Source organism: Rhodovulum adriaticum (assembly GCF_004345735.1).
Taxonomy (GTDB): Bacteria; Pseudomonadota; Alphaproteobacteria; order Rhodobacterales; family Rhodobacteraceae; genus Rhodovulum; species Rhodovulum adriaticum.
Genome location: NZ_SLXL01000001.1, coordinates 1 through 110,928, shown reverse-complemented (window position 1 = coordinate 110,928; position 110,928 = coordinate 1). Strand labels below are relative to the sequence as shown.

Here is a 110,928-nt window from a genome sequence, read left to right as displayed (position 1 = left end):
AGCGAGGCGGCGATGCGTTCGTCGTACAGCACCGGATAGGCCCCGGTTTTCGGCTTGCGCGCGCCCGCACGGGCGGCGGCGCGCTCGGCCGCCAGTTGGCCCACCGTTTCCGCGTCGGGCAGGTCGGCCTGATAGGTGCGGGTTTCGCCGCACCAGTCCCGCTCCATCCCCGTGCCCGTGCCGCTGATCGCCACGCAGGAAATCGCGCGGTCGGTGCGCGTGTAGCCCCCCGAAAAGCCGTTGCTCGCGGCCAGGTGCAGGCGGCGGCGGGAATAGCCGGCGCTGGCCGATTGAACCTGCGTGATACCCGCATGGGCCAGGGCGGCGGCCTCTGCCCGGCGGGCGTCATCCTCCAGCGTGGCGGGGGCCGGCTCGGGGGCGGGGTCGGCCAGGTCCAGCGCGGCGATGTCCACGTCGCGGGCCAGACGATCGGCATCGGCCAGGCCCAGGGTTTCGTCCTGCGGCGCCTCGCGTGCCATGGCCACGGCACGGGTGGCCATTTCGGCCATTGTTTCGGCCCGCGTGTCCGAGGCCGAAACGCAGGCCTGCCGCCCATCCACCAGCACCCGCAGGCCCAGGTCCACGCCCTCGGCCCGTTCGGCCTGTTCCAGCGCGCCGGCGCGCACGTCGATGGACAGGGATGTGCCTTGCACCGCCAGCGCGTCGGCGGCATCGGCCCCCGCATTGCGCGCCGCGTCCAGCAGGGCCTGTGTCAGGGTCTCGATCTGGTCGGTCATCGGGCCTCCGGCGCTTGGGGATGGGTTCTCAGCTAATACGCCGGACCCACCCCTGCAAGGCCCGCGCAGATCAGCGCAGGCGCTGCCCGTTGGCCAGAACCTGCCCGTTCTCGGTCACGGTGATTTCCGACACCAGCGTATCGCCCCCCGCGCCGGGCCGCGCGAACAGGCCCAGCATCATGCGAAAGCCGGTGGCCTGTTCGGCCGGAACCAGCCCCATGTTCACCAGCTTGTCCAGCAGCGCGTTGCCGCCCACCAGTTGCAGCGCCAGGCTGCCCTCGGGGCGCGGCATGCCGTCAAAGGTCGTGGTGTCGGAATTGTCGAAGCTGAAATCGCCCGCGCCGGTCAGTTCCGCCCCGGCCAGGCTAAGCCGCAGGTCGCGCACGGTCAGGGCGTGCAATTCGCCGGGCGCGGCATCGCCGGTGTCGGTGGTGGGGTCGGTGATGTCCACGGTCCAGCGCGATTTGCCCGCCAGGTCCAGCACCAAGGTCGCCGGATCACGCGGGAACTGCCCGGCAGGATCCAGCATCGCCCAGATCTGATCGCTGAGGTTCAGCCCGACCAGACGCGTCAGCAGCGCGAAATCGGCCGGCTTGTCGGTCGGCAGCAGGGGCATCTGCATGCGGAACTCGACTTCTTCCAGCGCGGCGTCCAGCGTGGGCAGGGGGATTTCCGGCCCGCTGATCGAAATCGCCGTGTCCGTGCTGGCCACGGCATAGGTCATGCCATCCTCGCCCAGGGCAAAATCCAGCGCCCCCGAGGCCGAGCGCGTATCGATGGTGGTTGTATCGCCCGCCTCGACCACGTTCATGCGGTATTCCATGCCGCCGTGGGTCAGCCCGCCGGTGATGTCCAGCCCCGCGCGCAGCATGTCGGCCAGCTCGCCATTGGCTGCGGCATCGGGCAGCGCCCCCTTGGAGGTGGAACTGATGTCGCGGATCTGCGCCGTGATCGCGCCGCGGCTGCCATCGTCGGGGTTGAGGCCGGACACGCTCAGGGTCATGCGGTCGGCGTCAAACGCACTGTCAAAAAACTGCCGCGCAGCGCCCTTTTCCACCAGATAGCGGCCAGTGCCCTGGGCGATAACCATATCCAACACGGCGTCCACGGCTGCGCCGTCCACCAACAGGCGGTCCAGCGTCACGCCGATCTCGGGCGCGCTGAAATCGTAACGGATCGCCTGGGGCACGCCGCTTGCCACCAGCGACAGGCCGGGCTGGCGCACGGTCATGTTCAGCTCGACCTTCTCGCCCTCGTCCGATCGGCCGGTTGCCATGATCGGAAAGGCCGGCGCCATGGCGATGGTCACACTGCCGTCGTTTTCCTCGGTAAAGGCGATGCTGCCAAGGGCGACGGTGGAACTGCCCCCATCGGGCATGGCCGCGGAAATCGTCAGGTCGCTGACCGTCAGCGTGCGCCCGCTGCGCGCCTCGGTGCCGCGCACGGTCTGGCCCGTCCCGGTGACCACACCTTTCCATGCCGCCCAGACCTGGTCGGCGGTCACATCGGCATGGGCGGGGGCCGCAAGGCACAATCCACCGGCAACAATCCCGGCGGCGGCCATCTTGAATCGGGTCATCGCAAATCATCCCTGTTGGTGCGTTGGCGCAAGCTTCGGCCCTTGCCCGGCCCAAGTCAACGGAACGTTGCGCTGGCCTGCCCGCCACGGCTGGGCTAGAGCAGAGGGCAGAGAGAGGGGCAGGCGACGGAGGGGAAAATGACCGACCTGACGGGCAAGAGCGTGCTGATTACCGGGGCAAGCCGCGGCATCGGTGCGGCGGCCGCGCGGACCTTTGCCGAGGCGGGCGCGCATGTGGCGCTGGCCGCGCGCAGCGAAGAGGCGATCACCACCATCGCCCGCGAAATCGGGCCGGGGGCCATCGCGCTGCCCTGTGACGTGGCCGATTTCGGGCAGGTGTCCGACGCGGTGCGCGCTGTGGTCAAGAGCTTTGGCAAGATCGACGTTCTGGTGAACAACGCCGCCGTGATCGACCCGATCGCCCACATCGCGACCGTCGATCCGGCGGATTGGGCCCGCGCGATGGACATCAACCTGAAGGGCGTGTTCCACGGCATCCGTGCGGCCATGCCGGTGATGGCGGCGATGGGCGGCGGCACGATCCTGACCGTCAGTTCCGGCGCCGCCCACAACCCGCTGGAGGGCTGGAGCGCCTATTGCACCACCAAGGCGGGGGCGGCCATGCTGACCCGCTGCGCCGACCTGGAGGGGCGCGAGGACGGCATTCGCGCCATGGGCCTGTCGCCGGGCACCGTGGCCACCGACATGCAGCGCGACATCCGCGACAGCGGCGTGAACCCGGTCAGCCGACTGGACTGGTCCGAGCATATCCCGCCCGCCTGGCCCGCCCGTGCGCTGGTCTGGATGTGCACGCCGGACGCGGATGAATTCATCGGACAAGAGGTATCGCTGCGCGAACGCGCGATCCGCCGCCGCGTGGGGCTCGAGGCATGATCGAGATCGAGCGCGCCGAGGGGCGCTGGACCGTCATCATCAACCGCCCCGACAAGGCCAATTCCCTGACCCGGGACATGTTGTCCGGGCTGGCCGACCTGGCCGAAGAGGCCGCCCGCGAAAACGTCGCCGCCTTTGTGCTGACAGGCCGGGGCAAGGTGTTTTCCGCAGGCGCCGACCTGGACGAGGCCCGCGCCGGGCTGGCGACCGATCCCGTCTGGGAACGACTGTCGGGGGCCATCGCGGCGCTGCCGGGCCTGTCCATCGCGGCGCTCAACGGCACGCTTGCGGGGGGCGCCTTTGGCATGGCGCTGGCCTGCGATCTGCGGCTGGCGGTGCCGGGGGCCAGATTCTTTTACCCGGTGATGAAACTGGGCTTCCTGCCGCAACCCTCGGACCCCGGGCGGTTGGCCGCACTGGTGGGGCCTGCCCGGGCCAAGCTGTTGTTGATGGGCGGGGCAAAGATCACGGCGGATGAGGCCTATGCCTTCGGCCTGGTCGATCTCGTGGTGCCGGGTGAAGAGATGGAAACCACGATCGACGCCCTGGTGGCCGACGCGATCGCCGCGCCGCCCCAGATTCGCGCGGGCATCAAGGCACTGTGCAACGGACGCCCCGCCTAACGCCGCCGCCGTGGCCCCGGTGTCTTGGAGTGAAAGCCGGGCGGGCGTTTCGCCACCCAGGCGGTGAACTTGGCGATACGGGGATGGGCGCGCAACGCGGCGATGGTGTTGTAGTCGCGGGCCAGTTCGGCCTCTGTCAGGGTGGCGTGGATTTCATTGTGGCAGATCTGGTGCAACAGGACAGTCGGCCCGCCCTTGCCGCCGCGCAGTTTCGGGGTCAGGTGATGCAGGCTTTGCTGCGCCTCGGGCGGGATCGGGCGGCCGCACAGCGGGCAGATCGGCACATCGCGGGTCATGGGCCAAGGATGGGCCACCGCGCGTGCCCGGGCAAGGGATGACGATGGGCGAAACAGTCCAGGCATTGGTGATCGGGGCAGGCCCGGCAGGGCTGATGGCGGCAGAGGTGCTGGGCGCGGCAGGCCATGCGGTGCTGCTGGCCGAGGCCAAACCCAGCCCCGCGCGCAAGTTTCTGATGGCCGGCAAATCCGGGCTGAACCTGACCCGGGCACAGCCGTTCGACGATTTCCTTTCCCATTACGCCGAGGCCGCCCCGCATCTGCACCCGATGCTGGCCGAATTCGGCCCCGATCAGGTCTGCGCCTGGGCCGAGGGGCTGGGCCAGCCCGTATTCACCGGCAGCACGGGGCGGGTATTTCCACGGGCGATGAAGGCCTCGCCGCTGTTGCGCGCCTGGCTGCGGCGGCTGGAAGGGCTGGGGGTGCGGCTGCGCACCCGCTGGCGCTGGATGGGCTGGGATGGGAACCGGGCGGTTTTCGACACGCCGGACGGGGTGCGGCAGGTGCAGGCGGGGGTGACGATCCTTGCCTTGGGGGGCGCCAGTTGGGCGCGGCTGGGATCGGACGGGCGATGGGCCGATCTGCTGGCCGGGGCGGGTGTGCCGCTGGCCCCGTTCCAGCCAGCCAATGCGGGGCTGCGGGTGGATTGGTCCGCGCCCATGGCCCGCGTCTTTGGCCAGCCGGTCAAGGGTGTGGCCCTGCGCGCGGGTGATGGTTCGTGGCACCGGGGCGAATTCGTGATCTCTGCCCGTGGGCTGGAGGGCGGCGGCATCTATGCCCTGACCCGCCCCTTGCGCGCGGGCGCGCCGCTGGTGGCCGACCTGATGCCCGACTGGCCGGTGGACAAGATCGTTCAGCGCCTGTCCCGCCCGCGCGGCAAGGCCAGCCTGTCCAACCACCTGCGCAAGGCGCTGCGGCTGGACCCGGTGCGGCTGGCCCTGCTGATGGAATTCGCCCGTCCGCTGCCCGAGGCGCCCGCCGATCTGGCGGCGCGGCTCAAGGCGCTGCCGATCCGCCACGCCGGGCCGCGCCCGCTGGACGAGGCGATTTCCACCGCGGGCGGTGTGTGCTGGGATGCGGTGGACGGCGACCTGATGCTGCACGCATGCCCGGGCACCTATCTGGCAGGCGAAATGCTGGATTGGGAGGCGCCGACGGGGGGCTATCTGCTGACCGCCTGTTTCGCCACCGGGCGTTGGGCCGGGCAGGCGGCGGCGCGGCGGCTGGCGGCGGGCTGAGCGGGCGTTACCCCCGCCGCGCCCCCAGCATCGCCAGCCGGATCAGGGCGCGTTCCATCACTGCCATCTGCGGCGCCTTCTGCGCGGAACGCAGCGTCAGATCGGTGTCGATCAGCAGGCCCAGCCCCTGTTCCAACTTTGCCACGCCCAGGTTTTGCGCCTGGCGCACCATGCGGTCGCGCGATTTGAAATGCACCGGCGGGCGCAGACGGCCGATGCCGCGGGCGGGGCCCTCGGGGTCGCTGGCGGCGGCATGCAGGGCGCGGTACTGGCGGGTGGCGGTGATGCACAGGGTGACCGGCGTCACCCCCTGCGCCTGAAGGCGGCGCAGCATCGGCCCGATCTCGGCGGCCTTGCCCTCTGCCACCGCATGGATCAGCGCGTCGGCCTCTCCCTCGACCGAGGCGGGCGCGCAGGCGGCGATATCCTCGGGTGTCAGGGGGGCGGGATCGTTCAGCTTGAACAGCGACAGCTTTTCCACCGTCTGGCTGAAATCCCCAGGATCCAGCGCCAGCGCCAGGTCGGTCAGCGCGCCCATCGCGGTACTGTCGGGCAGGGGCAGGCCGGCCTTGGTCAGCATCGCCTCGATCTCGTCCCGGCCGGGCGGGTCGTCGTAGATGCCGATGGCCAGCGCGTTGGCGTGCCCCTCGAACAGCTTGCGCAGGGCAGAGCGTGGCGTCAGTTGCCGGGCCGTTACCACCAGTTGCGCGTCGCCCTCGGCCCAGTCGCTCAGCGCGGCCTTGATCGTGTCGGCCAGCCCGTCGGCGGCGTCCTCGACGAAAACGACGCGGGGGCCTGGGAAAAAACCGCGTGCCTTGACCGCGTCGGCCAGGGCGGCCGGGTCGCTGCGCAACTCGCCTGCCATCATGCGGGTCAAGCGCATCTCTTCCTCGGCATTGGGGCCCAGAAGGTTGGCGATCAGCTCCTGCCGTTTCAGCGCCACGCGCATCGCATCCGCGCCGAACAGCAGAACCCCCGCCCGGTCAGGGTCGGGCCGGGTGAAATAGCGGGCAGCGTCGCGGCCCGACAGTTTCATGAGCGCCAGTCCGATGCCGTGACCAGCAGCCGCGACACCAGCTTGTCGGCCAGAATCACCATCAACCGATCCTCGGCGTCACGCTCTGCGGTCAGGGTGGCCAAGGTGCTGCCGGTGGCGGAATAGGCGGTAAAGCCGGTGATTTCGCCCGACCCCAGCACATCGCCGTCCAGGTTGCGCAACTGATAGCTCAGGCGGCCCGTCAGGTTGTAGCGCGTGGTTTCCTGTTTCGAGGTGATGCCCAGCCGGTCCGTGTCGGTTTCGACCCGATAGGACAGCCGGTAGGGCGCCGCCCCGGCCCGGCCCAACCGGTTTTCCAGCCGCTCGACCAGGGCGAATTCGGCCTTGGTGCCGGGGTCATCCACCGCGATCTGGCCGCGCAGCCCCTCTGCCGCGCCGCCCGGCCCATAGGCGGGGGCGAATCCGCAGCCCGCCACCAGTGCGGCGGCGGCCATCCCGGCCAGCAGGGTGCGGCGATCAGATAACGACATTGACGATACGGCCCGGCACGACGATCACCTTTTTCGGGGCGCCGCCCGCCAGCGCCTTCAACACAGCATCATCGGCCAGCGCCAGCTTTTCAACCTCGTCCTTCGGCATGTCCTTGGGTACCGTCAGTTCCGAGCGGCGCTTGCCGTTGACCTGGATCGGCAGGGTTACCGTATCCTCGACCAGCATGTCGGGATCGGTCTGCGGCCAGGGGGCGTTGGCAACCAGGCCCTGACCGCCCAGGATGTCCCAGATTTCCTCGGCCAAGTGGGGGGTCATGGGTGCCATAAGCTGGGCCATGACCATTGCGGCCTCTCGCCGCGCGGCAAGGCTGGCACTGGATTTCGCTAACGTGTTCGTGAAAGCATACAATTTCGCGACCGAGGTATTGAAGCCAAAGCTTTCAATGCCCATTGTCACGTCGTGCACTGTTCGATGCAGGGCGCGGCGCAGGGCAAGGTCGTCTCCCCCAACTGCTGCCGCGCCCTTCGCGTTTTGGGGCACTTCCGATTCGTAGGCCGCGATGCCGCCGCCCTGTTCCATTTCCTCGGCGATGCCGTTGGCGATGCGCCAGACCCGGCCCAGGTGTTTATAGGCGGCCTCGGCCCCTGCGGCGGTCCATTCCACGTCGCGTTCCGGCGGGCTGTCGGACAGCATGAACCAGCGCGCGGTATCGGCGCCGAACGATTCGATGATGTTCACCGGATCGACGACGTTCTTTTTCGATTTCGACATCTTGGCCGAGGGGATGGTTTCCACCGCCGCGCCCGTGGTCTTCAGCTTGCCACCCTCGACATCCTCGGGCAGGTGATAGACCGGGCGGTCGTTTTCATCCCGCGTCAGATAGATTTCATGCGTCACCATCCCTTGGGTGAACAGCGCGTCGAACGGCTCTTTCGCCTTGGCCGGCAGGTGCCCGGTGATGTGCATCGCGCGGGCAAAGAAGCGGGAGTAGAGCAGGTGCAGAATCGCATGCTCGATCCCGCCGATATACTGGTCCACGTTCATCCAGTACTCGGCCTCGGCCATATCGGTCGGCGTGTCGGCCCGCGGCGCGGTAAAGCGGGCGTAGTACCAAGACGAATCCACGAAGGTATCCATCGTGTCGGTTTCCCGCCGCGCGGGCGCCCCGCATTTCGGACAGGTGCAGGCGGCCCAGGTCAGGTGCCGGTCCAGCGGGTTGCCCGGCTGGTCAAAGGACACGTCGTCGGGCAGCCGAACAGGCAGGTTTTCCTTTTTCTCGGGTACCACGCCGCAGCTGTCGCAATGGACCACCGGGATCGGGCAGCCCCAGTAGCGCTGGCGCGAGATGCCCCAGTCGCGCAGGCGGAACTTGGTCACGCCGTGGCCCACGCCGTTTTCCTCGCAGAACCGAATCGCGGCCTCGATGGCCTGTTCGCCGGTGGCGACCTCGTCCCAGGCAAAGGCCTTCAGCCACTTCACCTTTTCGGTCTTGGGGGGCACGAAAGCCTCATCCCCGACCGGCTGGCCGTTTTCCAGCGCGACGAAGGTGTCGGTCACCGGCAGGTCGTATTTCCGCGCGAAATCCAGGTCGCGCTGGTCGTGGGCCGGGCAGCCAAAGATCGCGCCGGTGCCGTAATCCATCAGGATGAAATTGGCGATGTAGACCGGCAATTCCCATGCGGTGTCAAAGGGATGGCGCACGCGCAGGCCGGTATCCAGGCCGCGTTTCTCGGCCTTTTCCAGCTCTTCCTCGGACGTGCCCAGGCGGCGGCATTCGGCGCAGAATTCCGCCACCTTGGGATCGTCGCGTTCCAGCGCCTTGGCCAGCGGGTGATCGGGGGAAATACCGACGAAGCTGGCCCCCATCAGCGTATCGGGGCGGGTGGTATAGACCTCGATCCGGTCGAAATCGTGCGGTGCGTCGATCAGCGAAAACGCCATTTCCAGACCGCGCGATTTGCCGATCCAGTTGCGCTGCATCAGCTTGACCTTCTCGGGCCAGTTATCCAGCCCGTCCAGCGCCTCCAGCAACTCTTCGGAGAAGTCCGAAATCTTGAAGAACCACTGCGTCAGCTCGCGCCGTTCCACCAGCGCGCCGGATCGCCAGCCGCGCCCGTCCTCGACCTGTTCGTTGGCCAGAACGGTCATGTCCACCGGATCCCAGTTGACCACCGCGTTCTTTCGATAGACCAGGCCCGCGTGCAGCATGTCGATGAACATCGCCTGCTGCTGGCCGTAGTATTCGGGGTCGCAGGTGGCGAATTCGCGGGTCCAGTCGATCGACAGGCCCAGCGGTTTCATCTGGTCGCGCATGTCGGCGATGTTGCCGTAGGTCCAGTCCTTGGGGTGGCCGCCCCGTTCCATCGCGGCGTTTTCCGCGGGCATCCCGAAGGCATCCCAGCCCATCGGGTGCAACACGCTGAAACCGCAAGAGGATTTATAGCGCGCCACCACGTCGCCCATGGTGTAATTGCGCACATGCCCCATGTGGATTCGGCCAGAGGGGTAGGGGAACATCTCCAGCACGTAATACTTGGGCCGGTCCGCGTCGCGTTTCGCCAGGAAGGTGCCGTCGGCCTCCCATGCTTGCTGCCACCTCGGCTCGATCTCGCGGGGATTGTAGCGCGCCATTTTGCGGTCCTATGCTTTCGGTCAAACGCCGGGCGCGATGGCCCGGCGTCGTGCATAGTCATGTGGGGCGGGGCCGTCCAGAGGGGGGATCGCCGCTTGCGCCCGCCTACTGAATCGACAGATCCAGATTGTAGGCCACGGTTTTGCCCGTGTCGCGGTCGTTGCCCATCAGGTAGACCCGGATGGTATAGGGGCCGTCCTGCGGCAGCGTGACCAGCGCGCGGTTGCCCGACATCGCACCGTTATAGATGGCATAGCCCTGGCTGCCCGGCGACAGGATGTTGAAATAGACCGTTCCGTATCCGTCGGTGACGGTGGCATCCAGCGCTGCGAACATCTGCTGGCCGCCGCGCGCCCGCAATACATAGTCGGCATAGCGTTGCCCGGTGATGCTGCCGCTGATCATCGTGCCGAAGCTGCCCGGTGCGAAACGGACCTCTGTCACCGTCTGGGCGTGCGATGCCGGCGCTGTCAGCGCGGCCAGGCAAAATGCGCCGACCCCCAGAATGCCGTGCAAGACGGGTGCCACCATCTGTCTGGACTCCTGCTATATATGCGGAGATCAGCCTAGCATGGATCGGGCGCGCGCGCCCGTGTCAGAGTTTGCTGTCGCGGATGCGCAACTGGCGGGCACGGGTCAGGATCGCGTCCTCTACCGCGCGGGTGGTTGCGGCATCGACCGGCCCGCCGCGCGTGTTCAGCGCCAGTTTCAGCGACCGCGCATCCAGCGCGGGATCCTGCACATAGACGGTGGCGCGATAGGCGCGCCCGCCGCCCGGCGGCGTGCCATAGCCGGTGACGATCACACCGGAAAACGGATCGACCGACTGAATCGGCAGGAAGTTCAGGATTTCTAGCGAGGCCTGCCAGATATACTTGTTCACCGCGACGGTGGTGTTGGGGTCGTCGTCGTTGTTGAACAGATCCCAGATGGTCGAACGGTTCCGGGCGCCCTCTTCGCGACCGGGGATGTTGGCATTCTGGCGCTCGATGACCGCCTGCCTGTCCTCGGGGCTGCGTTCGGGGAACAGGCCCCCACCACACCCGGCCAGCGCCGAGGTCAGGATCGCAAGCGTCGCGATGCGGGAAAAGCTGTAAAAGGTCATGCAAACCGCCCCTGTTCGATCCCCCTGGTCTTTAGCCGAGGGCGCGGGATGGAACAAGGTTTTTCCCTTTCCCGCCAAGGTGGCGGGCCCCGTGCTGCGGTGTGGCAAAGCTGCATCAATCCGCGGCGCCCTGAACCCCCGGGGTCGCGTCCGCTTGCATTTGGGGGGGGGAAGCGCGACACAGCCAACATACTCAGTTCGGATGCTCCGACCTGAGGTGCATCTTAAATGAATGAGGGAAAACCATGAAAAAGGTTCTCTTCGCGACCACCGCTCTGGTTGCTTCGACCGGCTTCGCCGCCGCGCAAGGCATTGACATCGGCGCCAGCGTCGAAATGGGCGTCGTTGGTGGCGGCAACAACACCGGTGTGAACAACACCCAGTTCCACACCTCGACCACCATCAACTTCTCGGCTGAAGGTGAAACCGACGGCGGCCTGACCTACGGCTTCAACATCCGTGCCGACGCCGACGGCCGTGGCATCAACGGCGCCACCACCTGGGACAACGAATACGCCTACATCTCGGGTGTGTTTGGCACCCTGACCCTGGGTGAAACCGACGGTGCCGTCGACAAGCGCATCACCGAAGGCGTGGGCAACCCGGGCTCGATCGCTGACGACGAAACCACCCACATCGGCTACATGGGTTCGTTCGGCGACGGCGCCTACGACAACCAGATCCTGCGCTACGACTACGACTTCGCCGGCTTCGGCATCTCGCTGTCGACCGAGCTGGACGACACCGACACCGTCGATGACGGCTACGCGGTTGCCGTGTCCTACGACACCGAGTTCTCGGGCGTTGGCGTTGGCTTCGGCCTGGGCTACCAGAGCCTGGAATCGGACGGCACCTACATCCCGGGCAACCTGGGCAACTACTTCGCCGTCGCTCTGCCGGTTGGCACCGATGTCGAAATCGTCGCCGTCAGCGTCGATCTGGACTTCAACAACGGCTTCGTTGCTGGTCTGGCCTACTCGCAGTGGGACCTGCCGGGTGCCGACGTCGACCACATCCAGGTTTCTGCCGGCTACACCTTCGACGCCTTCTCGATCGGCGCGAACTACGGCCAGTATGACCTGCCCGCCGGCTTCGGCACCGTCGAAGGCTACGGCCTGGCCGCGTCCTACGACCTGGGTGGCGGCGCTGCCGTGCACTTCGGCTACGGCGACAGCAGCTGGAGCACCGTTCTGGATCCGGCCTCGATCTCCGGCACCGACGCTGGCCAGGAAACCTGGTCGCTGGGTATCGCGATGTCCTTCTAAGTTCTTCGGAACTTGGAGTACGGGAAGAGCGGGCCATTGGCCCGCTCTTTTCATATCCGGGTGGCAAATCGACATCCAACCGGGCGCGTGTTATCTGCGGCGCAGACCGGACAAGGATGGACCGCGCCCGATGTTGCCCCTCTCAGCCCCCCAGGTGAAACAACTGTTGTCCGAGGCCGCGCAGCGGCTGGCCGCGGGCGACCCCGATGCTGCGCAGGCGCGGCTGGACCGTGTGTTGCAGGCCCAGCCCGACCTGCCCGAGGCGCGGTTTCAGATGGGCCGCGTGGCGCTGGCCCGCGGCAATCCCGGCGCCGCCTGCACCCAGTTCGACCGTGCCGCCCACGCCCGCCCCAAGGAACCCGCGATCTGGCAGGCCTGGGCGCAGGCCGCCAACGCCACCGGGGACAAGGCCGCCGCCAAGACCCTGTTGAAACGCGCGCGCGCCGCCGGTCTGGACCGCGCCACCCTGGCCGCGCTGGACCGCGCGGTCAGTGGGGCCGCACCGCGCGCGCCGAAACTGGGCAAGCTGCCACCGCAACAGGTGCAGGCGCTGGTCGCGCTGGTCAATTCCGGCAAGCTGGCCGAGGCCGAATCGCGCGCCCGAACCTTGCGCGGGCAATATCCGGGCGTTGCGATCCTGGCCGACATCCATGCCAATGCCCTGGCCCGGCTGGGACAGGTGGACGCCGCACGCAAGGCGCATGAGGACGCGCTGCGCCTGGACCCGGATTTCCTGGAGGCGCGGATTGCCTATGGCCGGTTCCTGCTGCAACAGGGCGCCGCGGCAGAGGGGCTGCCCCACCTGCGCCGCGCGGTGGCGTTGGCCCCGAAATCCGCGCCCGCGCTGATCGCCCTGGGCCATGCGCTGACCCGGCTGGGCCTGACCGAAGAGGCGGTCGAGGTGCTGGGCCGCGCCGCCCGCCACCAGCCCAAATCCCCCGAACCGCAGGCGCAACTGGGCCACGCCCATCTGAAGGCGCGCGATTTCGCCGCCGCGGCCAAGGCGTTCAAACGCGCCGTCGCCCTGGGGGATACGCGGGTTGCCACCCTTGAGGCGCTGGCCCAGGCGCTGGATGGGGCCGGCGATCCCGAGGGTGCCCTGGCCGCCCATGACAAGGCGGTCGCCGTCGCCCCCGACCGCGCCGATGTCCATGGCCGCCGCGCGATCCAGTTGCAGCAGATGGGCCGCTTCGACGAGGCCGAGGCCGGGTTTCGCCGTGCCCTGACGCTGGACCCGGACAGCGGGGAACCCTATCGCCTGCTGGTCGCGGGCCGCAAACTGGCCGGGGACGACCCGCTGATCCAGGATATGGAAACGCTTTACGCCCGCGAGGGGCTGAGCGATCACAGCCGGATGAACCTGGCCTTCGCGCTGGCCAAGGCGATGGAGGATTCGGGCCAGCACGACCGCGTCTTTGGCTATCTGCATCCCGCCAACGCCCTGATGCGAAAGATTTATCCCTATGACATCGCGGACCGCCGCGCCGAGCTGGACCGGATCAAGGCCGCCTGTGCCGGCACCGATTTCACCGCGCGGCAGGTCGCGGGGGCGACCGCGTATGCGCCGATCTTCGTCACCGGGATGCCGCGTTCGGGCACGACGCTGGTGGAACAGATCATCGCCAGCCATTCCCGCGTCACGGGGGGCGGCGAACTGGGCTACCTGGCGAACGAGGCGCTAAGCTTGATGGCCGACGGGGCAGGGGGGCTGCGCCCGGTGTCCGACCTGGACGATGCGGAACTGGCCGGGCTGGGCCGCAAGACAGAGGCGCATTTCCGTATGCGCCTGCCCGGATCGGATATCGTCACCGACAAGTCGATCCAGACCTATTCGGTGGCCGGTGTTGCCCAGCTTGCCCTGCCGAACGCGAAAATCGTGGTGGTCCATCGCGACCCGCGCGATACCTGCCTGTCGATCTACAAGAACATCTTTGCCGAGGGCGCGCATCGCTATGCCTACAACCTGCGCGACCTGGGACTGTATTACCGGATGTTTCTTGAACTGGTGGCGTTCTGGCGCGAAAAGCTGCCCGGACGTTTGTACGAAATCCGCTATGAGGATCTGATCGCCGACCCAGAGGGGCAGGCGCGCGCGCTGATCGATGCCTGCGGGCTGGACTGGCAGGACGCGTGCCTGAACTTTCACCAGACCCGGCGGCAGGTAAAGACGCTGAGCCTGCAGCAGGTGCGCCAGCCGATCTACCGCTCGTCCATGAAGGCATGGCAGCGATACGAGGATGAGCTGGCCGAACTGGTCGAGGCCCTGGGCGATGCGGTCGAGGAAGGAACAGAGAATGGGGCTTGAGGATATTCGCCAAAAGGTCGCCCGCGCTGAGGCAGAGGCCGGGCGTGCGCCGGGATCGGTCACGCTGATCGCCGTGTCCAAGGTTCAGCCGCTGGACCGGGTAGAGGCCGTGCTGGAACAGGGTCACCGCATCTTCGGCGAAAACAAGGTGCAAGAGGCGCAGGGTAAATGGCCCGATTTCAAGGCGCGATTCGACGGGGTGGAATTGCACCTGATCGGGCCGCTGCAATCCAACAAGACCCGCGTAGCGGTAGACCTGTTCGACGCGATCCATTCCGTGGACCGGCCGAAACTGGCCCGCCGCCTGGCCGATCACGCGCAGGAACTGGGGGCCAGCCCGGACATCTTTATCCAGGTGAACACCGGGGAAGAGCCGCAAAAGGCCGGTATCCTGCCCGCCGATGCGGATGATTTCATTGCCGAATGCCGCGCGATGGACCTGCCCCTGCGCGGGCTGATGTGCATCCCGCCCGTAGACGAAACCCCCAGCCTGCACTTTGCCCTGCTGGCCAAGATCGCCGAACGCAACGGTCTGTCGGGGCTGTCGATGGGGATGAGCGCCGATTTCGAACAGGCGATTGCGCTGGGGGCCACCCATGTCCGGGTCGGCAGCGCGATCTTTGGCGCGCGCGACTACGGCTAGGCCACAATCAGGCGGGTGCCGGGCGCAATCCGCGCGGCCACCCACCGCAGGTGATCGCCGTGCAGGGCGATGCAGCCCTCTGTCGGGTGGTGCGGCTTGCGCCATTGATGGACGAAGATCGCCGATCCCCGCCCCGGCATGGCGCGGGGCCAGTTCCAGTCGGTCAGCAGCACCAGATCATACAGCGGATCGGCCCGGCGCAGCCGTTCGTGGCTGTGGGGATAGGGCGCACGGACCATCTGGTTATAGGCCGCATCGCCCGGATCGTCAGACCACAGATCGCCCGGCCCGATGGGCATCGCCCAACCCGCAGGACGGGCCATCCGGTCGGGACGATACAGCATCCCCACGATCCGGTGTGTGCCGCGCGGGGTCGCGCCATCGCCCTCGCGCTTGGTGCCGGTCACGCCGCCGCGCCCGATGGAACAGGGAAACCGCCGCCCGCAAAACCGCAGGTGAGTCGGGGTCAGGACAAGATCTGTATGCCGCATGCTGCGATCCTGCCCCGGCGCGCGGCGGGGAAAAAGGGGCTGCCTTGAGCCGCATCAAGAAAACCTGCGCCCCACGTGGTAGGCTACCCCCACGAGGAGAGTTCAAGGAGGACCCCATGGAACCGTCGAAAGTGATGGACTACGCCCGCGCGCTGTTCGAGGCCCATGGCGACAAGGCCGAAGCCGAGGCCGCGCAAAAGGCCGCCACCCTGGAAGCGCAAGGAGAGGCTGCACAAGCCGATACCTGGCGCAAGGTGCAGGCCGCCATCAAGGAAATGCGCGCGCCCCACCAGGGCTGACGCGCGTTACAGCATGTGCCCGGACTTTGCCGCCTTGGTGGCAAGGTAGTGGGCGTTTTCTGCCGTGCAGCCGACCTTCAGCGGGACGCGTTCGGTCACGTCGATTCCATTGGCCTGCATCATCTCGATCTTGGCGGGGTTGTTGGTCATCAGCCGGACGGCGGAAAACCCCATCTCGCGCAGGATGCCGGACCCGATTCGGAAATCGCGTTCGTCATCCTCAAACCCCAGACGGTGGTTGGCCTCGACCGTGTCGAAGCCCTGATCCTGCAACGCATAGGCGCGCATTTTGTTGGCAAGGCCGATGCCGCGCCCCTCTTGGTTCAGGTACAGCAGCACGCCCGCGCCCTCGGCCCCCATCTGGGCCAGGGCGGCCTGCAACTGCGCCCCGCAATCGCATTTCAGGCTGCCCATCAGATCGCCGGTGAAACAGGCCGAATGCAGGCGTGCCAGCACGGGTTCCTTGCGGGACGGGGTGCCGATTTCCACGGCGTAATGTTCCTCGCTGCCATCGGCGGGGCGAAAGACATGCACGCGGCCCGCACGCGACACCGCCAGCGGCACGCGGGCGGCGACCACCTGTTCCAGCGTGGTGCCCTGGGTCTGGGCGGCGGTGGCCTCGGCCTCGGTCACGCGGGTCAGGCCGTTTCGGGCGGCAAAGTCCACCGCGTCGTCCAGGTCCAGCGCCAGGATGGCGGGCAGCAGCCGGGCCGATTTCGCCAGCCCGATCGCGGCGCGATGCGGGTCCGCATCGCCGCTGCGCACCGATTCGAATGGGCCCAGCAGGGGGCGGTCCAGATCGTTTGCGGGTTCGGCCACGCTGCGCACCCAATCGGGGGCGACATCCGCAGGCAGGCGTAGCCGGGCGATGTCGTCGTCATAGGCACGCGCCTTCAGCGTTTCGGCCCGGCGCGCGGTGATGGCCAGAACCGGCTGCCCGTCCAGGGCGCGCAGCGCGGCCAGCCGTTCGGGCACCAGCGTTTCGGCGGCCAGTACCAGCAAGGGCCCCACCACCACCGGCACCCCCATCCGCATGTCGCCCCGCGCGCGGGCAAGTCGTTCGGTGCTGTCGGGTCCAAGGGGCATGGGCGTTCCTTTCCGTTCGGCGTTGGTCTAGCGCCAAAGGCGACAGATATGAAACAAAACCCTGCTCTGCCACACGCTCGCGTGAAAACCTTGTTGCAAATCTTGTCCCCGCGCGGCGCCTGCGCATCTGAAAGGCAGATTTACAGGGAGAGAGTCCATGGCGAACCTGAAAAAGATCCTGCTGGTCGACGATGACGAGGACCTGCGCGAAGCGCTGAGCGAACAACTGGTCACCACCGAGGATTTCGACGTGTTCGAGGCCGGCAATGGCGCCGAGGCGTTGGAAAAGGCCAAAGAGGCGCTGTACGATCTGGTGATCCTGGACGTGGGCCTGCCCGATACCGACGGGCGCGAGCTGTGCCGCCTGCTGCGCAAGCAGAACGTCAAATGCCCGATCCTGATGCTGACCGGCCATGACAGCGACGCCGATACGATCCTGGGGCTGGACGCGGGTGCCAACGACTATATCACCAAGCCGTTCAAGTTCCCCGTCCTGCTGGCCCGTATCCGCGCACAGCTGCGCCAGCACGAACAGTCCGAGGATGCGGTTTTCCCGCTGGGGCCCTACACCTTCAAGCCGGCGATGAAGATGCTGATCTGCGAAGACGACCGCAAGATCCGCCTGACCGAGAAGGAAACCAACATCTTGAAATTCCTGTACCGCGCGTCCGAGGGCGTTGTGCCGCGCGATGTGCTGCTGCACGAGGTTTGGGGATACAACGCGGGCGTGACGACCCACACGCTGGAAACCCATATCTACCGCCTGCGCCAGAAGATCGAGCCCGACCCCTCCAACGCGCGTCTGCTGGTCACGGAATCGGGCGGCTACCGTCTGGCGGCCTAAGGGTTTCGCAGGCCGAATGCCCGGCTTGCGGTGACCGCAAGCCGTGGCCGTCTGTCCCGTGCGGCCGGGTTCGGGCTTTGTTAAGCCAGCCCCGGAAACAACGACACGGGGCAATCCGATGAACGAAATCCTGAATGCGATCAGTGGCCTTGTATGGGGGCCGCCGGTCCTGGTGCTGCTGCTGGGTACGGGTCTGTACCTGACATTGCGGCTGGGGTTCCTGCCGCAGCGCAAGCTTGGCTATGGCTTTCGCATGCTCTTTCAGGGGCGCAAGGGCCAGGAAGGGGCAGAGGGTGAGATCACGCCGTTCCAGGCGCTGACGACGGCGCTGTCGGCAACCATCGGCACCGGCAACATCGCCGGGGTGGCGACGGCGATCTTTCTGGGCGGTCCGGGCGCGGTGTTCTGGATGTGGCTGACCGCGCTGGTCGGGATGGCCACCAAATACGCCGAGGCCGTTCTGGCCGTCCAGTTCCGCGAAACCGACGAACGTGGCCGCTATGTGGGCGGGCCGATGTATTACATCCGTAACGGGCTGGGGGCCAAATGGCGCTGGCTGGCGTGGCTCTTCGCCTTCTTCGCCACGATTGCGGCCTTCGGCATCGGCAATACGGTGCAGGCGAATTCGGTCGCGCGCGCGGTCGAGGGGACGTTCGGCGTGCCCTACCTGTGGACCGGGCTGGCCCTGGCGGCGGTGGTCTTCGTGGTCATCATCGGCGGCGTCAAGCGGATCGGCCGGGTGGCCGAAACCCTGGTGCCGCTGATGGCGATCCTTTACGTCATCGGGGCGCTGGCGATCCTGGCGGTCAACATCACCGACGTTCCCGCGGCGCTGGGGCTGATCGTCAGCGATGCGTTCACCGGCACGGCGGCGACCGGCGGTTTCGCCGGGGCGGCGGTCATGGCGGCGATCCGCTTTGGCGTGGCGCGCGGCGTGTTCTCGAACGAGGCGGGGCTTGGCTCTGCCCCCATCGCGCATGCCGCGGCGCTGACCGACGATCCGGTGCGGCAGGGCAATGTGGCGATGCTGGGCACCTTTATCGACACGATCCTGATCTGCACCATGACCGCGCTGGTCATCATCACCACCGGCGCCTGGACCAGCGGTGAAACTGGGGCGGAACTGTCCGCGCTGGCGTTCCAGACCGGCCTGGCCGGGGGCGACCTGATCGTCAGCCTGGGCCTGATCGTGTTCGCCTTCACCACCATGCTGGGGTGGAGCTATTACGGCGAGCGTGCCGCCGAATACCTGTTCGGCGTCAAGGTGATCCTGCCCTTCCGCCTGCTGTGGGTCGCGGCCATCGTGCTGGGTGCGGTGGCCAACCTAGGCGTGGTGTGGGTTGTGGCCGACATCATGAACGCGCTGATGGCCATCCCCAACCTGATCGCGCTGATCGCGCTCAGCGGCACCGTCGCGGCGGTGACGCGCGCCTATTGGCGCAAGCAACGGGCCTGACACCCGGCCCCGGTCCGTCCCGCCGCATTCTGTCGGCGGGGCGGATCGCCCGGGCGGTTGCCGCGGTCGGCGCCGCGCAGTAGCGTGCCGCTCGTCGCTGTCAGCCGGAGCCCGCCCCATATGCCCTTTACCCTTGCCACCTGGAACATCAACTCGGTCCGCCTGCGCGCAGGGCTGGTGGAACGGCTGCTGCGCGAAGAGGCACCCGATATCCTGTGCCTGCAGGAATGCAAAAGCCCGGTGGACAAGATGCCCCTGGAGGGGTTCGCCGCCCTGGGCTACGGCCATGTCGTGGCGCGCGGGCAAAAGGGATATAACGGCGTTGCGATCCTGTCGCGCCTGCCCTTGCAGGATGCGGGCGATCTGGATTTCGCCGGTCTGGGCCAGGCCCGCCATGTCGCCGCGCGGCTGGAGGATGGCACCGTCATTCACAATTTCTACGTGCCCGCCGGGGGCGATGTGCCCGACCGCGCGGTGAACGAGAAATTCGGCCAAAAGCTCGACTACCTGACCGACATGCGCGACTTCTTCCGTGACAGCCGCCCCGACCGCGCCATCCTGGTCGGCGATCTGAACATCGCCCCCCGAGAGGACGACGTCTGGTCCCACAAGCAGTTGCTGAAGGTGGTCAGCCACACGCCCATCGAGGTGGAACATCTGGGCAACGCGCAAGCGGCCGGTCACTGGGTCGACGTGACCCGCGCCGACATCCCCCAGGGGCAGCTTTATTCCTGGTGGTCCTACCGCGCCCGCGACTGGGACGCCGCCGACAAGGGCCGCCGCCTGGATCACGTCTGGGCCAGCCCCGACATCGCACAGGCCGCCCATTCCAGCCGCATCCTGCGCGCCGCGCGCGGCTGGGACAAACCCAGCGACCACGCCCCGGTCTTTGCAACCTTCGATCTATAGGGATTGGCCCTTGGGTTTTGGCCCCGCGCGTCACATATAGGGCGCAAATCCTCAGACAGGAGGCAAGGACATGCTGGAACTTGGTGGAAATGGCGCCGCGGCGCCCAACGGTGACCTGATCAAGGACATCTCAGAGGCGACCTTCATGCAGGACGTGATCGAGACCTCGAAAGAGGTGCCCGTGATCGTCGATTTCTGGGCGCCCTGGTGCGGCCCGTGCAAAACGCTGGGCCCCGCGCTGGAAAAGGCCGTGACCGAGGCGCGCGGCAAGGTCCGCATGGTCAAGGTCAACGTTGACGAAAACCAGCAGATCGCCGCGCAACTGCGCATCCAGTCGATCCCGACGGTCTATGCCTTTGCCAACGGCCAGCCGGTGGACGGGTTCCAGGGCGCGCTGCCGGCCTCGGAACTCAAGGCGTTCATCGACCGGGTGGTGCAGGCCGCCGGCGGAGAGGCCGGCGGCGGCCTGGCCGAGGCCGTGGAGGCCGCCGAGGCGATGCTGGCCGAAGGCGCGGTCGTCGATGCCGCCCAGACCTTTGCCGCGATCCTGGGCGAGGATCCGCAAAACGCCGCCGCCCATGGCGGCATGATCCGCGCACATCTGGCCCTGAAAGAGGTCGAAAAGGCGGAACAACTGCTGGCCGCCGTCCCGCGCGAAATCGTCAGCGCCCCGGAAATCGAGGCCGCCCGCGCCCAGGTCGAACTGGCCCGCCAGGCGGCCGAGGCCGGGCCGCTGGACGAATTGCGCGCCGCCGTCGATCACGACCCGGACAATCACCAGGCCCGCTTCGACCTGGCCACCGCACTGCATGCGGCCGGCGATGTCGAAGAGGCGGTCGAACAGTTGCTGGAGCTTTTCCGTCGCGACCGCGAGTGGAACGACGGCGCGGCCAAGGACCAGCTGTTCACCATTTTCGATGCGCTGACGCCGCAGGATCCCATCGTGCTGAAAGGCCGCAGGAAACTGTCGTCGATGATATTTGCCTGAGGGGACGCGCGGCCTAGCTTGCCTTTCATGTTGAAAGCGCCCGACCTGCCCGACACCATCCCCCTGTTCCCGCTTCCGGGCGCGCTGCTCTTGCCGCGCGCCCGCCTGCCTCTGCACATCTTCGAGCCGCGCTACCTGGCGATGCTGGACGATACGCTGAAGACATCTCACCGGCTGATCGGAATGATCCAGCCGCGCGAGGTGCCCGGCGGCGAGGCCAAGTTGCACGCGATCGGCTGCGCCGGTCGCGTGACCGGCTTTTCCGAAACCGAGGACGGGCGCTATATGGTGACCCTGTCGGGCGTGTCGCGCTTTCGCATCCTGCGCGAACAGGCCGGGTTCAGCCCCTACATCAAGGCCGACATCTCGTGGGAGGGGTTCGCGCGCGACCTCGGTCCGGGCGAAACGGACCCCGGTTTCGACCGCAAGCCGTTACTGGCCCTGCTCGGCCGCTTTTTCGACAGCCGTGGCCTGTCCACCGACTGGGACAGCCTGGCCGAGGCCGAGGAAGAATTGCTGATAAACTCGCTTTCCATGCTGTGCCCCTTTGCGCCAGAGGATAAACAGGCCCTGCTTGAGGCCCCGTCGCTGGCCACGCGGCGGGAAACACTGGTAACCCTGATCGAGTTTGCCCTGCGCAGCGGCAGCGACGAGGAGACGATTCAATGACCGATACCATCCAGGCCGACCGCAAGATGCTGGAATCGCTGGTCTGCCCCGTGACACACGCGCCCCTGGCCTATGACGCCGAGCGACAGGAACTGATCTCGCGCGCCGCGCACCTGGCCTTTCCGATCCGGGGCGGCATTCCGATCATGCTGGTCGATGAGGCGCGCAAGCTGGACTGATCCGTCCTGCGGTCCTGCGCCATCCCCCTCTTCTTCTTGGCGAAAATACCCTGGGGGTCCGGGGGCAACGCCCCCGGCGGGTCGCCTTGGCGCCAGCCAAGGCGAAACCGTCAGCTTCGGCTTACAGCGGCCGCCCGGTCATCAGTCGCGGCAGATCGCCGGTCAGCCCGGCCGCCTCGCGGATGAAGCGGCGGCGCAGGCCGGGCAGGGCGTTGACCGCGCCCATCCCCAGGTCGCGTCCCGCCCGCAGTACCGGGTTGTCGTTGGAAAACAGCTTGTTCACCGCGTCGGTTCCGGCGGCCATGACCGTCGTGTCGAACCGCCGCCAGGTTTGATAGCGTTCCAGCACATCCAGCGCGCCGATATCCTCGCCCCGCCGGCGTGCCTCGACCAGCACTTGCGCCAGCGCGCCCACGTCGCGCAGCCCCAGGTTCAGGCCCTGGCCCGCGATCGGGTGCACGCCATGGGCGGCATCCCCCAGCAGTGCTAAGCGCGGCGCGACGAAGGCGTTGGCCAGCGTCAGGTTCAGCGGGTAGGTGAACCGTTTCCCCTCCAGCGCGATCTCGCCCAGGAAATCGCCAAAGCGCGGGCGCAGCGCGTCCAGATAACCCGCGTCGTCCAGCGCCTGGATCGCAGCCGCGTTCCTGTGGGTTTCACTCCACACGATAGAACTGCGGTTGCCCGGCAGCGGCAGGATCGCCAGTGGCCCGGCGGGCATAAAGAACTGGTGCGCCTCGCCGTTATGGGGGTGTTCGTGCGCGATGGCACAGACCAGCGCTGTCTGCCCGTAATCCCAGCCCGTCCGCCTGATCCCCGCGCGGCTACCGGTGCCGGTCTTGCGCCCGTCGCAGCCGACCAGAACGCGCCCGCGCAGGGTCTTGCCGCTGGCCAGGGTCACGGTCACGCCGGTTGCGTCGGGCGCCTGGGCCACCACGGTTTCCCCCGGCATCAGGGTCACGTCCGGCGCGGATTGCATCGCAGCCTGGAACGCCTGCCGCAGATAGCGATCCTCCAGCATATAGCCCATCGGGCCTTCCTCGATCTCGCCGTGATGAAAATCCAGGAAGAAGGGGGCCGGCCCCTCGCCCGCGCGCCCGTCAGATGCGACGATGCGGTGGACCGGCTGGCTGCGCATGCCGACCTCTGACCAGATGCCCAATGCCTTCAGCAGCCGCATGGAGGCCAGCGCCAGCGCATAGGCGCGCCCGTCGAACCCGTCATCCGCCTGTGCCGCGGCGGGCAGCGCGTCGATCACGGTTGCCGAAAGGCCGCCCTGGGCCAGCGCAAGGGCCAGCGCGGGGCCGTTCAGCCCGCCGCCCACGATCAGGATGTCGGAATCGTATGTCATGCCCTGCAATATGGCCGCGCGCGCGGGATTGTCCATAACGCGCGTGCCCGCTAGCCTCCCCCCGTTGTGAATGGAGGGCGGGCATGGACTGGCGAAAGATGAGTGCGGCGGACCTGGGCCGGGGGATCGGCGCGGGTGACATCGACCCGATGGAGTTGTGCGCCGCCTTTCTGGACGCCATCGCCGCGCACGAATACCGCGACCGCATCTATGCTCGCACCACGCCCCACCGCGCCCTGGCCGAGGCCGAGGCCGCCCGCGACCGCGCCCGTGCGGGCCAGCGGCTGGGTCCGCTGGATGGCGTGCCGATCTCGTGGAAGGATCTGTTCGATACGGCGGGCGTGGCGACCGAGGCCGGGTCCGCCCTGCTGGCCGGTCGGGTGCCGGACCGCGACGCCGCCGTTCTGGATATCGCCACCGCGCAGGGGCTGGTCTGCCTGGGCAAGACGCACATGACCGAACTGGCCTTTTCCGGCCTAGGTGTGAATCCGATGACCGCAACGCCGCCCTGCATCCTTGACCCGCAGGCCGCGCCGGGGGGCTCGTCTTCGGGGGCGGCGGCATCTGTCGCCCATGGGCTGGCGGCGGCGGGGATCGGGTCGGATACCGGCGGGTCGGTTCGCGTGCCGTCGGTCTGGAACGATCTGGTGGGGCTGAAGACCACCGCCGGGCGCCTGCCGCTGACGGGCGTTGTGCCGCTGGCCCCGAAATTCGACACGGTGGGGCCGCTGGCCCGCACGGTCGAGGATGTCGCGCTGCTGCTGGCGGTGCTGGAGGGCGGAACGCCCGCCGATCTGCGCGGGGCCAGCCTGGCCGGGGCGCGGTTCCTGGTGCTGGAAACCGTCGCGCTGGACGGGGTGCGCGACGAACCGCGCGCGGGGTTCGACCATGCGCTGGACCGGTTCGCCGCGGCCGGGGCCACGCTGGAATGGGGCCGCGCGCCAGAGGTGGCCGACGCGATGGCCCTGTCTGGCGTCCTGTTCGCGACAGAGGCCTACGGCACATGGCAGGCCGTGATCGAGGCCGCGCCCGACAAGATGTATCCCGAGATACTGAAACGGTTTCGCGGTGGGCGCGATCACGCGGGCGCCGATTACGTCGCGGCATGGCACGCGCTGGACCGGCTGCGCGCGGACTGGGCGCGGCGCATCGCGGGCTATGATGCGGTGCTGCTGCCGACCTGTCCGATCCTGCTGCCGAACGTGGACCGCCTGCTGGGCGATCCCGATTTCTTCTTGTCCGAGAACCTGTTGACCCTGCGCAACACGCGGATCGGCAACCTGATGGGCGCGGCGGTGCTGACCCTGCCCACGGGCCTGCCTGCCACCGGGATTTCGTTGATGGGGCCGCCGATGTTCGAGGAACGGCTGCTGCGCCTGGGTGCGGCGGCAGAGGTCGCGCTGGCCTAAATGCCACATTTCAGCGCGCCGGTCGGTCCCGTGTGCCCGGTTTCTGGACCAGGCCGCGCGCAATCGGTATCCTGACAGGCGAACGGGGCGCCCCGAACGACCCCGACCCGAGGCAGACATAACAACAGACAGGGTCCATGACCTTTCCCGAGCGGTTTTCGAACCTGCCAGAATACGCCTTTCCGCGGCTGCGCCGCCTGCTGGACTGTCACGGTCCGGGGGGTGCGCCCATTCACATGACCATCGGCGAGCCGCAGCATGCCTTTCCGTCCTGGGTGGCCGGGCTGGTAGCTGAACACGCCCATGAATTCGGCAAGTACCCCCCGAACGAGGGCACGCCCGAACTGCGCACCGCGATTTCCGACTGGGTGGCCCGGCGCTATCGCGTGATGCTGGACCCCGACCGCCACATCACCGTGTTGAACGGCACGCGCGAGGGGCTGTTCAACGCGGCCCTTGCCCTGTGTCCCGAGGAAAAGGCCGGCAAGCGCCCGGTGATCCTGACGCCGAACCCGTTTTACCAGGTCTACGCGGTGGCCGCGTTGGCGGTGGCGGCCGACCCGGTCTATGTGCCCGCCACGGCGGAAAACGGGTTCTTGCCCGATTACGCGGCCTTGCCCGCCGATGTGTTGGACCGCACCGCGATTGCCTATCTGTGCTCTCCCTCCAACCCGCAGGGCGCGGTGGCCAGCAAGGACTATTGGAAGGATCTGCTGCGGCTGGCCGAGAAACACGATTTCCAGGTCTTTGCCGACGAATGCTATTCCGAGGTCTACCGCGACACCCCGCCCCCCGGCGCGCTGGAGGCCGCGCAGGAAATCGGCGCCGACCCGGAACGGGTGATTGTGTTCCATTCGCTGTCGAAACGGTCGAACCTGCCCGGGCTGCGTTCCGGTTTCGTGGCGGGCGGGCCGGAATCCCTCCGCCGGATCAAGCAGTTGCGCGCCTATGCCGGCGCCCCCTTGCCGCTGCCCCTGCAACGGGTGGCCGAAAGGGTCTGGGCCGACGAAACCCACGTCAAGGAAAGCCGGGCGCTCTATCAGCGCAAATACGCCATCGCGGACGAGATCTTTTCCGGCCTGCCCGGCTATCATCCACCGCAGGCGGGGTTTTTCCTGTGGCTGCCGGTCCCGGATGGCGAAGAGGCCGCGCTGAAGGCCTGGCGCTTTACCGGGGTGCGGGTGCTGCCCGGGGCGTATCTGTCGCGCGATGTCGAGGGCGGCAATCCTGGCGCGGGGTATATCCGCGTCGCGATGGTCGCCACGGAACAGGAAATGCGGCACGGGCTGACGCGGCTGCGTGACTGTCTTTACGGGTAAGGAGTTCGGATCATGGCATCTTACCAGGCCAAGGACCGCGAACCGCTGCTGGATGCGGGCATGCAAGAGGCGATCGAACGGCGCGGCATGGAATTGCTGGGCTTTGCCCTGCTGTTGCTGGCCGCGCTGATGGCGATGATCCTGGGATCCTATGTCCCCGACGATCCCAGCTGGCTGGCGGCGACGGATGCCCCGGCGGAAAACTGGCTGGGCCATTTCGGCGCCTCGGTCGCTGCGCCGCTGTTCATCGTGGTGGGGTGGGGCGCCTGGGGTCTGGTCGCGGTTCCCGCGGCCTGGGGCGTGCGTTTTGTCGGGCATTGGGGCGAACGCCGGGTGCTGGGGCGGGTGCTGTTTGCCCCGATCGCGGTGGCGCTGGCCTCTGTCTATGCCTCGACCCATGTGCCGCCGCCCAGCTGGACCCACGGGTTCGGCATGGGGGGGCTGTTCGGCGATACCGTGCTGGGCGCGCTGCTGAACATCGCGCCGGTCGATACGGTGGTGGGCCTGCGGGTGCTGGCCGGAATGGTCTGGATTGCTGCGCTGGCCATGTCGCTGTTTGCCCTGGGCTTTGACCGGGCAGAGGGGCGGGCCTTTTTGCGACTGATGCTTGTGGGGGTCATCCTGACCTATGAGGGGCTGCGCCGCATCGCCGGCCGGTCGGCACGGGGCGCCCTGGGCGGCGCACTGCGTGGGGCGGGGGCCATGCGCACCCGCCTGCAGGACCGCAGTGCCAGGCGGGCCGCGGCCCCCGAACCCGCACCGCATACCGAGCCGCCCCGCGTCCTGCGCAGCGCCCCGCGGCTGAGGGCCGCCGAGGCGCCCGCCGCGCCGGTGCCCCAGGACGAACCCGCCGCGCCGCGCGCGGGCCTGCTGGCGCGGGTGCCGGGATTGATGCGCCGCCCGCCCGAGCCGGAGCTGGTCGAGCCTGACCTGCCCGAGATCGAAGACCTGGGCGACGAGGACGAGGATCGGATCAAGGCGCGGATCGCCGAGGTCATCAAGAGCCGCGCCCGCAAGGGCCGCGCCGCCACCGTCCCGCCCCAGCCCCGGGCCGAACCGCCCCTGCGCCGCCACGCCGGTGCAGAGCCCCTGATCGCCGGGCCCGGCGCGGTGGCGGAGCCGCCGCTGACCGCCGCCCCTGACGCGCCCGTGCCCCACGCAGAGCCAGAGATCGCGCCCGTGGCGCCCCCTGCCGCCCGCGTGCCGGTGGCAGAGCCGCGCAAGGTTGTCCAGCATCCCCCGCGCAAATCCGTGCAACCGTCGCGCCGCGCACAGGAAGAGGCCCAGCCCGCGCTGCAATTCGATGGTGCGGCCGAACCGGAATACGAATATCCGCCTCTGTCCTTGCTGACCAATCCCGCGCTGGTGGAACGTCACCAACTGTCCGACGAGGCGTTGGAGGAAAACGCGCGGATGCTGGAAAACGTGCTGGACGATTACGGCGTGAAGGGCGAAATCGTCAGCGTCCGCCCCGGCCCCGTCGTCACCATGTACGAACTGGAACCCGCGCCGGGGCTGAAGGCGTCCCGCGTGATCGGCCTGGCCGACGATATCGCTCGGTCCATGTCCGCGCTGTCGGCGCGTGTGTCCACCGTGCCGGGGCGCAGCGTGATCGGCATCGAACTGCCCAATGCCAACCGCGAAAAGGTGATGCTGCGCGAAATCCTGGCCGCGCGCCAGTTTGGCGACAGCGCGATGCGGCTGCCGCTGGCCCTGGGCAAGGATATCGGCGGCGAACCCGTGGTGACGAACCTGGCCAAGATGCCCCACCTGCTGATCGCGGGGACCACCGGGTCGGGTAAATCGGTGGCGATCAACACAATGATCCTGTCGCTGCTTTACAAGCTGTCGCCCGAGGAATGCCGGCTGATCATGATCGACCCCAAGATGCTGGAACTGTCGGTCTATGACGGCATCCCGCATCTGCTGTCCCCGGTCGTGACCGACCCGAAAAAGGCGGTGGTCGCCCTGAAATGGGTCGTGGCCGAGATGGAGGATCGTTATCGCAAGATGTCGCGCATGGGCGTGCGCAACATCGAGGGCTATAACGGCCGGGTCAACGATGCCCTGTCGCGGGGCGAGCTGTTCTCGCGCACGGTACAGACGGGGTTTGACGACGAAACCGGCGAACCCGTGTTCGAGACAGAGGAATTCCAGCCCGAACCCCTGCCCTATATCGTCGTGATCGTGGACGAGATGGCCGACCTGATGATGGTCGCCGGCAAGGAGATCGAGGCCTGCATCCAGCGCCTGGCGCAGATGGCGCGGGCCTCGGGCATTCACCTGATCATGGCGACCCAGCGGCCCTCGGTCGATGTCATCACCGGCACGATCAAGGCCAACTTCCCCACCCGGATTTCGTTCCAGGTCACCTCCAAGATCGACAGCCGAACCATTCTTGGCGAACAGGGGGCGGAACAACTGCTGGGCATGGGCGACATGCTGTACATGGCCGGGGGCGGGCGGATCAGCCGTATCCACGGCCCCTTCGTCAGCGACGAAGAGGTCGAGGAGATCGTGACCTTCCTCAAGGCCTATGGCCCGCCCGATTACGTCGGCGGCGTGGTCGAGGGGCCGGACGAGGACAAGGAAAGCGACATCGACGCGGTGTTGGGCCTGGGCGGCAACACCAATTCCGAGGATGCGCTGTACGATCAGGCCGTGGCGATCGTGCTGAAGGATCGCAAGTGTTCCACCTCTTACATCCAGCGCAAGCTGGCCATCGGCTACAACAAGGCCGCGCGCCTGGTCGAGCAGATGGAGGAAGAGGGCGTCGTCAGCCCGGCCAACCATGTCGGCAAGCGTGAAATCCTGGTGCCCGAGCAGGGCTGAACCCGCCTCCCGCGCATGTGAGCGTTTGGCAGGTGCAAAGCGGCGCGCGTGGCCCTAGATTGTGGCCATGAACCGCTTTGCCCTTGCCCTTGCCCTTGGCGCGGCGCTGTGCGCCGCCGCCCCGCTGCCCGCCCTGGCCGAGATCATCCCGCTCTCGCGGCTCTCGGCCTATATCAACAGCTTTGCCACCGTTCGGGCGCAGTTCACGCAGATCAACGCCGATGGCACGATCTCGACCGGGACGCTGGCGATGAAACGGCCGGGCCGCGCGCGGTTTGCCTATGATCCGCCGAACAAGGCGCTGGTGCTGGCCAGCGGCGGGCAGGTGGCGATTTTCGACGACAAGTCGAACCAGCCGCCGGAACAATACCCCCTGGCGCGCACACCGCTGAGCGTGATCCTGGCTGAACGGGTGGATTTCGCGCGGGCGAACATGGTGGTCGGCCACGATGGCGACGACACCGCAACCCGCGTCGTGGCGCAAGACCCGGAAAACCCCGAATACGGAACGATCGCGCTGGTCTTTACCGATGACCCGGTGGAACTGCGGCAATGGATCATCACCGACGGCGCGGGCCAGTCGACGACCGTGATCCTGGGGGAAACGGAGACCGGCGTCGATCTGCCGGCGCGGCTGTTCAGTATCCTGCAGGAAACCGCACGCCGCACCGGCGAGGACTGAGCGCTACCAGCGGCGGCAGCTCTTGAGTTGCTGTTTGTACATGTCGGCGCGGCGATCCACCCGGTCGGCGACGGACAGCAGCCACGACTTGCGCCGATAGCTGCCCCGGGCATAGCCGCCGTGCCCCTCGTGATAGGCCAGGTACTGGTTGCGCGCGTCCCCCAGCGGGATGTTCAACCGGCGCCGCGTTTCGTTCATGTACCAGCCCATGAAATCGGTGGCGTCGGCGATATCGGTGCGCTTGGCCCGGCGCTTGCCGGTGGCGCGCTTGTAGTCGTCCCAGGTGCCGTCGATGGCCTGCGCATAGCCATAGGCCGAACTTAGCCGCCCCATCGGGATGATCCCCAGTGCATAGCGATGCGGGGTTCGGGCGCGGCCGTCGAATTTGCTTTCCTGGTGGATCATGGCCATCTGCACGTGCACAGGCACATTCCAGCGCCGCTCGGTGCGCTTCATGGCGCGCATGTATTTCGGGCGTTCCGCGGCCAGCGCACAGGCATTGTCCAGATTGCGCGGCGGCCCCTTCGGCGCGCCGCAACCGGCCAGTACCAGACACAAAGCCACGAGAAGGATCCTGCTCATCTGCCCCTCTCCATTCATTGTTTTCCAGAGAGGATACGAAAAAAACCCCCGTGGGAAAACGGCAAAGCGCCCCGGCCTCAGATCAGAAATGCGAGAGTGACTGGAAGCGCCAGCACCGACATCAGCGTCGAGACCACGACAAGGCCGGCCACCGCCTGGGCATCGGCGCCGTATTTTTCCGCCAGCAGGTAGGACGTGACCGCCACCGGGGTCGAGATTTGCAGCACCAGCACCGCAAAGGGGACAGGCGGCAATTCGAACCACAGCCCCACGCCGACCGCCGCGGCCAGGCACAGCGCCAGCTTGACCGCCGACAGCCAGACCGCGCGGGGCAGGTGGCCCGGATGCAGCCGCGCGATGGCCACCCCCAGCGTGATCAGCATCAAGGGGATCGCCATCTGCCCGATCAGGTCCAGCGTGTTGGTCAAAAAGGGCGGCGTTTGCCAGCCCTGCCACAGGAAGATACCCCCCAGCACCGTGGCCGCCACTAACGGTTCGCGGACCACTTTGACCAGCGATCCGCCCCCGGACACCAGCCACACCCCGAAGGTAAAGGAATAGATCGCCATCACCGCGAACACGACCACCGCATACTCCAGCCCCGCCTCGCCAAAGGCGAACAGCGCCAGGGGCAGCCCCATGTTGCCCGTGTTTCCAAAGATGACCGGCGCCAGGTAGGTCCGCCGGTCCAGCCGCGCCAGCGCGACGACGGCCATGCACAACACGGTGACCGCCGCATAGGCCGCGACGGCGGCCAGCGACAGCGCGGTCAGCGCCTGCGGCTCGATCTCGGTCTTCATCAGGGCGGTAAAGATCAGGCAGGGCACCGACAGCGTCATCGCCAGTTGCGTGACGAACTGGACCCGGTATTCATTGCCAAGCTTCACCCAGGCAAAGCCGACCCCCGCCAGCAAGAAGACCGGGGCGACAATCTCAAGCACTGTCAGGACAAGGTTCACAATCTGTTTCCCCGAAGGTTGGCGGTGCCGCATGGACAGCACCCCATGGGTGGCTTAGAATTGCGGTGTAAGGGTTTGACGCCATGCAGACAACGCGCACAAAATATCATCTGGGCCAGGTGGTCCGGCACCGCAAACATCCGTTTCGCGGTGTTGTGTTCGATGTGGATGCAGAGTTTTCCAACAGCGAAGAGTGGTACGACGCCATCCCCGAGGAAAACCGCCCGGAACGCGATCAGCCCTTCTATCACCTTCTGGCCGAAAACGACCAAAGCTACTATGTGGCCTACGTTTCGGAACAGAATCTGGTGCCGGACAATACCGGCGAGCCGATCGAACACCCCGACCTGCCCGACCTGTTCGGAGAGTTCGAGGGCGATCACTACAACCTGCAATTCCAGTTGAACTGAACCGCGCGCTAGTATCCTAGCGCGCAGCCGTCTTTGCGCGGGTCAGAGGCCCCCTGCAAAACGCCGGTTTCCTCGTCGATCAGGATCGCCTGCGCCCCGCCGATGGCCGAGTCGGGTTCCAGCACCTTGTGCCCCTTGTCCGCCAGCGCGGCGCGCACCGCATCCGTATACCCCCGCTCCACCAGCAGGCCCGCCGCATCGGCAAAGCTGCGCGGCGCGTCCAGGGCCGCCTGCGGGTGCATCCCGTAATCCACCAGATTGGTCAGAACGCGGGCATGGCCGTTGGGCTGATAGGGGCCGCCCATCACGCCGAAGGGCATGATGACCCGGCCTTCGCGCTTCAGCATGGCGGGAATGATCGTGTGCATCGGGCGCTTGCCGCCGCCGGCCTCGTTCGCGTGGCCCTCTTGCAGGCTGAAGCCCGCGCCGCGGTTCTGGAAATTGATGCCGAATTTTTCCGAGGCCAGCCCCGAGCCAAAGCTGTGGAAGATCGAGTAGATCAGCGACACGGCCATGCGGTCGCGGTCGACCACGGTTATATAGATGGTTTCGCGGTGCACCGCCTCGGACAGGGCGGCGGGGTTGTCCATGGCCCGGTTGGGGTCGATCAGCGCGGCCAGGTTCGCCGCTGTTTCCGGGGCCAGCATGTGCGCCAGCCGCGTGGTGTGATCCGCATCGGCGATAAAGCGGTTGCGCGCGTCATAGGCCAGCTTGGTGGCCTCGGCCTCGATATGGGCGCGGTCGGCCCCCAGCGGGTCCATCGACGGCAGGTCGAAATGGCTCAGGATATTGGCCATCAGGATCGCGGTTGCACCTTGCCCGTTGGGCGGGTGCTCGAACAGTTCGACATGCTTGTAGGGGCCGCTGACGGGATCGGTGTAATCGCAGGCGGTGGCGGCAAAATCCTCCAGCGTGTGGGTGCCGCCCAACGCCCGCAGGCTGGCGACCATGTCCTCTGCCACCTCGCCCTCGTAAAAGCCGGCCGGCCCGTCCATCGCAACGCGGCGCAGCACCTCGGCCTGTTGCGGCGCGCGAAAGACCTGGCCGGGCCGCGGCGCCTGGCCGTCCAGCAGATAGAACGACCGCGCCGCCCCTTGCAGGTGATCGGTCGCGCGCGCCCAGTCAAAGGCGGTGCGCGGCGCGACGGGCACCCCGGCTTCGGCATAGTGGATCGCGGGGGCCAGGCTGGCCTTCAGCCCGGCGCGGCCCCAATCCTTGGACAGACGGCAAAACGCGTCAATTGCGCCGGGCACCGTGACCGCGTCGGCGGTGTCGGTCGGCATCGCCGACAGGCCCCGGTCACGCAGGGTGGCGGCCGACAGCCCGGCCGGTGCGCGGCCCGACCCGTTCAGCGCGACGATCCGATCCTCGCCCGCCGGTTTCAGCAGGACAAAGCAATCGCCGCCAATTCCCGTCATCTGCGGTTCGCAGATCCCCAGCAGCACCGCGCCCGCAATCGCGGCATCCACGGCATTGCCGCCGGCCTCCAGCATCTGGATGGCGACCTTGGCGGCCAGCGGGTGCGATGTTGCGCACATGCCATTGGTGGCAAAGACGGCCGATCGGCCCGGTTGCTGGAAATCACGCATGCCTTTCCTCCCTCGAACGTCGCCAGACCTTAGGCCGGGTCTGCCACGATGCCAAGCTTTTGGGGAAAGGACCTCGACGCCACGCACTGGGTGGGGGCTGTTAACGCGACGCCGAGGGAAGCCTTATGCAGCTACATTCTAAATATCGCCGGTAATTTGGGCCTTGCGATGGGTGAAATTGGGCATTTTCGCGGCCCGCGTTTCAGGCCGCCTCTGTATCGCGCAGGGGCACTGTCAGGCGCAGGATATTGGTGCCCGCGTAGTGTCGATAGGACAGCCCGTCCGCCAGCGCGTGGATCAGGAACCAGCCGAACCCGCCCTCTGGCCGGTCCGCCTGTGGCAGTTGGCCTGCGGGCAACCTGTTCCCGGGCATCGCGCGGCCGGTGTCGCGAACCTCTGCCCCCAACCGCCCGCAGCACGACAAAAGGCGCAGGTCGATCCGGCCCGGGGCTGCGGCCGGATAGGCGTGTTCGCAGATGTTGTTCAGAACCTCGGCCAGAACGGTTTCCGCGATGTCCAGGGTTTCCCCCGGGCCCAGCCCCGCTGCATAGTGACGGCGGATGCAAAGCAGGGCCAGGCGCACCTCTGTGCCAGTCGCCCAAAATCCCAGTTTCAGGGAACTGCCGGTTTCCGTTTCGCAGGCCAGGCCGGGGCGCGCCGGGTCCGCGATGCAGGTCATTCCCGGCAATCCGACGCCACCGCAAAGGCCGCGCCCGCATCGTCATGGATGGTGAACACGCGGTCCATCCGCGTCAGCCGGAACACCTTGGCCACGGTCGGGGTCAGGCAGCACAGTTCCAGCCGCTGCCCGGGCGCCAGCAGTTTCATCACCGCCACCACGGCGCCCAGCCCGCTGGAATCCAGGAACGTGACCTGGCCCAGGTCCAGCACCACGCGCGACGGCCCGCCGATGGCAACCTCGCGCATCCGTTCCTTGAACCGGATCGCCACGGCGGAATCGATCCGGGCCTCGCCCACGGTGACATGCAGCGCGTCGGCGCGGATTTCACTCAGCAACTCCATTGCCATCTCCCTCTTGCGTGGCGATCAGGCTAGACGCCAATCCTTACCATTCGGTAAGGCTGGACCCGGATCAAAGGGGAGGAATACCATGCAAGAGGTTGTCATCTGCGGCGCGGCGCGCACGCCCATGGGCGGGTTTCAGGGCGTCTTCTCGGATGTCGATGCGCCCACGCTGGGCGGCGCGGCCATCCGCGCGGCGATGCAGGGCGCGGGCCTTGACACCGTGGACGAGGTGCTGATGGGCTGCGTTTTGCCCGCGGGCCAGGGCCAGGCGCCCGCCCGGCAGGCGGGGTTCAACGCGGGCATGGGCCAAGAGGTGCCCGCCACGACCCTGAACAAGATGTGCGGCTCGGGCATGAAGGCGGCGATGCTGGCCCATGACCAACTGGCCCTTGGCGGTGCGCAGGTGATTTGCGCGGGCGGCATGGAAAGCATGACCAACGCCCCCTACCTGCTGCCCAAGATGCGCGGCGGCGCCCGGATCGGCCACGGCCAGGTGATCGACCACATGTTCCTGGACGGGCTGGAGGATGCCTATGACAAGGGCCGCCTGATGGGCACCTTCGCCGAGGATTGCGCCGAACATTTCCAGTTCACGCGCGAGGCACAGGACGATTACGCGCTGGACTCGCTGTCGAACGCGCTGCGGGCGCAGGAAACCGGCGCCTTCGCCGATGAAATCACACCCGTCACCCTCACCTCCCGCAAGGGCGAAACCGTGGTTGCCCAGGACGAACAGCCCGGTAATGCGCGCCCCGAAAAAATCCCGCAGCTTAAGCCCGCCTTTCGCAAGGACGGCACCGTGACCGCGGCCAACTCCTCCTCGATCTCGGACGGTGCCGCGGCGCTGATCCTGGCCACGGGCGCGGCGGCACAGGCCCGTAACCTGCCCGTCCGCGCCCGCATCCTGGGTCACGCCAGCCACGCCCAGGCCCCGGGCTGGTTCACTACCGCCCCCGTCTCGGCCGCGCAAAAGCTGCTGCAAGGGATCGGCTGGTCCGTGGACGATGTCGACCTGTGGGAGGTGAACGAGGCCTTCGCCGTCGTCCCCATGGCCTTCATGCACGAAATGAACCTGCCCCGCGACAAGGTGAACGTGAACGGCGGCGCCTGCGCGCTGGGCCATCCGATTGGCGCCTCGGGGGCGCGGATCATGGTCACGCTGCTGAACGCGCTGGAAAAACGGGGCCTCAAACGGGGCGTCGCCGCCATCTGCATCGGCGGGGGCGAGGGCACGGCGATCGCAATCGAACGCGTCTGAGCCTTCTTCTTGGGCCAAATACCCGGGGGAGTCGCCCGAACGGGCGACGGGGGCAGCGCCCCCATCCCGGGCAGGAGGATGCGATGCGCATCGACTATGACGAAATGGCCAGGACATTGGCCGCCCTGATCGAGGGCGAAACCGACACCATCGCCCTGATGGCCACCATGGCGTGCGAACTGCACCACGCGGATGAACGGTTCGACTGGACCGGGTTCTACCGCAATGTCGGCCAAGATACGCTGAAGATCGGCCCATACCAGGGCGGGCACGGCTGCCTGGTCATCCCGTTTGCGCGCGGTGTCTGCGGGGCGGCGGCGCGGACGGGGCAGGTGCAACTGGTGGCTGATGTCCATGCCTTCGCGGATCATATCGCCTGCGCGGCCTCTACAAGGTCGGAAATCGTGCTGCCCGTGTGGGACGCGGGCGGCGCGCTGCTGGGGGTGCTGGATATCGACAGCGACCGGCCCGATGCCTTTGACCGGGCCGATGCGGACGGGCTGGCCGCGCTCTTGGCCCAGACTTTTGCAAGATGAGCCTTCACGCCTGGGCCATCTTTGCAGGCTTTTGGGTTCTGTTCGTCACGACGCCTGGCCCGAACGCGGTGAACTGCATCGCCAATGGAATGACCCACGGGCTGGGCCGGGCGCTGTGGGGCGTGCTGGGCATCCTGACCCAGGCGGCGCTGTTCCTGACGCTTTCTGCCGTTGGGATCACGGCGCTGATCGCGGCCTCGCCCACGGCCTTTGCCTGGGCCAAGCTGGCGGGCGCGCTGGTGCTGGTCTGGCTGGGGGTGCGCACCTTTCGTAATGCCGCCGTGGCCGTGACGCCGGGGGCGGCCTCGGGCGGGTCGATCTATGGGCGGGCCTTTCTGATCGCCACGGTGAATGCAAAATCGGTGGCGGGCTATCTGGCGGCCTTTTCGCAATTCGTTGAACCGGGTGTGCCGATCGGGCAGCAGATGTGGGTGATCGTGCCCACGGCGCTGTGCCTGACGACGCTGTCCTATACTGGCTATACCGCGTTGGGCGCGTGGCTGGGGCGGCTGGCCCTGGGGGCGATCATGCATGTGCGGCTGCGGCAGGGGGTGGCGCTGTGTTTCATCCTGTATGGCGCGCTGCTGGGCCTGTTGGCCTTGCCCTGAGGCGGGGAACCGGCTACCGCCCGGCCCATGACCGACGCATACTGCCCGCCCGACACGCCGCTGGATGTCCTTCACGAGGATCACGAATTGCTGGTGGTGAACAAGCCATCTGGCCTGCTGTCGGTGCCGGGGCGGGGGGCGCATCTGGCCGATTGCCTGCTGTCGCGGGTGCAGCTGGCCTTTCCGCAGGCGTTGCTGGTGCACCGGCTGGATCGCGATACCTCGGGGGTTATCGTCTTTGCGCTGACCCCGCCGGCGCAGCGCCACCTGGGCCTGCAATTCGAGAAACGCCAGACGAAAAAGACCTATGTCGCGCGGGTCTGGGGGCGGCTGGAGCCGAAGACCGGCACGGTCGACTTGCCGCTGATCGTGGATTGGCCGAACCGGCCGAAACAGATGGTGGACCATGAAAACGGCAAACCGGCCATCACCGATTGGCGCGTCCAGCGGTATGAAGACGGCACAACGCGGGTGCGCCTGATGCCGAAAACGGGGCGCAGCCACCAGTTGCGCGTACACATGCAGGCCCTTAGCCACCCGATCCTGGGCGATCCCTTCTATGCCGAGGGTCCGGCGCGCGACGCCCCCCGCCTGATGCTGCATGCCGAAGAGTTGCGCCTGCGTCACCCCGATGGCGGGCGGGGGATGAGTTTTCGTGCACCCTGTCCGTTCTGACCGGGCGACGCTTTTCAAGGTAAAATCCGGGCTTTGGCCTTTGCCTGAAAGATGGGCAAAGGGGCCGTTCAGGTGGGCAGCGCGGCGCGGGCCTGGCCCGTGCTGCGGAATATTCCCTCACATTTTTCGTGAACGCAGGATAGGGGGTTGGAAAAGGTAAGTTTAGAATATATCTAAATCGCATCCCTGATCCTGAACACAACCAAAGGACGCATTCATGACCCTGCGCATCAATGACATCGCCCCGAACTTCACCGCCGACACCACCGAAGGCCAGATCGATTTTCACGAGTGGATCGGCGACAGCTACGCGGTCCTGTTCTCGCACCCGGCCGATTTCACGCCCGTCTGCACCACCGAATTCGCCGCCGCCGCCAAGCTGGCCGACGAGTTTGCCAAGCGCAACACCAAGGTCATCGGCATCTCGATGGACACCGTCGAAGAGCACCTGAAATGGAAATCCGATGTCGAGCAATACGCCGGCACCAAGATGGCCTTTCCGATCATCGCCGACGACAAGTTCAAGGTCGCCCAGCTGTATGACATGCTGCCCGCCGATGCCTACAGCGCCGATGGCACCGCCGATGGCCAGACCGCGACCGTGCGCACCACCTTCATCATCAACCCCGACAAGAAGATCGAGCTGATGCTGATCTATCCGATGACCGTGGGCCGCAACTTCGACGAGATCCTGCGCGCGCTGGATGCGATCCAGAACAACAAGGCCAACCCTGTCGCCACCCCCGCCGACTGGCGCCCGGGCGATGACATGATCGTTCGCATGGACATCTCGACCGAGGATGCCAAGGCGCAGTTCGGCGAGGTCGAAGAGATCTTCCCCTACCTGCGCAAGGTCAAGACCACCGCTGCCTGATCGGGCGCACGGACCCAAAACAAAACGGCCCCGGAGTAATCCGGGGCCGTTCGCGTTTCCAAGGTAGGGCCGGGGATCACTCCTCGGCCTTTTCCTCTTTCGTGGCTTCTTCGCCGGTCTCCTGGTCCACGACCTTCATCGACAGGCGCACCTTGCCGCGGTCGTCAAAGCCCAGCAGTTTCACCCAGACCTCTTGCCCCTCTTTCAGCACGTCCGAGGGGTGGTTCAGGCGGCGGTTCTCGATCTGGCTGACATGCACCAGCCCGTCACGCTTGCCAAAGAAGTTCACGAAGGCGCCGAAATCGACGATCTTCACGACCTTGCCCTTGTAGACCTTGCCTTCTTCCGGCTCTGCCACGATCGAGTAGATCATGTCATAGGCCTTCTGGATGGCTTCGCCGTTGGGGCTGGCGATCTTGATGACGCCGTCGTCGTTGATGTCGACCTTGGCGCCAGAGGTTTCCACGATCTCGCGGATGACCTTGCCGCCCGAGCCGATCACTTCGCGGATCTTGTCGGTCGGGATCTGCATGGTTTCGATGCGCGGCGCGTGGACCGAGAATTCCCCGGCCGAGGTCAGCGCCTTGGACATCTCACCCAGGATATGCATCCGGCCCTCTTTCGCCTGGGCCAGCGCACGTTCCATGATCTCGGGGGTGATGCCCGCGACCTTGATGTCCATCTGCAGCGAGGTGATGCCGTTCTCGGTGCCCGCAACCTTGAAGTCCATGTCGCCGAGGTGATCCTCGTCGCCCAGGATGTCGGTCAGAACGGCGTAGGAACCGTCCTCTTCCAGAACCAGGCCCATGGCCACACCCGCGACCGGCGCCTTCAGCGGCACGCCCGCATCCATCATCGACAGCGAACCGCCGCAGACAGACGCCATGGACGAGGAGCCGTTGGATTCCGTGATCTCGGACACGACGCGCAACGTGTAGGGGAAATCGGTGGGCGCCGGCAGAACCGCCTGCAGCGCGCGCCAGGCCAGTTTCCCATGGCCGATCTCGCGGCGGCCGGGGCTGCCAACGCGGCCAACCTCGCCGACCGAGTAGGGCGGGAAGTTGTAGTGCAGCAGGAAGTTGGACCGGAAATTGCCGTGCAGCGCGTCGATGATCTGTTCGTCATCGCCGGTGCCCAGCGTGGTCACGACCAGACCTTGGGTTTCGCCGCGGGTGAACAGCGCCGAACCATGGGTGCGGGGCAGCAGGCCCACCTCGCAGGTGATCGGGCGCACTTGGTCCAGCGCGCGGCCATCGATACGGCGGCCGTTCTTGACCACATCGCCGCGCAGCACGGTCGATTCCAGCTTCTTGATGGCAGAGCCGAGGTTCGGATCTTCCAGCTGTTCTTCGGACAGGCCGGCCTTGATCTCTTCCTTGGCGGCGGCGACGGCGGCGACACGCTCTTGCTTGTCGGTGATCGCGTAGGCGGCGCGCATCTTGTCTTCGCCCAGCCCTTTGACGACCTCGTAGAGCGCCGAGTAATCCGGGGGGGTAAAGTCGAAGGGTTCCTTCGCCGCCTCTTCGGCCAGGCTGACGATCAGGTCGCAGACCGGCTTGATCTGCTCATGCGCAAAGGTCACCGCGCCCAGCATTTCGGCCTCGGCCAGTTCATAGGCCTCGGACTCGACCATCATCACCGCGTCGCGGGTGCCCGCAACGACCAGGTCCAGCCGCTGCTCGGGCTTGTTGCGCAGGTCCTGCATGTCCTCGACATCGGGGTTCAGGACATATTCGCCATCCACATAGCCCACGCGGCACCCGGCGATCGGGCCCATGAAGGGCACGCCGGAAATCGTCAGCGCGGCGCTGGCGGCGATCATCGCCACGATATCGGGGTCGTTGACCAGATCGTGCGACAGCACCGTGCACATCACCAGCACTTCGTTCTTGAAGCCGGGGACGAACAGCGGGCGGATCGGACGGTCGATCAGGCGGGCGGTCAGCGTTTCCTTTTCGGTCGGCCGCGCCTCGCGCTTGAAGAAGCCGCCGGGCACCTTGCCCGCGGCATAGTATTTTTCCTGGTAATGGACCGTCAGCGGGAAGAAGTCCTGCCCCGGTTTCTGTTCGCGGGCGAAGGTCACGTTGGCCATGACCGAGGTTTCGCCCAGCGTGGCGATGACAGAGCCATCGGCCTGACGGGCAACCTTGCCCGTTTCAAGGGTGAGGGTATCCTGCCCCCACTGCATCGATTTCGTCGTAACGTTGAACATACGTATATCCTGTAAGGGAGCACTCCCGGCCCTCCGGGTCTCCCATTGCTATGGCGGCCCCATTGCCGCCGACCCCTCCTATCCATGTCGAGCGCCGGGGTCAGGGCGCAACGTCTCAGATATGGGGGCCATACAGGAGTTTCCCCTTGGTGGAAAGGGGTATGACCGTTTCGCCCGGTCAGGGGAAACCGGTGCATTTCGGTGCAGTTTTCGCCTTTGCACCGCAGCGACGCTGTCACAGGCCGCAAAAGACAACGCCCGCTCGGATGAGCGGGCGTTCAGGATTTCGTCGCGTGCCTTGGATCAGCGGCGGATGCCCAGTTTCTGGATCAGGCTCTGGTAACCGGCTTCGTCCTTGCCTTTCAGGTAGTCCAGCAGCTTGCGGCGCTGGGCGACCAGCTTCAGCAGCCCACGGCGGGAATGGTTGTCCTTCTTGTGGGTCTTGAAATGCTCGGTCAGCGTGCTGATGCGGCTGGTCAGGATCGCGATCTGCACCTCGGACGAACCGGTGTCGCCCTCTTTGGTGCCGTATTCCTTGATCAGGCGTGCCTTTTCTTCGGCGGTAATCGACATCGGGGTCTCCTTTCGAAAGGGTTGATGGCACAAGCCGGGATGTCGTCCAGCAGGGCCCGTGGAGGATACCGCCCGCAGGCGGATGTGGTCGTCTAGGGGATTCGGACCCGAAAGGAAAGGGGGCCGACACCGCCATTTCCGCACTTGGCGCGAACAATCTGGTCGCCTTGTCCTGAACTGACGCATTGCTGGCGACAATGCCTTCAAAATGCCGCTTTTCGTTTGTGTCTTGGGGCCTTCGGGCAGAGACTGCGCTGGTTCCATGGTTTTGGGGGATGGAAAAATGGCCGGTTTCGCGGTGCTTATGGGTCTTATGACGGTCGGCCTGATCGTTGGTCTGTTCGACGATGACGACAACGATAACGAATCGACGCCCGATTGGGATTGGCCCAACGGGGATGACGAAAAAGGTGTCGTCCTGGAGGGCGACGAGGACGACAACGAGCTTGTCGGAACCGAATACGACGACGAATTGTACGGCAACGGCGGCGATGACGTGCTGTCCGGCCTGGACGGCGACGATCTGCTCAGCGGGGGCACCGGGGACGATGTTCTGGACGGTGGCCAGGGCTACGACACCCTCAGCGGCGGGACCGGCAACGACACCCTGGTCGGTGGCGCCGGCATGGACACGCTGAGCGGCGGCGACGGCAACGACCTGCTGCAAGGCTCTGCCGGTATGGATACGCTGGACGGCGGTGACGGCGACGACACCCTGGAGGGGGGCGGCTGGGACGACCTGATGTCGGGTGGCGATGGCGACGACCTGATGCTGGGCGGCACGGGCGACGATACGCTGATCGGCGAACTCGGCGACGATATCATGCTGGGCGAGGGCGGCGACGACACCCTGACCGGCGGCGAGGGCGACGATGTGCTGCGCGGCGGCACCGGGGTCGACACCCTGTCCGGCGGCGAGGGCAACGACGAGATGTACGGCGGCGGCGGCAACGACACGTTGTCTGGCGACGAGGGCGACGATTACCTTGAGGGCCGCCTGGGCGCCGACACCCTGCTGGGCGGGGCGGGCGACGACATTCTGAACGGTACCGATGACGGCGTCGCCGACGGGTTGATCGGCAGCGACGATCTGGACCAGGCCGACACTCTGGACGGCGGGGACGGCAACGACGCGATCCTGCTGGGCGATGGCGATACCGCGATCGGCGGCGAAGGGGCGGACCTTTTCGCCACCGGCACCTATATCGACCCGGACGATACAGGGTTCGTTGCGGATTTCGATGTGACCGAGGACGTGATCGAGGTGATCTACGACCAGACGGTGGTGACAGAAACGCCCGAAGTGACCTTCGCCGATGGCGAGGAAGACGGCACCTTTATCGTCTTGTTCAACGGCAGCCCGGTTCTGACCGTCCAGGGCGAACAGCCTGCCGATCCCTCGCAGGTCCTGCTGACGCCCACGGAATACGGCCCGACCTCGCTATAGGCGCGGGCGCATGTGCCGCGCCCGCTACAGGGCGCGGCCGATTTCGGACGACAGGTCGGTTTCGGGGCGCAACTCGATCATGGCGGGATCGGCACCGGCGGCATCGATCAGCACCGCCAGGGGCTGCCCGTCCAGCAGCAACAGCGCATCCGCGCTGCCCGCTTCGGTGGGGATCAGGGTCAGGGCGGGATCGGGATAGGCGGTTGGGTCGTACATGACGACCAGCCGATCGCTGGCCGCGTCGAAATCCATGATCTGGGCCGGGCCATCGGCCGTGCCGGTCAACCAGTCCCCCAGCACCATCAGGTCGGCATCCGCGCCGCCTGTGGCGATGTCCCCGCCGCCGATCAACAGCGTATCCGCCCCACTGCCCCCGTTCAGGTAATCGGTGCCGCCCGCATCGGTCAGCGTGCCCGTCGCGCCATCAACGGCCACGCTGACCAGCAGGTCGTCGCCATCGTTGCCGTTCATCACGTCATCGCCTGCGCCGCCCAGCAACGTGTCGTTGCCCAGCCCGCCCATCAGCCCGTCATCGCCCGCGCCGCCCAGCAGCGTATCGGCGCCCGGCCCGCCGATCAGTGTGTCCTGCCCCGTGCCGCCGACCAGCAGGTCGTCGCCCGCCTGGCCCGCAAGCGCGTCGTCGCCGGCCTCTCCCAGCAGGGTATCGTCGCCGGTATCGCCCTCCAGCCGGTCGCTGCCCGCGCCGCCGCAAAGGGTATCGTCATCCCCGGCACCCATCAGCAGGTCATCGCCCGCGCCGCCCGCCAGCAGGTCGTCGCCCGCCGCGCCGTACAGCACGTCGTCCCCCTCTTCGCCCAGGATCCGGTCGTCTGCGGCGGTGCCGTTCAGCGCGTCGTTGCCCGCCCCGCCACCGATCGGCGCGGTGCCGGTGTTGCCTGTGCCCTGTGCGGTGCGGCTGTCCGTTCCGTCGAACGATCCATAGCTGCCCGCACCGCCGCTGACACCGCTGCCGGTAACGATCGTCATATCCCCGTCCGCGCTGTCGGCGGTCAGATCGTCCTCGGTCATGTCGTCGTCCGCCGGGTCGCCCAGCAGCGTGTCGCCAGGATCCTCTGCCGCGCCGTCCGCCAGCAGGGGCGTCGGGTCAGGCGCGGCCGTTTCGCCGTCGTTTTCCGCCGGGGTGTCGTCATCCTCTTCGGTCGCCGGGTCGCTGAAATCGACGGCGCTCCCAACCAGAAGAAGGCCCAAAAGGCCGGCCAGTGCGAACATCTCACCCTCCCCGGTGCCGGCGCGTGCCGGACCGATCACCACCCCCATCGGCAAGCATAGCCGGAACCCGCCCGCGCCGCGACAAGGACCGCTGTGGATGGTTAACGCCCCGCTGCCGTGGGCCAGGGCTCGGGCTGCTGCGTATAGGCGATGTAAAGCGGGTGTTTTGGGTGCCCGGCCTGCGTCAGCCCCAGATGCCACAGCGCGCAGCCCGTGCCGCGCAACAGCCGTTCCACCGCCGGGCCACGGTCCAGATGCGCGCCATGTGTGCCCCAGGCGCAGATCACCTGATCGGCCCAGGGCGCGCTGTCGGCGATTGCGGTGTCATTGGCCGGCCCCACAGGATCGGGGGCGGCGCGCATCACGCGCGGGTCGGTCGCGCGATAGGCAAAGATGTTGGTGACCCGGAACGCCCCGAACCCCAGGGCGCGGGCGCGCCGCTCGCACCGTTCCACGGTGGGGTCGTTCTGCACCTCTGTCGCGGTAGAGGGGTTCAGCATCACGAACAGCGCCCGCCGCCCGTCCGGATCCCAGGTGCGCGTCAGCAGATAGCGGTAGGCCTCGCAATCGGAATAGACGGCCTCCGACGCGGCATCGCCTTTCTGATGGGTGCGGGTAATCATCGCGCCGCTCAGGTGTTGAACACCCGGCTGGGGTGCAGTTCGCCCGCCTTGTAGATCCCCACCGCGACTGCCTGCCCGTCGAGCGAGGCCCAGGCCTCGTCCCCGTATTCGGCATCCGCCGTCACCACGATCCCGGGATTGCCGTTGCGCAGGCGCGCGGCGCCCTCATGGGTGGTGCGCAACTCGGGCAGGTCGGCAAGCCCCTCTTCCAGCGGGCGCAGGTAATCGTCCAACTCGGGCGATTTCGCCAGCTCCTCGATCAGTGCCATGCTGACGCCATCCTCGGCGTCGAAGGGGCCGGACCAGACGCGGCGCAGGGTTTTCACATGGCCCAGACAACCCAGTGCCTGCCCCAGGTCGCGCGCGATGGACCGGACATAGCCGCCCTTGCCGCAGACCATTTCCAGCTCGACATGATCGGGATCGGGGCGCGCGATCAATTCCAGGCTGTCGACATAAAGGGGGCGCGCGGCGATCTCGACATCCTCGCCGGCGCGGGCGCGGGCATAGGCGCGTTCGCCGTCGATCTTGACGGCGGAAAACTGCGGCGGCACCTGCATGATGTCCCCTTCAAAGGCGGGCAGGGCGGCAGCGATCTGGTCGTCCGTGGGCCGCGCGTCAGAGGTGGCGATCACCTCGCCCTCGGCGTCGTCGGTATTGGTGGCCGCGCCCAGCCGCACGGTAAAGCGGTAGGCCTTCAGCGCGTCGGTGATGTAAGGAACCGTCTTGGTCGCCTCGCCCAGGGCGATGGCCAGAACGCCCGTCGCCGCCGGGTCCAGCGTGCCTGCATGCCCGGCCTTTTTCGCGTCAAAGGCCCAGCGGACCTTGTTCACCACGGCGTTCGAGGTCATCCCCTCGGGTTTGTCCACGACGATCCAGCCCGAAATGTCGCGTCCCTTGCGGCGTCCCAATTGCGATGCTCCGTTTTGCAAGATGAGGCCCGCCTGCTAGCGAAGCCGCGCGCCCGCGTCAACGCGGTGCGTCCGCGACCGCAGCCACGATGGGGCCCATCGGCAAACCGCCATCGGCGCGGTTGATCTCTGGGGCGAACAGGCGGGAAATCTTGCCGTCCAGATACAGCGCCTGCGGCGTGCCCAGCACGTCGCGGAACAGGCGGGCAAATTCGTGGAACGTTACGGGCCGGGCGGAAATCGCGAAATGCACGCGCCCGTCCGCGTCAACGCCCACCCCGTTGCGGATATGGCGCGAGGTGCTGTCGGGCAGAAACCGGGGGTGCAGCGCCCCGTCGATCACCAGCATCGGGCCGGATTGGGTTGCGTGGCGGCATTCGGGCATGCGGTCCAGATAACGGCGGGTTTCGATCACCTCGGCGCGGCCATCGGCCAGGCACAGGATGCCGTTGGGTAGCATGCCGAAATTGCCCGGCCCCGCGCGGGCGACGGTGGGGGTCAGAACCTGGCCGTCCTCGATATACAGGCCAACGGGCGCACGGTCGGGGTGATACATGCCGCCGTTCATCGCGAAGACTGGCGCCTGGCCCCTGCTGTCCAGCAGTGCCTCCAGCCGGGCGAAGCTGCCGATGATCTGTCCCGTGTCGTCGCGCAGGAACATCCGCAGCTGCGTTTGCGCCGGGTCGAAGCTGCACACCGTGTAACGGCGGCCCTCATGGGTCAGCGATTGGCAGCCGGCTGCGGCCAGCCCCGGCAGCAGAAACAGGATCAGGACAAGGGCGGCCCTAATCCCCATCGTCCCCGTGCCCGGCCAGGTCGCGTTGCACCGCGTCCTGCGCCAGCAGGCGGCGGGTCTCGTCCATCCTGTCAAAGGTCTCGTCGATCGCGAACCGCAGTTCGGGCGAAAATTTCAGCGTCAGCTTTTTCGACACCATCCGGCGCAATTCACCCCTGTTGCGGCGCAGCGCGGCCAGCGCATCCTCTGCGCCCTGTCCGCCCAGCGGCAGAACGAACGCGGTTGCCACCCGCAGGTCCGGCGAGGTGCGCACCTCGCCCACGGTGATCGACATGCGGTTCAGTTCCGGGTCGTGCACATCGCCGCGGGCCAGAACCTCTGACAGGGTGCGGCGGATCAGTTCGCCGACGCGAAGCTGGCGTTGAGAGGGGGCGGAAGAGCGTGACATGTTCCCCATCTAGGCGATGCGCGGGGCTTTGCCAAGCGGTGGGCGCTGGGGTAGACCGGGCGCGACACCAGATGGAGGGCAAGATGGGCAACCTGCCGGGAATCGTCGTGATGGGGGCGTCGGGCCGGATGGGCCAGATGTTGACCCACACCGTACTGCAAAGCGACCGCGCGCGGCTGATCGGCTGCGTGGAGCGGCCCGGCCACCCCTGGGTGGGCCGCGATGTGGGCGAGGCCATGGGCGGTGCGCCGATCGGGTTGCAGGTCACCGATGATGCCGTGGGCATGATCGCGCAGGCGCAGGCGGTGATCGATTTCACCGTGCCCGCCGCCACCGTCGCCACCGCCACGCTGACCGCGCAGGCCCGCGCGGTGCATGTGATCGGCACCACCGGCTTTGCCCCCGAAGACCTGGAAAAGCTGCGCGCCGCCGCGCGTCATGCGGTGATCGTGCGGGCCGGCAACATGAGCCTGGGCGTAAACCTGCTGGTCGGCCTGACCCGCAAGGTGGCCGCCGCCCTGGGCCCCGAGTTCGACATCGAGATCGTCGAGGCGCACCACCGCCACAAGGTCGATGCCCCCTCGGGCACCGCCCTGATGCTGGGCGAGGCCGCGGCCGAGGCGCGCGGCGTGGCCCTGTCCGAGGTTGCCGATCGCGGCCGCGACGGGATCACCGGCGAACGTCAGGCGGGCGCCATCGGCTTTTCGGCGATTCGCGGCGGGGACGTGGTGGGCGAACATGACGTGATCTTTGCCGGGGCGGGCGAACGGCTGGTGCTGCGTCATGTCGCGACCGACCGGGCGATCTTTGCGCGCGGGGCGCTGGCCGCCGCACTCTGGGGGCAGGACCGCAAGCCCGGCGAATATGACATGACCGACGTTCTGGGCCTGTAGCCGCTGATCCGGTCCGGGCGTGGCCGCGTATACCCCCCGTGACATGGCACGGAGGTTCGCGATGATCCGCCCCCTTTTCGCCGCCGCGCTGGCGCTGCCTGCAACGCCCCTTTGGGCCGAAGGGTTCCAAAGGGTGGAAACCCGTGCGGGGTTTCTGGGCCTGGTCGAGGGCCGCAGCCTGACCCGATTCGGTATCTCGCTGGATGTGGCCCCCGGCGGCACCATCGCCGGACAGGCCTTCGGGCGCCAGGTGCGCGGGGCCTGGCGGTGGGAGGGGCGCTATTTCTGTCGTGACATGGTCGTGGGCAGCGAACGCTTGGGCGACAATTGCCAACTGGTGCAGGTGCGCGGGCAAACGCTGCGCTTTACCGCCGACCGGGGCGCGGGGGACACGGCGGACCTGCGCCTGAAATAGGCGCGCCGCGCGGCGGTCAGAAATCGACCGCGATCCCCTTCTTCTCCCAATCGCCATAGCGCACGGGTTCCGGCCCGTCGCGGCCGCCCAGTTCCGTGGGCATCGCGTGTGCCTCGGCCTCGGCCTTCTTGCGGCGTTCTGCGGCCTCTTGCAGGGCGCGGATCGCGGCGGGGGGCAGATCCTTGCGGGGTTCGTCTGTCATGGCGGGGCTCCTTGCCGGTGCGGCAATGGTGATATACCCCGGCGCGGTTGACTGGCAAGCGGGGGCACGGGCGATGGCAGGGCAGGGCGACAGGGCGCGGGGGGCGGCGTGGCAATTGCTGCGCGCGGTGCTGGAGGACCGCCAGCTTCTGGCCGAGATGGAGGGCGAGTTCGGCCCCCTGGCCGATCTGACCCCGGCGGAACGCGCGCGCGCAGCCCGGCTGGCGCGGATGACCCTGCGCCACATCGACCGGGCCGACGCCGTGCTGAAGCCGCACCTGCGCAAAGCCCCGCCGCCCCCGGTGCGCGCCCTGCTGCGCCTGGCCACCGTCGAAATGCTGCAAGAGGCCGCCGCCGCCCATGGCGCGGTCAATGCCGCCGTGGCGTTGGCCCGTGCGGACCGGCGCACCGGCGCGATGGCCGGGCTGGTCAACGCGGTGCTGCGCAAGGTGGCCGAGACCCCGCCCGCCGCGTGGGACGCGCTGCCGCCGCAACGTTTGCCCGGCTGGCTGCGCGGGCGGTTGGACAGCGCCTGGGGCCGCGCCGCCGTGACGGGGGTTGAGGCCGCGCATGCCGCCGGTGCGCCCCTGGACCTGACGCCGCGCGATGGCGACGCGGACGCGCTGGCCGACATGGTCGGGGGCGTCGCGCTGCCCACCGGATCGGTACGTCTGCACGGGGCGGCGCAGGTGTCCGCCCTGCCGGGCTATGCCGAGGGCGCCTGGTGGGTGCAGGATGCTGCCGCCGCGCTGCCCGCGCGCCTGCTGGCCGCGAAACCCGGCGAACGGGTGGCCGACCTGTGCGCCGCGCCCGGGGGCAAGACGATGCAACTGGCGGCCACCGGGGCACAGGTCACCGCATTGGACATTTCCGAACAACGCATGGCGCGGGTAGAGGAAAACCTGGCCCGCACCGATCTGTCCGCCGATCTGGTAGTCGCCGATGCGCTGACATGGTCGCCGCCCCAGCCCCTTGATGCGATCCTGCTGGATGCGCCCTGTTCGGCCACCGGTACGATCCGCCGCCATCCCGACCTGCCCTTTGCCAAGGACGGCGCGTCGATCAAGCCGCTTTTCGCGTTGCAGGCACAACTGCTGGACCGGGCGCTGGACCTGCTGGCGCCGGGGGGGCGGCTGGTCTTTTGCACCTGTTCGTTGCTGCCCGAAGAGGGCGAAAAACAGGTCGCCGCCACGCTGGACCGTCACCCCGGCCTGTCCGTCCGGCCCGCCGATCTGCCGGGTATTGCGCCCGACTGGCGCGACGATCTGGGCGGGCTGCGCCTGCGCCCCGATTTCTGGCCGGATCGCGGCGGGATGGATGGGTTCTATATGGCCTGCCTTGTCAAATCGGGCTGAGCATGCGGCAAAGCCGGTGACACCCGCGCCCGGCGCCGGTATTGTGGGCCAAACAGGCAAAATGTCCCAGAGCAGTACCCGACCATGGCAGGCGCCCGGCACAGCCCCCCCGCGTCGCGGCCGCGCGGCAACACGATGATCCGCCTTCAGGCGCGGCTGGCAGGATTTGCCCGCCCGGCCAGCGGGTTCGTGTCGCAGCCCGAGCCGCGTTCGATCGGGTCTTACGCGCGTGGGCGCCAGCTGTGTGCCGGGAATTTCCTGTTCGAGGGCGCCCTGGTCGAGGCGCCGGATACCCCCATCTGGGATCTGGACCCGCCCGGCCCGGCCTTTGCCGCGGCGCTGCACGGTTTCACCTGGCTGGACGATCTGGCGGCCGCGGGCGACGGCGCGGCGCGGCGCTGCGCGCAGGATTGGACGCTGGGCTGGATTGCCCGCTATGGCCGGGGGCGCGGGCCGGGCTGGACCCCGGACCTGACCGGGCGGCGGCTGATCCGCTGGGTGCACCATGCGCTGTTGCTGCTGAACGGTCTGGACGGGGAGGGGGCGCGGGCGCTCTATGGGTCACTGGCCCGTCAGACCCGTTTTCTGTCGCGCACATGGCGCCGGGCGCAGCCGGGCCTGCCCCGGTTCGAGGCGTTGACCGGGCTGCTTTATGCGGGGCTGTCGCTGACGGGGCTGGACCGCTATACCGCCCCCGCCCTGCGCGCGTTGGAACGGGAATGCGCGGGCCAGATCGATGCCGATGGCGGCATTCCCAGCCGCACCCCCGAGGAATTGCTGGACATCTTTACCCTGCTGACCTGGGCCGAGGCGACATTGCGTGAGGTCGGGCGCGAACCGGGCCCCGCCCACCGCGCCGCGATCGAACGCATCGCGCCGGTGCTGCGTGCGCTGCGCCATGCCGATGGCGGGCTGGCGCGGTTTCATGGGGGCGGGCGCGGCCTGCCCGGTCGGCTGGACCAGGCCCTGGCAGAGGCCGGCGTGCGCCCGCGCGGGATCAAGGGGCTGGCGATGGGCTATGCGCGGCTGTCGGCGGGGCGCAGCACCGTGATTGTCGATGCCGCGCCGCCGCCCGTCCGCGCCGCCGCGCGTCAGGCGCATGCCTCGACCCTGGCGTTCGAGCTGACCTCGGGCCGCCGCCCGGTGATCGTCAATTGCGGCGCGGGGGGCAGTTTCGGGCCCGACTGGCGCAAGGCGGGGCGCGCCACGCAATCCCATTCGGCACTGGGGCTGGATGGGCTGTCCTCGTCCCGGCTGGGGGCGTTGCACGGGCGCGGCCAGGGGCTGTGGCTGGTGGACACGCCCGCGACGGTAGAGGCCCGGCAGGAATCGGGGCTGGGCGGGCACGGCCTGACCGCCTGGCATGACGGTTATGGGCCCACCCACGGACTGACGCATGTGCGCCAGTTGCGGCTGGCCTATGACGGGCGCGCCCTGTCGGGCGAGGACACGCTTGCCGCCTTTGACGAGGACGAGCGCGCGCGCTTTGACCGGGCGATGGACGGGGTCAGCCTGCAGGGGATCGGCTTTTCCATCCGATTCCATCTGCACCCCGATGTGGATGCCGCGATCGACATGGGCGGCGCGGCGGTGTCGCTGGCCCTGAAAAGCGGTGAAATCTGGGTTCTGCGTCACGATGGCGCCGCGGAATTGCGGCTGGCGCCCAGCGTGTACCTGGAAAAAGGCCGCCTGAAACCGCGCGCGACGAAACAAATCGTTCTATCTGCCCGCGTGATGGATTATGCGAGCCTCATCACATGGACCCTGGCCAAGGCGCAGGACACTCCGCGGGCGCTGCGCGATCTGGAACCAGCTGCGACCGACGAGGCCCTGGTGCTGTCGCAGACACCCTAGGGCCGGGCCCGCCGACCACACACGAAGGATACCCCGATGACCGATCTCGTCCCCGTTCGCCGCGCATTGCTTTCCGTTTCCGACAAGACCGGGCTGGTCGAACTGGGCCAGGCGCTGGCCGCGCGCGGGGTGGAACTGTTGTCCACCGGCGGCACCGCCAAGGCCCTGCGCGAGGCGGGCCTTGGCGTGGTGGATGTGGCCGAGGTGACGGGATTTCCCGAAATGATGGACGGGCGGGTCAAGACGCTGCACCCGATGGTGCATGGCGGCCTGCTGGCGCTGCGCGACAACCCCGAGCATCTGGCCGCGATGGAAACCCATGGCATCGCCGGAATCGACCTGCTGGTGGTGAACCTTTACCCGTTCGAGGCGACCGTCGCCAAAGGGGCCGATTACGCCGAATGTGTCGAGAATATCGACATCGGTGGCCCGGCAATGATCCGTGCGGGCGCCAAGAACCATGCCTTCGTGAACGTGGTGGTCGATACCGAGGATTACGCCGCCCTGCTGGCCGAACTGGATGCCAATGACGGTGCGACCTCGCTGGCCTTCCGCCAGCAACTGGCGCAGACCGCCTATGCCCGCACCGGGGCCTATGATGCGGCGGTGTCCAACTGGATGGCCGGTGCCATCGGGCAGGACGCCCCCCGCCGCCGTGTAGTGGCCGGGTCTCTGGCCCAGACCCTGCGCTATGGCGAAAACCCGCACCAGCGCGCGGCCTTTTACCTGGACGGATCCGACCGGCCCGGCGTGGCGACCGCGAAACAGTGGCAGGGCAAGGAACTGTCCTACAACAACATCAATGACACTGACGCGGCGTTCGAACTGGTCAGCGAATTCCTGCCTGCCGATGGCCCGGCCTGCGCGATCATCAAGCACGCCAACCCCTGCGGCGTGGCCCGCGGCGCCAGCCTGGAAGATGCGTACCGCCGGGCGTTTGACTGCGACCGGACCTCGGCCTTTGGCGGGATCATCGCGCTGAACATGAAGCTGGACGAGGCCACGGCGCGCGCGATCTGTGAGATCTTTACCGAGGTCGTCATCGCGCCCGCCGCTGACGATGCCGCCAAAGAGGTCTTTGCCGCCAAGAAGAACCTGCGCCTGTTGACCACCGGGGGCCTGGCCAACCCGGCCGCCGCCGGGATGACGATCCGGCAGGTCTCCGGCGGGTTCCTGGCGCAGGACAAGGATAACGGGCGGATCACCGCCGACGATCTGAAGGTGGTCACCAAGAAAGCCCCGACCGAGGCCGAGATCGCCGATATGCTGTTCGCCTGGACCGTGGGCAAGCATGTGAAATCCAACGCCATCGTCTACGTCAAGGATGGCGCGACCGTGGGTGTCGGCGCCGGCCAGATGAGCCGGGTGGATTCCACCCGCATCGCCGCGCGCAAGGCCCAGGACATGGCCGAGGCCGTTGGCCTGCCGGGCACGCCGACCAAGGGGTCGGTCGTGGCCTCTGATGCGTTCTTCCCCTTCCCCGATGGTCTGTTGACGGCGGCCGAGGCCGGGGCGACGGCGGTGATCCAGCCCGGCGGGTCCATGCGCGACGACGAGGTGATCGCCGCCGCCGACGAGGCCGGGCTGGCGATGGTGTTCACCGGCATGCGCCACTTCCGGCACTGATCGGCAGGGGGGGCGGGCGATGCGCGCGCTGTTTGCCATGGCTGGGGCGGTGTTCGCCCTGGACCAGATCGTCAAGGTGTACGTGGTGCACGTGCTGGACCTGGCCGAAACGCTGCGCCTGGATGTCTGGCCCCCCTACCTGAACCTGCGCATGGCGTGGAACCGGGGGATCAATTTCGGCCTGCTGCCCGCCGAGGGCGATGCGGGCCGCTGGATCCTGATCGGGGTTGCCCTGGCGATTTCGGCGGGCGTGCTGGTCTGGATGCTGCGCGAGTCGCACGGCATCTGGGCGCGCCTGTCGGCGGGGTTGCTGATCGGGGGCGCGTTGGGCAATGCGGTGGATCGGGTGATCTATGGCGCGGTGGCCGATTTCCTGAACATGTCGTGCTGCGGGATCGACAATCCTTATGCGTTCAATGTGGCCGATATCGCGATTTTTGCCGGGGCGTTGGGGCTGGTCGTCTTTACCGGCCGCGACAAGACCCCGTGACGCGGGCGGACACCTGCGTTAAAGAGGGCGGAACCGGATGGAGGGACGAAAGATGCGTGTCAGTCGGAGCATGCTCCTGGGGGCGGTGGTGGCCTCAATCCTGGCTGGCTGCTCGGGCGACAAGACCCCGCAACTGATGAATGTCCGCTCGCAATCCGGCTCGCCGGACGAATTCATGATCCTGCCGAACAAGCCGCTGGAAATGCCGCAGGATCTGTCGGCGCTGCCCGCGCCGACCCCGGGCCAGTCCTCGCGCACCGATCCGACACCTGAATCCGATGCGATCGCCGCCCTTGGCGGGCGCCCGGGGGCCGGGGCGCGGGCCGATAACGGCCTGATTTCCCATGTCACCCGCTTTGGCGTGTCGCAGTCCATCCGTCAGACCCTGGCGGCCGAGGATCTGGAATACCGCCGCCGCAACGATGGCCGGCTGCTGGAACGGGTGTTCAACACCAACGTCTATTTCCGCGCCTACGAAAGACAGTCGCTGGACCAGTACGCCGAACTGGAACGCTGGCGGCAGCGGGGCGTGCGCAACGTTTCCGCACCCCCCAAGGCGACGCTGTCCGAAGAGGATTGAGCCCGCTCACATCCCCGTGGCCCCGTCTTGAAAACGGCCCCTTTCCCCGTAGCTTGAACTGGAACGGTTCGAAAGGGGACGGGCGATGCGGCGACTGCGCAACCTACTGGTTCTTCTGCTGATCTGGGCAGGTCCGGCGACGGCCGACCGGGTGACCGACTTTACCCTGGATAACGGGTTGCAGGTCGTCGTGATCGAGGATCACCGCGCGCCGGTCACCGTGAACATGGTCTGGTATCGCGTCGGCGCCGCGGATGAACCGCCCGGCGTTTCGGGGATCGCGCATTTCCTGGAACACCTGATGTTCAAGGGCACGGACGAGGTTGCGCCGGGCGCGTTTTCCCGCATCGTCAAGGCGCAGGGCGGGTCCGACAATGCGTTCACGTCCTGGGATTACACGGCCTATTTCCAGCGCGTCGCCGCCGACCGGCTGGACCTGATGATGCAGCTGGAGGCCGACCGCATGACCGACCTGCGCCTAGCCGGGCCGGATGTGGAAACCGAACGCGACGTGATCCTGGAAGAGCGTAACCAGCGCACCGACAACGACCCCGGCGCGCTGTTTCGCGAACAGATGCGCGCGGCGCTTTACCTCAACCACCCTTACGGCATCCCGATTATCGGCTGGCGGCATGAAATGGAAACTCTGTCCAAGGCCGATGCGCTGGCGTTCTACGACACCTATTACGCGCCGAACAACGCCATCCTTGTCGTGGCCGGCGACGTGACGCCCGATGCGGTGCGCGACATGGCGCAGACGCATTTCGGCGGACTGGCCCCGTCGGATGCGCTGCCTGCACGCGTGCGCCCGCAGGAACCGCCGCACCTGGCCGAACGGCGCGTGATGTTCGAGGATCCGCGCGTTGCACAGCCTTATCTGATGCGCAGCTATCTGGCCCCCGAACGCGACTCTGGCGACCAGGGGCGCGCCGCCGCCCTGACCTATCTGGCGGAATTGCTGGGGGGCGAGGGGGCCACATCCTTCCTTGGTGAGCGGCTGCAATTCGAGCGGCAGGTCGCGCTTTATACCGGCGCGTCCTATGGCGGGCTGTCTCTGGACGACACTGCGTTCAACCTGTTCGTCGTGCCCGCCCCCGGCGTGTCGCTGGAAACGGCCGAGGACGCACTGGACAAGGCGCTTGCCGCCTTCTTGCGCGAGGGGGTGGACCCGGCCCTGTTCGACAGCCTCAAAAGTCAGTTGTTGGCCGCCGAGATCTACGCCCGTGACAACATCCAGGGACTGGCCCGGCGCTATGGCCGCGCGCTGACCTCTGGCCTGACGATCGAGGATGTGCAGGCCTGGCCCGACGTGTTGCAGGCGGTGAAGCCAGAGGATGTGATGGCCGCCGCGCACGACCTTCTGAAAGGCGGGAACGCCGTGACCGGCTGGCTGTCGCGACCCGTGGCAGAGGTGACGGAGGTGACCCAATGATGCGCCTGATTCTTGCCCTCGCGCTTGCGCTGACGATGGCCGCGCCCGTTCGGGCCGCGATTGAAATCCGGCAGGTGACATCGCCCGGCGGTGTGGGCGCGTGGCTGGTCGAAAGCCACGACATTCCCTTCGTGGCGCTGGAAATCCGCTTTCGTGGTGGGGCCAGCCTGGACGCGCCGGGCAAACGCGGGGCGACCAACCTGATGACGGCCCTGCTGGAGGAGGGGGCGGGCGACATGGGCGCCCGCGAATTTGCCCGCGCCCGCGATGCGCTGGCCGCCAGCTTTCGCTTTGACGTTGGCGCGGATTCGCTGCGGGTGTCGGCCCGCATGCTGAGCGAAAACCGCGATCAGGCCGCGGATCTGCTGCGGCAGTCGCTGCACGCCCCGCGTTTCGATGCGGACGCGATCGAACGGGTGCGCGGGCAGGTGTTGTCGGCCATTGCCTCTGATGCCAAGGACCCGCAGGCGCTGGCCAGCCAGACCTTTGATCGGCTGGCCTTTGGCGACCATCCCTATGGCAGCGCCCCCGATGGCACGGCGGACAGCGTGCAGGCGCTGCGCCGCGCCGATCTGGTCGAGGCGCATGCACGGGTGATCGCGCGCGACCGCCTGTATGTGGCCGCCGCGGGCGATATCACGGCGCAGGAACTGGGCCTGCTGCTGGACCGGCTGTTTGCGGGCCTGCCGGAAACCGGCGCCCCGATGCCGCCGCAGTCGGATTACGGGCTGCCGGGCGGTGTAACCGTGGTGCCCTTCGACACGCCGCAGGCGGTGGCGGTGTTCGGCCAGCCGGGCATGGAACGCGACGATCCCGACTTCTTTGCTGCCTATGTGATGAACGAGGTTCTGGGCGCGGGCGGCTTCGGCTCTCGTCTGATGGAAGAGGTCCGCGAAAAGCGGGGCCTGACCTACGGCGTCTATTCCTATCTCTACCCGATGGACCTTGCGCCGATGATGCTGGGGCAGGTGGCCTCGTCCAACGGGCGGGTCGCCGAGGCGATCGAGGTGATCCGGGCCGAATGGGCGCGCATGGCCCAGGATGGCGTCACGCAAGAGGAACTGGAGGCGGTAAAGACCTACCTGACCGGGGCCTACCCGCTGCGATTCGACGGCAACGCCAAGATCGCGCGCATTCTGGTCGGCATGCAGATGGATGGGCTGAGCCCCGATTACGTCACCACGCGCAACGACCGTATCCGCGCGGTGACGCAAGAGGATATCCGCCGCGTGGCATCCGACCTGTTGCAGCCCGATGCACTGCATTTTGTCGTGGTCGGTCGGCCCGAGGGGCTGGAAACGCCCGCGAACTAGGGCCGGCCGGGCCGCTCAGGCCAGTTCCTCGGCGCGCGCCTGGCGGACGCGGTCAGCCTCCTTGCCGTGCAACTCTTCGTAATGATCGAAGCGGGCCTCGAACCAGGCGGTGCCGTGGCTCAGCCCACCAAGCGCCTGGAACAGCTCCTCTTTCGCGGCGGCGGGGATCAGGGCCTGAAACACGTCCCAGCCGCGCGCCCTAGGGTGGGCCTCAAACCCCAGAACCTGCCCCTTCAGGCTGCTGGCCAGTGCGACCAGCGACCCGCTATAGACGCTGGGCACATGGATATCGACCCGGTCGATGGGTTGCAGCACCACCGCGCCGGCCTGTTCCAGCGCCTCGCGCACGCCGTTTCGCGCGGCGGTGCGAAAGGCATGGTCGGAACTGTCCACCGCGTGATGCTTGCCATCGGTCAGGGTGACCGCGACATCCACCACCGGGAATCCCAGCGGCCCGCGCACCATCGCCTCTTGTGCGCCGGCCTCGACCGCGGGGATATAATTGCGCGGCACCGCGCCGCCCTTGACCGTTTCGTCAAAGGCAAAGCCCGCGCCGCGCCCCTGCGGCCGCACGGTCACCTGCACGTCGGCGAACTGTCCCGCGCCGCCCGATTGCTTGCGGTGGCGGTGGTGGGTGTCCACGGGTTTCGTGATCGTTTCGCGGTAGATGCCAGAGACGGGGTGTTCCTCTGCCGCGATCCCGAAATCCTCTGCCAGCTTGGCCAGAACACGCCGCAGGTGGATCGGCCCCTGCAGCCAGACCAGCAGTTGCCCGGTTGCCGGATCCTGCGTGGTTTCCATCCCCGGATCGCTGGCCGCCATGCGCGCCAGCGCGGCCGACAGGCGCGCATCGTCGCGTTCATTTGCGGGGGACAGCAGCCGGGCATAGGCAGGCGGGCGCCCGTGGGTCCAGCCGGGCAGCGGCGTGCTGTCCTGGGCGGTGTAGGCCAGGCCAGGGTTCAGGTGATCGGATTTCACCGCCACCGCCAGCGTGCCGGGGGCCAGCGGTTCGGCCACCGGCTTGCCGTCTATGCCCGACAGGTTGCCGATGGTGTCGCCGGCCAGGGGCGCGGCGTGCTGGATGCCGGTGCCCAGGGCGCGGATCAGGATGGATTTGCCGACATGGCGCTTGGTGTCGGCGGCCACGCCGATGGCCAGGGGATCGGCCACGCGCAGCCGCGCCCTGAGCACCGACATGCCAGGCGCCTCGTGGCGCAGCGCCTTCATCAGCCGGGTCAGCCCGTTGCCATGCCCCGCCGCGCCCAGATAGGCGGCCATCACGCGGTTGTCCCGATGCGCCTCGGCCAGGACCGAGTAGATTTCTTCGGGGGCGGGGTCGCGATCCTCGATCAGCTCTTCCATCAGGTGATCGTCGTAATCGGCCAGGTGTTCCAGCAGGTCGGCGCGGGCCTCCTGCTCGCGGTCCTGAACATGGGCCGGGATCTCGACCAGGCGCGAGGGCTGGCCCTCCTGATACTGAAAGGCCCGCTCTGAAATCAGGTCCACCGCCCCGGTCACATGCCCCTCCGCATCGCGGATCGGGGCCTGACGCAGAATGATGTGGTGCTGGGCATAGGCCTGCAGCGCGCCGACGATGTCGCGGATGCGGGCATCCATCAGGTCCATCTTGTTGATGAAGACAAAGCAGGGAACGCCCGATTCCTCGACCAGCCGCAGATAGGGCGCAGCCAGAACCGCGGCCTGCGGATCGGGACCGACGCACAGAACGGCGGCATCCGAGGCGGCCAGCGCCTCGCCCGCCTGGCCCAGGTAGTCGGGGCCGCCGGTGATGTCGAACCCGGCCCAGGGCTCATCCAGATAGGTGAACTGGCGCACACTCAGCGCGTCGGTAAAGGTGGCGGCGGTGGCGCGCCCCTCCAGCGCGCTCAGCGCGTTCAGCAGCGTGGTCTTGCCCGCCTGCGAGGGGCCCAAAATCGTGAAACAGCGCATCTGACATCCTCCGATCGGTCGCGTTGGCGGGGTTCATGCCGCCCTGCGCGCCGGTCGGATGCTGCGCCCGGGTCGGGCCGCCCGAGGGGGCAGCCGGCCATGGGTGCGGCCGCCACAGGCGCCGGGCCGCTGTCCCGTTCCCCGCGATGTTCGGCCTTCAAGTCATGCCGGGTCAAGGGAAATCGGGTGCCTGCGCGCCCTGACCGCGCCTGCCCCTGCCGCGCCCTTTCCCGGCCGCCGGCCATCTTCTTCTTGGCCAAATACCCCGGGGGAGTCGCCGCGCAGGCGGCGACGGGGGCAGCGCCCCCAAACGGTCGGCTTGCCGCAGGCAAGCCGAAACCGGAACGGCTCAGACCGACATGCAGATGTATTTCATCTCCAGGTAGTCCTCGATCCCGTGGCGGCTGCCCTCGCGGCCCAGGCCCGACTGTTTGACCCCGCCAAAGGGCGCCGTTTCGGTCGAGATGATGCCGGTATTGACCCCGACGATCCCGTATTCCAGCGCCTCTGCCACCTTGTAGACGCGCGACAGGTCGCGGGCATAGAAATAGGACGCCAGGCCAAAGATCGTGTGGTTCGCCATGGCGATCACCTCGTCCTCGGTCTCGAACCGGAACAGCGGCGCCACGGGGCCAAAGGTTTCCTCGGTCGCGCATTTCATCGCCTGGGTCGCGCCGGTGACGACCGTGGGTTCATAGAACGTCCCGCCATTGCCGTGCCGCTGGCCGCCGCGCAGGATCTGGCCCCCCTTGGCGGTGGCGTCGGTCAGGTGATCCTCGACCTTTTCCAGCGCGGCGGTGGAAATCAGCGGGCCCAGGTCGGTGTCCGGCTCCAGCCCGTTGCCCACCTTCAGGCGGCCCACCGCCTCGGCCAGTTTCTTGGCGAATTCGTCGTAGATGCCGGCCTGCACGTAGATCCGGTTGGCGCAAACGCAGGTCTGGCCGTTATTGCGAAACTTGCAGGCAATCGCGCCCTCGACCGCCGCGTCCACATCGGCGTCGTCGAACACGATGAAGGGCGCATTCCCGCCCAGTTCCATCGAGCATTTCTTGACCTGCGGCGCGGCCTGTTCCAGCAGGATACGCCCCACCTGGGTCGACCCGGTAAAGGTGATCTTGGCGATATCGGGGTTTTCGCAGAACTCCTTGCCGATATCCGCCGACCGGGTAGAGGGCAGGACCGAAAAGACGCCCTCGGGAATCCCGGCCCGTTCGGCCAGCACCGCCAGCGCCAGCGCCGACAGCGGCGTATCCTCGGCCGGTTTGACAAGGAAGGTGCACCCGGCCGCCAGGGCAGGCGCCGCCTTGCGGGTAATCATGGCGTTGGGAAAATTCCAGGGCGTGATGGCCCCCACCACGCCGATGGGCTGGCGGATCACGCTCAGCCGCTTGTCGGGGGCATGGCCCGGGATCGTTTCGCCATAGATGCGCTTGGCCTCTTCGGCGAACCATTCGACGAAAGACGCGCCATAGGCAATCTCGCCCTTGGCCTCGGCCAGCGGTTTGCCCATCTCGGCGGTCAGGATCACGGCCAGGTCGTCCTGCGCGGCCATCATCAGGTCGAACCAGCGGCGCAGGATGTTGGCGCGTTCCTTGGCGGTGCGCGCGGCCCAGTCCTTTTGCGCGGCCTTGGCGGCAGCGATGGTGCGCGCGGTTTCGGCGCGGGTCAGATCGGGCACGTTGGTCAATACCGATCCGTCGGCGGGGTTCAGGACCTGAAACGTGGCGCCGTCATCGGCCCCGGCCCAGGTGCCGGCCAGATAGGCGCGGTCGGCCAACAGCGCGGGGTCGTTCAGAAGGGTCTTGAGATCGGTTCCGGGCATCATGCATCCTCCCTTGGACTTTGGCACAGGCAAACCACGGGGGGCGGGGCGATGTCCAGACACGAGGACGGGATCGACTGGGACGACGCCTATGCCAATGCCGCCCATATCCCCGGCGCGGCTGATTACCCGCCCCGCTGGGCGGCGCAGGCGGCGGCCTTTCGCGCGCAGGCGCGCGGCGAATGCGATCTGCCCTATGGGGCCCACCCGCGCCAGCGGTTCGATCTGTTCCTGCCCCCGGCCGCAGCGCGCGGGGTGGTGGTGTTCGTCCATGGCGGCTATTGGCTGCGGTTCGACAAGTCGGTCTGGTCGCACCTTGCCGCCGGTCCGCTGGCGCGAGGCTGGGCCGTCGCAATGCCCAGCTATCGGCTGGCGCCAGAGGCCCCGATCGCCGAGATCACCCTTGATATCGCCGGTGCGCTGACGGTGATGGCACGGCTGGCGCGCGGGCCGCTGGTGCTGTCCGGGCATTCGGCAGGCGGGCACCTGGTGGCGCGGATGATCTGCGACGATATCGAACTGCCCCCGCAGGTGGCCGGGCGCATCGCCCGCGTGGTGCCGATTTCGCCCCTGTCCGACCTGCGCCCGCTGTTGCGAACGCAGATGAACGCCGCTTTCGGATTGGATGTGGCTGCGGCCAGTGCAGAAAGCCCGGTCTGCCACATCCCCCGCGATGATGTGCCCGTCACCGCCTGGGTGGGCGGGGGCGAATTGCCCGCCTTTCTGGACCAGGCCCGCTGGCTGGCCCGCGCCTGGCCCGGCACGGCGCTGCATGTCGAATCGGGCCGGCACCATTTCGACGTGATCGACGGGCTGGCCCAAGCCGACAGCCCCCTGACCGCCGCCCTGCTGGACGGGTTCGCGGATTAACGGCCGAAGCCCGCCAGCGCCTTGTAATCGATTGCCTCCAGCACCGGCAGCATCGTATCGGCATCCGCCCCGCTGGCCTGCACCAGGATGCGGCTGTCGACCAGCGCCGTCAGTTCGCCATCCTGATCGACGAATTTCTGCCGGCCCACGCGGATGATCTCGCCGCCCGCGGCCATCAGCATGGGGCTGGCGAACATCGCGCCCATCGCCCCGACCATCGGGTTGTCGGCCATCAGGGTAACGGTAAAGCTGGCGCCATTGCCGGAATAGACCGCCTCGGCCCCGGTGCCGCCGCCCATCATGGCCAGACCCTGGTTCATGTCGGTATTGACCTCGCGGCTCCACCCCTCGGGCGCGGGTGGCAGATAGGCGGTCAGCCCCTCGGCCTTCATCGCGCGCAACAATTGCTGAGCATAGGCCAGTTCCTCCAGCGCGTATTGCACATCACCGGATTCATAGGCCTCGATGGCACTTTGCAGCGTGTCGGTCACGTCATCGGCCAGGGCAGGGGTCGCGGCGCTCAGGGCAAACGCGGCGCTCAGAATCAACCGTTTCATGGGGGTCCTCCGCAGGTAAGGCCCCCAGCCTAGCACCCGCCCCGTCACCGCTCAATCGCGCGGGCCGAAGCGTGCGATCCAGGCCGGACGCGTATCGCCGGGCTCTGGCCTGGCGTGATAGACCCCGCGCGCGATGGCCCGCGCCAAGCAGGTTGCGGCGGCATGGCCCAGGCGCAGCGGGTCGCCCGCCGGGTCGGCCAGGGCGCGGGCACCTGTCGCCGCGGCAAAAACCAGATCGCCGTCAAACGGCGTATGGCTGGGCGACAGGGCGCGCGCCATGCCGTCATGGGCGGCCACCGCCAGGCGCGTGGTCTGCGCCTGGGTCAGCTTGGCATCGGTGGCGACGATCGCGATGGTGGTGGCCTCGCCCGGGCCGATCTCTAGCGCGGGTTCGGCGCCGGGATCGTTGGCCCCGGTGCCCAGCCCGCCGAACTCGTCCCCGATTTCCCAGGGCGCGGCCCAGAATTGCGGCCCGCCGCCCATCACGGCCGATCCCAGGGCATTCACAGCCACCAGTGCGCCCACGGTCATCCCGCCCTCCAACACGACAGAGGCCGAGCCGATACCGCCCTTCAGATCGGCGGTCGTGGCGCCATAGCCCGCCCCCGCGCTGCCCAGGGCGAAATCTGCGCCCGCCGCTGCCAGCGCCGCGCGGCCAAGCGCGGGATAGGGGTTTTGCGTCCATCCCTTGTCGCCCCCGTTCAGCAGGTCGAACAGGATCGCCCCGGGCACGATAGGCACCTGAACCCCGCCCACGGCAAATCCGCGCCCGGCCGTGCGCAGCCCCTCGACCACGCCCCCGACCGCGTCCAGCCCAAAGGCCGATCCGCCCGACAGAACCAGCGCGTCCACCTCCTGCACCAGCTTGTCGGGGGCCAGCAGGTCGGTTTCCCGCGTGCCCGGCGCGCCGCCCATCACATGCACCCCGGCCACAAAGGGCGCCGCGCCCACCAGCACGCTGACCCCGGATTTCAGCCGCGCGTCCTGCGCCTGCCCGACCCGCAGCCCGTCCACATCGGTAATCAGGTTCCGCCGCCCCGGTCGCATCGCGCCCCCCTGTCCTTCTTCTTGGTCCAAATACCCGCGCGCGGCGCAGCCGCGCCCGTTTCTTTTACGAAGAAACGGACGATTTTTCCCGGAAAAGTCGTCCGTCAGGCAATCGGTGCGGGCAATTCGGGCACGGCGGCCAGCAATTCCCGCGTGTAGGGGTGGCGCGGGGCATGCAGAACCTGTTCGGCTGCGCCTTGCTCGACGATCCGGCCCGCGTGCATCACCATGACCCGGTCGGCGATTGCGCGCACTACCTGCAGGTCGTGCCCGATGAACAGGTAGGACAGGCCGAACCGGCCCCGCAGATCGGCCAGCAGGTCCAGGATTTGCGCCCGCACCCGCACGTCCAGCGCCGAAACGGGTTCGTCCAGCACGATCAGGTCCGGCCGTGTGATTAGCGCGCGGGCGATGGCAATGCGCTGGCGCTGTCCGCCCGAAAACTCGTGGATGAATCGGTTCCTGTCGTCCGGGTCCAGGCCCACCGCGCGCAGCGCCTCGGCCACCCTGTCATCGGCATCGGGCGGGCGCCCGGCCAGGTGGAACGGCTCGGCAATCAGGCGGCCGACCCGGTGGCGGGGGTTGAAGCTGCCATAAGGGTCCTGAAACACCGCCTGCATCCGGCGACGCAGGTCGTGCGGCATCGGCTGGCCGGCGGCCACGCGCTGCCCGTCCAGCCGGATCGCGCCCCCCTGCAAGGGGTCCAGCCCCAGGATCGCGCGGGCCAGGGTGGATTTGCCCGACCCGGATTCGCCTACCAGGCCCAGGCATTCGCCCCGCCGCAGGTCGAAGCTGACCCCATCGACCGCGCGCACCGGCGCGGGCCGGGTGAACGCGCCCCGCCCCGCCGGGCGATACGCGCGCCGGGCCTCTCGCACCTCCAACAACGCGGCACCGGGGGCGCGTGTCCCCGGGGCGGGGTGATGCGTGGCGGCGGCGATCAGCGCGCGGGTATAGGGATGGCCGGGGCGGCGCAGGATGGCGCTGGTCGGCCCCTGTTCGACGATCCGGCCCCCCTGCATCACCGCCACCCGTTCGGCCAGCCCCGACAGAACCGCCAGGTCATGGGTAATCAGCATCAGGGCCATGCCCTCTTCTCGGACCAGACCGGCCAGCAGGTCCAGGATGCGCGCCTGCGTGGTCACGTCCAGCGCCGTGGTCGGTTCGTCCGCGATCAGCAGGCGCGGGCGCAGGGCGATAGCCATGGCGATGCAGACCCGTTGCCGCTGGCCGCCCGACAATTCGTGCGGATAGCGGGTCAGTGGAAAACGGTCGGCGGGCAGGCCCACGCGGTCCAGCCGCGCGCGGGCCTTTTCCAACGCCTCTGACCGGGTCGCCGCGTCATGGATCACCAGCGTTTCGGCCACCTGCGCGCCGATGGTCTGCATCGGGTTCAGCGCGGTCATCGGTTCCTGAAAGATCATCCCGATCTGCCGCCCCCGGATCGCGCAAAGCTGCCGCTCGGTCAGGTCCAGCAACTCGCGGTCTACCAGCCGTATGGCGCCCGTTGCCCGTGCGCCCGGCGGCAACAGGCCCATCATCGCCAGCGCCGTCATCGACTTGCCCGACCCGCTTTCGCCCGCCAGCCCGACGATCTGGCCCGGCGCGATCTGAAAGGAAACGCCCTGCAGAACCGGCGTGCTGTGGATCGTCAGGGACAGGTTCTCGACCTCGATCATCGCGCCGCCTTTCGCAGCCGCGGGTCCAGCGCGTCGCGTAACCCGTCGCCCAGCAGGTTCAGCCCCAGCACCGTCAGAACGATGGCCAGCCCCGGCAGCACCGCCAGGCGCGGCGCGGTGTAGATCATCGTCTGCGCCTCGGCCAGCATGCGGCCCCAGCTGGGCGTGGGCGGCTGCGCGCCAAGGCCCACATAGGACAGCCCGGCCTCGGCCAGGATGCCCAGGGAAAACTGGATCGTCGCCTGCACGATCAGCAAGGGGGCGATATTGGGTAGGATGTGTTCCGCGCTGATCCGCAGCCGCCCCTTGCCCGCCAGCCGCGCGGCCAGCACGAAATCCAGCGTCCACAGGCTGAGTGCGGCACCGCGCGCCACGCGGGCGAAAACGGGGATGTTGAAGATCCCGATCGCCAGGATCGCGTTCAGCGCCGAGGGCCCCAGAACGGCGGTAATCAGGATCGCGATGACCAGCGCCGGAAAGGCGAAGATCAGGTCGTTCAGGCGCATCACGACCTCATCCAGCCAGCTGCCCCGGTTGGCCGCCGCCATCAGGCCCAGCGGCACCCCCAACGCGATGCCGATCCCCACCGCCACCAGCGCCACCGCGATGGACACCCGCGCGCCCACCATCAGCATGGACAGCAGGTCGCGCCCGTACTGGTCGGTGCCCAGCGGAAAGGCACCGCCGGGCGGGCGCAGCCGCTGACCGATCTCCAGAACGGTCACGTCATGGGGCACCCAGACCAGCGACAGGGCGGCCGCGGCCAAAACCGCCGCGCTCAGCCCGCCGCCCGCGATCAGTTGCGCCCGCCCGCTCATCGCCGCCGCAGCCTGGGGTCCACCGCCGCGTAGGCGATATCGACCGCGAAGGTCACGCAGATCACCGCAAAGACCAGCAGCATCACCACGCTTTCCACCACGATCAGGTCACGCTGGGTGATCGCCTGAAAGATCAGCCGCCCCAGGCCCGGCAGGTAGAACACGTTCTCGATGATGATCGCGCCGGCCAGCAGAAAGGAAAACTGCAACCCCAGGATCGTCAGCACCGGGATCAGCGCGTTGCGAACCCCGTGCCGCCGGATCGCCTGCGCGCGCGTCAGCCCCTTGGCCCGTGCGCTGCGGATGTAATCCTGCCCCAACGTCTCGATCAGGGCCGACCGCATGACCCGCGCCAGGATCGCGGCCTGCGGCAGGGCCAGTGCGATGGCGGGCAGGGTCAGTGCCTTCAGCCCCGCCATCACCCCGCCGTCCCAGCCCGGAAACCCGCCCGCCGGAAACCAGCGCAGGTTCACCGCGAAAAGCAGCACCAGCAGCATCGCGAACCAGAAATTCGGCACCGCGATGCCCAGTTGCGTCGCCCCCATCACGCCGATATCCGCCGCGCCCCCGCGCCGTGCCGCCGCCCACATCCCGGCGGGCAGCGCGATGGCCGTGGACAGCGCCAGCGCATAGACCGCCAGCGGCAGCGAGACCCACAGCCGGTCTGCCAGCAACTCGGCCACGGGCACGCGATAGGTATAGGACACCCCGAAATCGCCCCGCAGCATGCCCCCCGCCCAGTCCAGATAGCGCAGCCCCGCGCTGCCGGTCAGGCCCAGATCGTCGCGCAGGGCGGCCACGGCCTCGGGCGTGGCGTTCAGTCCCAGCATAAAGGCCGCCGGATCGCCCGGGATTACCTCGATCACCGCAAAGACTACCACGCTGGCCACCAGCAGGCTGAGGCCAAGCGACAGCAATCGGGAAAGGGCATAGCGCAACATGGCCCGACCCTAGGCAAGCCCCGTCCGCCGCGCCAGTGGATTTGCCCGCTTGCCGGGGCGCGCGCGATGGGTATGGTAACGCCCGGGCCGCGTGGCGATGGCGTCGCTGCGGGGGCAGCCCAAGGCCCGGCGGCACGACCCGCCCCTCGTCCTGAACGCCGGGATCGCATGCGGCCCGGTCGATCTCCGGGCCCCCGAGCCTGGGAGTCCCAAGATGAACCGTCCCGATTTCTACCGTTTCCATAATGGCGAAAAGGCCCCGCTGCCGTTTTCACCCGCCGAATACGACACCCGCCTGATGGGCCTGCGCACTGCCATGGATGCCGCGGGGGCCGAGGTGGTCGTGCTGACCTCTATGCAGAACGTGGCCTATTACTCGGGCTTTCTTTATTGCAGCTTCGGGCGGCCCTACGCCCTGGTGGTCACAGCCTCGGATGCGGTGACGATCAGCGCGGGGATCGACGCGGGCCAGCCCTGGCGGCGCTGCGCCACCGACAACATCACCTATACCGATTGGCAGCGGGACAATTTCTGGCGTGCGGTGGCCCATGTCGCAGGCCAGGGCCGCGCCGTGGGGTATGAGGGCGACCACTTGACCCTGACGCAAAAGGCCAAGCTGGAAAGCTTCCTTTCCCCGCGCGAAACCCTGGATATCGCACCGGCCACCATGCAGCAGCGCATGCGGAAAAGCGCGGCCGAGATCGCCCTGATTCGCGCAGGCGCGCAGGTGGCCGATATCGGCGGCTACGCAATCCGCGACGCGGTGCGCGCGGGCGCCCGTGAAATCGACATCGCCATGGCCGGGCGCGACGCGATGGAACTGGAAATCGCCCGCCGCTTTCCCGATGCCGAATATCGCGACACCTGGGTCTGGTTTCAGTCCGGGCTGAACACCGATGGGGCGCATAACCCCGTCACCGCGCGGCAAATACGGCGCGGCGATATCCTGTCGCTGAATACCTTCCCGATGATCTCGGGCTATTACACCGCGCTGGAACGCACCCTGTTCGTGGGTGAGGTGGACGCCGCCAGCCTGGCCATCTGGCAGGCCAACGTGGCGGCCCATGAATACGGCATGTCACTGCTGAAACCCGGGGTCAGTTGCGCCCAGGTCACCCACGCGATCAACGCCTTCTTCACCGAGCGCGACCTGCTGCAATACCGCAGCTTCGGCTATGGCCACAGCTTCGGCCTTCTGTCCCACTACTACGGGCGCGAGGCCGGATTGGAAATGCGTGAGGATATCGAAACGGTGCTGGAACCGGGCATGGTGATCTCGATGGAACCGATGTTGACCATTCCGCAGGGTCAGCCGGGCGCGGGCGGTTACCGCGAACACGATATCCTGATCATTACCGAGGATGGCGCCGAGAACATCACCGGCTACCCCTACGGCCCCGAATCTAACGTGGTGGGCTGACCGGGTCGCCCCCCTTCTTCTTGGTCCAAATACCCAAATGGCCCGCCCCGTCAGGGGCGGGCAAACAGGATTGCGCCGCAGGCGCCCCTTTGAATGCCCCTCACTCGGCCCAGGAAACGCCGGTCAGATCGTTGGCCTGGGTGGGGGCGTTTTCCCACAGGCCCCGGATGCGGGCATCGGCGACCCCGGTCTTGGCCAGTTGGAACAGGTAGCCGTTGACATGTTCCTCGGCGATCATGCGTTGGGCGGCGTGCAAGATCGCGGTGCGCTCGGCCGGGGCGGCGGTGGTGGCCAGTCGCTCCATCAGGCCCGCGAACTCGGTATCGCCATAGCCAAAGTAATAATCCGGCCGGGCGTAGATGCCGATATCGGCGGGTTCTGTATGGCTGATGATGGTCAGGTCGAAATCATGGCCGCGGAACACCTGTTCCAGCCACTGCGCCCATTCCAGGTTGGTGATCTCGGTCTCGATCCCCACCGCGCGCAGTTGCGCGGCCAGGATCTCGCCGCCGCGGCGGGCATAGGCCGGGGGCGGCAGGGCCAGCCGCAGCTTGACCGTTTCCAGCCCGGCCTCGGCCAGCAGGGCGCGGGCCTTGTCGGGGTCATGGGCCGACAGGCCGGTCAGGTCCAGATAGGCCGGGTGGTGGGGCGCGAAATGGGTGCCGATGGGCGTGCCATAGCCGAACATGGCCCCGTCGATGATGTCCTGCCGGTCGATGGCATGGGCAATCGCGGCGCGCACCCGGGGATCGTCCAGCGGCGGTTGGCGGTTGTTCATCGCCAGGATCGTTTCGCCCTCGGTCGTGCCGACGATGACGGAAAAACGCGGATCGGCCTCGAACAGCTCAAGCGTTTCCGGCGCCGGAAAGTTCGGAAAGGCGTCCACGTCACCGGCCATCATCGCGGCGAAGGCGGCGTTGGGGTCCGAGATGAACTTGAACGTGGCCGCCGCCAGCGCGGGGGACGTGCCCCAGTAATCGGGGCTGCGCACTAGGTCCACCCGGTCGCCCTTGGCCCAGCGGGCCAGGCGGAAGGGGCCGGTGCCGATGGGGGCCGTTGCCAGGCTGTCCGCGCTTTCGGGGGCCACGATTACCGCGTCGCCCCAGGCCATCTTGAAGGGGAAATCGCCATCGGGGGCGGACAGGGTCACGCGCACGGTCAGCGGGTCCAGCGCCTCGACCCGCTCGATCCCGGCGAAAAGCTGTTTCTGCGCGTTGGTGCTGTCCTCGGCCCGTGCGCGATCTAGGGTAAAGATCACATCGTCGGCATCCATCGCGGTGCCGTCGTGAAAGGTCACGCCGTCCCGCAGGTGAAAGGTATAGCGCGTGGCGTCTGCGCTGACCTCCCATCTGGCGGCCAGGGCGGGCACGATGCGCCCGTCGGGGGCGAATCGCGTCAACCCCTCGAACAGGTTGGCATAGACCACCTCGTCGATGGCGGCGGCGGCCCCGGCGGTGGGGTCCAGGTTCGGCGGTTCCAGCACCATGCCTAGGGTGATCCGGTCCTCTGCGGCCATCGCGGCGCCTGCCAGCAGGACGGCACACAGGGTGGGGGCAACAAGGCGCATCGAGACTCTCCTCCAGCTCGGTTGCACCCATCTGGCGGTGCGGCGGGCCAAAGCGCAAGAGGCCGCGCGCCGGGCAGGTCTGGATTCTGCGGCGCGGCATGGCTATAAGCCCCGCCACCGTGACCGGGAGGAGGACGCGATGAGCGCCAATGCGAGACAACGCCAGTTGACCGCAGTGGACGTGCAGGCCCGCAAGGGCGGTGCGCCGCTGGTGTGTCTGACGGCCTATACCACGCCCGTGGCACGTCTGGCCGACGCGGAATGCGACGTGGTTCTGGTGGGCGACAGCGTGGGCATGGTGCTGCACGGCCTGCCCTCGACCCTGGGCGTGACGATGGACATGATGATCCTGCACGGGCAGGCGGTGGCGCGTGGGCTGGATCGTGCCCTGATGGTCATCGACATGCCCTTCGGCAGCTATGAAGAAAGCCCCGAGCAGGCCTTTCGCAATGCCGCCCGGCTGATGCGCGAAACCGGCGCCGGCGCGGTCAAGCTGGAGGGCGGCGCCGCGATGGCGGATACGATCCGCTTTCTGACGGCGCGCTCGATCCCGGTGATGGCCCATGTCGGGCTGACCCCGCAGGCGATCAACACGCTGGGCGGCTACAAGGTGCAGGGCCGCGGCGCGGATGCCGACCGGGTGCTGACAGATGCGCAGGCGGTGGCGGAGGCTGGCGCGTTTTCCGTGGTGCTGGAAAAGGTGCCTGCCGCGCTGGCCGACCGGATTACCGAAACGGTGGCGATTCCGACCATCGGTATCGGCGCCTCTGCCGGGTGCGACGGGCAGGTGCTGGTGATCGACGACATGCTGGGCCTGTTCACCGATTTCCAACCGAAATTCGCCAAGCGCTATGCCGAACTGGGGCAGGGCGCGCAGGCCGCCATCGCCGCCTATGCCGAAGAGGTGCGCGCGCGCCGTTTTCCGGCGGCCGAGCATGTGTTCGGGGACGCGACATGACCGCGCCGATCCTGCGGCGGCTGGCCGATCTGCGTGAGATGACCGCGCGCTGGCGCGGGCAGGGGCAGCGCGTGGCGGTGGTGCCCACGATGGGCGCGCTGCATGCCGGGCATCTTAGCCTGGTAGAGGTGGCCAAGGCCCGCGCCGACCGCGTGATCGTCACGATCTTTGTCAATCCGCGCCAGTTCGACAACGCGGATGACCTGGCGAAATATCCCCGGACCGAGCAGGACGACGCGGCCAAGCTGGCGCCCTATGCGGTGGATGCCATCTATGCGCCCGATCCCGACCAGGTCTATCCGCCCGGCTTTGCCACCACTGTTTCGGTCGCGGGTCTGACCGAGGGGTTGTGCGGCGCGCACCGGCCCGGCCATTTCGACGGGGTGACAACCGTGGTGGCCAAGCTGTTCGCCCAGACCCAGGCCGATATCGCCTGTTTCGGCGAAAAGGATTTTCAGCAACTGGCGGTGGTGCGCCGCATGGCGCGGGATCTGGATATTCCCGTTGAAATCGTCGGCTGTCCCATCGTGCGCGAGGGGGACGGGCTGGCGCTGTCCTCTCGCAATGTGCGGCTGTCGCCCGCGGCGCGTGCGCAGGCGCCGGTGCTGTATCGCGCGTTGCAGCAGGCCGCCGGGGCGATCGGGGACGGGGTGCCGGTCGCGCAGGCATTGGCCGCGGCCCGCGATGCCGTTCTGGCGGGCGGGTTCGCGTCGGTCGACTATATCGACCTGCGCGCCGCCGACAGCCTGGTTCCGCTGGATGTGCTGGACCGGCCCGCGCGGTTGCTGGCGGCGGCGCATCTGGACGGGGTGCGCCTGATCGACAACCTGGGCCTTGCCCCGGCCTGACCCCGCGCCCTTGCGCCGCAGCAAGGCGAAAGGGTGCAAAACGCCGCGCGGTTGACCTATATTGTCGGGCAGAGGGTGACGGGTTCCCGTCCGGAAAGGGGCAGCGATGATCGCGCTCTTGCGCTTTGTGATCCTGGGCTTCATCGCCCTGACAGTGGTCTATGTCAGCCTGTCGCTCTATTCGCGTGCCGTGCGGCGCGGCAAACTGGAACGCGAATGGGATCAGGACATCCGTCAGGGCGACCGGGCCGCCTTTGTCCGCGAGGGGCTGGAGGAATACGACGCCTCGCTGCGCCGCAAGCTGATCCTGGGGGTTTACGTCGTGCCGACCATCGTTGTCGGCGCGATCATCTATATCACGAATTACATGTGAGGCTGCAATGGTTTACGTCAAATGGACCTTCCTTGCGGTGATTGCCGCGCTGGTGGCGTCCTTCCTGCACTACACGCTGCCGCAGCACGATATCGTCCGCATCACCAATACCGATGTGCGCCGGATCGATTACGGCGACAACTCGATCTTCTGGGCGCGGTCCACGCCCGGGATGCAAGAGGGCAGCGCCAACCGCGACGTGATGTTCATCGAGAGCTTCACGCCCGATGGCGATCCCAACGTCTATCGTAACGAGGATACCGGCTGGGGCTGGCCGCCCTATTTCAAGGTCAACAGTTCCAACCTGCAGGCCCTGGCCCGCGATGCGGTTTCGACCCGGGACGCCCCGCAATGGATGGTCGTGACCCATTACGGGTGGCGCAACGAGTACCTGTCGATCTATCCCAACGCGGTCAAGCTGCGCGAGGTCGACAGCCCCGAGGTGACGATCATCCCGTGGTTCAACATCGTGTTCCTGTCCGTCCTGGCGCTGATCGCGTTGTGGATCTGGCGGATCCTGGCCCGGTTCAAAGAGGACCGGATCGAACCGCTGATCGATGAGGCCGGCGATTTTATGGAAAGCGTGGATGACCGGGCCGAGGGGATCTTCAAGCGGATATTCGGGGGCAAGCGGCGCTGAGGACCGCGCGCGCGGCCACTACTTGCCTGAATATTGGGCATTCGACCCTTTCGGCGGCGCGTTTCACGACGCGCCGCCTTGCCTTTGCCGCAGTGCCGCGCAAGGGTGACGGCAAAGCAAAGTCCAAGCGCAGATGCCCGAACCCTCTCAAAACCTGCGGATGAAGCTGGCCGACCTGATCGGCCGCGTCTATCCCGAGACCGACCGCGATCTGCTGGTCAACAACGTGATCGAGGCCTTTTGGCCCGAGGGCAGCCACCCCCGGCGCCGGGCACGCACGCCGTCCAACCGGCTGTGGTCGCCCCATGACGCGATGGTCATCACCTATGGCAATTCCATCCAGGACGGCCAGCACAAGCCGCTGGACCTGCTGCACGACTTTCTGCACCACTACCTGCGGGGCACGGTCAGTTCGGTGCATATTCTGCCCTTCTTTCCCTTTACCTCGGATGACGGGTTCGCGGTCACCGATTACCGGGCGGTCAATTCCAACCTGGGCGACTGGGCCGACATCAACCGGATTGCCGGGGATTTCACGGTGATGTCGGATCTGGTGCTGAACCATGTGTCCAGCCAGTCGGCCTGGTTCAACGCCTACCGGCAGGGCCAGCCGCCCTATGACCGCTTCTTCTTCGAGGCCTCGCCGGAGGACGATCTGTCGCCGGTGGTGCGCCCGCGCACCAGCCCCCTGCTGCGCGAGGTCGAAACGGTGAACGGGGTGCGCCATGTCTGGTGCACCTTCAGTCACGATCAGGTGGACCTGGATTTCCGCAACCCCGAGGTGCTGCTGGAATTCCTGCGGATCATGCGGCTGCATGTCGACAACGGCATCCGCATCGTGCGGCTGGATGCGGTGGCCTTTCTGTGGAAAGAGGCCGGTACGCCCTCGATCCACATGCCGCAGACCCACGCGATCGTGCAGTTGATGCGGGTGTTGTGCGATTTCGCGGTGGAACCGATCATTCTGCTGACCGAAACCAACGTGCCCAACGTCGAAAACCTGTCCTATTTCGGCAACCGGAACGAGGCGCACGCGGTCTACAACTTTTCCCTGCCGCCACTGATCCTGCACGCGCTGATGTCGGGCACCGCGCAATACCTGCACCGCTGGCAGGCGACGATGCCGCCTGCGCAACTGGGCTGTGCCTATCTGAACTTTACCGCGTCCCATGACGGGATCGGCATGCGGCCCGTAGAGGGTTTGTTGCCCGAGGAAGAGATCGGCCAGATCATCGGGGCGGTCCGGTCCTTTGGCGGCGAGGTGTCGATGCGCACCCTGAACGGCGGGGGCGAGGCGCCCTATGAACTGAACATAACCTGGTTCGACGCGATGAAGGGCACCTTTGCCGGTGAGGACGCGCACCAGTTGGAACGGTTCCTGTGTTCCCAGACCATCGTGATGGCGCTGGAGGGCATCCCGGCCTTTTACATCCACTCGATGCTGGGCACGCCCAATGACCATGCCGGGGTGGAAAAGACCGGGGTGAAACGCGCGATCAACCGGCATCGCTGGGATTATCCCACGCTGCTGGCCCGGCTGGAGGATCCGGATTCGACCCAGGCGCAGGTGTTGCGCCACATGCGCCGCAGGATCGAGATCCGCCGTCAGCAACCCGCCTTTCACCCCAACGCGACGCAGTTCACCCTGCACCTGGATCACCGTCTGTTCGGGTTGTGGCGGCAAAGCCTGGACCGCGACCAGTCGATCTTTGCCCTGCACAATGTCAGCTGCGAAGAGGTGTTCGTGCCGCCCATTTCCATCAACCTGATCGGGGGCGAGGATTGGGTGGACCTGCTGTCGGGCGAAACGATCTCGCCCACCGGGCCGGAAATTCCCTTTGCCCCCTATCAGTGCCGCTGGATCACCAACCGCGGCTGAGCCCATGGCCGAATCGCGCGAGGGCATGCTATCTGTTGGGGCATGAATTCGCCCGCCCCCAACATACATGCAGATACCCCCAGAATTCGTCAGCTTGACGAGGGGGCAATCAACCGTATCGCCGCGGGCGAGGTGGTGGAACGCCCGGCCTCTGCGGTCAAGGAACTGGTGGAAAACGCCTTGGACGCGGGTGCCCGACGGATCGAGGTGGCCCATGCCGAGGGCGGCAAGACGCTGATCCGCGTCACCGACGACGGCTGCGGCATCCCGGCGGATGATCTGCCCTTGGCGCTGGCCCGGCACGCCACGTCCAAGATCGACGGCAGCGACCTGCTGGATATCCACAGCTTTGGTTTCCGGGGCGAGGCGTTGCCCTCGCTGGGGGCGGTGGGGCGGCTGGCCATCACCTCGCGCGTTGCGGGGGGCGAGGGCGCGCGCATCACCGTGTCTGGCGGCCAGATGGGGGCGGTCGCGCCCGCCGCCCTGTCGCAGGGCACCGTGGTTGAATTGCGCGATCTGTTCTACGCCACGCCCGCGCGGCTGAAATTCCTGCGCTCCGACCGGGCCGAGGCGCAGGCGATTTCCGACGTGGTGAAGCGGCTGGCGATGGCCGAACCCTTCGTTGGGTTCACCTTGCGCGATGTCTCGGGCGGGGGCGAGGGGCGCGTGACCTTCCGCGCCGACGCGGAAACCGGCGATCTGTTCGACGCGCTGCACCGGCGGCTGGCGCGGGTGTTGGGCAACGAGTTTGCCGAAAACGCCCTGCCGATCGGGGCCACCCGCGAAGAGATCACGTTGACGGGCTATGCTGCCCTGCCGACCTATTCGCGCGGCTCGTCGGTGGCGCAATATCTGTTCGTCAATGGCCGCCCTGTGCGGGACAAGCTGCTGGTGGGTGCGCTGCGCGGGGCCTATGCCGATTTCCTGTCGCGCGACCGGCACCCGGCGGCGGTGCTGTTCGTTGAATGCGACCCGCATCTGGTGGATGTGAACGTGCACCCGGCCAAGGCCGAGGTCCGCTTTCGTGCGCCGGGCGTGGTGCGGGGGCTGATCGTGTCCGCCCTGCGCCATGCGCTGGCCGAGGCGGGGCACCGGGCATCGACCACTGTGGCGGGGGCGACGCTGGGCGCGATGCGGCCCGAACCCGTTTCCCCCCGCGTCTACCAGATGGACCGCCCCAGCCGTGGGGCGATCTCCGCCGCCTTTGCTGCGCAGGCCCCGCTGCCGGAACATGCACAGGCGCCGCTGGGGGGCGAACTGGCCGAACCCTCGGCCCGGTTTGAGGGGGCAGAGCCCGCGCCAGAGGCGACCGCCCTGCCGTTGGGCGCGGCGCGTGCGCAGGTGCATGAAAACTACATCATCGCCCAGACCGAAACCGGCATGGTCATCGTCGATCAGCACGCCGCCCATGAACGGCTGGTCTACGAGAAACTGAAACGCCAGATGGCCGAAACCGGCGTTGCTGCGCAGGCGCTGCTGATCCCCGAAATCGTGACCCTGTCCGAGGGCGACGCCGCGGCGTTGATGGATCATGCGGACACGCTGGCCCGGCTGGGCCTGACGCTGGAACCCTTCGGCCCCGGAACGGTCGCCGTGCGCGAAACCCCCGCCCTGCTGGGCGAGGTGAACGCCGAGGCGCTGATCCGCGATATCGTGGACGAGTTGTCGGATCTGGGCGACAGCCAGACCCTGCAAGCCCGGATCGAGGCGATCCTTAGCCGTGTGGCGTGTCATGGCTCTATCCGCTCTGGCCGCCGGATGCGGGTGGACGAGATGAACGCGCTGTTGCGCGAGATGGAGGCCACGCCCCATTCGGGCCAGTGCAACCACGGGCGGCCGACCTATGTGGAATTGCGGCTGGCCGATATCGAAAGGCTATTCGGGCGCACATGATTCAGATCGGGGAACAGATCGTCATAGGCGACAGGGTCTATCAATGGACCGATCCGCAGGTTCTGGCCGCCGGGGGCGCGGCTGCGCTGGTCTTGCTGGTGCTGGTCCTGCTGTTCCTTGCCGTGCGCCGGGCCGGACGGTCTGCGCAGTTGGCGGAACCGCTGATCTACCAGATGGATCAACTGGCCCGCCGGGTAGAGGCGCTGGGCGACGGTCAGCACAAGCTGGCCGGTGGCCTGACCCATGTCGCAGAGGCGCAATCGGCCAGCCAGGCGAACATGCTGAAGCTGATGGAGGCCCGGCTGGGCCAGGTCAGCGAGCAGATGAACCAGAACCTGCAAGGTGCCTCGCGCCGCACGGCGCATTCCCTCGGCGAGTTGCAGCAGCGGCTGGCCACCATCGACAAGGCGCAGGCCAATATCGAAAAACTGTCGGGCGACGTGCTGTCGTTGCAGGATATTCTGTCGAACAAGCAGACCCGCGGTGCCTTTGGCGAGATCCAGTTGCACGACATCGTGGCCAAGGCGCTGCCCGCGGACAGCTACGGGATGCAGGTCACGCTGTCGAATGGCAAGCGGGCCGATTGCCTGATCCACCTGCCCAATCCGCCGGGGCCGATCGTGATCGATTCGAAGTTTCCGCTGGAGGCCTACGAGGCCCTGCGCCGGGCTGACACCCAATGGGAACTGAACGAGGCCGCGAAACAACTGCGCACCTCTGTCCGCACCCATATCAAGGCGATTTCCGAGAAGTATATCCTTGAGGGCGAAACCGCCGACGGCGCGCTGATGTTCCTGCCGTCCGAGGCGGTCTATGCCGAACTGCACGCCAATTTCCCCGAACTGGTGCGCGAGGGGTTTGCCGCGCGGGTCTGGATCGTGTCGCCCACCACCTGCATGGCGACGCTGAACACGATGCGCGCGATCCTGAAGGACGCCCGGATGCGCGAACAGGCGGGCGCGATCCGCAAGACGCTGAAACTGCTGCACCGGGATGTGGAACTGGTGGTCGAACGGGTGGACAAGCTGAACACCCATTTCAACCAGGCACGCGCCGATCTGGACGGGATTGGTACCGCCGCCGAACGCGCGGGCAAGCGGGCCGCGCGGCTGGACAATTTCGATTTCGAGGATCTGGCGGCGGACGAGGCCAAGGTCGTTGCCCTGGGCAAACCCAGACCCTGACCCCGATCAGATCCCGATGAAGGGCTGCGCCATGCGCGGCAGGAACCCGCTGAATTTCAGCGGCGCGTCGGTCGCCACCAGGCATACGCAATCGGCGCCGGGGGCGGCGACGGGGGTATGTTCCATCTCTTCGCCCGCGACCTCGACATCGCCGCGGCCGAAATAGCCGTCCGCATCCTCGAACGCGCCTTGCAGCACCATGGTCAGTTCCATGCCGGAATGGCCGTGATCGGGCATCGCCGCGCCCGCGGGAATATACAGCAGCCGGGCCGCGGCGCCCTTGTCGGTGGGCAGAACCGCCTGGCGCACCTTGCCCCCGACCGACCGCCATTCCACCGCGTCCAGATCGCCGCCGACATAGTCGCGCAGCGGCTGCGGGAACAGGCCCGATGCCTGCGGGGCGGGGGCGGCGGTTTCGGCCTCTTCGGCCTCGCGCATCTCGCCGATCAGGCGCAGCGTGGCCTCCAGGCTGCCGGCATCCATCTCGGGAGTGCCGGTATCCTCCAGCACCGCACCGCCGACGGCCTCATACTCGGCCAGGCGGGCGCGGCACTCGTCGCACATGGACACATGGGTTGCGACGACCAGGCTGAAGGCCTCGGGCAGAGAACCCGCGGCATAGGCCATCAGCAGCTCGTCGGTCAGGTGATGCTTGATCTTCATGGTCATCGTCATCTTTCAGTTCATTTCTTGGCGCAGGCGTTCCAGGGCCAGCCGTATCCGCGATTTGATCGTGCCCAGCGGCAGGCCCGTTTCGGCGGCAATCTCGCTATGCGAAAACTCGCCGAAATAGGCCCGTTCGATCAGCACGCGCTGGTTTTCGGGCAGGGCGGCCAGCGCCTTGCCCAGTTGTTCGCTTTCCTGTTGCAGCGCGATGGTGTCGGCCTGATCGGGTTCGTGTTCCGGCCCCCATGGTAGATCCTCGGGTTCCGGTCGCCGGCTCTTGCGCAGCACGTCGATCCGCCGGTTGCGGGCGATGGTAAAGATCCATGTCGCCACGCTGGCCCGTTCGGGATCGAACATGTGCGCCTTGTGCCAAAGCGTTGCCATCACGTCCTGTGCCACCTCCTCGGCGAGGGCCGGGTCGGCCCCCGATTTCATCAGAAACGCCTTTACGCGCGGGGCGAAGTGGGCGAACAGGCTGGCAAAGGCCCGCTGGTCCTTGCGGGTCTTGACGGCCTGCACCAGATTGACCCAGTGCGCTTCGGGCGTCGTTTCCTCTTTCACGGGCGGTGCCTTCGGGGGTTCGTTCTGCGCCATGGGAACAGGATAATCCCGCCCCACAAGGACTGCATCCGATTTCTCGACGGCATGTGGCCCGTTTAACATGACCGTGATACGCAGCAGGTCGGGGATTGGATCACCATTTTTGTTCTTTGATCTTCGGCGCGGGCACCTACCTACTAGGATCGCGCGGACAACAAACCGATTTGCCAGCGGCAGACAGAGCAGGAGCAGGGACATATGCCATTCGAAACCGCAGCGGGCGCCGCCCCCCGGCGCATCGCCGTCATCGGTGCGGGGATTTCCGGCCTGGGGGCCGCGCATCTGTTGGGGAAAGACACCCATGTCACGCTGTTTGAGGCCGAAAACCGGCTGGGCGGCCATGCCCGCACGGTGATCGCGGGCAAGAACGGCGATCAGCCGGTCGATACCGGCTTTATCGTGTTCAACTACGTCAACTACCCGCACATGACCCGCCTGTTCGGCGATCTGGACGTGCCGGTCGCGAAATCGGACATGAGCTTTGGCGCCTCGCTGGACGGTGGCGCCTTTGAATACGGGCTGAAGAACCTGCGCGCGGTTTTCGCCCAGCCGTCCAACGCGCTGAGCCCGAAATTCCTGGGTATGTTGCGCGACGTGCTGAAATTCAACGCGCAGGCGCTGAGCGTGGCCGACCGCATGCCCGGCGCCACCATCGGCGAGTTCCTGGCCGAACTGGGCACCGGCGACTGGTTCCGCGACCGCTATCTGCTGCCGCTGTCGGGGGCGATCTGGTCCACGCCGTCCAAGGGCATCCTGGATTTCCCGGCCCATGCGATGATCCGGTTTTTCCAGAACCACGCGCTGTTGTCGCACAAGGGCCAGCACCAGTGGTACACGGTCAAGGGCGGGTCGGTCGAATATGTCCGCCGGGTCGAGGCCGCTTTGCGCGCCAAGGGCGCAGATATCCGCCTGTCGGCCCCGGTTCAGGGTGTGCGCCGCGTGCAAGGCGGGGCAGAGGTCCGCGCCCAGGGGGGCGAGTGGGAACGGTTCGACGAGGTGATCCTTGCCACCCATTCCGATGATACGCTGGCGCTGCTGTCCGATGCCACGCCCGAGGAACGCGCCGCTCTGGGCGCGGTGCGCTATCAGCCCAACCAGGCCGTGCTGCATGCCGACACGGCGCTGATGCCCAAACGCCGCGCCGCCTGGGCCAGCTGGAACTATACCGAGGAAACCGGCAAGCACAGCGATCGGATCGACCTGACCTACTGGATGAACTCGCTGCAGCCGATCCCCGAAAGCGACCCGATGTTCGTCACGCTCAACGCCCAACGTCCGATCCGCGAAGACTTGATCTATGACACGGTGACCTTCCGCCATCCGGTCTATGACGGCCCGGCGTTGCAGGCGCAGGAAACGCTGCGCGCGATGAACGGGGCGAACCGCACCTGGGTCTGCGGCGCGTGGATGAAGAACGGATTCCATGAGGACGGGCTGGCCAGCGCCGTCGACGTGGTCGAGGCCATGCGGCAGCGTCAGCCCGAAACGGTGGCGGCATGAATGCAATCGTCGAACATGTGAAGGGCACGACCTTTCACCAGCGCCGCGGCAAGGTGAAACACAAGCTGCGGCACACGGTCGATTACGTCCTGTACCAGCCCGAGGCCGAGGGGCTGAAGATGCCCGGCCGGTTTTCGCTGAACGAAAAGAACTGGATGTCGGTCTGGGACCGCGACCATGGCGGGCCGTATGGCGAGGGGCGCGGCGCGGAATGGGTGCGCGAGGTACTGGCCGCCCATGACCTATTCGCGGTCAAGGGCCGGATCGAGTTGCTGACCATACCGCGTGTGATGGGGCATGAATTCAACCCGGTCAGCTTCTGGCTGTGCTACGGCAAGGACGACACCCTGCGCGTCGTGATCGCCGAGGTGAACAACCCCTGGGGCGACCGGCATTCCTATCTGTGCCACCACCCCGACCAGCGCCCGATCGAGTCCAGCGACATCCTGACCGCGGTCAAGATCTTCCATGTCTCCCCCTTCCTGCCGATCGAGGGGGGATATCGGTTCCGCTTTGACATTCGGCCGGACAAGATCGGGATCTGGATCGACTATTCGGCCGATGAAGAACTGGGGCTTTATGCAACGCTGACCGGCCCGCGCAAGCCGCTGACCGACGGGGCGATCCTGCGCGGGATGCTGCGCCGGCCCTTTGGTTCGCGGCGGGTGCTGGCGCTGATCCACTGGCACGCGCTGGTGCTGTTCCTGAAACGCGCCGGCTATCGCAAGCGGCCCGAGCCGCCGACCGAAGAGGTCAGTTGATGGCCACAGCCCCGCTGCCCGGCTATGCGCTGTTCGCGGCGCTGTTGGCCTCGGCGGGGCTGCCGATCTATATCCACGCGCCGAAATTCTATGTCGATGAATATGGCGTCAGCCTGGCCGCCCTGGGCGCGGTGCTGTTCGGGCTGCGGCTGTTCGACGTGGTGCAGGATCCCGCCCTTGGCTGGCTGTCGGAACGGCTGCGCCGGGTGCGTGGGCTGGCGGTCGGATTTGGCGTGGCGCTGCTGGCGGTCTCCATGGTGGCGCTTTTTGCCGTCACGCCGCCGGTGGCGCCGCTGCTGTGGTTCGGGCTGACGCTGACGGGGCTGTTCACCGCGTTCAGTTTCCTGACCATCACCTTTTACGCGCAGGGCGTGGCACGCGCCGCGCGGATGGGGCGGGGCGGGCATGTCCGGCTGGCCGCCTGGCGGGAAACCGGGGCGCTGCTGGGCGTCAGCGCGGCGGCCGTGGCGCCAACCGCGCTGGTCGCGGTCAGCGAGGCGCCTTTTGCCGCCTTTGCGGTGGGGTTTGTCGGGCTGGCCCTGCTGGCGGTCTGGGCGATGCGGCGCGAATGGGGCATGGCCCGCGCGCCAGAGCCGTCGAACCTGCGCGCGGTGCTGGCCGATCCCATTGCACGGCGGCTGTTGCTGGTGGCGCTGCTGAACGCGACGCCGGTGGCCGTAACCTCGACCCTGTTCCTGTTCTTTGTCGAAAGCCGCCTGGCCGCGCCGGGGTGGGAGGGGCCGCTGTTGCTGCTGTTCTTCCTCGCTGCGGCGGCCTCGGCCCCGCTGTGGGGGCGGCTGGCGCAGCGCTTGGGGGCCAAGCGCACGCTGCTGTCGGGCATGGTGCTGTCCATCGTGGCCTTTGGCTTTGCCGCGACGCTGGGGGCGGGCGATCTGGTGCCCTTTGCGGTCATCTGCCTGGCCTCTGGCGCGGCGTTGGGGGCGGACATGACGTTGTTGCCCGCGATTTTCGCCGGGCGCATGGCGCAGATCGCGCCCAATGCGGGGCAGGCCTTTGGGCTGTGGTCCTTCGTGTCGAAATTCACGCTGGCTTTTGCCGCGGTCACGCTACTTCCGCTGCTGGAGGCCGCCGGATTCCGCGCGGGGGCCGAAAACGACGCATCTGCGCTGGTCATGCTGGGCGTTCTGTACGCGCTGGTGCCCTGCGCCCTGAAACTGATGGGGATCGCACTGCTGGCCGCGGTGCCGCTGAAAAGGGAGGAAACGGGATGACATTCATCGTTGCATTCGTGCTGGGCGCGCTGGCGGTTATGGCGCTGGTCTGGCTGAAGGGCAGCCGGCTGAGCTTTCGCGCGCAAACCGCCGGGGATTACGCCGGAAAGGGCCCCGAATTCGACCTGCCGCGCCACCTGAACGGCCCGATCCTGTGCGAGGGCGTGATCTACGGCCCCACGGGGCGCGTGACCTCGCGATTCGTGGCGGACATGGAGGCCCGCTGGGACGGCAATACCGGCGTGATGACCGAGGAATTCCGCTATGACAGCGGTGCTACCCAAAGCCGCAGTTGGACCTTCAAACTGGGAAATGATGGGGCGATCACGGCCGAGGCCCCCGATTTGGTGGGGTCCGGACATGGTATGCAGAAAGGATCGGGGGTACATCTGCGCTATCGCATCCGGCTGCCCGAGGATTCGGGCGGACATGTGCTGGATGCCATTGACTGGATGTATCTGATGGAAAACGGGGCGATCATGAATCGTAGCCAGTTCCGCAAGTTCGGCATTCCCGTCGCCGAGCTGGTCGCGACCATGCGCCCGAAGGAGGCGGCGTGACGGAACTGATCGGCAAACGCTACTGGATCGTTGGAGCAAGCGAGGGCCTGGGCCGGGCCGTGGCCGAGCGTCTGGCGACGATGGGCGCGCAACTGGTGTTGAGCGCGCGGAGCACAGAGCGCCTGGAAGAACTGGCCGAGGCGCTGCCGCGCAGGGCCGACGTGGTCGCGATGGACGTGTCCGACAGCGCCTCGGTCAAGGCCGCGTTCGAACAGGTGGGCCAGATCGACGGCATGGTGTTCCTGGCCGGGGTCTACTGGCCGCAATCGGCGCAGGACTGGAATGCCGAGCAGGTAGAGGCGATGTGCGACATCAACTTTACCGGCGCGGCGCGGGTTCTGGGGCAGGTGGTGCCCTATTTCGTGGAACGCGACGCGGGCCACATCGTGATGACCGGCAGCCTGTCGGGTTTCCGCGGGTTGCCCGGCGCGGTTGGTTACTGCGCCTCCAAGGCGGGGGTGATGTCGCTGGCCGAAAGCCTGCACGCCGACCTGCGCGGCACCGGCGTAAAGGTGCAGCTGGTCAACCCCGGCTTTGTCCGCACGCGGCTGACCGACAAGAACGATTTCGACATGCCCTTCATCAAGGAGCCCGAGGCCGCCGCGCGCGAGATCGTCGAGCACATGATGTCCGACGGGTTTGCCCGCAGCTTCCCGCTGCTGTTTTCGTGGTTGTTCCGCCTGTCGCAGTTCCTGCCCGAGGGGCTGTATTACCCGCTTTTCGCACCGAAGAAGCGCTGACAGGGGCTTGTGCATCCGGCGGGCGCGCGCGACACTGGGCGCCCGTTCGGAGGAGGCAAAATGGACGAGTTGCAGATCAGCCCGCGCAAGGTGGTTCAGGTCATCTTCCAGGCCCGTGAAAAGGCCATGGCAGAGGCCGAATTGCGCGCCTTCATCGCGGCGATGAACGAGGACGAAAAGGCCAGCCTGGTCGCGTTGACCTGGATCGGGCGGGACACGTTCGATGCAGACGACCTGGAAGAGGCCATCGCCACCGCCAAGGCGGAAGCGACGGCGCCGACCGAAAACTATCTGGTCGGCATGCCGCTGTTCGCGGATTACCTGGAGGCGGGGCTGGAAGCGATCGGCATCAGCCCGTCGGATGTCGAAGAGGATTTCTTCGACCGCTGAGGGGCATCAAGGGGCAGTCACATGCGGAACGCAGCATTGATGCTGGGGATCATCGGCGGGCTGGTCGCCATGATCATCGGGTTCTTTGGCTACGGCTATACCGAGGTCGTGCGCAACTATGCCGAGGTGGGCGACCTGTTCGGGCCGGTCGATGACGAACAACTGATCCGGATCACCAGCTTTCTGGCGCCGCTGCTGGCGATTGCCGGGGGCGCGATGGCCAAGGTCCGCGCCCTGTGGGGCGGGCTGCTGCTGCTGGTGTCCGCGGCGCTGATGTATCACGGGTTCGGGTTCAACGTTTTCACGATGTTCCCCATCGGCTTTTGCCTGGTGGGTGGCCTGCTGGCGCTGGCCGCGGGCAAGCCGGACGAGCCCAAGTCGCATTTCTGAGCCGGGCGCGTCTTGCGGGACAAGACGCGTGGGGGCGCTGCCCCCGTCGCCCGTTTCCGGGCGACTCCCCCGGGGTATTTTTCCAAGAAGAAGGCGGCCGGTTCAGGTGTGATCCACCACTTGCAGGTGCTGGGCCAGGCGATCGACCTGATCCATGAAGCGGTTTATCAGTTTCGGGTCGCGGGGCGCGGCCGAGACGCCGGCGGGGATCTCGCGGTTCAGGACGGCCTCGACCGCCAGCGAGACCGGGATCGAGACCAGCCGCGCCATTGCCGTGCCGCGCGCATCGCCCCAGGCATCCATCGTGTAGGTCTTGTGATAGACGGTTTCGCCTACGCGGCGGACGTGCAGGGCAACGCACAGGACCACGCGGTCGGGATCGTCCGGGCCATAGGCGTTGTCGCGCCACAGCCGGGCGGACATCTCGCGCAGGCGGGCCTCGCCCTCGGGGCCCTGAAGGGTTTCGATTTCCGTGAAAATGTCCGACCAGGCCGCGGCCCAGCCGTTCAGGCGCAGGGTGCCGCGCACGAAATCGCGGACCTTCCAGCCCTGTTCGAACCCGTATTCGGCCAGGAAGGGCAGCGAGTCGCGGTTGGGGTAGACCTCGAACGTTTCGGGGGTTGGCAGGGGCGCGTCATAGCGGCCGAGCGCGTCCCAGGGGCGTTGCACATTCAGTTCTGAAAATTCCCGGATCGAGCGGGAGGGCGAGCGCAGCGCCTTGAGCACGCCGAGCGGCGACCAACTGAACTTGTAGCGGAAGGCGTTGGGGATTTTCGGCACGCCGCCGCAATAGGAGGTGAAGGAAAAGTCGTTTTCCGGGTCATGCGCGCCCGAGGCGCGGTAATCGGCCATCAGCCAATGGGCCATCAGGTGGTCAATGCCGGGGTCCAGCCCGATTTCGTTGACCAGCGCCACACCGGCGACGCGGGCCCGCTGATCCAGCGCGCGCATCTCGGGCGCGATGTAGCTGGAAGAGACGAAATGTGCGCCCTTGTGGATGGCAAGTTCGGCCAGCGGCACGTGCCAGTCCGCCGGCAGCATCGAGACCACCACGTCGCCGGGGGCCAGAATTGCGGCCAGCGCGTCGGGATCGAAGGCGTGGATGTCGCCGGTCAGGTCACCGACCGCCGCCTGCGCCTTGTCGAGGGTTCGGTTCCAGACGGTGACGGGGTGGTCGGCCTGGATCAGGCGGCGCAGGCCGGGGATTGCGGAAAGGCCGGTGCCGCACCAGTGGATGGTCATCGCGCGCTCCTCAGATCGTTGCGGTGTGCGTGTCGAACTGGGCCTTGGCCCGGCCCCAGACGCCGGTCTCAAGGTCGTGCAGGGCCAGCAGCGCGGGCAGCAGTTGCGCCGCGTAATCCTGCGAAGATTCGACCGGCAGCATCGAGGGCAGGTTGTCGATGGCGGTCACGTCCAGCACCGGGGCGTCATGCACGCGCAGGGCGGGGGCTTGCCAGTCGGTGGCGCGGTCGTAGACCTTGATCGGCGAAAAGTCGGAGGTCGGGTCGCAGGCGATATCGCCGATCACGCTGAGGCGGCGTTCGTCCCGTTTCGCCGTTTCCGGCACGAAGACCGGGGTGCCCGGCATCGCCAGGATGCAGTTGAGGAAGATTTCGTGTTCCAGGATCTCGGGGAAGGGGCCGCCATGGGCGGTTTCGGCCATGTCCCATTTCGTGACCGCAACCCCCATCGCGTCGCACAGGTCCGCCGCGCCGGTGCCCACGCGCCCGAGCGCGCCGATGACGATGGCGCGGGGGCGGTCAAGCCCCGCGAGCGTTTCGGCCAGCGCGGCAATCAGGTCTTTGGACGACCCATGCACGCCCACGGGTCCGGCGATGCTGCCCCGCTGTTGCGCGGCCCAGCATTGCAGGCTGACCGCCGCGCCCGCGTAGCCCGCCCAGTAGCCGAAGGCCGCGACGCGGCGCCCGTTCTCGTCCACCAGGTATTCCAGGTCGTAGAGGGTGCCGCCCCCGGCCTTGAACCGTTTCAGCAATTCGCGCCCGGCGGGCTGGCCCTTGTAGGCATGGCCGAACATGATGTGGCGGTGGGGCAGGGGCGTGCCGTCTTCTGGCAATTCCTTCAGGCCGAAGACGATCGCGTCGGCCGGGGCCTCGGGCCATGTGTTTTCGGGGACGATTTCGCAGCCGGCTGTGGCGTAGCCGTGGATGGGGATTGCGCGCACGCTGCTTTGCTCGATGCTGACGCGGTGGCCGGCCGCGATCAGGGCCGCTGCACCCTCGGGCGTCAGCCCCACCCGTTCCTCGTTTGGGCGCTGTTCGGCCCGGACCCAGAGATGTGCCATATGTCCCCTTTTCGCCTTTCCCTTGGGTCTAGGCCAAAGCCCGGGCCGGGCCAAGGGGCGGGGGGGCAACCTTTTTCTTGACCGGGCCGGGGGCATGCGTAACGTTGCAACCAGCGCCGCGATGCAGAGGAGGCCCGAAAAGGGTTGCACCGCGGCATGATGAGGAAACCTGCCGGGCCAACCGGCGAAAACGAGAAGGCCCGCCAAACGGGCCGGGCCGGGACATCCTGCCAGATCCGCATGTGATAAACGCGGACGGGGATTTTCGGCACTAGGGAGGAGAAGACGTGGCAGATCGTGGCGCGTCCATAGACGAGCTTTGCTCGGTGCCTGCGCTGTTGGCGCGGAATGCACGGGACTACGGAACAAAACCCGCTTATCGCGAAAAGGAATTCGGCATCTGGCAGGTCTGGACCTGGACCGAGGCCGAGGCCGAGATCCGGGCCATCGCCATGGGCTTTCTTGCCCTGGGGCTGGAGCGGGGCGAATACGTGGCCATCATCGGCCGCAACCGCCCGGCGCATTACTGGGCGATGGTGGCCGCGCAGATGTGCGGCGCGATCCCGGTGCCGCTGTACCAGGACGCCGTGGCCGAGGAGATGGCCTATGTGCTGGATCATTGCGGCGCGCGTTTCGTGGTCTGCGGCGACCAGGAACAAGTGGACAAGGTCATCGATGTTCAGGACCGCATCCACCACATCGAGCATGTCCTTTACAACGACAAGCGGGGCATGCGGAAATACGACCACACCCATCTGCATTGGCTGAAAGAGATCGAGGATGAGGGCCGCGTCGCCCATTCCCGGCTGGAGCCCGAGCTGGACCGCCGCATCGCCGAGCTGACCTGGGACCATACCTGCGTGATGCTGTACACCAGCGGCACCACGGGCAAGCCCAAGGGCGTTGTTCTGTCCAACCGCAACATCATCGAAACCGCGCGTGCCTCGTGCGAATTCGACCACCTTGGCCAGGACGAAGAGGTGCTGGCCTATCTGCCGATGGCCTGGGTGGGCGATTTCATCTTTTCCATCGGCCAGGCGATGTATGCGGGGTTCTGCGTGAACTGCCCCGAAAGTCCGGACACGATGATGACCGACCTGCGCGAGATCGGGCCGACCTACTATTTCGCGCCGCCGCGCATCTTTGAGACCATGCTGACCAACGTCATGATCCGGATGGAGGACGCGGGCGACCTGAAGCATGGTTTGTTCAAGCATTTCATGGAGTTCGCCAAGGATACCGGCGAAACCTACGGGATGCCGCGCTATCGCAAGAAGCAGTCGAAACCCACCCTGCGGCGCCGTGTTCGCTGGGCCTATCGCTATGCGATGGGGATCGGGTTCGCGATCGAGACCATCGTGGAAAACGCGGTGCGGCTGTTCTTTGTCAAGCTGCGCCACCCGGTCAAGACGCGCGAGCATTTCAGGGCGCGCGGGCCGCTGCTGAACCTCTATCCGCAGCCCCTGCGCGATTACTTCAACTACCGCACGGGCGAGGTGCTGGTTTACGGCCCGCTCAAGAACACCCTGGGCCTGTCGCGTATCCGCGTGGCCTATACGGCGGGTGAGGCGATCGGGCCCGAAATCTTCGAATTCTATCGCTCGCTTGGGATCAACCTGAAACAGCTTTACGGTCAGACAGAGGCCAGCGTTTTCATCACCCAGCAGCCCGACGGGCAGGTGCGATCGGACACGGTGGGCGTGCCCAGCCCCGGGGTAGAACTCAAGATCGCCGAGTCTGGCGAGGTCTTCTACCGCAGCCCGGGTACCTTTGTTGAATACTACAAGAATGCCGAAAGCACGGCATCGACCAAAGATCCCGAAGGGTGGGTTGCCACGGGCGACGCCGGCTTCTTCGAAGAGGGGACCGGGCATCTGCGGATCATCGACCGGGCCAAGGATGTGGGCAAGATGGCCGATGGCCGGTTGTTCGCGCCCAAGTACGTTGAAAACAAGCTGAAATTCTATCCCGACATCCTGGAGGCCGTGGTCTTTGGCGCGGGGCGGGAAAAATGCACCGCCTTCATCAATATCGATCTGACCGCGGTCGGCAACTGGGCGGAACGCAACAACATCGCCTATGCGTCCTATCAGGAACTGGCCGGGCATCCCCGCGTGCTGGAAACGATCCAGGCCCATGTGGAAGAGGTCAACAAATCGGTGGCCGAGGATCCGATGCTGTCTGGCTGCCAGATCCACCGCTTCCTGGTGCTGCACAAGGAGCTGGATGCCGATGACGGCGAGATGACCCGCACCCGCAAGGTGCGCCGCAACATCATCGCCGAGAAATTCGCCGATCTGGTGGACGCGCTCTATGACGGATCCAGCAGCATCTACACCGAAACCGAAGTGACCTACGAGGACGGGCGCAAGGGATCAATCAAGGCAACGCTGGAAATCCGCGATGCCGAGGTCGCCAAACCGGCGCAGAACGGACAGGTGGCGGCATGAACATGGTGTCTTACGAGCCTTACGTCACCGAGGATGGCCGCACCATCGGCGACGCGGTGATGGAGCTGCGCAATATCACCCTGCGCTTTGGCGGGGTGGTCGCGATCAAGGATATTTCCTTCGATATCCGCGAGGGCGAAATCCGCGCGATCATCGGCCCGAACGGCGCGGGCAAGTCGTCGATGCTGAACGTCATATCGGGGTTCTACACCCCGACCGAGGGCGAGGTCTGGTTCGAGGGGGGCAAGCGCCCGCCGATGCGCCCCTATCAGGTGGCCCGCCAGGGCATCGCGCGCACGTTCCAGAACATCGCGCTGTTTTCCGGCATGTCCACGCTGGACAACATCATGACCGGCCGGATCACGCGGATGAAATCCTCGCTGGCCGCGCAGGCGCTGTGGTGGGGCCGTGCGCAGCGCGAGGAAACCGAGCACCGCGAGGCGGTGGAGAAGATCATCGACTTTCTGGAAATCCAGCACATCCGCAAGACGCCGGTCGGGCGCCTGCCCTATGGCCTGCAAAAGCGGGTGGAACTGGGCCGCGCGTTGGCCGCCGAACCGCGCCTGCTGCTGCTGGACGAACCGATGGCCGGCATGAATGTCGAGGAGAAAGAGGACATGTCCCGCTTCATCCTTGATGTGAACGACGAGTTCGGCACCACCATCGTGCTGATCGAACACGACATGGGCGTGGTCATGGACCTGTCCGACCGCGTGGTCGTCATGGATTACGGCAAAAAGATCGGCGACGGCCCGCCGGACGAGGTGCGCCGCAACCAGGATGTGATCGACGCCTATCTGGGGGTCAGCCATGACTGAATTTCTGTATGCCGTAGAGGTGATGATTAACGGCCTGATGGCGGGCGTGCTGTACGCGCTGGTGGCCTTGGGCTTTGTGCTGATCTTCAAGGCGTCGGGCATCTTCAACTATGCCCAGGGCGTGCTGGCGCTGTTCGCCGCGCTGACGCTGGTCGGCCTGCAAGAGGGGCAAATTCCCTTTGCCCACCTGATAAACGCCATGTTCGGCACCGAGTTGCACCACTTTGGCTGGCACCTGCCAGCGCTGCTGGCCATCCTGTTGACCGTTGGCGTGATGATCCTGCTGGCCATCGCGATCGAGCGGTTCATCCTGAAACATCTGGTGAATCAGGAACCCATCATCCTGTTCATGGCGACCATCGGCCTGGCCTATTTCCTGGAGGGTCTGGGCGACATCATGTGGGGGTCCGAGATCAAGACCCTGGATGTCGGCTTGCCCCAGGGTGGCAGTTTCTGGATCGAGGAAAAGACCGCCGTGCTGGGCGGGGACGGCTTCTACGGGTTCTTCATCGACAAGCTGGATATCGTGGCCGCCCTGGTTGCCGCGGTGCTGGTGATCGGCCTGACGGTGTTTTCGCAATACTCCAAGCAGGGCCGCGCCCTGCGCGCGGTGGCAGACGACCACCAGGCGGCGCTGTCGGTGGGGATCAGCCTGCGCTTTATCTGGGTGCTGGTCTGGTCTATCGCGGGCTTTGTCGCGCTGGTCGCGGGCATCATGTGGGGTGCGAAATCGGGGGTGCAGTTCAGCCTGTCGCTGATCGCGCTCAAGGCGTTGCCGGTGCTGATGCTGGGCGGCTTTACCTCTATCCCCGGCGCCATCGTGGGCGGGCTTATCATCGGTGTCGGCGAAAAGCTGTTCGAGTTCACCGTATCGTCGTCGTGGTTCGGCGACGCCTTCGGCTTCACCATGAGCGCGACCGAAAACTGGTTCGCCTATGTGCTGGCCCTAATCTTTCTGGTGTTCAGGCCGCAGGGCCTGTTCGGGGAAAAGATTATCGAAAGGGTCTAGGGATGAAGAAACTGTACGCCATTGCATGTGTCGTCGGCTGGGGCTTTTTCTATAGCTTCGCCTATCTCGCGGTCGCCTCGTTGCAGGATGCCGCCTGGATGCCGACGACCTATGCGCTTCTGGCCTTTGCCGGGTTCCTGATGGGCATGCTTTGCTGGGTGCGCCTTGTGTCCGGTAAACGGCCCCACCTGCGGCGGGCGCCTGTGCGCGTCCCGCGTGCCCCCGGACTGGCAAGGGAGATCTGAATGTTTTACCGCGAAGCCGGCGATTTCAAGACATCCTACGCGGCGGATAATCAGACCTTTCCGATCCGTCTTGACCGCTATCGTTATCTGGCGGTCCTGTTTGCCGCCTTCGCGGTCATTCCCTTCGTGATCGACGATTACTGGGCCAATGCGATTTTCGTGCCATTCCTGATCTACGCGATCGCGGCGATCGGGCTGAATATCCTGGTGGGATATTGCGGGCAGCTGTCGCTGGGCACCGGGGGGTTCATGGCGGTGGGGGCCTATGCCTGCTACAAGCTGATGACCGCCTTTCCGGATGTGAACATCGTGCTGCACATCCTTGGCGCGGGTTTCGTGACCGCCGCCGTCGGCGTGCTGTTCGGGCTGCCATCGCTGCGGATCAAGGGGTTTTACCTGGCGGTCGCCACGCTGGCTGCGCAGTTCTTCCTTGTGTGGCTCTTCAACAAGGTGCCGTGGTTCTACAACTACTCGGCCTCGGGTCAGATCAACGCGCCCGAGCGCACGGTCGCGGGCATCCCCGTCACCGGCCCCAACACCGAGGCCTGGGCGCAGTACCTGATCTGCCTGGTCTTTGTGGTGGTGCTGGCCTGGATGGCGCGCAACCTGACGCGCGGCACGGTCGGGCGCTCGTGGATGGCGATCCGTGACATGGACATCGCGGCCGAGATCATCGGGGTGAACCCGCTGAAGGCGAAGCTGACGGCCTTTGCGGTCTCGTCCTTCTATATCGGGATCGCGGGTGCGCTGTTCTTTGCCGTCTATCTGGGCGCGGTCGAGGTGGGCGAGGCCTTTGGCATCCAGAAATCGTTCCTGGTGCTGTTCATGATCATCATCGGCGGGCTTGGCTCCATCTTCGGCAGTTTTGCCGGGGCGGCCTTTATGGTGCTGCTGCCCGTCCTGCTGAAGAACCTGTTGGTCGGGGGGATGGGCTGGCCCACGGACCTGACGGCGCATCTGCAGCTGATGATCGTGGGGGCGCTGATCATTGTGTTCCTGATCGCCGAGCCGCACGGGCTGGCGCAACTCTGGCGGATCGGCAAGGAAAAACTCAGGCTTTGGCCGTTCCCGCACTAGGGGCGGCAGCATGCGCGAACGACCGGGACAACCCGGCAAGACCGCAAACAGTGGGAGGAGACCCTGAAATGAAACTGAAGCTTGCATCCATCGCGTTGGGCGCGGCGCTGGCCGCCGGGCCGGCGCTGGCGGACCTGGTGTTCCCCGATCTCAGCTACCGCACCGGCCCGTATGCGGCGGGCGGCATCCCGTTTTCCGACGGTTACCAGGACTATTTTACCCTGGTGAACGAACGCGACGGCGGGATCGGCGGCGTGCCCGCCCGCGTGATCGAGTGTGAAACCGGCTACAACACCGAAAAAGGGGTGGAATGCTACGAGGCCACCAAGGGCGAGGGCGCGCTGATCTATCAGCCGCTGTCCACGGGCATCACGTATCAGCTGATCCCCAAAGTGTCCGCCGATGGCATCCCGCTGCACACGATGGGCTATGGCCGCACCTCGGCGGCGAACGGCAAGGTGTTCGAGTGGGTGTTCAACTACCCGGCCAACTACTGGAACGCGGCCTCGGTGGCGATCAAGTACCTGCTGGACGAAAGCGGCGGCGACCTGGGCGACAAGAAGATCGCGCTGCTTTATCACAACTCTGCCTATGGCAAGGAACCGATCCGCACCCTGGAGGGACTGTCGGCCAAGCACGGTTTCGACCTGACGACCATCGCCGTGGACCACCCCGGCCAGGAACAGAAATCGCAATGGCTGCAGATCCGCCGTGAACGCCCCGACTACGTCATCATGTGGGGCTGGGGCGTGATGAACCAGGTCGCCATTCAAGAGGCCGCCAATATCCGTTTCCCGATGGAAAACTTCATCGGCAACTGGTGGGCGGGCGCCGAACATGACGTGACCCCTGCGGGCATGGCTGCTGACGGCTACAAGGCGCTGAACATGAACCGCATCGCCGATCTGCCGGTGTTTGACGACATCCGTACCTATGTCGCGGACAAGGGGATGGCCGCCGGTGACGGGTCGAACATCGGCAAGGTGCTGTATACCCGTGGCATGTACGCCGCGATGCTGGCGGTCGAGGCGGCCAAGACCGCGCAGGAAATCCACGGCACGCCCGACATCACCGCCGCGATGATGCGCGACGGGATGGAGGCGCTGGTGATGGATGCCGCCAAGATGGAGGCCCTGGGCGCCCCCGGTATCGGCCCGGAATTCGGCGTGACCTGCGCCGATCACGGCGGGTCCGGCATGGGCATCCTGCAGCAGTGGAACGCGGGCGAGGGCAAGTGGGTCGCGCTGACCGACTATATCTCGCCTGACGACGCGATCATCGATCCGCTGGTCGAAGAGGACTCGATGGCCTTTGCCGCCGAGAACGGCATCGATCTGCGCTGCGACTGACCCCACCCCGGCCCCGGCGCGCTGTGCGCCGGGGCCTTCCGACAAGAAAGGCCGACCGGGCATGCTGGACGCTGGACGCACCCAAGACACCCTGCTGGAAGTCAATAATATCGAGGTGATCTATAACCATGTGATCCTTGTGCTGAAGGGGGTCTCGCTGAACGTGCCCAAGGGCGGGATCACCGCGCTGTTGGGGGGCAACGGTGCGGGCAAGACGACGACCCTCAAGGCGATCTCCAACCTGCTGCATTCCGAACGCGGCGAGGTGACCAAAGGATCCATCCTCTACCGGGGAGAGCGGGTGCAGGATCTGAATCCCGCGGACCTGGTCAAGAAGGGCGTGATCCAGGTGATGGAGGGGCGGCACTGTTTCGAACACCTGACGGTGGAGGAAAACCTGCTGACCGGCGCCTATACCCGCCCCGACAAGGGGGCGATCGCGGCAGATCTGGAGATGGTCTATACCTACTTCCCCCGCCTGAAAGAGCGGCGCAAATCCCAGGCCGGCTATACCTCGGGCGGCGAACAGCAAATGACGGCGATCGGCCGCGCGCTGATGTCCCGGCCGGAAACGATCCTGCTGGACGAACCGTCCATGGGGCTGGCGCCGCAGCTGGTCGAACAGATCTTCGAGATCGTGAAATCCGTGAACGAGAATGAGGGCGTGACCTTTCTGCTGGCAGAGCAGAACACCAATGTCGCCCTGCGCTATGCCCATTACGGCTATATCCTGGAATCGGGTCGTATCGTGATGGACGGCCCCGCCGCCGACCTGCGCGAAAACCCGGACGTCAAGGAATTCTACCTCGGCATGGCCGATGAGGGCCGCAAATCGTTCCGCGACGTGCGCAGCTATCGCCGCCGCAAGCGCTGGCTGTCATGAATGCGGCACCAGCAGAGATGCGCGATGGCCCGGACGCGCGGTCACCCGCGGCTGGACGCGGCAGGAATTGAACCCTGTGGCACAGACCTGAGCGGCAGGCCATGCTGGCAAGGACGACCCGGGTGGCAAAGGAACCGAACCCATGAGCAGCTATTTCGACGACCTGGAAACCCGCTCTGCCGATGAACGGGGGGGCTCGCTGGCCCAGTGCCTGCCTGCGCTGATCGCGACGGCCAAGGGACTGCCTGGCTATGCCGACAGCCTGGCCGATGTGGACCCCGCGCAGATTACTGACCGTGCGACGCTGGCCGCCCTGCCGGTGCTGCGTAAATCGGAACTGACCGGGGCGCAGGCGGCCGATGCGCCCTTTGGCGGGTTCACCACGCGGCCCGCCGCGGGCTTCGATCACGTCTTTCAGTCGCCTGGCCCGATCTACGAACCCGGCCGGGTCAGCGCGGACTGGTGGCGCATGGGCCGATTCCTGCATGCCTGCGGGATCGGTGCGGGCGATATCGTGCAGAACTGCTTTGGCTACCATCTGACCCCCGCCGGCATGATCTTTGAAAACGGCGCGCGGGCGGTGGGGGCTGCGGTGCTGCCCGCCGGTACCGGCCAGACCGAATTGCAGGCCCGCGCCGCCCATGACATCGGCGTCACCGCCTATGCGGGAACGCCTGACTACCTCAAGATCATTCTGGACAAGGCTGACGCGCTGGGCCTGGACCTGTCGCGGATCACCCGCGCGGCGGTGTCGGGCGGTGCGCTGTTCCCCTCGCTGCGCCAGGAATATGCCGATCGCGGGATCGCCTGCCTGCAATGCTACGCCACCGCCGACCTGGGCAACATCGCCTACGAATCCCCCGCGATGGACGGCATGATCGTGGACGAGGGTGTGATCGTCGAAATCGTCCGCCCCGGCACCGGCACGCCTGTGCCAGAGGGCGAGGTCGGCGAGGTCGTGGTCACCAGCCTGAACACCGATTATCCGCTGGTCCGTTTTGCCACCGGCGACCTGTCCGCGGTGCTGCCGGGCACCTCGCCCTGCGGGCGCACCAACATGCGGATCAAGGGCTGGATGGGCCGCGCCGACCAGACGACCAAGATCAAGGGCATGTTCGTCCGCCCCGAGCAGGTGGCCGATCTGCTCGCCCGCCACCCCGAGGCCCTGCGCGCCCGCGTGATTGCCGGGCGCGACGGCGAGATGGACACCATGACCGTCCAGATCGAGACCGGGGCCACCGACCCGGCGCCCTTTGCCGCCAGCATCGTCGAGGTGCTGAAACTCAGGGGGCAGGTCGATTTGGTGCCGCCCGGCAGCCTGCCCAATGACGGCAAGGTCATCGACGATCAGCGCAGCTACGACTAAGCGCGCCGCGCCCCTCTTGGTTTGGAGGAAAACATCCCGGGGGTCCGGGGGCAGCGGCCCCGGCGCCGGATGCGTGCGCTACGCCCTATTTCTGAAAGACGTAGCTGCCCGGCGCGGGGTCCAGCGGGGGCAGGCCGGCCTTGGGGGCGCCCATCGCGGGCGGTTTGGCCTTGGCGCCGCTCTTGCCCGCCAGCCAGGCGGCCCATTCCGGCCACCACGACCCGCCCTTACGCTCGTGCCGGTTAAACCAGCTATCGGGGTCCATGTAGCTGGCGCCGGGTTCCCGGTGGCCGATGCGGTAGTGCCGCCCGCGGTGCCCCGGTTCCGAAACGATCCCGCCGTTATGCCCGCCCTTGGTCAGCACAAAGGTCAGTTCGGTATCGGTGAACAGCGTCACCTTGTAGACCGAATGCCACGGCGCGATGTGGTCCTTTTCCGTGCCCAGCACGAACATCGGCGCGGCGATATCCTTCAGCGCGATCACCTGGCCGTCCACGGCAAAGCGGCCCGAGCTTAGCCGGTTTTCCATGAACAGGCCGCGCAGGTATTCCGAATGCATCCGCGCGGGCATGCGCGTGGCGTCCGCGTTCCAGACGGTGATGTCGAAATCCTGCTCTTGCTCGCCCAGCATGTAGCGGCGCACCGCGCGCGACCAGATCAGATCCTCGGAGCGGAGCGCGCGAAAGGCCCCGGCCATCTGGTCCTGTTCTAGGTAGCCGCGATCCCACATCATGTCCTCCAGGAAGGCGACTTGACTTTCGTCCAGGAACAGCATGATTTCACCGGCCTCGGTGAAATCGGTCTGCGCGGCCAAGAGCGTGATCGAGGCCAGACGCTCGTCGCCCTCGCGCGCCATGGTGGCCGCGGCGATGGACAGGATCGTGCCGCCCAGGCAATAGCCGCAGCCATGCACCTTTTGATCCGGGACGATGGTCGTCACCGCGTCCAGCGCGGCCATCACCCCCTGGCGGCGGTAATCGTCCAGCGCAACGTCGCGATGCGCCTCTGTCGGGTTGACCCAGGACATCGCGAAAACGGTGAACCCCTGCCCGACCAGATAGTTGATCAACGAGTTTTCCGGGCGCAGATCCAGGATGTAGTATTTCATGATCCAGGCCGGGACGACCAGCACCGGCTCGGGGTGCACGGTGTCGGTCTGCGGGCTGTACTGGATCAGTTCGAACAGATCGTTGCGGTAGACCACCTTGCCCGGGGTGCAGGCCAGGGTCTTGCCGACCTTGAATTCGCTCTTGACCTCAACCGGGGTATCGGTGGCGCGCGCGACCATGTCCGCGACGGCGTTCTTCATGCCCTCGGCCAGGTTGCGGCCGCCCTGTTTCATCGTGGCTTGCAGGATCTCGGGGTTGGTCAGCACGCTGTTGGAGGGCGACAGCACGTCCAGCGCCTGCCGGGCCATGAAATTCACCCGTTCCGCGTTATGCGCGCTGGTGCCGCGCGGCGCCTCTGTCGCGCGGTCCCACCAGTCCTGCACGGCCAGAAAGCTTTGCTGCCACAGGCTGAACGGCGGCATCGCCCAGCCGATGTGGTTGAAGCGGTGATCCTCGGGGCGGGGTACGAAGGGGGCATTCTTGGACGCGCCGCCGGCGGCATAGGCGGCCAGCTTTGCCCAGGACCGCATCGCATGCTCGGCCAGTTCCAGTTGCCGGCCCGGCGCGCGCGCCAGGTGCAGCGCCCAGTCGGTCCAGGCCGCGGCGGCCGCATGGGGCGAGGCGCCCCCGGTGCTGCGCGCCATCATGGCGCGGCCGGTGCGGTCGAGGGTGGTATAGGGGTGCGGTCCGGTCTTGTGGCCGTTGGGGGTCGTCATTCAGCGCTCTCCGTCGTCGGGGCAGGCGGTGTCGTTCCCGCCCATCGTTACGGCGCGCCCCCGTAGACGCAAACGAAAATGCTGCAAATGCGAAAAAGACCCGGATCAGGGGGGCGAAACGAAAATCGCCCCGGCGTTGCGGCCGGGGCGTTTTCAAACTGTCAGAGCGTCTGCGCTCAGCCCTGGCGGGCCTTGAAGCGGCGCTGGGTCTTGTTGATGACGTAGACCCGGCCCTTACGGCGCACAACGCGGCAGTCGCGGTGACGCTGCTTCAGCGAGCGGAGCGAGTTACGGACCTTCATGGCCTTCTCCTCTTGTCGCGGCGCGTCCATGCGCCTTGGGGTTGCAACCGCTGCCCCCTGTGGGGGCAGGAATTCGATGGTGGGCGGTACTGGGATCGAACCAGTGACCCCTACGATGTCAACGTAGTGCTCTACCGCTGAGCTAACCGCCCTATCGACACGTTCCGCCGGTCCGTTAAACAAAACGGACGCGGGCAGGACCGCGTCGGTTCGCATGCCTATAAAAGGAGTCGGAGCGGGGTTCAAGGGCTTTTGGTGTGTGCGCGATTGCCGCTATAACCTTTGACGAAAGGAGCGCCCATGAGCCAGAGCGCCTATCGCCTGCACATGCCGCGGCAGGTGGACACGTCGGTCGTGTTTTCCTCGCCTCATTCGGGGTGCGATTATCCTTGGGCCTTTCTGACGCAGTCGGTGTTGGACGAACACGTGATCCGCTCGTCCGAGGATGCCTTTGTCGATCAGCTGTTTTCCAAGGCGCCAGAGGTCGGCGCGCCCTTGCTGGCCGCGACCGCGCCCCGGGCCTATGTGGACCTGAACCGCGATGCCGCCGAGCTGGACCCCGCCGTGATCGAGGGCGCGCGGGTCAGTGGTCAGAACCCGCGGATCAGCTCGGGGCTGGGGGTGATTCCCCGGGTCGTTGCGAACGGGCGCGCGATCTATCGGGGCAAGATCCCCCTTTCCGAGGCCAAGGCCCGTCTGGATCGGATCTGGCACCCCTATCACGACCAGTTGCGAACGCTGCTGGCACAAGCGCAGGCGCAGTTTGGCCAGGCCATCCTGATCGACTGCCATTCGATGCCCCGCGATGCGATCGAAACCGCGACCGCCGCCGGCCGGCCCCGTCCCGACGTGGTGTTGGGCGACCGTTTCGGTGCCTCGGCCAGCGCCGAGGTGGTGGCCCAGGTCGAGGATGCCTTTCGCGCGGCTGGTTTTCGCGTCGGGCGCAACACGCCCTTTGCGGGGGCCTATATCGCCCAGCGATACGGGCGGCCGCTGCAGGGGTGTCACGCGGTGCAGGTGGAAATCGACCGCTCGCTTTACATGGATGAGGCGGCAATCCGTCCCAATGCCGGTTTTGCCGATTTCCGGCGGCTGATGGGCGGTGTGGTGGCCGATATCGCCCGGATCGGGCGGGCGGGCGGGGCGGCCATGCCGCTGGCCGCCGAATAGCCTAGCGCAACGATCGCCCCTTCAGGATCGCGTCGGGGCCGAATCGCGCGCGGATACGGTCGCTGGCCCGTTCCGCCCCGGCCCGCGTGGCCGCCTGCGGGTCCAGCAGATCGCCGGACCTGTCGGCGCCCTCGGCTGCAACGATGTCCGACAGCCCAACGCCCAGCAACCGGAACGGCGCCTGATCCTGCGCCTGGTCCATCAGCGCGCGGGCGGTGCGATAGATGCGGTCGGCGATCTGGGTGGGATCGGACAGCGCATGGCGGCGGGTCAGCAGCCGGTGATCGGCGCGCTTCAGCTTCAGCACCACGACGCGGCCTGCGCGCCCCTTGGCCTTGGCGCGGTCGGCGACCTTCTCGGCCATGCGCCACAGATGCCCGTCCAGCAGATCGGGGTCGGAAAGATCCGTGGGGAAGGTGGTTTCGTTCGAGATGCTTTTCACTGGCGCGTTGGGCGATACCCGCCGGTCGTCCTGACCGCGGGCCAGATGCCACAGCCGCGTGCCCATCGATCCGAACCGGGCCTGCAGATCCGTTTTGTCCCACCGGCGCAGATCGGCAAAGCTGTGCACGCCCGCCCGGTCCAGCGCGGCCTGTCCCGCCGCGCCGACGCCCCAGATCAGGCGCACGGGCTGGTCGGCCAGGAAATCCAGCGTTTCGGCCCGCCCGATCACCGCAAAGCCGCGCGGCTTGTCCAGGTCCGAGGCGATCTTGGCCAGGAACTTGTTATGCGACAGACCGATGGACCCCGACAGGCCCAGTTCGTCCTCCATCCGCTTGACCAGCCGGGCCATCAGCACCGCGGGCGGCGCGCCGTGCAGCCGGGCGGTGCCGGACAGGTCCAGGAACGCCTCGTCCAGGGACAGGGGTTCGATGGCGGGGGTCACCTCGGTCATCATGTCGCGGATGGCGCGGCTGGCCTCGGCATAGGCCGCGCCGCGGGGTTTGACCACGACCGCCTCGGGGCAAAGCTCCAGCGCCTTGAACATCGGCATGGCCGAGCGCACGCCGCGGATGCGCGCAAGGTAACAGGCCGTGGACACCACCCCGCGCCGCCCGCCGCCCACGATCACGGGCTTGTCGCGCAGGTCCGGGTTGTCGCGCTTTTCCACCGCCGCATAGAAGGCGTCGCAATCCATGTGCGCGATGGACAGGTCGAACAACTCGGGGTGCGACACGATACGCGGCCGCCCGCAGGCGGGACAGCGCGCCCCGTCGGCAAAGGTGGTCAGGCAGTCACGGCACAGTGCGGGCATTGGCAGGATCGACGGTTTGACACAAAGTCGGCATAGTCTGGCTTGGATTGAACCCGGTGTTGCGCGCGGTGCCTGTCGCAAGGCATCACACGCCGCGCCATTCTACGGAGCATTCGCAATGAATTCGACAGATCTTGTCGGGCAGGTTATTGGCGGCAACCTCGTCGTGCTGTTGATCGCGGTTTTCGTCATCGTGTCGGTGGCCCTGGGCGTGCGGATCGTGCCGCAGTCCGAAAAGCATGTGGTCGAACGTTTCGGCCGGCTGCGCGCGGTTCTGGGGCCGGGCATCAACCTGATCGTGCCTTTCCTGGACCGGGTGGCGCACAAGGTATCGATTCTTGAACGGCAACTGCCCAATGCCAGCCAGGACGCGATCACCGCCGATAACGTGCTGGTGCAGGTGGAAACCAGCGTGTTCTACCGCATCCTGGAACCGGAAAAGACAGTCTACCGCATCCGCGACGTGGACGCGGCCATCGCGACCACCGTGGCCGGCATCGTCCGGGCAGAGATCGGCAAGATGGAACTGGATCAGGTGCAGTCCAACCGCTCGGAACTGATTTCCACGATCAAGGCCAGCGTCGAGGATGCCGTGGACAACTGGGGGATCGAGGTGACCCGCGCGGAAATCCTGGATGTGAACCTGGATGCCGCCACGCGCGAGGCGATGCTGCAGCAGTTGAACGCCGAACGCGCCCGCCGCGCCGCCGTGACCGAGGCCGAGGGCCAGAAACGCGCGGTCGAACTGAACGCCGATGCCGAACTGTATGCCGCCGAACAGCAGGCCAAGGCCCGCCGCATCGCCGCCGAGGCAGAGGCCTATGCCACCGCCGTTGTCGCCCAGGCCATTGCCGATAACGGGCTGGAGGCCGCGCAATACCAGGTGGCCCTGAAACAGGTGGAGGCGCTGACCGCCGTCGGCCAGGGCGACGGCAAGCAGACCGTCATCGTGCCCGCCCATGCGCTGGATGCCTTTGCCGATGCCTTCAGCATGCTGAAGGGGCGGGGTTGATGGCGTCGATCTGGTGGGTCTGGATGGCCGCGGGCGTGGCGCTGGCGATTCTGGAGTTGCTGGCGCCGGGCTATGTCTTCGTCGGATTTGCCGCGGGGGCGTTCATGGTGGGGGCCGCGATCTGGATGGGGCTGTCGCTGTCGTTGCCGTGGCTGCTGCTGATCGCGGGGGCGATCGCGCTGGTGGTCTGGCTGGCATTGCGCGCGGTGCTGGGGGTGCGCAAGGGGCAGGTCAAGATCTGGGATCGCGACATCAATGAGGACTGAACCTGCCTTTCACGGTGCGAAGCTGTTGCTGCTGACCGGCGACAGCCTGATCAGCCTGCTGCGCGATGACGTGCCGCACATCCCCTGGCCCGGCTATTGGGATTTCCCCGGGGGCGAGCGTGAGGGCGACGAATCCCCGGCGGCCTGCGCCCTGCGCGAAACGCACGAGGAACTGGGGTTGTCGCTGGCCGAGGAGCGGCTGACCTGGCGGCGGGTGTTCCACAATCAGCAGGGCCGGGCGATGTGGTTCTTTGCGGCGCGGATCGCGGCACAAGAGGTCGAGCAGATCGTTTTCGGTGACGAGGGGCAGGGCTGGGCGGTGATGCGGGTTGCGGATTACCTGTCCCATCCCAAGACGATCCCGCCCCTGCAGGACCGCCTGCGCGATTATCTGGCAGAGGTTGGCGCAGGGGTCTGACCCTTGCGCGTGGCCCGCCGGGCGGTGGGTTTCACCCACCCTACGGGGGCGGTGCAGGCCGGGGGACGCTGTTGTCTGGTCTGTGGTGTGGGGGGCAACCCGGCGTTGCTGCCGCTCAGGGCAGGTCTGCCAGCACCGCCTGGGCCGCCGCTTTCGGGTCGTCGGCCTGCCAGATGGGGCGGCCCACCACGATGTGATCGGCGCCGTCGGCAATCGCCTGTGCAGGTGTCGCCACCCGTTTCTGGTCGCCCAGGGCCGCGCCCGCGGGGCGCACGCCGGGGGTGACGATCAGCTTGCCCGCCGCCTGCGGCAGGGCGCGGATCATCGCGGCCTCTTGCGGGCTGGCGATCACGCCGTCGGCCCCGGCCTCCAGCGCGCGGGCGGCGCGTTCGGCGACCAGGTCGGGGATATCGCCGGGCCTGATCAGGCTGGCATCCAGGTCGGCCCGGTCCAGCGAGGTCAGGATCGTGACGGCCAGGATCTTCATGTCCGACCCGCCCTTGCCCTCTGCCGCGGCGCGCACGACATGGGGGTCGCCATGCACCGTCAGGAAATCCAGATCGAACCGGGCCAGGCCGCGCACCGCGGCCTCGACCGTGGCGCCGATATCGAACAGCTTCATGTCCAGGAAGATGCGCTTGCCGTGCTGGTCCTTCAGTTCCTGCGCCAGGGCCAGCCCGCCCCCGGTCAGCATCCCCAGGCCGATCTTGTAGAAATTCACCGCCTCGCCGATGCGGTTGGCCAGCATCAGCCCGCTATGGGCGTCGGGCACGTCCAGGGCAACGATCAGGCGGTCGCGGGCATCGGTCATCGGGCATCTCCGGGCTGGTTTCCTGCGGTGTAGCCCCAAGCCCCCGTGTGGACAAGCCGCGGGCCTTGGGTTTTACAGGGGGCGCGGGACCGGCCCGCAAGGGGGAAGGCGATGGTATCCTATGTCGTTTCGGCGCCGCGCAGCGGGATGAACTGGCTGCGTTTTTGCGTGGAACATTTCTATGGCGTGCGAACCCCCGGCAAGACCAGCCTGATCGACCGCCAGGACGATCCGTCCGTGGCGTTCCTGCGGTCGCACGATGCACTGAACTGGACGCGCAAGCGCGAGGTCGGTTTGTGGCGCTATATCGATCCGGCGGGCACGGCGAATGACCGGGTGGCGCTGGTGCTGCGCGATCCGCTGGAAACCTATGTGCGCATGTCCAAGAAAAGCCTGCTGCGCTTTCGCTGTTATGTCAGCAACATCCGTTTTTACTCGGACGCCGTGTCGCCGCAAAAGCGGGTGTTCTATTACGACGATCTGGTCGCCCAGCCCGTCGCGATGCTGGAGTTGATGCAGTTTCTGGACATCGCCCCCGCGCCGGGCCGCACCGCGCCCAGCCTGGACCGGGTCCGCGCCGAATGGGACGAGTTGGGCGCCCGCAGCCGCGCGCAATACGATGTCCGCCAGGCGGTGGGCGGCGGGTCCAAGACGCGCGAGAACCCAACCGATTTCCGCTATCACCAGCGCGCGCTGACCGATTGGCACCGCGACCGGGCCTGGCGGTTCCTGCAACGCAGGCTGCGCCCCGATGAAATGGCCCTGCTGGCCCGTTACGGCCCGCCCGCGCCGATGCGCCGGCCGCTGTTGTCCTACGTGACCGACCTTTACTAGCCAGCCGCCGCCGTCTTGAAAGCGGGGCGCGAATGCACATTTCCTATGCAAAGGCCCGACAAGAGGGTGCGCTGCCTGGCAGGCACCTGACATTCCGGGCGCTTAGCAAAAGGAGAGACCGATGAACCTTGAAAAGTTCACGGAGCGGTCGCGCGGCTTTCTGCAAGCTGCCCAGACCATCGCGATGCGGGAAAGTCACCAGCGGCTGGCCCCCGAACACCTGCTGAAAGCGTTGATGGACGACGAGGAGGGGATGGCCTCCAACCTGATCCGCCGCGCGGGCGGCGCGCCCGAGCGCGTGGTTGATGCCGTCGATGCCGCCCTGGCCAAGATGCCCAAGGTGTCGGGCGACGCGGGCCAGACCTATCTGGACCAGACCACCGGGCGCGTGCTGGACGAGGCCGAGAAGATCGCCACCAAGGCGGGCGATTCCTATGTGCCCGTCGAACGTATCCTGATGGCGCTGGCCATGGTGAAATCCAGGGCCAAGGACGCACTGGATGCCGGTGCCGTGACCGCCCAGAACCTGAACGCCGCGATCAACGACATCCGCAAGGGGCGCACCGCCGACACCGCGTCGGCCGAGCAAGGCTATGACGCGCTGAAGAAATACGCGCGCGACCTGACCGAGATGGCCGAAGAGGGCAAGATCGACCCGATCATCGGCCGGGACGAGGAAATCCGCCGCGCCATGCAGGTGCTGTCGCGCCGGACCAAGAATAACCCGGTGCTGATCGGGGAACCGGGCGTGGGCAAGACGGCAATCGCCGAGGGCTTGGCCCTGCGCATCGTCAATGGCGACGTGCCCGAAAGCCTGAAGAACAAGCGCCTGATGGCGCTGGACATGGGCGCGCTGATCGCCGGCGCGAAATACCGTGGCGAGTTCGAGGAACGGCTGAAGGCGATCCTGTCGGAAATCACCGCCGCCGCCGGCGAAATCATTCTGTTCATCGACGAGATGCATACCCTTGTGGGGGCCGGTAAATCCGAGGGCGCGATGGATGCCGCCAACCTGATCAAGCCCGCGCTGGCCCGGGGTGAGTTGCACTGCATCGGCGCCACCACGCTGGACGAATACCGCAAACACGTCGAAAAGGACGCGGCCCTTGCCCGCCGGTTCCAGCCCTTGATGGTCGAGGAACCCACGGTGGAGGACACTGTCAGCATCCTGCGCGGCATCAAGGAAAAGTACGAGCTGCACCACGGCGTACGGATTTCCGACGCGGCGCTGGTTTCGGCCGCGACGCTGAGCCACCGCTACATCACCGACCGCTTCCTGCCGGACAAGGCCATCGACCTGGTGGACGAGGCCGCCAGCCGCTTGCGGATGGAGGTGGACAGCAAGCCCGAGGAACTGGACGCGCTGGACCGCGACATCCTGCAAAAGCAGATTGAGGCCGAGGCGCTGCGCAAAGAGGACGACGCCGCGTCCAAGGACCGGTTGGCCAAGCTGGAACAGGAGCTGGCCGACCTGCAGCAGAAATCGGCCTCTATGACCGCCAAGTGGCAGGCAGAGCGCGACAAGCTGGAAGGCGCGCGCGATCTGAAAGAGAAGCTGGACCGCGCCCGCGCGGAACTGGACCACGCGAAACGCGAGGGCGATCTGGCCAAGGCTGGCGAACTGTCCTACGGCGTGATCCCGCAGCTTGAAAAGCAATTGGCCGAGGCCGAGGCGCAGGACGACGACGTCATGGTCGAAGAGGCTGTGCGCCCCGAACAGATCGCCCAGGTGGTCGAGCGCTGGACGGGTATCCCGACCTCCAAGATGCTGGAGGGCGAGCGCGAGAAACTGCTGCGCATGGAAGAGGAATTGGGCAAGCGCGTGATCGGCCAAAAGGCCGCCGTGACCGCCGTGGCCAATGCCGTGCGCCGGGCGCGCGCGGGCCTGAACGACGAAAACCGGCCGCTTGGCAGTTTCCTGTTCCTGGGCCCCACCGGCGTCGGCAAGACCGAACTGACCAAGGCCGTGGCCGAGTATCTGTTCGACGACGACCAGGCGATGGTCCGCATCGACATGTCCGAATTCATGGAGAAGCATTCGGTCGCCCGCCTGATCGGCGCGCCGCCGGGCTATGTCGGTTATGACGAGGGGGGCGTTCTGACCGAGGCCGTGCGCCGGCGCCCCTATCAGGTGGTGCTGTTCGACGAGGTCGAAAAGGCGCATCCCGAGGTGTTCAACGTGCTGTTGCAGGTGCTGGATGACGGGGTGCTGACCGATGGGCAGGGCCGCACGGTCGATTTCAAGCAGACGCTGATCGTGCTGACCTCGAACCTTGGGTCGCAGGCACTCAGCCAGTTGCCCGAGGATGGGGACGCCAGCGCCGCCAAGCGGGATGTGATGGATGCGGTGCGCGCCCATTTCCGGCCCGAGTTCCTGAACCGTCTGGACGAAATGGTGGTCTTCGACCGGCTGACGCGGGCCGACATGACCGGCATCGTCGAAATCCAGCTTTCGCGGCTGGAAAAACGCCTGGCGGGTCGCAACATCACGCTGGAGCTGGACGAAAGCGCCCGCAAGTGGCTGGCCGATGCCGGGTATGACCCGGTTTATGGCGCGCGGCCGCTGAAACGGGTGATCCAGCGCAGCCTGCAGGACCGGCTGGCGGAAATGATCCTGGGCGGTGAAATCCGCGATGGGCAGACCGTGCCGGTGCATGCCGGGGCGGATGGCCTGATCGTGGGCGACCGCGTGGGTGGGTCCGACCGCCCGGCGCCGGGTGATGCCGTGGTGCACTGACCGGTTGCGGTTGAAACATGGAAAAGGCCCCACCACAGGCGGGGCCTTTGTCGTTGTGGGGGTATCGCTGCTTAGGGCAGCAGGACGCCGTCGATGATATGCACCACGCCGTTGGAGGCCATGATATCGGCGGTGGTGACACTGATCTTGCGGTTCAGGACCACGCCGTTGCCCTGGCCGTTGGCATGCAGGAACTTGCCCTGCACGGTGGGAATGCGCCCACGCTGGCCGATGATGCTGCGCGCGGGGTAATAGGCCCCGGCGACATGGTAGGTCAGGATATCCACCAGTTTGCCCTTGTTGGCCGGTTGCAGCAGGCTGTCCAGCGTGCCGGCGGGCAGGGCGGCAAAGGCCGCGTTGGTGGGGGCGAAGACGGTGAAAGGGCCGTCGCCGTTCAGCGTGTCCACCAGACCGCCGGCCTGTACGGCGGCGACCAGGGTGGACAGTTCGGGCGTGGCGACGGCCAGATCGACGATGCTGGCCGATCTGCGGGCCAGGGCCGGGGTGGCAAGGGCCGTGGCGGCAAGCCCGGCCCCGGCGGCAAAGAATTCGCGACGGTTCATGGAAAGCTCCTGTACTGCTGGGAAGGCCGGTGTGGCGGCCCCTGCCGGGGCCGCGCGCCCGGTCAGTTCGGCAGGATGACCGAGTCGATGACGTGGATCACGCCGTTCGAGGCCTCGATATCGGCGGCCACGACATTGGCGCCGTCAACGGTCACGCCGCCCATGGTGCCGATGGTGACCTCGCCGCCTTGCACGGTGGCGGCCATCATGCCGTCGCTCAGATCGCCCGACATCACCTTGCCCGGCACAACATGGTAGGTCAGCACCGCGATCAGCTGGTCCTTGTTTTCCGGCTCCAGCAGAGAGGCGACGGTGCCCTCGGGCAGGGCGGCGAAGGCGTCATCGGTGGGCGCAAAGACTGTGAAGGGGCCATCGCCCTTCAGCGTATCCACCAGACCGGCGGCCTGCACGGCGGCAACCAGCGTGGTAAAGTTGCCCGCGCCCACGGCGGTATCGACGATGTCCTTGCCCATGTGGCCGTCGGCCAGCGCGGGGCCAGAGATCATGGCAGCGGCGCCCAGGGCGATGAAGGTTCTGCGGAACATGTGAAAACTCCCTTGTGTATCCAGACAAACCCGTCCTTGCGGGTTACCGTGATCTACGCCGCACATCGCGGAACGGATGTCGCTCACGATTGCTTCAAGGGATTGGATGTGAACGCGCCGCGCCCTAAGCCCGGGCGCGGCGCGCTGTCATTTCACGTTTTCTCGCCCGCGTTTGACCGGGCGTGAGGGATCAGTCCATCCCGACCGCTTCGCGCGCGATCTCATCAAGCAGCGCTTCGACCTCTTTCATCGGGCCGTCGGGATACTGGCGATAGCCGATGGTGGTCTGGTCCGGGCTGTCGGGGAATTGCAGCACGAAGATGTCGTAGGGGCAGAACTGCACGTTCATCGGGTCGGCCTCCATCACCTTGCGCGACAGCGAGGCCGAGCAGAAGCTGAAGATATCCGCCTTGAGAAAGATCGTGACATCAGACCCGACATCGGCCTTGGTCCGTTCCAGCATGTCGCCGGTATGGCTGACGCTGTCGATCACCAGACCCTGGCCCAGCACGGCGTTTTCCAGACCGAACACCACGTCGTCAAAGGCCTGGTCGACGGTGTAGGTCACGGTGCCGTCGTCGGCCTGGGCCATGCCCGCACTCAGCGCCAGCGCGGCGGCTGCGAAAAGCCTTTTCATGAAACTCCTCCCTTAACTCCCTGTCGCGACGGGTTGTGTCGCGGTCCCAGTCCGCGCACTCTATCGGCAGGGGCCCCGGTCTCCTTGATCGAGGTCAAGCTGTCGCAGACGCGCATGGGGGGAGCATGGGCTGGGCCTATTACGCATTGCAAGTGTTGGCGGGGATGTTCGCCCTTTTCCTGGGGGTGCTGTTGCTGCTGGCGCTGGTGCTGTTCTTTATCGACCGCCACCAGACCGGGGATGCCATCCGGCGCAATTACCCGGTGATCGGGCGGTTTCGCGGGTTGTTCACGGAATTGGGCGAGTTCTTTCGCCAGTATTTCTTTGCCATGGACCGCGAAGAGATGCCCTTTAACCGCGCCCAGCGGGATTGGGTGGGCCGGGCCAGTGCGGGACGGGGCAATACGGTGGCCTTTGGGTCGACCCGTAACCTGAACATTCCCGGCACGCCGATCTTCATGAATGCGGTGTTCCCGCCGCTGGACGATCAATATGCCAGCACCGAACCGCTGGTGATCGGGCCGGGATGCCGGGAACCCTATGCCGCGCCGTCGATCTTCAACATCTCGGGGATGTCTTATGGCGCGATTTCCAAACCTGCGGTTCAGGCACTGGCGCGGGGGGCGAAACGGGCGGGCATCTGGCTGAATACCGGCGAGGGCGGGTTGTCGCCCTATCACCTGGAGGGTGGCTGCGACATCGTCTTTCAGATCGGCACGGCGAAATTCGGGGTGCGCGACGCGGCTGGCAACCTGGATGACGACAAGCTGCGCCAGGTCGCCGCCCACCCCGAGGTCAAGATGTTCGAGATCAAGCTGAGCCAGGGCGCCAAGCCCGGCAAGGGCGGCATCCTGCCCGCGGCCAAGATCGACCAAGAGGTGGCGCAGATCCGGGGCGTGCCGATGGGGCGCGATGCGATCTCGCCCAACCGCCACCGTGAGGTGGACGATTTCGACGACCTGCTGGACCTGATCGCCCGCATCCGCGAGGTCACCGGAAAACCCGTGGGCATCAAAAGCTGCATCGGCTCTGCCGGGCCGTGGTTCGACCTGTTCAAGGCGATCAAGGCGCGCGGCCCGGACAGCGCCCCCGATTTCATCACCGTGGACGGGGGCGAGGGCGGCACTGGGGCCGCCCCCATGCCGCTGATCGATCTTGTCGGCCTGCCCCTGCGCGAGGCGCTGATCCGCATGGTTGACCTGCGCGATCTGGCCGGGCTGCACGATCGCATCCGCATCATCGCCAGCGGCAAGCTGGTGGCGCCCGGCGATGTCGCCTGGGCGATCTGCCTGGGCGCGGATTTCGTGACCTCGGCGCGCGGCTTCATGTTCAGCCTGGGCTGCATTCAGGCGCTGAAATGCAACCGCAACACCTGCCCGACCGGCATCACCACCCATGACCCGCATCTGCAAAAGGGGCTGGTGGTCGAGGACAAGGACAAGCGCGTGGCAGCCTATGCGCGGTCCGTCATAAACGAGGTCGAAACCATCGCCCATTCCGTCGGCGTGGCCGAACCGCGCCAGATGCGCCGCCGCCATGTGCGTGTCGTGCAGGACGATGGCACCTCTGTCCAGATGAACGAATTGCACCCCTCGGTCCACCTGGGCGCCGAGGGCCTGGCCAGGGCGCGGGGGCACAAGCATTTCGAAACGGCGCTGCAACGGCTGGGCGAGGTGTAAGCTTAGCGCCACGGACAAACAGGAACGTGACAGGACGTGGTTTGGGCCCGCGCGCCGGACGCTCTACAAGAAAGTCATGCGTAGCAGGAAAGGGATGCGACGATGGCTGGCCGCTGGCGCAACGATCTGAACTGGTCCGACGTGACCCCGGAACATGTCTACCTGAACCGCCGTCAGTTGATGGCCGGCGCGGGGGCGCTGGCCCTGGCCGGGGCCGCCGGCCCTGCGCGGGCGGCTGACGACATGGAACCCAACACCTGGGAAGAGATCACGCGGTACTGCAATTTCTACGAATTCGGCACCCGGAAAGAGGATCCCTGGCATAATGCCGGGCAGATGACCATCGACCCCTGGGCGGTGGAAATCGACGGGATGGTGGATCGCCCCGGCACCTATGACCTGGCCGACATCCTGAAGGGCGTCAGCATCGAGGAACGCATCTACCGCCTACGCTGCGTCGAGGCCTGGTCGATGGTCGTGCCGTGGCAGGGGTTCGAGCTGGCCGACCTGCTGACCCGCGTCGGTGTGCAGCCGGGGGCGAAATACGTGGGCTTTGAAACCCTCTACCGTCCCGAGGAAATGCCGGGCCAGCGCGCGCGCATTCTGGATTGGCCCTATGTCGAGGGGCTGCGCCTGGACGAGGCGATGCACCCGCTGACGATCATGGCGACGGGGCTGTATGACAAGCCGCTGCCGAACCAGAACGGCGCGCCCTTGCGGCTGGTGGTGCCGTGGAAATACGGGTTCAAGTCGATCAAGTCGATCGTGCGCATCACCCTGACCGACCGCGAACCGGCCACCAGCTGGAACAAGGCGGCGCCGAACGAATACGGGTTCTACGCCAACGTGAACCCGAATGTGGACCACCCCCGCTGGAGCCAGGCCAGCGAACGACGGATCGGCGGCGGCATCTTTTCGCCCCGTCAGCCGACGCTGATGTTCAACGGGTACGGCGATCAGGTGGCCGACCTGTATGCCGGGATGGACCTGGCGAAGTTCTTCTGATGGATCTTGCCGGTCGCGTGAATGGCGGATTGCGGCGGGTGCCGACCTGGCCGGTCTACCTGCTGGGGATGGCACCGGCGGTCTGGTTCTTCTGGTTGGGCTTTACCGGCGGGCTGGGGGTAGAGCCGATTTCCGAACTGGAACACCGGCTGGGCCTGACCGGGCTGCAATTCCTGATCGCTGGCCTGGCGGTGACGCCGCTGCGGCGCCTGACCGGCATCAACCTGATCCGATTCCGCCGGGCGCTGGGCCTGATCGCGTTTTTCTACATCCTGCTGCATCTGCTAGTCTGGCTGGTACTGGACCTGCAATCGGTGCAGCGGGTGGCGGCCGATATCGTCAAGCGGCCCTATATCACCGTGGGCATGGCGGGGTTCCTGCTGCTGGTGCCGCTGGCGCTGACCTCGACCAACCGTGCGATCCGGCGGATGGGGCCTGTGCGCTGGCGACGGCTGCACCGGCTGGTCTATGTCGCCGTGCCCCTGGGCGCGGTGCATTTCGTGATGCTGGTCAAAGGCTGGCAGCTAGAGCCGCTGCTGTACCTGATCGGCGTTCTTGCCCTGCTTGCCGCCCGGATTCGCCTGAATCGGCGCCGAGTCGTCGCTTGATTCCGGGCTTATCCCCAGATCTTGGGGATAAGCCTGTGGGTAACCACCAGGCGACCCGGCTGAACAGTTCCGAGGCGGTTGGAGCGTCGAGCGGCGAGTGGGGCGCGGGATCGGCGCCCTTGAAGAAAATGACGCTAAAACAGTTATTTAGGTAAAAATCTGGGCGAATGTCATATTTCTTGAAAAAAGCTCTTGCGCGTCCTGATCGGTATCCGTAAACACCCCTTCACCGGCGGCGCTGAGGCGCTGGCGGGACGGACCGGCGGGCCGCTGAGGTTTGAAGGTTCGGACATTGAGGGACGGA

General features: G+C 66.9%; 109 protein-coding genes and 1 tRNA gene (1 of these 110 only partly in view). 66 read left to right on the top strand and 44 right to left on the bottom strand.

The window, feature by feature from the left end:
- A protein-coding gene (locus EV656_RS00550; protein ID WP_132598399.1) for a TldD/PmbA family protein crosses the window boundary here: on the bottom strand, positions 1–737 show its 5' portion. 610 nt of this gene lie to the left of the window's left edge; the window shows 737 of its 1,347 coding nt (coding positions 1–737); the start codon lies at positions 735–737; its stop codon lies beyond the left edge, outside the window.
- 70 nt (positions 738–807) lie between these two features.
- Positions 808–2,316 carry a DUF2125 domain-containing protein gene (locus EV656_RS00545; protein WP_132598397.1) on the bottom strand — a complete coding sequence of 503 codons (1,509 nt, stop codon included), beginning with the start codon at positions 2,314–2,316 and terminating at the stop codon, positions 808–810.
- A 138-nt stretch (positions 2,317–2,454) separates the two neighbouring features.
- Between EV656_RS00545 and EV656_RS00540 the strand changes: the two genes are divergently transcribed.
- Complete coding sequence (locus EV656_RS00540) at positions 2,455–3,210, top strand: SDR family oxidoreductase (RefSeq protein WP_132598395.1); 756 nt, start codon at positions 2,455–2,457, stop codon at positions 3,208–3,210.
- Positions 3,207–3,833, top strand: coding sequence for an enoyl-CoA hydratase/isomerase family protein (locus EV656_RS00535; protein WP_132598393.1), 627 nt, complete (start codon positions 3,207–3,209; stop codon positions 3,831–3,833). The genes EV656_RS00540 and EV656_RS00535 overlap by 4 nt, the downstream gene beginning before the upstream one ends.
- On the opposite strand, the gene EV656_RS00530 is transcribed toward EV656_RS00535, so the two are convergent.
- Complete coding sequence (locus tag EV656_RS00530) at positions 3,830–4,129, bottom strand: HNH endonuclease (protein ID WP_132598391.1); 300 nt, start codon at positions 4,127–4,129, stop codon at positions 3,830–3,832. The genes EV656_RS00535 and EV656_RS00530 overlap by 4 nt on opposite strands.
- Before the next feature lie 44 nt (positions 4,130–4,173).
- Between EV656_RS00530 and EV656_RS00525 the strand changes: the two genes are divergently transcribed.
- Positions 4,174–5,367: a BaiN/RdsA family NAD(P)/FAD-dependent oxidoreductase gene (locus tag EV656_RS00525; protein WP_132598389.1), complete on the top strand. Its 1,194-nt coding sequence runs from the start codon at positions 4,174–4,176 to the stop codon at positions 5,365–5,367.
- 7 nt (positions 5,368–5,374) lie between these two features.
- Here the strand turns inward: EV656_RS00525 and holA are convergent, their stop codons facing one another.
- The 5 genes from holA to EV656_RS00500 form a co-directional block, all read right to left on the bottom strand.
- On the bottom strand, positions 5,375–6,403 hold the full coding sequence (holA, locus tag EV656_RS00520) for a DNA polymerase III subunit delta (RefSeq protein WP_132598387.1): 1,029 nt from the start codon (positions 6,401–6,403) through the stop codon (positions 5,375–5,377).
- The gene (lptE, locus tag EV656_RS00515; protein ID WP_132598385.1) at positions 6,400–6,894 is read right to left on the bottom strand and encodes an LPS assembly lipoprotein LptE; all 495 of its coding nucleotides are present in this window, start codon (positions 6,892–6,894) and stop codon (positions 6,400–6,402) included. Before lptE ends, holA begins: the two co-directional genes overlap by 4 nt.
- A complete protein-coding gene (gene leuS, locus EV656_RS00510) occupies positions 6,881–9,487 on the bottom strand; it encodes a leucine--tRNA ligase (protein WP_132598383.1) in 2,607 nt (868 codons plus the stop codon). The genes lptE and leuS overlap by 14 nt, the downstream gene beginning before the upstream one ends.
- Before the next feature lie 106 nt (positions 9,488–9,593).
- Positions 9,594–10,019, bottom strand: coding sequence for a hypothetical protein (locus EV656_RS00505; RefSeq protein WP_242468952.1), 426 nt, complete (start codon positions 10,017–10,019; stop codon positions 9,594–9,596).
- Between the two features lie 64 nt (positions 10,020–10,083).
- A complete protein-coding gene (locus EV656_RS00500; protein WP_132598381.1) occupies positions 10,084–10,593 on the bottom strand; it encodes a DUF3576 domain-containing protein in 510 nt (169 codons plus the stop codon).
- 245 nt (positions 10,594–10,838) lie between these two features.
- Between EV656_RS00500 and EV656_RS00495 the strand changes: the two genes are divergently transcribed.
- From EV656_RS00495 to EV656_RS00485, 3 genes are all read left to right on the top strand, one after another.
- Positions 10,839–11,858 carry a porin gene (locus EV656_RS00495; protein WP_132598379.1) on the top strand — a complete coding sequence of 340 codons (1,020 nt, stop codon included), beginning with the start codon at positions 10,839–10,841 and terminating at the stop codon, positions 11,856–11,858.
- 130 nt (positions 11,859–11,988) lie between these two features.
- Positions 11,989–14,163, top strand: a complete 2,175-nt coding sequence (locus tag EV656_RS00490; RefSeq protein ID WP_132598377.1) for a tetratricopeptide repeat-containing sulfotransferase family protein — start codon at positions 11,989–11,991, stop codon at positions 14,161–14,163.
- On the top strand, positions 14,153–14,806 hold the full coding sequence (locus EV656_RS00485) for a YggS family pyridoxal phosphate-dependent enzyme (RefSeq protein WP_132598375.1): 654 nt from the start codon (positions 14,153–14,155) through the stop codon (positions 14,804–14,806). The genes EV656_RS00490 and EV656_RS00485 overlap by 11 nt, the downstream gene beginning before the upstream one ends.
- On the opposite strand, the gene EV656_RS00480 is transcribed toward EV656_RS00485, so the two are convergent.
- Positions 14,803–15,297 (bottom strand): L,D-transpeptidase family protein, encoded by a 495-nt coding sequence (locus EV656_RS00480; RefSeq protein WP_132598373.1) that lies wholly within the window; start codon positions 15,295–15,297, stop codon positions 14,803–14,805. The two genes, EV656_RS00485 and EV656_RS00480, sit on opposite strands and share 4 nt — an antisense overlap.
- A 116-nt stretch (positions 15,298–15,413) precedes the next feature.
- Here EV656_RS00480 and EV656_RS00475 point away from each other — a divergent pair, with 116 nt between their 5' ends.
- Entirely contained in the window at positions 15,414–15,596 is a 183-nt protein-coding gene (locus EV656_RS00475; RefSeq protein ID WP_132598371.1) for a hypothetical protein, read from the top strand.
- Between the two features lie 6 nt (positions 15,597–15,602).
- Here EV656_RS00475 and ribA read toward each other — a convergent pair whose 3' ends face one another.
- On the bottom strand, positions 15,603–16,682 hold the full coding sequence (gene ribA, locus EV656_RS00470) for a GTP cyclohydrolase II (protein ID WP_132598369.1): 1,080 nt from the start codon (positions 16,680–16,682) through the stop codon (positions 15,603–15,605).
- Positions 16,683–16,839: 157 nt separating this feature from the next.
- Between ribA and EV656_RS00465 the strand changes: the two genes are divergently transcribed.
- The 6 genes from EV656_RS00465 (at position 16,840) to EV656_RS00440 (ending at position 21,727) form a co-directional block, all read left to right on the top strand.
- Positions 16,840–17,526, top strand: coding sequence for a response regulator transcription factor (locus EV656_RS00465; protein ID WP_132598367.1), 687 nt, complete (start codon positions 16,840–16,842; stop codon positions 17,524–17,526).
- Between the two features lie 118 nt (positions 17,527–17,644).
- On the top strand, positions 17,645–18,982 hold the full coding sequence (locus EV656_RS00460) for an alanine/glycine:cation symporter family protein (protein WP_132598365.1): 1,338 nt from the start codon (positions 17,645–17,647) through the stop codon (positions 18,980–18,982).
- A 120-nt stretch (positions 18,983–19,102) separates the two neighbouring features.
- Positions 19,103–19,891 (top strand): exodeoxyribonuclease III, encoded by a 789-nt coding sequence (locus tag EV656_RS00455; RefSeq protein WP_132598363.1) that lies wholly within the window; start codon positions 19,103–19,105, stop codon positions 19,889–19,891.
- Positions 19,892–19,961: 70 nt separating this feature from the next.
- Positions 19,962–20,879: a thioredoxin gene (gene trxA, locus EV656_RS00450; protein ID WP_132598361.1), complete on the top strand. Its 918-nt coding sequence runs from the start codon at positions 19,962–19,964 to the stop codon at positions 20,877–20,879.
- Positions 20,880–20,906: 27 nt separating this feature from the next.
- Positions 20,907–21,548 (top strand): LON peptidase substrate-binding domain-containing protein, encoded by a 642-nt coding sequence (locus tag EV656_RS00445; protein WP_132598359.1) that lies wholly within the window; start codon positions 20,907–20,909, stop codon positions 21,546–21,548.
- Positions 21,545–21,727, top strand: a complete 183-nt coding sequence (locus EV656_RS00440) for a Trm112 family protein (RefSeq protein WP_132598357.1) — start codon at positions 21,545–21,547, stop codon at positions 21,725–21,727. The genes EV656_RS00445 and EV656_RS00440 overlap by 4 nt, the downstream gene beginning before the upstream one ends.
- Before the next feature lie 121 nt (positions 21,728–21,848).
- On the opposite strand, the gene EV656_RS00435 is transcribed toward EV656_RS00440, so the two are convergent.
- Positions 21,849–23,075 (bottom strand): FAD-dependent monooxygenase, encoded by a 1,227-nt coding sequence (locus EV656_RS00435; protein WP_132598355.1) that lies wholly within the window; start codon positions 23,073–23,075, stop codon positions 21,849–21,851.
- Between the two features lie 83 nt (positions 23,076–23,158).
- Here EV656_RS00435 and EV656_RS00430 point away from each other — a divergent pair, with 83 nt between their 5' ends.
- The 4 genes from EV656_RS00430 to EV656_RS00415 all read left to right on the top strand — a co-directional run bounded on the left by EV656_RS00430 (position 23,159) and on the right by EV656_RS00415 (position 29,317).
- Positions 23,159–24,484, top strand: coding sequence for an amidase (locus EV656_RS00430; RefSeq protein ID WP_132598353.1), 1,326 nt, complete (start codon positions 23,159–23,161; stop codon positions 24,482–24,484).
- Positions 24,485–24,621: 137 nt separating this feature from the next.
- Complete coding sequence (locus EV656_RS00425) at positions 24,622–25,803, top strand: aminotransferase class I/II-fold pyridoxal phosphate-dependent enzyme (protein WP_132598351.1); 1,182 nt, start codon at positions 24,622–24,624, stop codon at positions 25,801–25,803.
- A gap of 12 nt (positions 25,804–25,815) precedes the next feature.
- A complete protein-coding gene (locus tag EV656_RS00420) occupies positions 25,816–28,635 on the top strand; it encodes a DNA translocase FtsK (RefSeq protein WP_132598349.1) in 2,820 nt (939 codons plus the stop codon).
- Positions 28,636–28,702: 67 nt separating this feature from the next.
- The gene (locus tag EV656_RS00415; protein ID WP_132598347.1) at positions 28,703–29,317 is read left to right on the top strand and encodes a LolA family protein; all 615 of its coding nucleotides are present in this window, start codon (positions 28,703–28,705) and stop codon (positions 29,315–29,317) included.
- A 3-nt stretch (positions 29,318–29,320) separates the two neighbouring features.
- Here EV656_RS00415 and EV656_RS00410 read toward each other — a convergent pair whose 3' ends face one another.
- Together EV656_RS00410 and EV656_RS00405 are read right to left on the bottom strand one after the other, a co-directional pair.
- The gene (locus EV656_RS00410) at positions 29,321–29,899 is read right to left on the bottom strand and encodes a transglycosylase SLT domain-containing protein (RefSeq protein WP_132598345.1); all 579 of its coding nucleotides are present in this window, start codon (positions 29,897–29,899) and stop codon (positions 29,321–29,323) included.
- Between the two features lie 77 nt (positions 29,900–29,976).
- Positions 29,977–30,858, bottom strand: a complete 882-nt coding sequence (locus EV656_RS00405) for an AEC family transporter (RefSeq protein WP_132598343.1) — start codon at positions 30,856–30,858, stop codon at positions 29,977–29,979.
- 83 nt (positions 30,859–30,941) lie between these two features.
- On the opposite strand from EV656_RS00405, the gene hspQ reads away from it, so the two are divergent.
- Positions 30,942–31,268 carry a heat shock protein HspQ gene (gene hspQ / locus EV656_RS00400; protein ID WP_132598341.1) on the top strand — a complete coding sequence of 109 codons (327 nt, stop codon included), beginning with the start codon at positions 30,942–30,944 and terminating at the stop codon, positions 31,266–31,268.
- An 8-nt stretch (positions 31,269–31,276) separates the two neighbouring features.
- Here hspQ and EV656_RS00395 read toward each other — a convergent pair whose 3' ends face one another.
- The 3 genes from EV656_RS00395 to EV656_RS00385 all read right to left on the bottom strand — a co-directional run bounded on the left by EV656_RS00395 (position 31,277) and on the right by EV656_RS00385 (position 33,880).
- Positions 31,277–32,857, bottom strand: coding sequence for a gamma-glutamyltransferase family protein (locus EV656_RS00395; protein WP_132598339.1), 1,581 nt, complete (start codon positions 32,855–32,857; stop codon positions 31,277–31,279).
- Between the two features lie 202 nt (positions 32,858–33,059).
- Positions 33,060–33,536 carry an ATP-binding protein gene (locus EV656_RS00390; RefSeq protein ID WP_132598337.1) on the bottom strand — a complete coding sequence of 159 codons (477 nt, stop codon included), beginning with the start codon at positions 33,534–33,536 and terminating at the stop codon, positions 33,060–33,062.
- Positions 33,533–33,880, bottom strand: a complete 348-nt coding sequence (locus tag EV656_RS00385) for an STAS domain-containing protein (RefSeq protein ID WP_132598335.1) — start codon at positions 33,878–33,880, stop codon at positions 33,533–33,535. The genes EV656_RS00390 and EV656_RS00385 overlap by 4 nt, the downstream gene beginning before the upstream one ends.
- An 88-nt stretch (positions 33,881–33,968) precedes the next feature.
- On the opposite strand from EV656_RS00385, the gene EV656_RS00380 reads away from it, so the two are divergent.
- The 5 genes from EV656_RS00380 (at position 33,969) to EV656_RS00360 (ending at position 37,834) form a co-directional block, all read left to right on the top strand.
- Complete coding sequence (locus EV656_RS00380) at positions 33,969–35,141, top strand: acetyl-CoA C-acyltransferase (RefSeq protein WP_132598333.1); 1,173 nt, start codon at positions 33,969–33,971, stop codon at positions 35,139–35,141.
- Between the two features lie 83 nt (positions 35,142–35,224).
- Entirely contained in the window at positions 35,225–35,677 is a 453-nt protein-coding gene (locus tag EV656_RS00375; protein ID WP_132598331.1) for a GAF domain-containing protein, read from the top strand.
- Positions 35,674–36,285, top strand: a complete 612-nt coding sequence (locus EV656_RS00370) for a LysE family translocator (protein ID WP_132598329.1) — start codon at positions 35,674–35,676, stop codon at positions 36,283–36,285. The genes EV656_RS00375 and EV656_RS00370 overlap by 4 nt, the downstream gene beginning before the upstream one ends.
- A 27-nt stretch (positions 36,286–36,312) precedes the next feature.
- Complete coding sequence (locus tag EV656_RS00365) at positions 36,313–36,960, top strand: RluA family pseudouridine synthase (RefSeq protein WP_132598327.1); 648 nt, start codon at positions 36,313–36,315, stop codon at positions 36,958–36,960.
- A gap of 217 nt (positions 36,961–37,177) precedes the next feature.
- Positions 37,178–37,834 (top strand): peroxiredoxin, encoded by a 657-nt coding sequence (locus EV656_RS00360; RefSeq protein ID WP_132598325.1) that lies wholly within the window; start codon positions 37,178–37,180, stop codon positions 37,832–37,834.
- Positions 37,835–37,910: 76 nt separating this feature from the next.
- On the opposite strand, the gene pnp is transcribed toward EV656_RS00360, so the two are convergent.
- Together pnp and rpsO are read right to left on the bottom strand one after the other, a co-directional pair.
- Positions 37,911–40,046 carry a polyribonucleotide nucleotidyltransferase gene (gene pnp / locus EV656_RS00355; RefSeq protein WP_132598323.1) on the bottom strand — a complete coding sequence of 712 codons (2,136 nt, stop codon included), beginning with the start codon at positions 40,044–40,046 and terminating at the stop codon, positions 37,911–37,913.
- Between the two features lie 303 nt (positions 40,047–40,349).
- Positions 40,350–40,619, bottom strand: a complete 270-nt coding sequence (gene rpsO / locus EV656_RS00350; protein ID WP_132598321.1) for a 30S ribosomal protein S15 — start codon at positions 40,617–40,619, stop codon at positions 40,350–40,352.
- Between the two features lie 283 nt (positions 40,620–40,902).
- On the opposite strand from rpsO, the gene EV656_RS00345 reads away from it, so the two are divergent.
- Positions 40,903–42,066, top strand: coding sequence for a calcium-binding protein (locus tag EV656_RS00345; protein WP_165918900.1), 1,164 nt, complete (start codon positions 40,903–40,905; stop codon positions 42,064–42,066).
- A gap of 24 nt (positions 42,067–42,090) precedes the next feature.
- On the opposite strand, the gene EV656_RS00340 is transcribed toward EV656_RS00345, so the two are convergent.
- The 5 genes from EV656_RS00340 to rbfA form a co-directional block, all read right to left on the bottom strand.
- Positions 42,091–43,296, bottom strand: coding sequence for a calcium-binding protein (locus EV656_RS00340; protein ID WP_165918899.1), 1,206 nt, complete (start codon positions 43,294–43,296; stop codon positions 42,091–42,093).
- 101 nt (positions 43,297–43,397) lie between these two features.
- Positions 43,398–43,919 (bottom strand): DUF1643 domain-containing protein, encoded by a 522-nt coding sequence (locus EV656_RS00335; protein ID WP_132598315.1) that lies wholly within the window; start codon positions 43,917–43,919, stop codon positions 43,398–43,400.
- Positions 43,920–43,927: 8 nt separating this feature from the next.
- Positions 43,928–44,830 (bottom strand): tRNA pseudouridine(55) synthase TruB, encoded by a 903-nt coding sequence (gene truB / locus EV656_RS00330; RefSeq protein ID WP_132598313.1) that lies wholly within the window; start codon positions 44,828–44,830, stop codon positions 43,928–43,930.
- Between the two features lie 58 nt (positions 44,831–44,888).
- Positions 44,889–45,626, bottom strand: a complete 738-nt coding sequence (locus EV656_RS00325) for a phosphodiester glycosidase family protein (protein WP_132598311.1) — start codon at positions 45,624–45,626, stop codon at positions 44,889–44,891.
- Entirely contained in the window at positions 45,616–46,023 is a 408-nt protein-coding gene (gene rbfA / locus EV656_RS00320; protein WP_132598309.1) for a 30S ribosome-binding factor RbfA, read from the bottom strand. The genes EV656_RS00325 and rbfA overlap by 11 nt, the downstream gene beginning before the upstream one ends.
- A gap of 74 nt (positions 46,024–46,097) precedes the next feature.
- Here rbfA and dapB point away from each other — a divergent pair, with 74 nt between their 5' ends.
- Entirely contained in the window at positions 46,098–46,907 is an 810-nt protein-coding gene (dapB, locus tag EV656_RS00315) for a 4-hydroxy-tetrahydrodipicolinate reductase (protein ID WP_132598307.1), read from the top strand.
- A gap of 61 nt (positions 46,908–46,968) precedes the next feature.
- Positions 46,969–47,322, top strand: coding sequence for a dihydrodipicolinate reductase (locus tag EV656_RS00310; RefSeq protein ID WP_132598305.1), 354 nt, complete (start codon positions 46,969–46,971; stop codon positions 47,320–47,322).
- 16 nt (positions 47,323–47,338) lie between these two features.
- On the opposite strand, the gene EV656_RS00305 is transcribed toward EV656_RS00310, so the two are convergent.
- Positions 47,339–47,524: a DUF1674 domain-containing protein gene (locus EV656_RS00305; RefSeq protein WP_132598303.1), complete on the bottom strand. Its 186-nt coding sequence runs from the start codon at positions 47,522–47,524 to the stop codon at positions 47,339–47,341.
- Between the two features lie 73 nt (positions 47,525–47,597).
- On the opposite strand from EV656_RS00305, the gene EV656_RS00300 reads away from it, so the two are divergent.
- From EV656_RS00300 to EV656_RS00270, 7 genes are all read left to right on the top strand, one after another.
- Positions 47,598–48,878, top strand: coding sequence for an RsmB/NOP family class I SAM-dependent RNA methyltransferase (locus tag EV656_RS00300; RefSeq protein ID WP_132599439.1), 1,281 nt, complete (start codon positions 47,598–47,600; stop codon positions 48,876–48,878).
- 135 nt (positions 48,879–49,013) lie between these two features.
- Positions 49,014–50,732: a heparinase II/III family protein gene (locus EV656_RS00295; RefSeq protein ID WP_132598301.1), complete on the top strand. Its 1,719-nt coding sequence runs from the start codon at positions 49,014–49,016 to the stop codon at positions 50,730–50,732.
- A 36-nt stretch (positions 50,733–50,768) separates the two neighbouring features.
- Positions 50,769–52,358: a bifunctional phosphoribosylaminoimidazolecarboxamide formyltransferase/IMP cyclohydrolase gene (gene purH, locus EV656_RS00290; RefSeq protein WP_132598299.1), complete on the top strand. Its 1,590-nt coding sequence runs from the start codon at positions 50,769–50,771 to the stop codon at positions 52,356–52,358.
- 19 nt (positions 52,359–52,377) lie between these two features.
- Positions 52,378–52,848, top strand: coding sequence for a signal peptidase II (lspA, locus tag EV656_RS00285; protein WP_132598297.1), 471 nt, complete (start codon positions 52,378–52,380; stop codon positions 52,846–52,848).
- Positions 52,849–52,900: 52 nt separating this feature from the next.
- A complete protein-coding gene (locus tag EV656_RS00280) occupies positions 52,901–53,428 on the top strand; it encodes a DUF3035 domain-containing protein (RefSeq protein ID WP_132598295.1) in 528 nt (175 codons plus the stop codon).
- A gap of 85 nt (positions 53,429–53,513) precedes the next feature.
- The gene (locus EV656_RS00275; RefSeq protein ID WP_132598293.1) at positions 53,514–54,860 is read left to right on the top strand and encodes a M16 family metallopeptidase; all 1,347 of its coding nucleotides are present in this window, start codon (positions 53,514–53,516) and stop codon (positions 54,858–54,860) included.
- On the top strand, positions 54,860–56,173 hold the full coding sequence (locus EV656_RS00270) for a M16 family metallopeptidase (RefSeq protein ID WP_132599437.1): 1,314 nt from the start codon (positions 54,860–54,862) through the stop codon (positions 56,171–56,173). The genes EV656_RS00275 and EV656_RS00270 overlap by 1 nt, the downstream gene beginning before the upstream one ends.
- 15 nt (positions 56,174–56,188) lie before the next feature.
- Here the strand turns inward: EV656_RS00270 and EV656_RS00265 are convergent, their stop codons facing one another.
- The gene (locus EV656_RS00265) at positions 56,189–58,123 is read right to left on the bottom strand and encodes an elongation factor G (protein ID WP_132598291.1); all 1,935 of its coding nucleotides are present in this window, start codon (positions 58,121–58,123) and stop codon (positions 56,189–56,191) included.
- A 349-nt stretch (positions 58,124–58,472) separates the two neighbouring features.
- Complete coding sequence (locus EV656_RS00260) at positions 58,473–59,945, bottom strand: NAD-dependent succinate-semialdehyde dehydrogenase (protein ID WP_425057160.1); 1,473 nt, start codon at positions 59,943–59,945, stop codon at positions 58,473–58,475.
- Positions 59,946–59,996: 51 nt separating this feature from the next.
- Between EV656_RS00260 and EV656_RS00255 the strand changes: the two genes are divergently transcribed.
- Entirely contained in the window at positions 59,997–60,815 is an 819-nt protein-coding gene (locus EV656_RS00255) for an alpha/beta hydrolase (RefSeq protein WP_207287020.1), read from the top strand.
- On the opposite strand, the gene EV656_RS00250 is transcribed toward EV656_RS00255, so the two are convergent.
- The 5 genes from EV656_RS00250 to EV656_RS00230 form a co-directional block, all read right to left on the bottom strand.
- Positions 60,812–61,372, bottom strand: coding sequence for a hypothetical protein (locus EV656_RS00250; RefSeq protein ID WP_132598287.1), 561 nt, complete (start codon positions 61,370–61,372; stop codon positions 60,812–60,814). The two genes, EV656_RS00255 and EV656_RS00250, sit on opposite strands and share 4 nt — an antisense overlap.
- A gap of 51 nt (positions 61,373–61,423) precedes the next feature.
- A complete protein-coding gene (locus EV656_RS00245; RefSeq protein ID WP_132598285.1) occupies positions 61,424–62,419 on the bottom strand; it encodes a P1 family peptidase in 996 nt (331 codons plus the stop codon).
- Positions 62,420–62,523: 104 nt separating this feature from the next.
- A complete protein-coding gene (locus tag EV656_RS00240) occupies positions 62,524–64,098 on the bottom strand; it encodes an ABC transporter ATP-binding protein (RefSeq protein WP_132598283.1) in 1,575 nt (524 codons plus the stop codon).
- Positions 64,095–64,916: an ABC transporter permease gene (locus EV656_RS00235; protein WP_132598281.1), complete on the bottom strand. Its 822-nt coding sequence runs from the start codon at positions 64,914–64,916 to the stop codon at positions 64,095–64,097. Before EV656_RS00235 ends, EV656_RS00240 begins: the two co-directional genes overlap by 4 nt.
- Positions 64,913–65,857 carry an ABC transporter permease gene (locus EV656_RS00230; RefSeq protein WP_132598279.1) on the bottom strand — a complete coding sequence of 315 codons (945 nt, stop codon included), beginning with the start codon at positions 65,855–65,857 and terminating at the stop codon, positions 64,913–64,915. The genes EV656_RS00235 and EV656_RS00230 overlap by 4 nt, the downstream gene beginning before the upstream one ends.
- A 214-nt stretch (positions 65,858–66,071) precedes the next feature.
- Here EV656_RS00230 and EV656_RS00225 point away from each other — a divergent pair, with 214 nt between their 5' ends.
- Positions 66,072–67,277 (top strand): aminopeptidase P family protein, encoded by a 1,206-nt coding sequence (locus tag EV656_RS00225; RefSeq protein ID WP_132598277.1) that lies wholly within the window; start codon positions 66,072–66,074, stop codon positions 67,275–67,277.
- Between the two features lie 100 nt (positions 67,278–67,377).
- On the opposite strand, the gene EV656_RS00220 is transcribed toward EV656_RS00225, so the two are convergent.
- Positions 67,378–68,844 carry an ABC transporter substrate-binding protein gene (locus EV656_RS00220; RefSeq protein WP_132598275.1) on the bottom strand — a complete coding sequence of 489 codons (1,467 nt, stop codon included), beginning with the start codon at positions 68,842–68,844 and terminating at the stop codon, positions 67,378–67,380.
- Between the two features lie 139 nt (positions 68,845–68,983).
- Between EV656_RS00220 and panB the strand changes: the two genes are divergently transcribed.
- The 7 genes from panB to EV656_RS00185 all read left to right on the top strand — a co-directional run bounded on the left by panB (position 68,984) and on the right by EV656_RS00185 (position 76,619).
- Positions 68,984–69,802, top strand: coding sequence for a 3-methyl-2-oxobutanoate hydroxymethyltransferase (gene panB / locus EV656_RS00215; protein WP_132598273.1), 819 nt, complete (start codon positions 68,984–68,986; stop codon positions 69,800–69,802).
- Positions 69,799–70,650, top strand: a complete 852-nt coding sequence (panC, locus tag EV656_RS00210; protein WP_132598271.1) for a pantoate--beta-alanine ligase — start codon at positions 69,799–69,801, stop codon at positions 70,648–70,650. Before panB ends, panC begins: the two co-directional genes overlap by 4 nt.
- Positions 70,651–70,756: 106 nt before the next feature.
- Positions 70,757–71,023 (top strand): hypothetical protein, encoded by a 267-nt coding sequence (locus EV656_RS00205; RefSeq protein ID WP_132598269.1) that lies wholly within the window; start codon positions 70,757–70,759, stop codon positions 71,021–71,023.
- Positions 71,024–71,030: 7 nt separating this feature from the next.
- A complete protein-coding gene (locus EV656_RS00200) occupies positions 71,031–71,663 on the top strand; it encodes a DUF1523 family protein (RefSeq protein ID WP_132598267.1) in 633 nt (210 codons plus the stop codon).
- Between the two features lie 133 nt (positions 71,664–71,796).
- Positions 71,797–73,542, top strand: a complete 1,746-nt coding sequence (locus tag EV656_RS00195; RefSeq protein WP_132598265.1) for a sugar phosphorylase — start codon at positions 71,797–71,799, stop codon at positions 73,540–73,542.
- A 42-nt stretch (positions 73,543–73,584) separates the two neighbouring features.
- Positions 73,585–75,435 carry a DNA mismatch repair endonuclease MutL gene (gene mutL, locus EV656_RS00190; protein ID WP_132598263.1) on the top strand — a complete coding sequence of 617 codons (1,851 nt, stop codon included), beginning with the start codon at positions 73,585–73,587 and terminating at the stop codon, positions 75,433–75,435.
- The gene (locus EV656_RS00185) at positions 75,432–76,619 is read left to right on the top strand and encodes a DNA recombination protein RmuC (protein ID WP_132598261.1); all 1,188 of its coding nucleotides are present in this window, start codon (positions 75,432–75,434) and stop codon (positions 76,617–76,619) included. Before mutL ends, EV656_RS00185 begins: the two co-directional genes overlap by 4 nt.
- 6 nt (positions 76,620–76,625) lie before the next feature.
- On the opposite strand, the gene EV656_RS00180 is transcribed toward EV656_RS00185, so the two are convergent.
- Together EV656_RS00180 and EV656_RS00175 are read right to left on the bottom strand one after the other, a co-directional pair.
- Positions 76,626–77,288, bottom strand: coding sequence for a ChrR family anti-sigma-E factor (locus EV656_RS00180; RefSeq protein WP_132598259.1), 663 nt, complete (start codon positions 77,286–77,288; stop codon positions 76,626–76,628).
- 9 nt (positions 77,289–77,297) lie between these two features.
- Positions 77,298–77,948, bottom strand: coding sequence for a sigma-70 family RNA polymerase sigma factor (locus EV656_RS00175; RefSeq protein ID WP_132598257.1), 651 nt, complete (start codon positions 77,946–77,948; stop codon positions 77,298–77,300).
- 135 nt (positions 77,949–78,083) lie between these two features.
- Here EV656_RS00175 and EV656_RS00170 point away from each other — a divergent pair, with 135 nt between their 5' ends.
- The 7 genes from EV656_RS00170 to EV656_RS00140 are packed head-to-tail and all read left to right on the top strand — an operon-like array spanning position 78,084 to position 83,458.
- Positions 78,084–79,385 carry an NAD(P)/FAD-dependent oxidoreductase gene (locus EV656_RS00170; protein WP_132598255.1) on the top strand — a complete coding sequence of 434 codons (1,302 nt, stop codon included), beginning with the start codon at positions 78,084–78,086 and terminating at the stop codon, positions 79,383–79,385.
- Positions 79,382–80,146: a DUF1365 domain-containing protein gene (locus tag EV656_RS00165; RefSeq protein ID WP_132598253.1), complete on the top strand. Its 765-nt coding sequence runs from the start codon at positions 79,382–79,384 to the stop codon at positions 80,144–80,146. Before EV656_RS00170 ends, EV656_RS00165 begins: the two co-directional genes overlap by 4 nt.
- Entirely contained in the window at positions 80,146–81,378 is a 1,233-nt protein-coding gene (locus tag EV656_RS00160) for an MFS transporter (protein WP_132598251.1), read from the top strand. The genes EV656_RS00165 and EV656_RS00160 overlap by 1 nt, the downstream gene beginning before the upstream one ends.
- The gene (locus EV656_RS00155; RefSeq protein ID WP_132598249.1) at positions 81,375–81,938 is read left to right on the top strand and encodes a DUF3833 domain-containing protein; all 564 of its coding nucleotides are present in this window, start codon (positions 81,375–81,377) and stop codon (positions 81,936–81,938) included. Before EV656_RS00160 ends, EV656_RS00155 begins: the two co-directional genes overlap by 4 nt.
- A complete protein-coding gene (locus tag EV656_RS00150) occupies positions 81,935–82,678 on the top strand; it encodes an SDR family NAD(P)-dependent oxidoreductase (protein ID WP_132598247.1) in 744 nt (247 codons plus the stop codon). The genes EV656_RS00155 and EV656_RS00150 overlap by 4 nt, the downstream gene beginning before the upstream one ends.
- 60 nt (positions 82,679–82,738) lie before the next feature.
- Positions 82,739–83,068 carry a DUF3775 domain-containing protein gene (locus EV656_RS00145; protein ID WP_132598245.1) on the top strand — a complete coding sequence of 110 codons (330 nt, stop codon included), beginning with the start codon at positions 82,739–82,741 and terminating at the stop codon, positions 83,066–83,068.
- 21 nt (positions 83,069–83,089) lie between these two features.
- Entirely contained in the window at positions 83,090–83,458 is a 369-nt protein-coding gene (locus EV656_RS00140) for a hypothetical protein (RefSeq protein ID WP_132598243.1), read from the top strand.
- A 102-nt stretch (positions 83,459–83,560) separates the two neighbouring features.
- Here the strand turns inward: EV656_RS00140 and EV656_RS00135 are convergent, their stop codons facing one another.
- On the bottom strand, positions 83,561–84,700 hold the full coding sequence (locus tag EV656_RS00135; protein ID WP_132598241.1) for a saccharopine dehydrogenase family protein: 1,140 nt from the start codon (positions 84,698–84,700) through the stop codon (positions 83,561–83,563).
- Between the two features lie 10 nt (positions 84,701–84,710).
- Positions 84,711–85,760: a saccharopine dehydrogenase gene (locus tag EV656_RS00130; protein WP_132598239.1), complete on the bottom strand. Its 1,050-nt coding sequence runs from the start codon at positions 85,758–85,760 to the stop codon at positions 84,711–84,713.
- Between the two features lie 287 nt (positions 85,761–86,047).
- On the opposite strand from EV656_RS00130, the gene EV656_RS00125 reads away from it, so the two are divergent.
- From EV656_RS00125 to EV656_RS00090, 8 genes are all read left to right on the top strand, one after another.
- On the top strand, positions 86,048–88,210 hold the full coding sequence (locus EV656_RS00125) for an AMP-binding protein (protein WP_165918898.1): 2,163 nt from the start codon (positions 86,048–86,050) through the stop codon (positions 88,208–88,210).
- Positions 88,207–89,028 (top strand): ABC transporter ATP-binding protein, encoded by an 822-nt coding sequence (locus EV656_RS00120; RefSeq protein WP_132598237.1) that lies wholly within the window; start codon positions 88,207–88,209, stop codon positions 89,026–89,028. Before EV656_RS00125 ends, EV656_RS00120 begins: the two co-directional genes overlap by 4 nt.
- On the top strand, positions 89,021–90,037 hold the full coding sequence (locus tag EV656_RS00115; RefSeq protein ID WP_132598235.1) for a branched-chain amino acid ABC transporter permease: 1,017 nt from the start codon (positions 89,021–89,023) through the stop codon (positions 90,035–90,037). Before EV656_RS00120 ends, EV656_RS00115 begins: the two co-directional genes overlap by 8 nt.
- 2 nt (positions 90,038–90,039) lie before the next feature.
- Positions 90,040–90,282 carry a hypothetical protein gene (locus EV656_RS00110; protein ID WP_132598233.1) on the top strand — a complete coding sequence of 81 codons (243 nt, stop codon included), beginning with the start codon at positions 90,040–90,042 and terminating at the stop codon, positions 90,280–90,282.
- Positions 90,283–91,359 carry a branched-chain amino acid ABC transporter permease gene (locus EV656_RS00105; protein WP_132598231.1) on the top strand — a complete coding sequence of 359 codons (1,077 nt, stop codon included), beginning with the start codon at positions 90,283–90,285 and terminating at the stop codon, positions 91,357–91,359.
- 68 nt (positions 91,360–91,427) lie between these two features.
- Positions 91,428–92,708, top strand: a complete 1,281-nt coding sequence (locus EV656_RS00100; RefSeq protein ID WP_132598229.1) for an ABC transporter substrate-binding protein — start codon at positions 91,428–91,430, stop codon at positions 92,706–92,708.
- 61 nt (positions 92,709–92,769) lie between these two features.
- On the top strand, positions 92,770–93,591 hold the full coding sequence (locus EV656_RS00095) for an ABC transporter ATP-binding protein (RefSeq protein ID WP_132598227.1): 822 nt from the start codon (positions 92,770–92,772) through the stop codon (positions 93,589–93,591).
- 142 nt (positions 93,592–93,733) lie between these two features.
- The gene (locus EV656_RS00090) at positions 93,734–94,957 is read left to right on the top strand and encodes a phenylacetate--CoA ligase family protein (protein WP_132598225.1); all 1,224 of its coding nucleotides are present in this window, start codon (positions 93,734–93,736) and stop codon (positions 94,955–94,957) included.
- Positions 94,958–95,042: 85 nt separating this feature from the next.
- On the opposite strand, the gene EV656_RS00085 is transcribed toward EV656_RS00090, so the two are convergent.
- From EV656_RS00085 to EV656_RS00075, 3 genes are all read right to left on the bottom strand, one after another.
- Positions 95,043–96,782, bottom strand: coding sequence for a PHA/PHB synthase family protein (locus tag EV656_RS00085; RefSeq protein ID WP_132598223.1), 1,740 nt, complete (start codon positions 96,780–96,782; stop codon positions 95,043–95,045).
- Positions 96,783–96,958: 176 nt separating this feature from the next.
- Positions 96,959–97,084 (bottom strand): type B 50S ribosomal protein L36, encoded by a 126-nt coding sequence (gene ykgO / locus EV656_RS00080; RefSeq protein ID WP_010141322.1) that lies wholly within the window; start codon positions 97,082–97,084, stop codon positions 96,959–96,961.
- A 77-nt stretch (positions 97,085–97,161) separates the two neighbouring features.
- A tRNA-Val gene (locus EV656_RS00075) sits at positions 97,162–97,236 on the bottom strand.
- Positions 97,237–97,384: 148 nt separating this feature from the next.
- Here EV656_RS00075 and EV656_RS00070 point away from each other — a divergent pair.
- Positions 97,385–98,254 (top strand): N-formylglutamate amidohydrolase, encoded by an 870-nt coding sequence (locus EV656_RS00070; protein WP_132598219.1) that lies wholly within the window; start codon positions 97,385–97,387, stop codon positions 98,252–98,254.
- A gap of 1 nt (position 98,255) precedes the next feature.
- Here the strand turns inward: EV656_RS00070 and EV656_RS00065 are convergent, their stop codons facing one another.
- On the bottom strand, positions 98,256–99,509 hold the full coding sequence (locus EV656_RS00065) for a DNA polymerase IV (RefSeq protein ID WP_132598217.1): 1,254 nt from the start codon (positions 99,507–99,509) through the stop codon (positions 98,256–98,258).
- A 118-nt stretch (positions 99,510–99,627) separates the two neighbouring features.
- Between EV656_RS00065 and EV656_RS00060 the strand changes: the two genes are divergently transcribed.
- Genes EV656_RS00060 through EV656_RS00050 form a run of 3 tightly spaced genes read left to right on the top strand, consistent with a single transcriptional unit; the run spans position 99,628 to position 101,205 of the window.
- Positions 99,628–100,521, top strand: coding sequence for an SPFH domain-containing protein (locus EV656_RS00060; protein WP_132598215.1), 894 nt, complete (start codon positions 99,628–99,630; stop codon positions 100,519–100,521).
- A complete protein-coding gene (locus tag EV656_RS00055; RefSeq protein ID WP_132598213.1) occupies positions 100,521–100,787 on the top strand; it encodes an NfeD family protein in 267 nt (88 codons plus the stop codon). The genes EV656_RS00060 and EV656_RS00055 overlap by 1 nt, the downstream gene beginning before the upstream one ends.
- On the top strand, positions 100,777–101,205 hold the full coding sequence (locus EV656_RS00050) for an NUDIX hydrolase (protein WP_132598211.1): 429 nt from the start codon (positions 100,777–100,779) through the stop codon (positions 101,203–101,205). The genes EV656_RS00055 and EV656_RS00050 overlap by 11 nt, the downstream gene beginning before the upstream one ends.
- 115 nt (positions 101,206–101,320) lie before the next feature.
- Here the strand turns inward: EV656_RS00050 and pyrF are convergent, their stop codons facing one another.
- Positions 101,321–102,016: an orotidine-5'-phosphate decarboxylase gene (pyrF, locus tag EV656_RS00045; protein ID WP_132598209.1), complete on the bottom strand. Its 696-nt coding sequence runs from the start codon at positions 102,014–102,016 to the stop codon at positions 101,321–101,323.
- Between the two features lie 111 nt (positions 102,017–102,127).
- On the opposite strand from pyrF, the gene EV656_RS00040 reads away from it, so the two are divergent.
- Together EV656_RS00040 and clpB are read left to right on the top strand one after the other, a co-directional pair.
- Complete coding sequence (locus EV656_RS00040) at positions 102,128–102,850, top strand: hypothetical protein (RefSeq protein ID WP_132598207.1); 723 nt, start codon at positions 102,128–102,130, stop codon at positions 102,848–102,850.
- 121 nt (positions 102,851–102,971) lie between these two features.
- Complete coding sequence (gene clpB, locus EV656_RS00035) at positions 102,972–105,587, top strand: ATP-dependent chaperone ClpB (protein WP_132598205.1); 2,616 nt, start codon at positions 102,972–102,974, stop codon at positions 105,585–105,587.
- A gap of 71 nt (positions 105,588–105,658) precedes the next feature.
- Here the strand turns inward: clpB and EV656_RS00030 are convergent, their stop codons facing one another.
- The 3 genes from EV656_RS00030 to EV656_RS00020 form a co-directional block, all read right to left on the bottom strand.
- Complete coding sequence (locus EV656_RS00030; protein ID WP_132598203.1) at positions 105,659–106,150, bottom strand: fasciclin domain-containing protein; 492 nt, start codon at positions 106,148–106,150, stop codon at positions 105,659–105,661.
- Between the two features lie 62 nt (positions 106,151–106,212).
- Positions 106,213–106,695, bottom strand: coding sequence for a fasciclin domain-containing protein (locus tag EV656_RS00025; RefSeq protein WP_132598201.1), 483 nt, complete (start codon positions 106,693–106,695; stop codon positions 106,213–106,215).
- Positions 106,696–106,885: 190 nt separating this feature from the next.
- Positions 106,886–107,332, bottom strand: a complete 447-nt coding sequence (locus EV656_RS00020; RefSeq protein WP_132598199.1) for a DUF302 domain-containing protein — start codon at positions 107,330–107,332, stop codon at positions 106,886–106,888.
- A 125-nt stretch (positions 107,333–107,457) separates the two neighbouring features.
- On the opposite strand from EV656_RS00020, the gene EV656_RS00015 reads away from it, so the two are divergent.
- The 3 genes from EV656_RS00015 (at position 107,458) to msrQ (ending at position 110,624) form a co-directional block, all read left to right on the top strand.
- Positions 107,458–109,011: an FMN-binding glutamate synthase family protein gene (locus EV656_RS00015; protein ID WP_132598197.1), complete on the top strand. Its 1,554-nt coding sequence runs from the start codon at positions 107,458–107,460 to the stop codon at positions 109,009–109,011.
- Between the two features lie 102 nt (positions 109,012–109,113).
- On the top strand, positions 109,114–110,016 hold the full coding sequence (gene msrP, locus EV656_RS00010) for a protein-methionine-sulfoxide reductase catalytic subunit MsrP (protein ID WP_132598195.1): 903 nt from the start codon (positions 109,114–109,116) through the stop codon (positions 110,014–110,016).
- Positions 110,016–110,624, top strand: coding sequence for a protein-methionine-sulfoxide reductase heme-binding subunit MsrQ (msrQ, locus tag EV656_RS00005; RefSeq protein WP_132598193.1), 609 nt, complete (start codon positions 110,016–110,018; stop codon positions 110,622–110,624). The genes msrP and msrQ overlap by 1 nt, the downstream gene beginning before the upstream one ends.
- Positions 110,625–110,928: the final 304 nt, after the last annotated feature.

Bases quoted from the DNA above. Each gene is read 5' to 3' on its own strand.
- EV656_RS00460 (WP_132598365.1), top strand. From the start codon at position 17,645: ATGAACGAAATCCTGAATGCGATCAGTGGCCTTGTATGGGGGCCGCCG.
- EV656_RS00110 (WP_132598233.1), top strand. From the start codon at position 90,040: ATGAAGAAACTGTACGCCATTGCATGTGTCGTCGGCTGGGGCTTTTTC.
- purH (WP_132598299.1), top strand. From the start codon at position 50,769: ATGACCGATCTCGTCCCCGTTCGCCGCGCATTGCTTTCCGTTTCCGAC.
- EV656_RS00545 (WP_132598397.1), bottom strand. From the start codon at position 2,316: ATGACCCGATTCAAGATGGCCGCCGCCGGGATTGTTGCCGGTGGATTG.
- EV656_RS00015 (WP_132598197.1), top strand. From the start codon at position 107,458: ATGGGCTGGGCCTATTACGCATTGCAAGTGTTGGCGGGGATGTTCGCC.
- EV656_RS00275 (WP_132598293.1), top strand. From the start codon at position 53,514: ATGCGGCGACTGCGCAACCTACTGGTTCTTCTGCTGATCTGGGCAGGT.
- EV656_RS00295 (WP_132598301.1), top strand. From the start codon at position 49,014: ATGATCCGCCTTCAGGCGCGGCTGGCAGGATTTGCCCGCCCGGCCAGC.
- panB (WP_132598273.1), top strand. From the start codon at position 68,984: ATGAGCGCCAATGCGAGACAACGCCAGTTGACCGCAGTGGACGTGCAG.
- EV656_RS00385 (WP_132598335.1), bottom strand. From the start codon at position 33,880: ATGGAGTTGCTGAGTGAAATCCGCGCCGACGCGCTGCATGTCACCGTG.
- EV656_RS00395 (WP_132598339.1), bottom strand. From the start codon at position 32,857: ATGCGTGATTTCCAGCAACCGGGCCGATCGGCCGTCTTTGCCACCAAT.
- EV656_RS00230 (WP_132598279.1), bottom strand. From the start codon at position 65,857: ATGTTGCGCTATGCCCTTTCCCGATTGCTGTCGCTTGGCCTCAGCCTG.
- EV656_RS00525 (WP_132598389.1), top strand. From the start codon at position 4,174: ATGGGCGAAACAGTCCAGGCATTGGTGATCGGGGCAGGCCCGGCAGGG.
- EV656_RS00135 (WP_132598241.1), bottom strand. From the start codon at position 84,700: ATGACCATCCACTGGTGCGGCACCGGCCTTTCCGCAATCCCCGGCCTG.
- EV656_RS00085 (WP_132598223.1), bottom strand. From the start codon at position 96,782: ATGACGACCCCCAACGGCCACAAGACCGGACCGCACCCCTATACCACC.
- ykgO (WP_010141322.1), bottom strand. From the start codon at position 97,084: ATGAAGGTCCGTAACTCGCTCCGCTCGCTGAAGCAGCGTCACCGCGAC.
- msrP (WP_132598195.1), top strand. From the start codon at position 109,114: ATGGCTGGCCGCTGGCGCAACGATCTGAACTGGTCCGACGTGACCCCG.
- EV656_RS00255 (WP_207287020.1), top strand. From the start codon at position 59,997: ATGTCCAGACACGAGGACGGGATCGACTGGGACGACGCCTATGCCAAT.
- EV656_RS00155 (WP_132598249.1), top strand. From the start codon at position 81,375: ATGACATTCATCGTTGCATTCGTGCTGGGCGCGCTGGCGGTTATGGCG.
- EV656_RS00195 (WP_132598265.1), top strand. From the start codon at position 71,797: ATGCCCGAACCCTCTCAAAACCTGCGGATGAAGCTGGCCGACCTGATC.
- EV656_RS00130 (WP_132598239.1), bottom strand. From the start codon at position 85,760: ATGGCACATCTCTGGGTCCGGGCCGAACAGCGCCCAAACGAGGAACGG.
- EV656_RS00505 (WP_242468952.1), bottom strand. From the start codon at position 10,019: ATGGTGGCACCCGTCTTGCACGGCATTCTGGGGGTCGGCGCATTTTGC.
- EV656_RS00495 (WP_132598379.1), top strand. From the start codon at position 10,839: ATGAAAAAGGTTCTCTTCGCGACCACCGCTCTGGTTGCTTCGACCGGC.
- EV656_RS00530 (WP_132598391.1), bottom strand. From the start codon at position 4,129: ATGACCCGCGATGTGCCGATCTGCCCGCTGTGCGGCCGCCCGATCCCG.
- EV656_RS00410 (WP_132598345.1), bottom strand. From the start codon at position 29,899: ATGAGCAGGATCCTTCTCGTGGCTTTGTGTCTGGTACTGGCCGGTTGC.
- EV656_RS00040 (WP_132598207.1), top strand. From the start codon at position 102,128: ATGGTATCCTATGTCGTTTCGGCGCCGCGCAGCGGGATGAACTGGCTG.
- EV656_RS00265 (WP_132598291.1), bottom strand. From the start codon at position 58,123: ATGCGCTGTTTCACGATTTTGGGCCCCTCGCAGGCGGGCAAGACCACG.
- EV656_RS00390 (WP_132598337.1), bottom strand. From the start codon at position 33,536: ATGACCTGCATCGCGGACCCGGCGCGCCCCGGCCTGGCCTGCGAAACG.
- EV656_RS00455 (WP_132598363.1), top strand. From the start codon at position 19,103: ATGCCCTTTACCCTTGCCACCTGGAACATCAACTCGGTCCGCCTGCGC.
- EV656_RS00160 (WP_132598251.1), top strand. From the start codon at position 80,146: ATGGCCACAGCCCCGCTGCCCGGCTATGCGCTGTTCGCGGCGCTGTTG.
- EV656_RS00435 (WP_132598355.1), bottom strand. From the start codon at position 23,075: ATGACATACGATTCCGACATCCTGATCGTGGGCGGCGGGCTGAACGGC.
- EV656_RS00020 (WP_132598199.1), bottom strand. From the start codon at position 107,332: ATGAAAAGGCTTTTCGCAGCCGCCGCGCTGGCGCTGAGTGCGGGCATG.
- EV656_RS00070 (WP_132598219.1), top strand. From the start codon at position 97,385: ATGAGCCAGAGCGCCTATCGCCTGCACATGCCGCGGCAGGTGGACACG.
- EV656_RS00540 (WP_132598395.1), top strand. From the start codon at position 2,455: ATGACCGACCTGACGGGCAAGAGCGTGCTGATTACCGGGGCAAGCCGC.
- EV656_RS00375 (WP_132598331.1), top strand. From the start codon at position 35,225: ATGCGCATCGACTATGACGAAATGGCCAGGACATTGGCCGCCCTGATC.
- EV656_RS00050 (WP_132598211.1), top strand. From the start codon at position 100,777: ATGAGGACTGAACCTGCCTTTCACGGTGCGAAGCTGTTGCTGCTGACC.
- EV656_RS00440 (WP_132598357.1), top strand. From the start codon at position 21,545: ATGACCGATACCATCCAGGCCGACCGCAAGATGCTGGAATCGCTGGTC.
- EV656_RS00220 (WP_132598275.1), bottom strand. From the start codon at position 68,844: ATGCGCCTTGTTGCCCCCACCCTGTGTGCCGTCCTGCTGGCAGGCGCC.
- EV656_RS00055 (WP_132598213.1), top strand. From the start codon at position 100,521: ATGGCGTCGATCTGGTGGGTCTGGATGGCCGCGGGCGTGGCGCTGGCG.
- EV656_RS00240 (WP_132598283.1), bottom strand. From the start codon at position 64,098: ATGATCGAGGTCGAGAACCTGTCCCTGACGATCCACAGCACGCCGGTT.
- EV656_RS00420 (WP_132598349.1), top strand. From the start codon at position 25,816: ATGGCATCTTACCAGGCCAAGGACCGCGAACCGCTGCTGGATGCGGGC.
- EV656_RS00475 (WP_132598371.1), top strand. From the start codon at position 15,414: ATGGAACCGTCGAAAGTGATGGACTACGCCCGCGCGCTGTTCGAGGCC.
- EV656_RS00345 (WP_165918900.1), top strand. From the start codon at position 40,903: ATGGCCGGTTTCGCGGTGCTTATGGGTCTTATGACGGTCGGCCTGATC.
- lspA (WP_132598297.1), top strand. From the start codon at position 52,378: ATGCGCGCGCTGTTTGCCATGGCTGGGGCGGTGTTCGCCCTGGACCAG.
- holA (WP_132598387.1), bottom strand. From the start codon at position 6,403: ATGAAACTGTCGGGCCGCGACGCTGCCCGCTATTTCACCCGGCCCGAC.
- EV656_RS00165 (WP_132598253.1), top strand. From the start codon at position 79,382: ATGAATGCAATCGTCGAACATGTGAAGGGCACGACCTTTCACCAGCGC.
- EV656_RS00065 (WP_132598217.1), bottom strand. From the start codon at position 99,509: ATGCCCGCACTGTGCCGTGACTGCCTGACCACCTTTGCCGACGGGGCG.
- EV656_RS00245 (WP_132598285.1), bottom strand. From the start codon at position 62,419: ATGCGACCGGGGCGGCGGAACCTGATTACCGATGTGGACGGGCTGCGG.
- EV656_RS00490 (WP_132598377.1), top strand. From the start codon at position 11,989: ATGTTGCCCCTCTCAGCCCCCCAGGTGAAACAACTGTTGTCCGAGGCC.
- EV656_RS00480 (WP_132598373.1), bottom strand. From the start codon at position 15,297: ATGCGGCATACAGATCTTGTCCTGACCCCGACTCACCTGCGGTTTTGC.
- EV656_RS00025 (WP_132598201.1), bottom strand. From the start codon at position 106,695: ATGTTCCGCAGAACCTTCATCGCCCTGGGCGCCGCTGCCATGATCTCT.
- EV656_RS00170 (WP_132598255.1), top strand. From the start codon at position 78,084: ATGCCATTCGAAACCGCAGCGGGCGCCGCCCCCCGGCGCATCGCCGTC.
- EV656_RS00305 (WP_132598303.1), bottom strand. From the start codon at position 47,524: ATGACAGACGAACCCCGCAAGGATCTGCCCCCCGCCGCGATCCGCGCC.
- trxA (WP_132598361.1), top strand. From the start codon at position 19,962: ATGCTGGAACTTGGTGGAAATGGCGCCGCGGCGCCCAACGGTGACCTG.
- leuS (WP_132598383.1), bottom strand. From the start codon at position 9,487: ATGGCGCGCTACAATCCCCGCGAGATCGAGCCGAGGTGGCAGCAAGCA.
- EV656_RS00360 (WP_132598325.1), top strand. From the start codon at position 37,178: ATGACCCTGCGCATCAATGACATCGCCCCGAACTTCACCGCCGACACC.
- EV656_RS00120 (WP_132598237.1), top strand. From the start codon at position 88,207: ATGAACATGGTGTCTTACGAGCCTTACGTCACCGAGGATGGCCGCACC.
- EV656_RS00415 (WP_132598347.1), top strand. From the start codon at position 28,703: ATGAACCGCTTTGCCCTTGCCCTTGCCCTTGGCGCGGCGCTGTGCGCC.
- EV656_RS00365 (WP_132598327.1), top strand. From the start codon at position 36,313: ATGACCGACGCATACTGCCCGCCCGACACGCCGCTGGATGTCCTTCAC.
- EV656_RS00280 (WP_132598295.1), top strand. From the start codon at position 52,901: ATGCGTGTCAGTCGGAGCATGCTCCTGGGGGCGGTGGTGGCCTCAATC.
- ribA (WP_132598369.1), bottom strand. From the start codon at position 16,682: ATGCCCCTTGGACCCGACAGCACCGAACGACTTGCCCGCGCGCGGGGC.
- EV656_RS00300 (WP_132599439.1), top strand. From the start codon at position 47,598: ATGGCAGGGCAGGGCGACAGGGCGCGGGGGGCGGCGTGGCAATTGCTG.
- EV656_RS00100 (WP_132598229.1), top strand. From the start codon at position 91,428: ATGAAACTGAAGCTTGCATCCATCGCGTTGGGCGCGGCGCTGGCCGCC.
- EV656_RS00260 (WP_425057160.1), bottom strand. From the start codon at position 59,945: ATGCCCGGAACCGATCTCAAGACCCTTCTGAACGACCCCGCGCTGTTG.
- EV656_RS00425 (WP_132598351.1), top strand. From the start codon at position 24,622: ATGACCTTTCCCGAGCGGTTTTCGAACCTGCCAGAATACGCCTTTCCG.
- EV656_RS00235 (WP_132598281.1), bottom strand. From the start codon at position 64,916: ATGAGCGGGCGGGCGCAACTGATCGCGGGCGGCGGGCTGAGCGCGGCG.
- hspQ (WP_132598341.1), top strand. From the start codon at position 30,942: ATGCAGACAACGCGCACAAAATATCATCTGGGCCAGGTGGTCCGGCAC.
- EV656_RS00335 (WP_132598315.1), bottom strand. From the start codon at position 43,919: ATGATTACCCGCACCCATCAGAAAGGCGATGCCGCGTCGGAGGCCGTC.
- EV656_RS00445 (WP_132598359.1), top strand. From the start codon at position 20,907: ATGTTGAAAGCGCCCGACCTGCCCGACACCATCCCCCTGTTCCCGCTT.
- EV656_RS00500 (WP_132598381.1), bottom strand. From the start codon at position 10,593: ATGACCTTTTACAGCTTTTCCCGCATCGCGACGCTTGCGATCCTGACC.
- pyrF (WP_132598209.1), bottom strand. From the start codon at position 102,016: ATGACCGATGCCCGCGACCGCCTGATCGTTGCCCTGGACGTGCCCGAC.
- EV656_RS00115 (WP_132598235.1), top strand. From the start codon at position 89,021: ATGACTGAATTTCTGTATGCCGTAGAGGTGATGATTAACGGCCTGATG.
- pnp (WP_132598323.1), bottom strand. From the start codon at position 40,046: ATGTTCAACGTTACGACGAAATCGATGCAGTGGGGGCAGGATACCCTC.
- EV656_RS00185 (WP_132598261.1), top strand. From the start codon at position 75,432: ATGATTCAGATCGGGGAACAGATCGTCATAGGCGACAGGGTCTATCAA.
- EV656_RS00430 (WP_132598353.1), top strand. From the start codon at position 23,159: ATGGACTGGCGAAAGATGAGTGCGGCGGACCTGGGCCGGGGGATCGGC.
- EV656_RS00200 (WP_132598267.1), top strand. From the start codon at position 71,031: ATGGTTTACGTCAAATGGACCTTCCTTGCGGTGATTGCCGCGCTGGTG.
- EV656_RS00465 (WP_132598367.1), top strand. From the start codon at position 16,840: ATGGCGAACCTGAAAAAGATCCTGCTGGTCGACGATGACGAGGACCTG.
- EV656_RS00250 (WP_132598287.1), bottom strand. From the start codon at position 61,372: ATGAAACGGTTGATTCTGAGCGCCGCGTTTGCCCTGAGCGCCGCGACC.
- lptE (WP_132598385.1), bottom strand. From the start codon at position 6,894: ATGTCGTTATCTGATCGCCGCACCCTGCTGGCCGGGATGGCCGCCGCC.
- dapB (WP_132598307.1), top strand. From the start codon at position 46,098: ATGGGCAACCTGCCGGGAATCGTCGTGATGGGGGCGTCGGGCCGGATG.
- EV656_RS00270 (WP_132599437.1), top strand. From the start codon at position 54,860: ATGCGCCTGATTCTTGCCCTCGCGCTTGCGCTGACGATGGCCGCGCCC.
- EV656_RS00030 (WP_132598203.1), bottom strand. From the start codon at position 106,150: ATGAACCGTCGCGAATTCTTTGCCGCCGGGGCCGGGCTTGCCGCCACG.
- EV656_RS00095 (WP_132598227.1), top strand. From the start codon at position 92,770: ATGCTGGACGCTGGACGCACCCAAGACACCCTGCTGGAAGTCAATAAT.
- panC (WP_132598271.1), top strand. From the start codon at position 69,799: ATGACCGCGCCGATCCTGCGGCGGCTGGCCGATCTGCGTGAGATGACC.
- EV656_RS00145 (WP_132598245.1), top strand. From the start codon at position 82,739: ATGGACGAGTTGCAGATCAGCCCGCGCAAGGTGGTTCAGGTCATCTTC.
- msrQ (WP_132598193.1), top strand. From the start codon at position 110,016: ATGGATCTTGCCGGTCGCGTGAATGGCGGATTGCGGCGGGTGCCGACC.
- EV656_RS00105 (WP_132598231.1), top strand. From the start codon at position 90,283: ATGTTTTACCGCGAAGCCGGCGATTTCAAGACATCCTACGCGGCGGAT.
- EV656_RS00370 (WP_132598329.1), top strand. From the start codon at position 35,674: ATGAGCCTTCACGCCTGGGCCATCTTTGCAGGCTTTTGGGTTCTGTTC.
- EV656_RS00175 (WP_132598257.1), bottom strand. From the start codon at position 77,948: ATGTTAAACGGGCCACATGCCGTCGAGAAATCGGATGCAGTCCTTGTG.
- EV656_RS00090 (WP_132598225.1), top strand. From the start codon at position 93,734: ATGAGCAGCTATTTCGACGACCTGGAAACCCGCTCTGCCGATGAACGG.
- EV656_RS00380 (WP_132598333.1), top strand. From the start codon at position 33,969: ATGCAAGAGGTTGTCATCTGCGGCGCGGCGCGCACGCCCATGGGCGGG.
- rbfA (WP_132598309.1), bottom strand. From the start codon at position 46,023: ATGGGGAACATGTCACGCTCTTCCGCCCCCTCTCAACGCCAGCTTCGC.
- EV656_RS00205 (WP_132598269.1), top strand. From the start codon at position 70,757: ATGATCGCGCTCTTGCGCTTTGTGATCCTGGGCTTCATCGCCCTGACA.
- EV656_RS00225 (WP_132598277.1), top strand. From the start codon at position 66,072: ATGAACCGTCCCGATTTCTACCGTTTCCATAATGGCGAAAAGGCCCCG.
- EV656_RS00535 (WP_132598393.1), top strand. From the start codon at position 3,207: ATGATCGAGATCGAGCGCGCCGAGGGGCGCTGGACCGTCATCATCAAC.
- EV656_RS00060 (WP_132598215.1), top strand. From the start codon at position 99,628: ATGAATTCGACAGATCTTGTCGGGCAGGTTATTGGCGGCAACCTCGTC.
- mutL (WP_132598263.1), top strand. From the start codon at position 73,585: ATGAATTCGCCCGCCCCCAACATACATGCAGATACCCCCAGAATTCGT.
- EV656_RS00340 (WP_165918899.1), bottom strand. From the start codon at position 43,296: ATGTTCGCACTGGCCGGCCTTTTGGGCCTTCTTCTGGTTGGGAGCGCC.
- EV656_RS00325 (WP_132598311.1), bottom strand. From the start codon at position 45,626: ATGGGGATTAGGGCCGCCCTTGTCCTGATCCTGTTTCTGCTGCCGGGG.
- clpB (WP_132598205.1), top strand. From the start codon at position 102,972: ATGAACCTTGAAAAGTTCACGGAGCGGTCGCGCGGCTTTCTGCAAGCT.
- rpsO (WP_132598321.1), bottom strand. From the start codon at position 40,619: ATGTCGATTACCGCCGAAGAAAAGGCACGCCTGATCAAGGAATACGGC.
- EV656_RS00140 (WP_132598243.1), top strand. From the start codon at position 83,090: ATGCGGAACGCAGCATTGATGCTGGGGATCATCGGCGGGCTGGTCGCC.
- EV656_RS00485 (WP_132598375.1), top strand. From the start codon at position 14,153: ATGGGGCTTGAGGATATTCGCCAAAAGGTCGCCCGCGCTGAGGCAGAG.
- EV656_RS00180 (WP_132598259.1), bottom strand. From the start codon at position 77,288: ATGACCATGAAGATCAAGCATCACCTGACCGACGAGCTGCTGATGGCC.
- EV656_RS00310 (WP_132598305.1), top strand. From the start codon at position 46,969: ATGATCCGCCCCCTTTTCGCCGCCGCGCTGGCGCTGCCTGCAACGCCC.